At 46.6% G+C, this 115,343-nt stretch carries 90 protein-coding genes, 3 tRNA genes and 1 pseudogene (2 of these 94 cut by a window edge); 63 read left to right on the top strand and 31 right to left on the bottom strand.

Annotation, left to right across the window (positions count from 1 at the left end; genetic code table 11):
* The 4 genes in view from M2134_RS07040 to mutL are tightly spaced (at most 27 nt apart) and all read left to right on the top strand, a layout consistent with a single transcriptional unit that may run on beyond the window.
* Nucleotides 1-1,047, top strand: partial view of a peptidylprolyl isomerase gene (locus M2134_RS07040; protein ID WP_280750576.1) — the 3' portion only. It extends 327 nt beyond the left edge of the window; 1,047 of the gene's 1,374 nt are visible here — the last part of the coding sequence; its start codon lies beyond the left edge, outside the window; the stop codon is at nt 1,045-1,047.
* Nucleotides 1,044-2,651, top strand: coding sequence for an OstA-like protein (locus tag M2134_RS07035; protein WP_348525033.1), 1,608 nt, complete (start codon nt 1,044-1,046; stop codon nt 2,649-2,651). The genes M2134_RS07040 and M2134_RS07035 overlap by 4 nt, the downstream gene beginning before the upstream one ends.
* Nucleotides 2,652-2,678: 27 nt before the next feature.
* Nucleotides 2,679-2,984, top strand: a complete 306-nt coding sequence (locus tag M2134_RS07030; RefSeq protein ID WP_280750574.1) for a hypothetical protein — start codon at nt 2,679-2,681, stop codon at nt 2,982-2,984.
* Nucleotides 2,981-4,828, top strand: a complete 1,848-nt coding sequence (gene mutL, locus M2134_RS07025; protein WP_280750573.1) for a DNA mismatch repair endonuclease MutL — start codon at nt 2,981-2,983, stop codon at nt 4,826-4,828. Before M2134_RS07030 ends, mutL begins: the two co-directional genes overlap by 4 nt.
* Nucleotides 4,829-4,849: 21 nt before the next feature.
* Here the strand turns inward: mutL and M2134_RS07020 are convergent, their stop codons facing one another.
* Nucleotides 4,850-7,540: a Plug domain-containing protein gene (locus M2134_RS07020; protein WP_280758144.1), complete on the bottom strand. Its 2,691-nt coding sequence runs from the start codon at nt 7,538-7,540 to the stop codon at nt 4,850-4,852.
* Nucleotides 7,541-8,085: 545 nt separating this feature from the next.
* On the opposite strand from M2134_RS07020, the gene feoB reads away from it, so the two are divergent.
* The 7 genes from feoB (at nt 8,086) to M2134_RS06985 (ending at nt 22,611) form a co-directional block, all read left to right on the top strand.
* A complete protein-coding gene (gene feoB / locus M2134_RS07015) occupies nt 8,086-10,569 on the top strand; it encodes a ferrous iron transport protein B (RefSeq protein ID WP_280758143.1) in 2,484 nt (827 codons plus the stop codon).
* A gap of 13 nt (nt 10,570-10,582) precedes the next feature.
* A complete protein-coding gene (locus tag M2134_RS07010; RefSeq protein WP_280750570.1) occupies nt 10,583-10,741 on the top strand; it encodes a FeoB-associated Cys-rich membrane protein in 159 nt (52 codons plus the stop codon).
* Between the two features lie 283 nt (nt 10,742-11,024).
* Complete coding sequence (locus M2134_RS07005; RefSeq protein WP_280750569.1) at nt 11,025-13,238, top strand: glycoside hydrolase family 97 protein; 2,214 nt, start codon at nt 11,025-11,027, stop codon at nt 13,236-13,238.
* A 224-nt stretch (nt 13,239-13,462) separates the two neighbouring features.
* Complete coding sequence (locus tag M2134_RS07000; protein ID WP_280750568.1) at nt 13,463-15,028, top strand: DUF6377 domain-containing protein; 1,566 nt, start codon at nt 13,463-13,465, stop codon at nt 15,026-15,028.
* 204 nt (nt 15,029-15,232) lie between these two features.
* Nucleotides 15,233-18,214 carry a SusC/RagA family TonB-linked outer membrane protein gene (locus M2134_RS06995; RefSeq protein WP_280750567.1) on the top strand — a complete coding sequence of 994 codons (2,982 nt, stop codon included), beginning with the start codon at nt 15,233-15,235 and terminating at the stop codon, nt 18,212-18,214.
* Nucleotides 18,215-18,227: 13 nt separating this feature from the next.
* The gene (locus M2134_RS06990) at nt 18,228-19,847 is read left to right on the top strand and encodes a RagB/SusD family nutrient uptake outer membrane protein (RefSeq protein WP_280750566.1); all 1,620 of its coding nucleotides are present in this window, start codon (nt 18,228-18,230) and stop codon (nt 19,845-19,847) included.
* A gap of 283 nt (nt 19,848-20,130) precedes the next feature.
* Complete coding sequence (locus M2134_RS06985) at nt 20,131-22,611, top strand: prolyl oligopeptidase family serine peptidase (RefSeq protein ID WP_280750565.1); 2,481 nt, start codon at nt 20,131-20,133, stop codon at nt 22,609-22,611.
* Between the two features lie 29 nt (nt 22,612-22,640).
* Here the strand turns inward: M2134_RS06985 and M2134_RS06980 are convergent, their stop codons facing one another.
* From M2134_RS06980 to M2134_RS06965, 4 genes are all read right to left on the bottom strand, one after another.
* The gene (locus M2134_RS06980; RefSeq protein ID WP_280750564.1) at nt 22,641-23,885 is read right to left on the bottom strand and encodes an ABC transporter permease; all 1,245 of its coding nucleotides are present in this window, start codon (nt 23,883-23,885) and stop codon (nt 22,641-22,643) included.
* Nucleotides 23,886-23,977: 92 nt separating this feature from the next.
* Complete coding sequence (locus tag M2134_RS06975) at nt 23,978-25,171, bottom strand: pyridoxal phosphate-dependent aminotransferase (RefSeq protein WP_280750563.1); 1,194 nt, start codon at nt 25,169-25,171, stop codon at nt 23,978-23,980.
* Between the two features lie 176 nt (nt 25,172-25,347).
* Complete coding sequence (locus tag M2134_RS06970) at nt 25,348-26,244, bottom strand: YitT family protein (protein ID WP_280750562.1); 897 nt, start codon at nt 26,242-26,244, stop codon at nt 25,348-25,350.
* 100 nt (nt 26,245-26,344) lie between these two features.
* Nucleotides 26,345-26,740 carry a hypothetical protein gene (locus tag M2134_RS06965; RefSeq protein ID WP_280750561.1) on the bottom strand — a complete coding sequence of 132 codons (396 nt, stop codon included), beginning with the start codon at nt 26,738-26,740 and terminating at the stop codon, nt 26,345-26,347.
* Nucleotides 26,741-27,062: 322 nt separating this feature from the next.
* On the opposite strand from M2134_RS06965, the gene M2134_RS06960 reads away from it, so the two are divergent.
* From M2134_RS06960 to ccsA, 8 genes are all read left to right on the top strand, one after another.
* Nucleotides 27,063-27,914, top strand: a complete 852-nt coding sequence (locus M2134_RS06960) for a helix-turn-helix domain-containing protein (RefSeq protein ID WP_280750560.1) — start codon at nt 27,063-27,065, stop codon at nt 27,912-27,914.
* A gap of 110 nt (nt 27,915-28,024) precedes the next feature.
* Nucleotides 28,025-29,353, top strand: coding sequence for a TolC family protein (locus M2134_RS06955; RefSeq protein ID WP_280750559.1), 1,329 nt, complete (start codon nt 28,025-28,027; stop codon nt 29,351-29,353).
* Between the two features lie 15 nt (nt 29,354-29,368).
* Nucleotides 29,369-30,451 (top strand): HlyD family secretion protein, encoded by a 1,083-nt coding sequence (locus M2134_RS06950; RefSeq protein WP_280750558.1) that lies wholly within the window; start codon nt 29,369-29,371, stop codon nt 30,449-30,451.
* A 6-nt stretch (nt 30,452-30,457) separates the two neighbouring features.
* On the top strand, nt 30,458-32,095 hold the full coding sequence (locus M2134_RS06945) for an MFS transporter (protein WP_280750557.1): 1,638 nt from the start codon (nt 30,458-30,460) through the stop codon (nt 32,093-32,095).
* Nucleotides 32,096-32,242: 147 nt separating this feature from the next.
* On the top strand, nt 32,243-32,824 hold the full coding sequence (gene nrfH / locus M2134_RS06940; protein WP_280750556.1) for a cytochrome c nitrite reductase small subunit: 582 nt from the start codon (nt 32,243-32,245) through the stop codon (nt 32,822-32,824).
* Nucleotides 32,825-32,835: 11 nt separating this feature from the next.
* Nucleotides 32,836-34,332 (top strand): ammonia-forming cytochrome c nitrite reductase, encoded by a 1,497-nt coding sequence (gene nrfA / locus M2134_RS06935; RefSeq protein ID WP_280750555.1) that lies wholly within the window; start codon nt 32,836-32,838, stop codon nt 34,330-34,332.
* A 28-nt stretch (nt 34,333-34,360) separates the two neighbouring features.
* Nucleotides 34,361-35,626 (top strand): cytochrome c biogenesis protein ResB, encoded by a 1,266-nt coding sequence (locus tag M2134_RS06930; RefSeq protein ID WP_280750554.1) that lies wholly within the window; start codon nt 34,361-34,363, stop codon nt 35,624-35,626.
* Nucleotides 35,613-36,395 carry a cytochrome c biogenesis protein CcsA gene (gene ccsA / locus M2134_RS06925; protein ID WP_280750610.1) on the top strand — a complete coding sequence of 261 codons (783 nt, stop codon included), beginning with the start codon at nt 35,613-35,615 and terminating at the stop codon, nt 36,393-36,395. Before M2134_RS06930 ends, ccsA begins: the two co-directional genes overlap by 14 nt.
* Nucleotides 36,396-36,402: 7 nt before the next feature.
* On the opposite strand, the gene M2134_RS06920 is transcribed toward ccsA, so the two are convergent.
* The gene (locus tag M2134_RS06920) at nt 36,403-37,065 is read right to left on the bottom strand and encodes a Crp/Fnr family transcriptional regulator (RefSeq protein WP_280750553.1); all 663 of its coding nucleotides are present in this window, start codon (nt 37,063-37,065) and stop codon (nt 36,403-36,405) included.
* 113 nt (nt 37,066-37,178) lie between these two features.
* Here M2134_RS06920 and M2134_RS06915 point away from each other — a divergent pair, with 113 nt between their 5' ends.
* The 5 genes from M2134_RS06915 to M2134_RS06895 all read left to right on the top strand — a co-directional run bounded on the left by M2134_RS06915 (nt 37,179) and on the right by M2134_RS06895 (nt 43,613).
* On the top strand, nt 37,179-38,027 hold the full coding sequence (locus M2134_RS06915) for a 4Fe-4S binding protein (RefSeq protein ID WP_280750552.1): 849 nt from the start codon (nt 37,179-37,181) through the stop codon (nt 38,025-38,027).
* Between the two features lie 26 nt (nt 38,028-38,053).
* Entirely contained in the window at nt 38,054-39,685 is a 1,632-nt protein-coding gene (hcp, locus tag M2134_RS06910) for a hydroxylamine reductase (RefSeq protein WP_280750551.1), read from the top strand.
* A gap of 128 nt (nt 39,686-39,813) precedes the next feature.
* Nucleotides 39,814-40,140 (top strand): cupin domain-containing protein, encoded by a 327-nt coding sequence (locus tag M2134_RS06905; RefSeq protein WP_280750550.1) that lies wholly within the window; start codon nt 39,814-39,816, stop codon nt 40,138-40,140.
* A gap of 152 nt (nt 40,141-40,292) precedes the next feature.
* On the top strand, nt 40,293-42,749 hold the full coding sequence (pheT, locus tag M2134_RS06900) for a phenylalanine--tRNA ligase subunit beta (protein WP_280750549.1): 2,457 nt from the start codon (nt 40,293-40,295) through the stop codon (nt 42,747-42,749).
* A gap of 135 nt (nt 42,750-42,884) precedes the next feature.
* Nucleotides 42,885-43,613: a YebC/PmpR family DNA-binding transcriptional regulator gene (locus tag M2134_RS06895; RefSeq protein WP_280750548.1), complete on the top strand. Its 729-nt coding sequence runs from the start codon at nt 42,885-42,887 to the stop codon at nt 43,611-43,613.
* Between the two features lie 104 nt (nt 43,614-43,717).
* Here the strand turns inward: M2134_RS06895 and tsaB are convergent, their stop codons facing one another.
* Nucleotides 43,718-44,425, bottom strand: coding sequence for a tRNA (adenosine(37)-N6)-threonylcarbamoyltransferase complex dimerization subunit type 1 TsaB (tsaB, locus tag M2134_RS06890; protein ID WP_280750609.1), 708 nt, complete (start codon nt 44,423-44,425; stop codon nt 43,718-43,720).
* A gap of 110 nt (nt 44,426-44,535) precedes the next feature.
* Between tsaB and M2134_RS06885 the strand changes: the two genes are divergently transcribed.
* The 3 genes from M2134_RS06885 to nadD all read left to right on the top strand — a co-directional run bounded on the left by M2134_RS06885 (nt 44,536) and on the right by nadD (nt 46,605).
* Nucleotides 44,536-45,408, top strand: a complete 873-nt coding sequence (locus M2134_RS06885; RefSeq protein ID WP_280750547.1) for a YicC/YloC family endoribonuclease — start codon at nt 44,536-44,538, stop codon at nt 45,406-45,408.
* A gap of 73 nt (nt 45,409-45,481) precedes the next feature.
* Complete coding sequence (gene gmk, locus M2134_RS06880; protein WP_280750546.1) at nt 45,482-46,051, top strand: guanylate kinase; 570 nt, start codon at nt 45,482-45,484, stop codon at nt 46,049-46,051.
* Nucleotides 46,048-46,605, top strand: coding sequence for a nicotinate (nicotinamide) nucleotide adenylyltransferase (gene nadD, locus M2134_RS06875; RefSeq protein WP_280750545.1), 558 nt, complete (start codon nt 46,048-46,050; stop codon nt 46,603-46,605). Before gmk ends, nadD begins: the two co-directional genes overlap by 4 nt.
* Nucleotides 46,606-46,615: 10 nt before the next feature.
* Here the strand turns inward: nadD and M2134_RS06870 are convergent, their stop codons facing one another.
* From M2134_RS06870 to M2134_RS06840, 7 genes are all read right to left on the bottom strand, one after another.
* Nucleotides 46,616-48,277: a hypothetical protein gene (locus M2134_RS06870; RefSeq protein WP_280750544.1), complete on the bottom strand. Its 1,662-nt coding sequence runs from the start codon at nt 48,275-48,277 to the stop codon at nt 46,616-46,618.
* A gap of 17 nt (nt 48,278-48,294) precedes the next feature.
* Complete coding sequence (locus M2134_RS06865; protein ID WP_280750543.1) at nt 48,295-49,434, bottom strand: DUF4249 domain-containing protein; 1,140 nt, start codon at nt 49,432-49,434, stop codon at nt 48,295-48,297.
* Nucleotides 49,435-49,448: 14 nt separating this feature from the next.
* Nucleotides 49,449-50,597, bottom strand: a complete 1,149-nt coding sequence (locus tag M2134_RS06860; RefSeq protein ID WP_280750542.1) for a DUF4249 domain-containing protein — start codon at nt 50,595-50,597, stop codon at nt 49,449-49,451.
* Between the two features lie 13 nt (nt 50,598-50,610).
* Nucleotides 50,611-53,355 carry a TonB-dependent receptor gene (locus M2134_RS06855; protein ID WP_280750541.1) on the bottom strand — a complete coding sequence of 915 codons (2,745 nt, stop codon included), beginning with the start codon at nt 53,353-53,355 and terminating at the stop codon, nt 50,611-50,613.
* On the bottom strand, nt 53,355-54,071 hold the full coding sequence (locus tag M2134_RS06850; RefSeq protein ID WP_280750540.1) for a hypothetical protein: 717 nt from the start codon (nt 54,069-54,071) through the stop codon (nt 53,355-53,357). The genes M2134_RS06855 and M2134_RS06850 overlap by 1 nt, the downstream gene beginning before the upstream one ends.
* Before the next feature lie 200 nt (nt 54,072-54,271).
* Complete coding sequence (locus M2134_RS06845) at nt 54,272-55,651, bottom strand: DUF1080 domain-containing protein (protein ID WP_280750539.1); 1,380 nt, start codon at nt 55,649-55,651, stop codon at nt 54,272-54,274.
* A gap of 80 nt (nt 55,652-55,731) precedes the next feature.
* A complete protein-coding gene (locus tag M2134_RS06840; RefSeq protein ID WP_280750538.1) occupies nt 55,732-58,086 on the bottom strand; it encodes an ABC transporter permease in 2,355 nt (784 codons plus the stop codon).
* Nucleotides 58,087-58,560: 474 nt separating this feature from the next.
* On the opposite strand from M2134_RS06840, the gene M2134_RS06835 reads away from it, so the two are divergent.
* From M2134_RS06835 to M2134_RS06750, 18 genes are all read left to right on the top strand, one after another.
* Nucleotides 58,561-59,871, top strand: coding sequence for a DEAD/DEAH box helicase (locus tag M2134_RS06835; RefSeq protein WP_280750537.1), 1,311 nt, complete (start codon nt 58,561-58,563; stop codon nt 59,869-59,871).
* Nucleotides 59,868-61,133: an amidohydrolase gene (locus M2134_RS06830; RefSeq protein ID WP_280750536.1), complete on the top strand. Its 1,266-nt coding sequence runs from the start codon at nt 59,868-59,870 to the stop codon at nt 61,131-61,133. The genes M2134_RS06835 and M2134_RS06830 overlap by 4 nt, the downstream gene beginning before the upstream one ends.
* A 203-nt stretch (nt 61,134-61,336) precedes the next feature.
* Nucleotides 61,337-62,155 (top strand): purine nucleoside phosphorylase I, inosine and guanosine-specific, encoded by an 819-nt coding sequence (locus tag M2134_RS06825; RefSeq protein ID WP_280750535.1) that lies wholly within the window; start codon nt 61,337-61,339, stop codon nt 62,153-62,155.
* 71 nt (nt 62,156-62,226) lie between these two features.
* Nucleotides 62,227-62,299, top strand: a tRNA-Gly gene (locus tag M2134_RS06820).
* Nucleotides 62,300-62,349: 50 nt separating this feature from the next.
* A tRNA-Leu gene (locus tag M2134_RS06815) sits at nt 62,350-62,431 on the top strand.
* 11 nt (nt 62,432-62,442) lie between these two features.
* Nucleotides 62,443-62,526, top strand: a tRNA-Leu gene (locus M2134_RS06810).
* A gap of 164 nt (nt 62,527-62,690) precedes the next feature.
* Nucleotides 62,691-62,930: a 50S ribosomal protein L28 gene (rpmB, locus tag M2134_RS06805; protein ID WP_280750534.1), complete on the top strand. Its 240-nt coding sequence runs from the start codon at nt 62,691-62,693 to the stop codon at nt 62,928-62,930.
* A gap of 18 nt (nt 62,931-62,948) precedes the next feature.
* Nucleotides 62,949-63,137 (top strand): 50S ribosomal protein L33, encoded by a 189-nt coding sequence (rpmG, locus tag M2134_RS06800; protein ID WP_280750533.1) that lies wholly within the window; start codon nt 62,949-62,951, stop codon nt 63,135-63,137.
* 14 nt (nt 63,138-63,151) lie between these two features.
* Nucleotides 63,152-63,304 (top strand): DUF4295 domain-containing protein, encoded by a 153-nt coding sequence (locus M2134_RS06795; RefSeq protein WP_277465946.1) that lies wholly within the window; start codon nt 63,152-63,154, stop codon nt 63,302-63,304.
* Between the two features lie 217 nt (nt 63,305-63,521).
* The gene (gene dnaN / locus M2134_RS06790; protein WP_280750532.1) at nt 63,522-64,646 is read left to right on the top strand and encodes a DNA polymerase III subunit beta; all 1,125 of its coding nucleotides are present in this window, start codon (nt 63,522-63,524) and stop codon (nt 64,644-64,646) included.
* 10 nt (nt 64,647-64,656) lie between these two features.
* Nucleotides 64,657-65,427 (top strand): 3'-5' exonuclease, encoded by a 771-nt coding sequence (locus M2134_RS06785; RefSeq protein ID WP_280750531.1) that lies wholly within the window; start codon nt 64,657-64,659, stop codon nt 65,425-65,427.
* 2 nt (nt 65,428-65,429) lie between these two features.
* Complete coding sequence (locus M2134_RS06780) at nt 65,430-66,581, top strand: iron-containing alcohol dehydrogenase (protein WP_280750530.1); 1,152 nt, start codon at nt 65,430-65,432, stop codon at nt 66,579-66,581.
* Between the two features lie 84 nt (nt 66,582-66,665).
* Entirely contained in the window at nt 66,666-67,877 is a 1,212-nt protein-coding gene (gene coaBC, locus M2134_RS06775; RefSeq protein ID WP_280750529.1) for a bifunctional phosphopantothenoylcysteine decarboxylase/phosphopantothenate--cysteine ligase CoaBC, read from the top strand.
* Nucleotides 67,874-68,770 carry a DUF4835 family protein gene (locus tag M2134_RS06770; RefSeq protein ID WP_280750528.1) on the top strand — a complete coding sequence of 299 codons (897 nt, stop codon included), beginning with the start codon at nt 67,874-67,876 and terminating at the stop codon, nt 68,768-68,770. Before coaBC ends, M2134_RS06770 begins: the two co-directional genes overlap by 4 nt.
* Before the next feature lie 5 nt (nt 68,771-68,775).
* Entirely contained in the window at nt 68,776-70,437 is a 1,662-nt protein-coding gene (gene recN / locus M2134_RS06765) for a DNA repair protein RecN (RefSeq protein WP_280750527.1), read from the top strand.
* Nucleotides 70,438-70,541: 104 nt separating this feature from the next.
* Nucleotides 70,542-71,129: a hypothetical protein gene (locus M2134_RS06760; protein ID WP_280750526.1), complete on the top strand. Its 588-nt coding sequence runs from the start codon at nt 70,542-70,544 to the stop codon at nt 71,127-71,129.
* 80 nt (nt 71,130-71,209) lie between these two features.
* The gene (gene rlmB, locus M2134_RS06755) at nt 71,210-71,947 is read left to right on the top strand and encodes a 23S rRNA (guanosine(2251)-2'-O)-methyltransferase RlmB (protein WP_280750525.1); all 738 of its coding nucleotides are present in this window, start codon (nt 71,210-71,212) and stop codon (nt 71,945-71,947) included.
* Nucleotides 71,948-71,959: 12 nt separating this feature from the next.
* Nucleotides 71,960-72,337 (top strand): RidA family protein, encoded by a 378-nt coding sequence (locus M2134_RS06750; protein WP_280750524.1) that lies wholly within the window; start codon nt 71,960-71,962, stop codon nt 72,335-72,337.
* A gap of 9 nt (nt 72,338-72,346) precedes the next feature.
* Here M2134_RS06750 and M2134_RS06745 read toward each other — a convergent pair whose 3' ends face one another.
* Together M2134_RS06745 and M2134_RS06740 are read right to left on the bottom strand one after the other, a co-directional pair.
* Entirely contained in the window at nt 72,347-74,164 is a 1,818-nt protein-coding gene (locus M2134_RS06745) for a YgiQ family radical SAM protein (protein ID WP_280750523.1), read from the bottom strand.
* A gap of 48 nt (nt 74,165-74,212) precedes the next feature.
* A complete protein-coding gene (locus M2134_RS06740; protein ID WP_280750522.1) occupies nt 74,213-75,091 on the bottom strand; it encodes a neutral zinc metallopeptidase in 879 nt (292 codons plus the stop codon).
* A 65-nt stretch (nt 75,092-75,156) separates the two neighbouring features.
* Between M2134_RS06740 and M2134_RS06735 the strand changes: the two are divergent.
* Nucleotides 75,157-75,504 (top strand): annotated as a pseudogene (locus tag M2134_RS06735) (CatB-related O-acetyltransferase); the annotation flags it as partial.
* Nucleotides 75,505-75,587: 83 nt separating this feature from the next.
* Here M2134_RS06735 and M2134_RS06730 read toward each other — a convergent pair.
* The 11 genes from M2134_RS06730 to M2134_RS06680 all read right to left on the bottom strand — a co-directional run bounded on the left by M2134_RS06730 (nt 75,588) and on the right by M2134_RS06680 (nt 84,314).
* Nucleotides 75,588-76,535: an AraC family transcriptional regulator gene (locus M2134_RS06730; RefSeq protein ID WP_280750521.1), complete on the bottom strand. Its 948-nt coding sequence runs from the start codon at nt 76,533-76,535 to the stop codon at nt 75,588-75,590.
* A 197-nt stretch (nt 76,536-76,732) separates the two neighbouring features.
* On the bottom strand, nt 76,733-77,902 hold the full coding sequence (locus M2134_RS06725; protein WP_280750520.1) for an MFS transporter: 1,170 nt from the start codon (nt 77,900-77,902) through the stop codon (nt 76,733-76,735).
* 78 nt (nt 77,903-77,980) lie between these two features.
* The gene (locus tag M2134_RS06720) at nt 77,981-78,625 is read right to left on the bottom strand and encodes a DUF1349 domain-containing protein (protein WP_280750519.1); all 645 of its coding nucleotides are present in this window, start codon (nt 78,623-78,625) and stop codon (nt 77,981-77,983) included.
* A 160-nt stretch (nt 78,626-78,785) separates the two neighbouring features.
* On the bottom strand, nt 78,786-79,532 hold the full coding sequence (locus tag M2134_RS06715; protein WP_280750518.1) for a DUF1349 domain-containing protein: 747 nt from the start codon (nt 79,530-79,532) through the stop codon (nt 78,786-78,788).
* Nucleotides 79,533-79,663: 131 nt separating this feature from the next.
* Nucleotides 79,664-80,428, bottom strand: coding sequence for a helix-turn-helix transcriptional regulator (locus M2134_RS06710; protein WP_280750517.1), 765 nt, complete (start codon nt 80,426-80,428; stop codon nt 79,664-79,666).
* An 85-nt stretch (nt 80,429-80,513) separates the two neighbouring features.
* Nucleotides 80,514-80,906: a VOC family protein gene (locus M2134_RS06705; protein WP_280750516.1), complete on the bottom strand. Its 393-nt coding sequence runs from the start codon at nt 80,904-80,906 to the stop codon at nt 80,514-80,516.
* On the bottom strand, nt 80,903-81,313 hold the full coding sequence (locus M2134_RS06700; protein WP_280750515.1) for a VOC family protein: 411 nt from the start codon (nt 81,311-81,313) through the stop codon (nt 80,903-80,905). The genes M2134_RS06705 and M2134_RS06700 overlap by 4 nt, the downstream gene beginning before the upstream one ends.
* A 33-nt stretch (nt 81,314-81,346) precedes the next feature.
* On the bottom strand, nt 81,347-81,742 hold the full coding sequence (locus M2134_RS06695) for a VOC family protein (RefSeq protein WP_280750514.1): 396 nt from the start codon (nt 81,740-81,742) through the stop codon (nt 81,347-81,349).
* 69 nt (nt 81,743-81,811) lie between these two features.
* A complete protein-coding gene (locus M2134_RS06690) occupies nt 81,812-82,558 on the bottom strand; it encodes a helix-turn-helix transcriptional regulator (RefSeq protein WP_280750513.1) in 747 nt (248 codons plus the stop codon).
* 16 nt (nt 82,559-82,574) lie between these two features.
* Nucleotides 82,575-83,711 carry a DNA alkylation repair protein gene (locus tag M2134_RS06685; protein WP_280750512.1) on the bottom strand — a complete coding sequence of 379 codons (1,137 nt, stop codon included), beginning with the start codon at nt 83,709-83,711 and terminating at the stop codon, nt 82,575-82,577.
* A gap of 12 nt (nt 83,712-83,723) precedes the next feature.
* Entirely contained in the window at nt 83,724-84,314 is a 591-nt protein-coding gene (locus tag M2134_RS06680) for a type 1 glutamine amidotransferase family protein (RefSeq protein ID WP_280750511.1), read from the bottom strand.
* Between the two features lie 171 nt (nt 84,315-84,485).
* On the opposite strand from M2134_RS06680, the gene M2134_RS06675 reads away from it, so the two are divergent.
* The gene (locus M2134_RS06675; RefSeq protein WP_280750510.1) at nt 84,486-84,737 is read left to right on the top strand and encodes a hypothetical protein; all 252 of its coding nucleotides are present in this window, start codon (nt 84,486-84,488) and stop codon (nt 84,735-84,737) included.
* A gap of 805 nt (nt 84,738-85,542) precedes the next feature.
* Entirely contained in the window at nt 85,543-86,253 is a 711-nt protein-coding gene (locus M2134_RS06670) for a hypothetical protein (protein ID WP_280750509.1), read from the top strand.
* 27 nt (nt 86,254-86,280) lie between these two features.
* Here M2134_RS06670 and M2134_RS06665 read toward each other — a convergent pair whose 3' ends face one another.
* Genes M2134_RS06665 through ribF form a run of 4 tightly spaced genes read right to left on the bottom strand, consistent with a single transcriptional unit; the run spans nt 86,281 to nt 91,417 of the window.
* Nucleotides 86,281-87,903 carry an asparagine synthetase B family protein gene (locus M2134_RS06665; protein ID WP_280750508.1) on the bottom strand — a complete coding sequence of 541 codons (1,623 nt, stop codon included), beginning with the start codon at nt 87,901-87,903 and terminating at the stop codon, nt 86,281-86,283.
* Nucleotides 87,900-89,396 (bottom strand): oligosaccharide flippase family protein, encoded by a 1,497-nt coding sequence (locus M2134_RS06660; protein WP_280750507.1) that lies wholly within the window; start codon nt 89,394-89,396, stop codon nt 87,900-87,902. Before M2134_RS06660 ends, M2134_RS06665 begins: the two co-directional genes overlap by 4 nt.
* Before the next feature lie 9 nt (nt 89,397-89,405).
* The gene (locus tag M2134_RS06655) at nt 89,406-90,461 is read right to left on the bottom strand and encodes a M20 family metallo-hydrolase (RefSeq protein ID WP_280750506.1); all 1,056 of its coding nucleotides are present in this window, start codon (nt 90,459-90,461) and stop codon (nt 89,406-89,408) included.
* A gap of 29 nt (nt 90,462-90,490) precedes the next feature.
* On the bottom strand, nt 90,491-91,417 hold the full coding sequence (ribF, locus tag M2134_RS06650) for a riboflavin biosynthesis protein RibF (protein ID WP_280750505.1): 927 nt from the start codon (nt 91,415-91,417) through the stop codon (nt 90,491-90,493).
* A gap of 251 nt (nt 91,418-91,668) precedes the next feature.
* Here ribF and M2134_RS06645 point away from each other — a divergent pair, with 251 nt between their 5' ends.
* The 15 genes from M2134_RS06645 to M2134_RS06575 form a co-directional block, all read left to right on the top strand.
* Entirely contained in the window at nt 91,669-94,287 is a 2,619-nt protein-coding gene (locus M2134_RS06645) for a helix-turn-helix domain-containing protein (protein ID WP_280750504.1), read from the top strand.
* Nucleotides 94,288-94,500: 213 nt separating this feature from the next.
* On the top strand, nt 94,501-97,488 hold the full coding sequence (locus M2134_RS06640; RefSeq protein WP_280750503.1) for a TonB-dependent receptor: 2,988 nt from the start codon (nt 94,501-94,503) through the stop codon (nt 97,486-97,488).
* Between the two features lie 20 nt (nt 97,489-97,508).
* Nucleotides 97,509-99,152 (top strand): RagB/SusD family nutrient uptake outer membrane protein, encoded by a 1,644-nt coding sequence (locus M2134_RS06635; protein ID WP_280750502.1) that lies wholly within the window; start codon nt 97,509-97,511, stop codon nt 99,150-99,152.
* An 83-nt stretch (nt 99,153-99,235) separates the two neighbouring features.
* Complete coding sequence (locus M2134_RS06630) at nt 99,236-101,620, top strand: glycoside hydrolase family 31 protein (protein ID WP_280750501.1); 2,385 nt, start codon at nt 99,236-99,238, stop codon at nt 101,618-101,620.
* Between the two features lie 26 nt (nt 101,621-101,646).
* Entirely contained in the window at nt 101,647-103,005 is a 1,359-nt protein-coding gene (locus M2134_RS06625) for a glycoside hydrolase family 43 protein (RefSeq protein ID WP_280750608.1), read from the top strand.
* A gap of 325 nt (nt 103,006-103,330) precedes the next feature.
* Nucleotides 103,331-103,693 carry a thioredoxin gene (trxA, locus tag M2134_RS06620; protein WP_280750500.1) on the top strand — a complete coding sequence of 121 codons (363 nt, stop codon included), beginning with the start codon at nt 103,331-103,333 and terminating at the stop codon, nt 103,691-103,693.
* Between the two features lie 11 nt (nt 103,694-103,704).
* Nucleotides 103,705-104,085, top strand: coding sequence for a MarR family transcriptional regulator (locus M2134_RS06615; protein ID WP_280750499.1), 381 nt, complete (start codon nt 103,705-103,707; stop codon nt 104,083-104,085).
* Between the two features lie 10 nt (nt 104,086-104,095).
* A complete protein-coding gene (locus M2134_RS06610) occupies nt 104,096-106,546 on the top strand; it encodes an FAD-dependent oxidoreductase (protein ID WP_280750498.1) in 2,451 nt (816 codons plus the stop codon).
* Nucleotides 106,547-106,790: 244 nt separating this feature from the next.
* The gene (locus M2134_RS06605) at nt 106,791-107,672 is read left to right on the top strand and encodes a YjbH domain-containing protein (protein ID WP_280750607.1); all 882 of its coding nucleotides are present in this window, start codon (nt 106,791-106,793) and stop codon (nt 107,670-107,672) included.
* Nucleotides 107,669-108,394, top strand: a complete 726-nt coding sequence (locus tag M2134_RS06600) for a YjbH domain-containing protein (RefSeq protein ID WP_280750497.1) — start codon at nt 107,669-107,671, stop codon at nt 108,392-108,394. Before M2134_RS06605 ends, M2134_RS06600 begins: the two co-directional genes overlap by 4 nt.
* A 41-nt stretch (nt 108,395-108,435) precedes the next feature.
* Entirely contained in the window at nt 108,436-109,590 is a 1,155-nt protein-coding gene (locus M2134_RS06595) for a carboxypeptidase-like regulatory domain-containing protein (RefSeq protein WP_280750496.1), read from the top strand.
* Between the two features lie 335 nt (nt 109,591-109,925).
* Entirely contained in the window at nt 109,926-112,238 is a 2,313-nt protein-coding gene (locus tag M2134_RS06590) for a DEAD/DEAH box helicase family protein (RefSeq protein WP_280750495.1), read from the top strand.
* A gap of 2 nt (nt 112,239-112,240) precedes the next feature.
* Complete coding sequence (locus tag M2134_RS06585) at nt 112,241-113,758, top strand: class I SAM-dependent DNA methyltransferase (RefSeq protein WP_280750494.1); 1,518 nt, start codon at nt 112,241-112,243, stop codon at nt 113,756-113,758.
* Nucleotides 113,759-113,807: 49 nt separating this feature from the next.
* Nucleotides 113,808-114,893, top strand: coding sequence for a PDDEXK nuclease domain-containing protein (locus M2134_RS06580; RefSeq protein WP_280750493.1), 1,086 nt, complete (start codon nt 113,808-113,810; stop codon nt 114,891-114,893).
* Between the two features lie 2 nt (nt 114,894-114,895).
* Nucleotides 114,896-115,343, top strand: partial view of a restriction endonuclease subunit S gene (locus M2134_RS06575; protein ID WP_280750492.1) — the 5' end (the start) only. The gene runs 1,100 nt beyond the window's last position; only the first 448 of its 1,548 coding nucleotides appear in the window; the start codon lies at nt 114,896-114,898; its stop codon lies off the right edge, out of view.

The raw sequence follows: 115,343 nt of genomic DNA, 5'->3' as shown, positions 1-115,343 counted from the left end.
GTGGAAAAGGTAGAGGAGTATTTTGGCAAGAAGATCTCACAGATCAAAGAAGAGCGGAAAAGTATTATCCGTGAGCAGGAGATCATCAAGCAAGTACGTAGCAAACTGGCGGGTGAGATTAAGCTGACTCCGTCGGAAGTGCGGAAATACTACAACCAATTGTCGCAGGATAGCTTACCGACAATCCCTACAACAGTCGAAGTGCAGATCATTACCCTGGAGCCGAAAATACCATTGGAAGAGATCGATGCCATCAAGGCGCGTTTGCGTGAGTATACCGATGATATCCATTCCGGCAGAAGGCCTTTCTCTACGTTGGCCCGTTTGTATTCCGAAGACCCGGGTTCTTCGATGCAGGGAGGTGAGATGGGCTTCATGAGCAAAACGAGCCTTGTGCCTGAGTTTGCTAATGTGGCGTTCAACCTGACCGATCCGAACCGTGTCTCTCAGATTGTGCAAACGGAATATGGCTATCATATTATTCAGTTGATAGAGAAGCGTGGCGATAGAATCAATGTGCGGCATCTCTTGTTGAGACCGAAAGTGTCTGAAAAGGAATTGAATGAGGCCATGGTCAAAATGGACTCGCTGTATAACGATATAAAGGCAGAGAAATTTACCTTTGAAGAGGCGGCTACCTACCTGTCTTACGACAAAGACTCTAAAAACAATAAGGGGTTGATGGTAAACCAGGATTATGAAAGCGCCCATATGGGAACGCCTCGTTTTGAGATGTTCGAATTGCCGCAGGAGATGGCGCGTGTCGTGAATGAGATGGAGGTGGGAGATATCTCAAAACCCTTTATCATGCGTACGCAGAAAGAGCAGAAAGAGGTGATTGCGATTGTGAAACTAAAAGCGCGAACCCTCCAGCATAAAGCCAATATCTCCGACGACTACCAGGTGTTGAAGTCGATCGTGGAAGAGAGCAAGCGGGAGGAAATGCTTCATAAATGGATTCAAGAGAAACAACGTTCAACATATATCCGGATAAGCGACGGGTGGCAAAATTGCGATTTTCAGTATCCGGGTTGGGTAAGAAAATGAAGAAAAGCAGCATACTCTTTATCCTTGTTCTATCTTGTTTATTCCCTGTTTTCGCTATGGCACAAACAGTGGGATCCGTTGCTTCTGCTCCTGATTCGACCAGTAGCGCTCCGAAAGTCACCTATATACATATCGAACGAGCCGATTCTTTGATTGGTAATCAGCAATACGTGGCCGACGCCAAGATTCTCTATGGAGATGTTGTTTTGCGGCATGACAGTGCTTATATGTATTGCGATAGCGCATACCTCTATCAGGAGAGGAATACCTTCGAAGCCTTCAGCAATGTGCGTATGGAGCAGGGTGATACCCTTTTTATCTATGCCAACTACCTGCTTTATGACGGAAATACGCAGATGGCCTATCTCCGCGAACAGGTGCGCATGGAGAACAATCAGGTGACTCTTTTTACAGACAGTTTGAACTACGACCGTACGGCCGATATCGGTTATTATTTCGATGAAGGGCTGATTATGGATGAAGAAAACGATCTTTCTTCGATCTACGGGCAATATTCGACGGTGACGAAACTGGCGGTCTTCAACGACAGTGTGCGCCTGGAAAATCTCAAGTTTACGCTTTATTCCGATACCTTGCATTATAGTACGGATACGAAAATAGCGACCATCCTCGGACCTTCCGTGATTGTGACGGATAGCGGCACCGTGCATACCTCCCGAGGCTGGTATGATACGGAAAAGCAAACCTCGCTATTGTTGGATCGCTCGGAGGTGACCATGGGCGAAAAGATCCTGATAGGCGACTCTATTCACTACGACCGGGAGACCGGTTTCGGAGAGGTGTTTGGCAATATGATCCTGCGTGACACCGCTCAGCAGATCATTTTAACGGGTCAATATGGCTTTTATAACGAATTGACCGAATATGCTTTTGCTACCGATGAGGCCTGTTTCATTGAATATGGCCAGGGCGACAGCCTCTATCTGCATGCCGACACGCTTAAGATGGTTACGATTGATGATGACTTCCGGGAAATCAATGCCTATTACGGCGTGCGATTCTACCGCTCCGATATGCAGGGAGTATGTGACTCTATGTTGTTCAATACCCGGGATTCGGTGTTGTATATGTTCGACGATCCTATTCTCTGGAACGAACAATACCAGATCTATGGCGACAGCATCCTGGTCTACTTCAATGACAGCACGATCGATTACGCGCATATCAAACAGTTTGCCTTTGCTGCTCAGGAGGTCGATACGACCTATTATAACCAGCTGAAAGGGAATGATATGAAAGCCTTCTTTGAAGGTAAGCAGGTTCGTCTGATTGATGTGGAAGGCAATGCGGAATCGATCTTTTACCCCATCGAAGAGGATGGCGGAGGCATGATCGGACTGAATGAGACAAAAAGTGGCTTCCTCTCTATCTGGATAAAGGATAATCAATTGGAGCAATTGAAAATATGGCCATCTCCCCAGGGCTCTACAACTCCGATCCCAGACTTGAACCCCGATCAGAAGTTTCTGAAAGATTTTCACTGGTTCGATTATATCCGGCCGAAAGATCCGGATGATATCTACCGGGAGGTGAAGAGAGAGGCAGGGACAACCCCGAAAAGAAGTAATAAATTCGTACATTAGCAGTCGGTATTATTAAATAGAAACAGTATGGCATTTTTCTCATTCTATAATGTGCGTAAACCGCGCCAATACAATCATACGCCCATCTATTGGGATCCCCGTAAGGAGGCGTTGGAAGAGCGTATTCAAAAGAATAAACGTGAGTTAGGGATGGAAGAGCCTTTAGAAGAATATAAGCCACGGATAAAAGGCACCTTTGTCGAGGGTACCTCCCACCTCAAGCGCAGCTACAACAGAGGGGAAGATACGCGTGCCCGTAAATACAAGACGTTTAAAGTTCTTTTGTGGCTTGTTGTGTTAGGTGTTATCTTTTGGATTCTTTTCTTTAAATGAGTGATATTATTCATCTTTTACCCGACAGCATAGCCAATCAGATTGCTGCCGGGGAGGTTATTCAGCGTCCGGCTTCCGTTGTGAAAGAATTGGTTGAAAACGCGGTCGATGCCGGTGCTACGCAAATCCGTGTGAACATAAAGGATGCCGGTCGCACCCTTATTCAAGTAATCGACAATGGTAAAGGCATGTCGGAGACCGATGCCCGCATGGCTTTCGAGCGGCATGCCACGTCTAAAATAACCTCTGCCAACGATCTTTTCTCCCTGCGTACGATGGGTTTTCGGGGAGAGGCCTTGGCCTCTATTGCTGCTGTGGCTCATGTGGAGCTGCGTACGCGTCAGCATGATAGCGAGCTGGGTTGTCGTCTTGTGATGAACGGCTCGACGCTTGAGGAGTCTACCTGCGACGCCTGTGCGGAAGGTAGCAGCTTCTCGGTGAAGAATCTCTTCTTCAATGTGCCGGCCCGGCGCAAATTCCTCAAAGGCAACGATACGGAATTTCGTCATATCGTACATGAGTTCGAACGGGTTGCCTTGGTGCATCCCGAAGTGGCTTTTTCGCTCTATCATCAGGATGCGGAGATACTCAACCTGCCGATCTCCGGTATGCGTCAACGAATCATTCATGTTTTCGGGAAAAGCCTGAACGACAAACTGCTTGCCGTCGAGGCACAAAGTTCGTTGGTCTCCATCTCCGGCTTCGTGGGGCGTCCTGATATGGCTCGGAAACGCAGTGCTTTGCAATATTTCTTTGTCAATGGTCGCTATATGCGCCACCCCTATTTCCATAAAGCGGTTATGCAGGCCTACGAGCAGCTGATCCCTTCGGGGGAGATGCCGGCCTATTTCCTCTATTTCACCCTTGATCCGGGAACGATCGATGTGAATATCCATCCGACTAAAACGGAAATCAAATTTGAGAATGAGCAACCTATCTGGCAGATCCTGATGTCGGCGGTTCGGGAGGCATTGGCCAAGTCAAGTGCTATACCAACCATCGATTTCGATCGTACAGATGCCATCGATATCCCTGTCTACACGCCGGATCAATCGGAAGGGCTTCGTGCCCCGACTGTTCAGGTCGATAAGAACTACAATCCTTTTCGTACAACTGGAGGTGGCACCTCCTACAAACGAGCGGAATTCGATTGGTCGGTTCTCTATAAAGAGTTCGAGAGTGAGGCGGCTCCGGAGACTATGACACCGCTCGATTCCGACCTCCCGCAAGTCGAGCAAACGCAGGAGTATATCTCCTCTATCGACCAATTGTTTGAAATCGAAAACAACCCCTCTTATGGCTATAAGAACCGCTATATTGTGACCACCCTCAAGTCCGGATTGGTGATTATCGATCAACATCGGGCGCATATGCGTGTGCTTTACGATCAGTATGTGGCACATATCAGCCAGCAACAGGGTGCCTCCCAGCAGTTGTTGTTCCCGGAGATTGTCGAATTCACGCCGGCGGAGAACGCAATTGTTTCTGCTCTGTTGGATGATCTGCGTTATATCGGTTTCGACTTGAGTAACCTGGGACAGGGAAGCTATGCGATTAACGGATTGCCGCCGGAAGTGAAAAACCAGGATTCGGTCACCCTGTTGAAAGAGATGGTGGCTCGTACGATGGATACCGGCTGTGAGGTGCATGAGGAGATTGTCCATTCACTGGCGCTCTCGCTGGCTCGTTCCACGGCGATACCCGCGGGGAAATCCCTCTCGCAAGAGGAACGCGAACACCTGATCGCCTCCCTCTTCTCGGCTTCCGATCCCTATCTGTCGCCCGATGGCAAAACGATCCTTACCCTTCTGACCGACGACGAACTGGAGAAGAGGTTTCGTTGAACATTGAGGCTTCTTATTTCATCACCTATTCACCTGTATCTTCTCCACGTGGCGGATAGGCGTTCCGTCGTCTGTGATCCCTTCAACAAGGATGGAGTAGGTGGTGGCGGCGTCAGCCGTATAGAAGACAACAGAAGATTCTCCGTTTGCATCGGTGGTAAGATCCGGCTTCCAGTAGATGGTTGTTCGCAGATCCGGCAGGTAACTGCTTCGCTGCTCCGGCGTCTCGTATTTGGGGGCATAAAACTCAACCGGCTTTTGATAGCCCAGCGGATACACGATCTGTTTATTATAATCCACTACCGGGTCATCCGCGAAATCCTCATGGGTTTTCATCAGAATATTGACCACTCCGAATCCTCCGCGTAGCCCGAATATAGCCGCGTCAGCCCCTTTATATACCTCCACCGAAGCCACATCATAGACATTGATCGTCTGCAAAACATCGGGATAATCCATAGGCATATTATCGATCATGATAAGCGCGTACGGATCGGCATTGACTGTTCCCTGTCCTCTGATGACCAATCGTGCAAACCCGTCTTTGTCTGTCACAACCTGAACGCCGGGGACCTCAAAAAAGAAATCGGAGAAATTGGTATAATTCCTGGTTTTCATCTTTTCCATAAAGTCAATGACCGCTGTTCCCATAGAGGCATAAACAGACTTTCGGGGTCCCTCTTTCTTTAATAGGTTGTCTGCCACAACGGTCACCTCTTTCAGATGAATCACCTTCATATTCTCATCATACATCGCACGCTCTTCAGCCTTTTTGAAGGTCTGTTCTGTAGCTGGACGGCGGGGGTCTCTTTTTAGGGGGATCTTTATCCGGTCTGATTCGCTAACAAGCGGAAAGTGTGTCTCGTCCAGATGTAGCTTGACATAATCTTTTCCCTTCTCATTGAGCGATTGGATAAAAAAGCGCGTACTATCCGGATATTCCATGTCGGGAAAAGCAAAAAGTCCGTTTTCATGGCTGTTGACCTGCCCAAAAAAGGTCTCATCATTAGGAGCTGTCATCATAAGGGTTACCTCTGCGTTTCGGATCGGTTTGTCTGAGGATACCCTACTCACCCGTCCGCTTAGTGTGATGCCCGTTTCCGGTAATACCTCCGGGTAGCGATAATCCCCTTGTAATACGTCACTCAGATCATATCTTCGCCATCCCTGTGTCATCATCAATAGGTCTAACGCATAGGTGGCTTTCGGGTCGTTCTCCCGCAAATAATAGGCAGGCGATTCGATATGTCCTTTCAATTCCGAGGAAAGCAATAGGGACGATACGATGGTCTGCATACTGTCGATCATCACATCCGTATCGTCGGTGATCGCCACCGAGAAATCACCTTGTAAAGGCGTTTTGCCGGCCTCTGTCAGCCGCATGGTAAGCGCCACCTTGTCCCGTGTCCGATAGTTGTTCTTATCGGTTTGCCATACGATTTGTGGCTTGTTTTGCAGCGGAGAGAATACCAGCCGTTCGGCAAGGGGGCGCATCTGTTGATCGAACAACACCACTTGCAATATACCCGGCGACAAAGCCTCCCAGGAAAAGCGGAGCTCCTGTTTCTCTTTCTTCCAGGGCTCAAAATAAAGCGGATGGCCATTCTGGTGGATCAATAGATACAGATTCTCCTTGCGAGACAGATCCTTTGCGTGATGCAAACCGATATGCAAACTGCTCTGTAGAGCATTTGCCTGCAATCCGTAAGTGCCCGAAACGGCTTGTGGCAGGTCGAAGCGTTTTTTCACTCCCTGGCTGTTTACGCACTCGGCATAATAGCTCTCCTCCTCCCGGGGGGTGAAGGCAAAGAGCCCCATGCCGGCATGCGATGTCCGCAGTTCGCATACATGGTCTCCCCGCTGGTTGTATACCGTTCCGCTAATCTCTTCCGACATTCCATATGAATCAATTGCTTTGAAAGCGGTTCGTATGGGGCAACCGTTCAATAAATATCCCCCTTCGGGGAAGAAAGCCACATCATAATCGTCCGTTTGGTAAGGAATAGAAATGAAGTGGCGGAAGTTATCGTTTTCCAGATAAATGGTCCGTTGGTCGTTTGCCAAAGGCAAATCGAAGGAGACGCGAGCGATGGTATCCCGATCCATCCGTACGTTGCGCATCTCTCCCCGGTTGTTTCTGATCTGTAAGCGATCGGGTTTGATCTTTTGATGGGTTGTGCCAACGGTATAATAGAGGGTGAGATCCACTTTCTTCCCATCGCCCTGATAATGAAAACTGTAATGCGGGCGAATCTGGGCACCCAATATACTTTTTACCTCAATGGTCTTACGGAAGAAACAATCGTCGCCCCAGTTTTCCATATACCGGGTATAGGCTTTCAGCGTATAATACCCTTCCGCCAGGTTTTCCGAGATAGGCAGGTTGCCATGAAACAACCCCTCCTGCGGACGAACCATGACGCGCCCAACAACCGAATCCAGCGGGTTGATCAATTCCACATACACATAGCGGCTACCCGTTTCCGACGGTTGCCGTAAGCCATCTCTCACATAAGCCTTAAACCAGATATCTTCCCCTTGGAAATAAGCATTTCGGTCGACATGTAGATAGAGCTTTTCCGTCGGGAAAATACCAGCCTGTATTTTCATCTGCTCCATCATCCGTTCCGGAGAAACAACCGTCTGGCTTTGCGCATTCAGCAAACAAATAAAATAAAAACAAAGCAGGAGAAACAAAGGAGTCTTTTTCATATTCGGTACGATTTAAGTGTCAGCACATAGGTGTTTGATACAAAAATAGGAAAATAATCGATATGACAAGATTAGTTGAATTTAATCAGGTGCACTGAAATGAGTTAAATCCCTGCGGGATTTAGATGAAAACCTTCCCCTCTCCTCTGATTTGATCTGCCTCCATCAGAGCAATCCTTTCAATCAAACCAATCACATCTGGAAAATCCCTAAATCTGTGTAATCTCGGTTCAAGACCAATTTGCTTTACGCCTTCGGCTAAGCGATCTTCGATTGACAAATTGTCAAAATCGCGGGACTATTTTTCCAAAAACGTAGGGGTATTTAAAATTAGTCAGGCGAGTAACACTTTTTAACGTATCATATTGTAAGGCAAAATGGCGTTTTTGCTTACACTTTGTATTTTGATGCTTTGGGGCGTATGGTGCGTAAACGTGTAGATAAAAAAGAGATAAAAACCTCTGTTTCTCCGTTTTCTATACCTATATATAGGTATTGGGGGATTTGCGAAGAAGACGTACCTTTGCAAGGACAAACGCAGAGAGATGAGATTATCGGAATTAAATACAGGAGATAAAGGAGTTATAGTGAAAGTGATGGGGCGAGGCGCTTTTCGTAAGCGCATCGTTGAAATGGGCTTTATCCGTGGAAAAGAGGTGGTGGTCGTTCAGAACGCTCCGCTCAAAGACCCTATTCACTACCGGATCATGGGCTACGATGTGTCGCTTAGGCGCAGCGAAGCGGCACTGATCGAAGTGGTCAGCGCTGAAGAGTATGCCTCCACGCTCCTGGAAGCCGAAAACAACGCCTCCTATCCGGGTGCTCCCGTGATGCTTTCCGACGAAGACCTGCAAGCCATCGCTATGCGGGAGCGTAAGATCATCAATGTCGCCCTGGTGGGTAATCCCAATAGCGGGAAAACATCTCTTTTTAATTATGCCTCCGGGCAGCATGAGCATGTGGGTAACTATAGCGGTGTGACGGTCGATGCCAAAGAGGGCACCTATCGGCAAAACGGCTATACCTTCCGCATTGTCGACCTGCCGGGCACCTATTCGCTGTCGACCTATACACCCGAAGAGCTCTATGTGCGCAAGCATTTGCAGGAGGAGCATCCCGACGTGGTGCTCAACATCATCGACAGCTCGAACCTCGAGCGCAACCTCTACCTGACCACCCAGCTGATCGATATGGATATGCGCATGGTGATCGCGCTCAATATGTACGATGAGCTGCAAAACCGAGGCAATAAGCTCGACCACGAAGGGCTTTCGGTTCTCTTGGGAGCGCCTGTTGTGCCGACAATCAGCAAAAACGGTTTCGGTATCAAAGAGTTGTTTGACCGTATCATCAAGGTGTATGAAGAAGAGGATCCGGTGGTTCGTCATATACATATCAACTACGGAGATGTGCTGGAGAAAAGAATCACGCAGGTAAGACGCTCGCTGAAGCATAATAGCCATATCTCGCAGACCTATTCCAAACGCTATCTCGCCATCAAACTATTGGAAGGCGACGAACAGGTTGAATCCTATCTGCAGAGCAATCCGGAGCGGGATCATATCCTGGAGGAGCGCGACAGGTGTGTGGCCGAAATAGAAAATCTCCTGCAGGAGGATTGTGAAACCGCTTTTACCGACGCCCGTTATGGCTTTATCTCCGGCGCCCTGCGCGAGACCTACGAAGAAAACCAGTTGCAGAAAATCAACAAGACGCAGATCATCGACACCTTTGTGACCAACAAGCTGTTGGGCTTCCCGATCTTTTTCCTTTTCATGTGGATCATGTTCGAAGCCACCTTCCGTTTTGGCGCCTATCCGATGGAGTGGATCGAAACGGGGGTTGCCTGGTTTAGCGACACCATACGTCACACTATGGCGGACGGGCCCTTTAAGGATCTATTGGTCGATGGCATCATCGGCGGGGTAGGAGGGGTGATCGTCTTTCTGCCCAATATATTGATACTCTATCTGTTTATCTCCTTTATGGAGGATTCGGGTTATATGGCACGTGCCGCTTTTATCATGGATAAGATCATGCACCGGATGGGGTTGCACGGGAAGTCGTTCATCCCTTTGATCATGGGATTCGGTTGCAATGTGCCGGCCATTATGGCGACGCGTACGATTGAAAGTCGCAACAGTCGTATGATCACCATGCTGGTCAATCCGTTGATGAGTTGCAGTGCCCGCTTGCCGGTCTATGTCTTGTTGGCCGGTGCCTTCTTTCCGAAACATGCCGGTGTGGTGCTTTTCAGTATGTATATTACCGGTATTTTGTTGGCAGTCGGCATGGCACGCTTGTTCAAACGCTTCCTGTTTACGAAGGAGGATGTGCCTTTTGTGATGGAACTACCGCCCTACCGCATGCCGACGCTTCGTTCGATCCTGATCCATATGTGGGAGAAGGCGCGGCAATACCTCCGGAAGATGGGGGGCGTCATTCTCTTTGCTTCTATTATTATCTGGTTCCTGGGGTATTATCCCCGCCATTCGGCCGGCATGGATGTGTACGACCAACAGATCGCTGTGATAGAAAACACCCAGGAAGACTCGGCAGAAAGGGCTGCTACCCTGGCCGAACTGGAGCGTCTTAAAGCAATGGATCACCAGGAACACTCCTATATCGGACGTATCGGCAAAAGTATACAACCGGCGCTGGCACCCTTGGGCTTCGACTGGAAAATGAGTGTGGCCTTGATGACAGGTATGGCGGCCAAGGAGGTGGTGGTGAGCACCCTGAGCGTGCTCTATACCGGTGATGAGGAGGATTCGCAGAAATTAACGACACGTCTGAAGGAGGACCGTGATGCTTCGGGCAAACCGGTATTCACTCCGCTCATAGCGCTTAGCCTGATGCTCTTCGTATTGATCTATTTCCCGTGCGTCGCTACGGTAACAGCCATCAGCAAAGAGTCGGGTTCCTGGAAATGGGGACTGTTTACGGTGGTTTACACCTGTATCCTGGCCTGGATCGTTTCCTTCCTGGTCTACCAGACGGGGGGATGGATTGTGCAATTATTAACCTAAAACCGAAAAGAACATGTGGCAGGAAATAATCGTTTATCTGATCGGTATCCTGGCCGTAGTATATGCCGGCCGGAAAATCTATTGTCTTTTCCGTCGCTCCAAGCAGAAGAATAATCCCTGCGCCGGCTGTTCGGGCTGTGCTTTTGCGGAAGAGGCGCGTAAAAGAAAATAAGATTATTCCATTTCGGATTGGCATAGGAACAGGCGCAATCGGCAGCCTGTTTTTTTTGTGCACTAAGCAATTCTTACTATATTTTTTTCATAAATTCAAACCGGGCAAACAGTGTAAATAACTGATAAGGAAAAAACTACGCAATAATGCTTTCCGGCATTCTACTATATTTTTACTATACACGCCATCAGCTTATTTCTGGGCAGTCTATTTTTGTGAATCCAAGCTTTTCGTTGAAATATACAGGGGATATTGGTAAACATTAAATTAAATACTTTGTAAGATGCGATTAATTAGAAAAATGGCTATACTCAGTTGTATAGTGGCTTCATGTGCCATAGGAAAAGCACAAACCATCCATTCGCCCGGAGGTCAGTTTGAAATGAATTTCTCGTTGAAAGAGGGAGGAATTCCTACCTACACGCTGCTCTATAAGGATCGAGTAGTTATCAAACCCAGTTCGATGGGGCTCGAACTGAAACCTGAAGCTGACAGCCGTGATTTTTGGGATTTCTCTCCCGAGGGAACCGTGGTGGAACAGCGGGATGAAAAAACATCTCTGTACAGTGGTTTTGAAGTGGTAAACTCGGAGATTTCTACATTTGATGAGACCTGGCAGCCGGTATGGGGCGAGAGTAAAGATATTCGTAATCAATACAATGAGCTGGCTGTATTATTGAATCAGCCCTCTACCAATCGACAGATGTTGATACGTTTTCGTCTTTTTGATGATGGGCTGGGGTTTCGCTATGAATTCCCACAGCAGGAAAACCTGGTTTACTTTGTGATCAAAGAGGAACGAACAGAATTTGCCATGACCGGCAATCATACAGCATACTGGCTTCCGGGCGACTACGATACACAGGAATATGATTATACAACCTCCCGGCTGTCGGAGATCCGTGGATTGATGCAGGAAGCTATTACGCCCAATTCTTCTCAAACGCCCTTCTCTCCGACAGGTGTTCAAACTGCTCTGATGATGAAAAGTCAGGAAGGTCTTTATATCAATCTACATGAAGCGGCATTGATCAACTATTCCTGCATGCACCTCGACCTGGACGATAAAAACTTTATTTTTCGATCTCACCTGACACCCGATGCGCAAGGGGATAAAGGACACTTGCAAGCGCCTTGCGTGAGCCCCTGGCGTACGGTTATCGTGAGCGACGACGCACGACAGATCTTGGCTTCAAACATTACTCTGAACCTGAATGAGCCTTGCAAGATAGAAGACACCTCGTGGATTAAACCCGTGAAGTATATTGGGGTATGGTGGGAAATGATTACAGGAAAAAGTAGTTGGGCCTATACCGACGACCTGCCCAGCGTGCAATTGGGAGTCACCGATTATACAAAAGTAAAACCCAATGGCAAACACGGTGCTAATACGGCACATGTAAAAGAATATATTGATTTTGCAGCCGAACATGGTTTCGATGCGGTGCTGGTGGAAGGCTGGAATGTCGGTTGGGAAGACTGGTTTGGCAACTCCAAGGATTATGTGTTCGATTTTGTAACTCCTTATCCTGATTTCAATATGACAGAAATCCGGGACTATGCGAAAAACAAAGGGGTAAAGATGATGATGCATCACGAAACATCGTCTTCTGTGCGTAATTACGAGCGCCATATGGATCAGGCGTATCAGTTTATGGTGGACAACGGATACAACTCCGTGAAGAGTGGCTACGTGGGCGATATGATTCCACGTGGTGAACACCATTATGGACAATGGCTGGTAAATCATTATCAATATGCCTTTGAGAAAGCGGCTGACTATAAGATTATGGTCAATGCCCACGAAGCTGTTCGTCCTACTGGTGTTTGTCGCACCTGGCCTAACCTGATCGGTAACGAATCGGCTCGGGGAACCGAATACCAGGCTTTTGGAGGAAGCAAACCCAACCATGTGACAATACTTCCTTTTACCCGCCTGATTGGTGGACCGATGGACTATACGCCAGGTATCTTTGAAATGGATGTAGAAAAGCTCAATCCCGACAACCAGTCACATGTCAATGCGACGATTGCCAATCAACTGGCTTTGTATGTGACGATGTACAGTCCGCTACAGATGGCAGCCGATCTGATCGAACATTACCGCCAGTTCCCCGACGCTTTTCAGTTTATTAAAGATGTCGCGATAGATTGGGATGAAAGCCGTTATCTCGAAGCAGAACCGGGCGAATATATTACCATTGCCCGCAAAGCGAAAGGAAGCAACAACTGGTTTGTGGGGAATGTGTGCGGAGAAAAAGGTTTTCAATCCAATATCTCTTTTGATTTCCTGGATCCGGGTAAAACATACGTTGCAACAATTTACAGCGATGCCCGGGACGCTCATTACAAAACAAATCCGCAAGCCTATACGATTCGTAAGGTGGTAGTAACCAATAAGTCGAAACTGCGCCAGCAATCGGCGCCCGGCGGTGGATATGCCATTAGTATCGAAGAAGCGGATAAAACAAAAATCAAAGGATTGAAAAAATTATAATTTGTAGCTCATGCCATTAAAAAAGAGAAACAACCCTAAGGTTGTTTCTCTTTTTGTGTGTTAATAGTATGGGTAAAACGATTTGCTTTCGGAATATAATTTTTAACTTTGTCTAAACGCACAAGGATAGAGATTGCCACATGAGAACACGGTGTATACTTTTTTATCTTATTTGTTCTTTCTTTCCGACTTGTCTGTTTGCTCAGAGCTTACGGATTGACTCCATGTTACACATATTGGATCAGGAGGTTGTCGCTCGTTCTGCCTACAGCCTCAAAAAAGAACGCGACTTACAAAGTCTGAAGGAATTGCTTCGTATGGCCACTACCGATGAACAGCGTTACACTATTTATGGCCAATTAGTATCCGGATATATCCCCTTTAATAATGACTCCTCCCTTTATTATGTGACGAAGAAATGGGAACTGGCTCAGTCATTGAATGAAAAGTACTATTTACAAGATGCACAGATGAGCCTGGCTGAGGTCATGAGTATCGCCGGGATGTATAAAGAGGCGTTCGATATAATGACAGAAGTGGATATCGCCGGGATGGAAGAATTGAATCAGTCCTATTACCATGTGTTCCGAAAGCTCTATGGATACATGGCCGATCATGCTGTTACCCCATCTGAAAAAGAGAAATATCAGTCTTTGACGGATTGTTACCGAGATTCCATTCTGATTAATTCTCAACCGGAATCAGATAATCACGTGTTGGTTTTAGCGGATAAACTGACCACACATGGGAAGGGAGAAGAAGCTGTCAGCTTATTATTAGAGCGTATAGACACGATAGAACCTTATAGCCATAATGCGGCTGTATTCAATTTTACTTTAGCCAAGGCTTACGAAACAGTGGGGGATATCGATGCGGCTATCTACTATTATGCTATCTCCGCCTTATCTGATTTGCGTTCTGCCGTGAAAGAATATATTTCATTGCGCCATTTATCCCAACTATTGTTTGAAAAAGGAGATATCACAAGAGCATATGCCTACCTGAAGTGCTCACTTGAAGACGCCATTGAATCGAACGCTCGTATGCGTGCGATGGAGGTGTCACAGATTTTCCCGATTATCGACGAAGCCCATCAGTTGAAGGTTGCCAAACAACAGCAGTTATCACGTCTTTTTCTTGTCTCCGTCAGTATCCTTTCCCTCTTTCTATTGATTGCTCTGTTCCTGATCGCGCGGCAGATGCGTAAGACCAGTCAGGCACGGCAGGCCGTAACAGACGCAAACAACCGATTGATTCTGTTGAACAAAGAACTCAACAACTCCAATCAACAATTGCAAGAACTCAATCATATCCTGTCAGAAACAAATTCTATCAAAGAGGAATATATCGGGCGATATATGGATCTCTGCTCTGCTTATATCGATAAACAGGATGACTATCGTCGTTCGCTGGCCAAAATAGCAGGAACAGGTAAGCTGGAGGAACTCTACAAAAAAATCAAGTCTACCCAATTCCTCGAAGAGGAACTCAAAGAATTCTATACCAACTTCGACGACACATTCCTAAAACTTTTTCCTGCGTTCGTAGAGGATTTCAATATTCTTCTGACGGAAGGTATTCAGCCCAAACCGGGAGAAAAGCTCAATACCGAACTGCGTATCTATGCCCTGATCCGTCTGGGTATTACCGATAGCAATAAGATTGCCCGCTTCCTCCGCTACTCTGTCACCACCATCTATAACTACCGCACCCGCATCCGCAATAAAGCAAAAGGTGAACGCGACGATTTCGAAAATAAAGTGATGGGAATCGGACGGGTTAATTATTGATTAAGCACTACTTTTCTTTACACTACATAAAACGACAATCGCTTTATAATCAGCAGAAAACCTTTAATGTTTCTGTTCAATCCACTATATTTTAGCTATACATGAAAAGGATCCATTCCTTCATGTGATAAATTTGCCTATGCTTTATAAAAAGAACTAAAATAGAGAAGCGTAAACTTATATTAACTTTTTAATTTGATGCAGATGAAAGAAGACCAAAAGCCAAAAGGCTTATCACACCAACTCCTGTTTATTATAATAGGAATGTTCTTATCGCTGGGTGCGTTCGCACAGCATATCACCGTCAACGGACGGGTGATAGATAAGGATGGGGAGCCGATCATCGGTGCCAGTATCCTTCAGGAAAACACAACGATCGGAACAGTAACGAACTACGACGGGGAATACTCCCTGCATGTGCCTGCCAACAGTACAATTATCATCTCTTATGTTGGTTATTCCACACAGACCATCTCTGTTCAGAACCGAACGACGATCAACATTACTTTATTGGAAGATACGCAATTGCTGGACGATGTAATTGTCGTAGGATATGCGACCGGTAGTCAACGCACCATTTCGGGTTCAGTTGCCAAGGTTGGTAAAGAAGATATGAATGTGGGGGTCGTGCTCAATCCGCTCCAGGCAATGAAAGGTAAAGTGGCAGGGGTTAATATTTCCAAAAGCGGGGGAGACCCGGCTGCCGGGAGTACAATCCGCGTACGTGGCACAACATCGCTTTCCGGAGGGAACAATCCACTGGTTATTGTAGATGGCGTATTTGCGGATATGGCCATCCTCAACTCGTTAGCCCCCGGTGATATCGAGAGCTTTACGGTATTGAAAGACGCTTCGGAAACAGCGCAGTATGGCTCAAGGGGTGCCAGTGGGGTCATTGTGGTCAATACAACGAAAGGCAAATCGGGCGTAAAAGACTTCAGCTACGATGGTACTTTTGGCGTAGAGAGCGTTTATAAGAACCTGGAAATGCTAAGTGCGGATCAATACCGTGCGGCAGCGACCGGCATGAATTTCCTCGATAAAGGACATAGTTCCAACTTCCTGGAAGAGATGCAGCGTACCGGATTCACACAGAATCACCGGATCTCTTTTGGCGGCGGAAGCACCGACTATTCCAATTACCGAGTTTCTTTGGGAGTGATTGACCAAGAGGGTATTATCCAGAATAGTGAAATGCGTAACTATACCCTAAAAATGGATGCCAGCCAGATGATGTTCAACAACAAACTCCTGATGGAAGTCGGTATGTTTGGTTCTAAAATAGACAAACGCTATGTGAACGATTATCAGAAAACATTCTATTCGGCAGCGTCTCACAACCCAACATTTGCCACCACGCCGGATAGCGACGGCATATGGCCGGAAGATCTGAATGCCAATGAAATCCACAATCCAATGGGACGTTTGCAGATCAACGACCGTGAATCTTTTGCCAACATCAATGCACATGCGAAGCTGACCTGGAGCATCACCCCCGATCTGAAATTGAGCGGTTTCGGTTCCTACACGTTCAGCGTAAAAGAAAATCAGAAATACATCCCGACCACGATCAAAGCCGGGCAAGGCGACAAAGGGGAAGCGAGTCGTATCGACCATAAAAACTCTGACCTGATGGGTAACCTGATGCTGAATTACAAAAAAACATTTGGTCAACACTATATTGATGCTTTGGGATTAGTTGAAGCACAAAAATATACACGCAGCGGATTCAATGCCACGGCTCGCGGGTTTGATACCGATTTCTTCGGATACAATAACCTGGGTGCGGGAGCAAACGTGAAATATGGCGATGTGGGATCCTATTGGAATGAGTATCAACTACTCTCCTATATGGGACGTTTCAATTATGTCTTTGCCAACAAATATATCGCAACCATCAATTTGCGTGCCGATGGCTCATCCAAACTTGGAGCGAACAATAAATGGGGCTTCTTCCCCTCCGGATCATTGGCGTGGGACATCGCACAGGAGGATTTTCTGAAAAATATATCTCAGGGCAAGATCAGCCAGATGAAACTGCGAGCAGGCTACGGTCTGACCGGTAATCAGGATGCGATCGCTGCCTACAATTCACTCTCGCTGATGGGACCGAGCGGAACAACCACCGTCAACGGCGCCCCGGCAGTGACTTACGGATTCAACCGCAATGCCAACCCGGATTTGCGCTGGGAGGTGAAACGGATGTTTGACGTGGGCTTGGATATGGGATTCTTCGACGATCGGCTGACGGCGACTGTCGACTATTATATGTCGAAAACATCTGATTTGCTTTATAACTATGATGTGCCCGTTCCTCCATTCGTGTATCCTACCTTGTTGGCGAACTTGGGAGAAATGAAAAACAACGGTCTGGAAGTCTCTCTTACGGGTATTCCGTTGCAGACCAACGATATGCAATTAACACTTTCAGCCAATGTCTCTTACCAGAAAAATGAGTTGATTTCATTGAATGGAACCTATATGGATCAGGAACTCTCGGCTAAGCAATATATGAATCTGGCAGGGATGAATGGTGCCGGTTTTATCGGAGGCAACAACCAGATAACGTATCAGATGGTAGGGCAACCCTTAGGTGTATTCTATTTGCCTAAATGCGATGGATTGATCTTCGATGAAGCATCGCAATCGTATAAATACCATATTCTGGATATTGATGGAGAAGAAGGAATCGACCTTTCCGATGGCAAAGACCGCTATATCGCCGGACAAGCCATGCCGAAGTTCTATGTGGCTGGAAATATTAACTTCCGTTACAAAAACTGGGATTTGCAGACACAATTGAACGGAGCGTTTGGTCATAAGATTTACAACGGTACCTCGCTGACCTATATGAATATGGTTCAGTTTCCTACCTATAATGTACTGAAAGAGGCTCCTGAGAAAAACATCAAAGACCAGACCGTAACCGATTATTGGTTGGAAAAAGGAGACTACCTGCATATTGATTACCTGAGTATCGGTTATACGCTGAATACAAAGAATATAGACTGGATGAACTCGCTACGTATCAGCGCTTCGGTTAACAACCTCTATACATTCACCAATTATTCAGGGTTATCTCCAATGATCAATAGCGCGGAAGTGAATGATAACCTGGGAGTGGATGATAAACGCTTCTATCCGCTTTCCAGAACGTTCTCTATCGGTTTGAGTGTTAACTTCTAAATAAATAACAAAGATGAAAAAGAAAACATTATATATAATGATCGCATTGGCAGCATATTGCCTGCAAGGATGTTCTGGTTTTCTGGATGAAAACCCAAAAGATCAGATGTCGGAAGAAGAGGCTTTCAAAAGCCCGGCATTGGTGTATCTCAATACGGTAGCCAGTTTATACACCTATGTGGGTAACTGGGATGGCAACAGCGGATTAGGAGGTGGCGACCGGGGTATCTACGACCTAAACACCTTCTCTTCGGATGAAGCGATCCTACCTACCCGTGGTGGTGACTGGGATGATGGCGGACTCTGGAGAGATCTGTTTACCCACAACTGGGGAACAAATAATGCTCTGTTGCGCGATTCATGGAACTACATCTACAAAGTGATCGGTATTGCCAATCAATCTATCAGCAAATTGGAAGGCTATATAGCCGAAAATCCGGAGGAAGATTATTTCGTAGCGTATCATTCGGAAGCACGCGCTTTTCGTGCGATGTATTATTATTATCTGTTGGATATGTTTGCCCGTGTTCCATTGGTGATTGATCCTGACATACAGATCAGCGATGTGGCACAATCGTCACGCTCAGAGGTGTTCGCTTTTGTTGTGAAAGAACTACAGGAATCGGTTGAAAACTTAAATACAACACATAGTAACCTAGAAGGAGAATACTATGGACGTATGACTCAACCGGTAGCCTATTTCCTCTTAGCTAAATTAGCGCTGAATGCAGAGGTTTACTCCTCGGATAGCTGGTGGGAGAATAATCGTACGGATGGGAAAAACATCACATTCCCTGGAACCAACATGAACGCATGGGATGCAACCGTTTTCTATTGCGATAAGATTGCGGCACTGGGATATGATCTGGAAAATAGTTATTCCAATAACTTTGCCATCAAAAACGAAAACTCCCGCGAGAATATTTATACCATCCCCATGGATCCGACCCTATATAAAAACCGAATCTATTACCTGATCCGTTCACGCCATTACGATCATGCGGGAGCGTATAATCTGGGAGGCTGGAACGGAGCCAGTGCTACGAAGGAGGCCGTCACAGTGTTCGGTTACGGAACAGGTAACCAAGATCCTCGTTTCGACTTCAATTACCACTACGGGAAAGTGTATGGACCCAATGGAGAGCCGATTATCAACTCGGATGCCGGTGTCGATCTGGAATACTTCCCTACACAGGTAAAGTTAAGCTATTCAACAAGTGACACCTACTTGAAAACAGGTGGCGCTCGCATGAAAAAATATGAAATGGATACCAACGCACAACAGGAAGGTGTGCTACAAAACAATGATTATGTGTTGTTCCGTTATGCCGATGTGTTGCTGATGAAAGCAGAGGCAAAAGTAAGAAACGGGGGCAACGGCAGTGATGAACTGAATCGAGTGCGTAATAGAGCCGGAGCACCGGAGCGTGAAGCTACGCTACAAAACATTCTGGATGAACGCCTGTTGGAACTGGCATGGGAAGGATGGCGTCGTCAGGATTTGATTCGCTTTGGATTATTCAATAAAGCGATTAGCGATCGTCCGGCAACAGAGTCCTTTAAAACAGTCTTTGCGATAGACAACTCGATTCTTAACCTGAATGCCAAATTAACTCAGAATCATGGTTATTAACCTATAAAAGGCTTTATGAATTTTAGCTGCGACGGCAGAGAAAAAACAATAGGTCATCCGGTTTTATTCGTGAAGCAAGGAAAGGTGGGGCTGTACATTTTTATATTTGGACAGACCCTCTTTCCTCTTTTATTGCCAATCCATTCAACTCCATGTGGAAAGAATATTTCGGTAAAGACAATGAAAAGCCAAATCGAAAAGGAATTATGAAAAATTTGTCAACCTGTTCTATCCTAAAAAAAACACTACCTTTGCCTTATTACATACTAATAGTATAGACATTATGAAAAAAAACTTAATCGCTTTATGCGCTCTGTTCCTATGCGGCACGCTATGGGCAGCGCCTATTTCTATCCAACAGTTCAACTATGCCGGGCCTTACGAGGTGAAAACGCCTTTCATCGGTGATAGTGCGAATGTACAGAACAAAAAGTATTCTGAGAAAGAGCTGTTGAACAGCCCGCTCTCTTTTTCCCTGTTGCGCACGAACGGCCAAGTGTTGACTGCTGCAGACGAAGGCATCGCCCTGCCGGGCTCGTCTTATGATTACGCGCTCCATCTACTCTCTTTCTACCTGGCGAGCGATCGCTATTGTACGGGATCCCTCGTGATTGATGGGGCCGACGAGGTGGAGATCTATGTCGACAATAAACTGCAAAAGGGGAGTGCCAAAAAGCTCTCCCTCACCTTAGAGCCTCGCACCTATGAGGTAGTGATCAAATACCTGTCGAAAGGAGCTGCCGAAAACAGACTGAAGGTATCTTACGAGACCGAACAGTCGGCCGAGATAACGACCACGACAGCATCCGAACGCACCTACACACTTGGCGATGTGTTCGACGGAAAGCGCATTCAATCGGCTACGCTCTCTCCAAGCGGTAAATATTATTTGGTTAATTATTCCGTTACCTATCCGGGCGGACGGCAAACCAGCTACCGTCAGTTAGTAGAACAGGCTACCGGGCGCATTCTCCTTTCGGCCGATCAGCGCAACCTTCAATGGATGCCGCGGGGTGATCAGCTCTATTTTACCCGCCAGGGCATCGAAGGACGGGAGCTTGTCATCTTTGACCCGATCAATCTGAAAGAGAATATCCTGACTAACAACCTGCCGGAAGGCAGCTTCCGCTTCGCACCGACAGAGGACTTTCTGTTGTTCTCCATCGCTGAAGAGGGACCGGAAGAGCGGAAAGACATTTACGAAGTATTGGTGCCCGACGACCGTCAACCGGGTTGGCGCACGCGTTCTTTTATTCATAAGTATGACCTGGCTACCGGATTGATGCAACGGCTCACCTATGGTTACCTGACTACGAGCATCAACGATATCTCGCCCGACGGCAGGTTCCTGCTTTTCTCTACGCGGGAGCCGTTCCTCACCGAGCGTCCCTTCACCCGTGCCTCGCTCTACCGGATGGATCTTGAGACGTTTGAAACGGATACGATCCTGAAATCGGCGGGGTTTGTCAGTCGTGCGCAATATGCTCCCGATGGAAAACAACTGCTTATCGCTGGTTCGCCGGAGGCATTCAATGGCATTGGCCTCAACGTGGCACCGGGACAGACTGCCAATATGGGTGATGCGCAGTTGTTTCTTTACAACCTGTCGAACGCCGAAATCAAGCCATTGACCAAAGAGTTCGATCCTTCGATCGATCAGGCGGTCTGGAACAGCTTCGACAACCTGGTGTATATCATGGGCAAAGACCGTGACTGGGTGCGTCTGTATACCCTCGATCCTGCCAAAGGAATCTTCCGGACGGTTGCGGCCGAAGAGGATGTGGTTAGTAACTTTTCGCTGGCTAAGACATCTCCGGCGCTGCTCTATTACGGATTGAGTGCTTCCAATTCACAACGTTTGTATGTGCGCGACATGAAGAAAAACAAAACGACATTATTGGAAGATCTCTCCAAGGAGATCCTGAAAGATATTCGTCTGGGAGAAGTTCAGGACTGGAACTTTACGAATGCCCAGGGTGATACGATATACGGACGTTATTACCTGCCACCCAACTTCGACGCGAACAAGAAATATCCGATGATCGTTAATTATTACGGCGGCACTACGCCTACGGCACGCGTGATGGAAAGCCGTTACGCGTCGCATGTATATGCCGGCTTAGGCTTTATCGTTTACATCGTTCAGCCCAGCGGAGCCACCGGGTTCGGTCAGGAATTCTCTGCCCGCCACGTCAATACCTGGGGCATACAAACGGCGGATGATATTATCGAAGGAACGAAGAAATTCTGCGACGATCACTCGTTTGTCAACCGGGAGAAGATCGGTTGTATGGGTGCTTCCTACGGAGGCTTTATGACTATGTTGCTGCAAACGAAAACAGATATATTCGCGGCCGCTATGTCGCATGCAGGTATCAGTGATATCACCAGCTATTGGGGCGAAGGCTACTGGGGTTATTCCTATAGCGCGCAGGCTACGGCCAACCGATATCCCTGGAATGCCCGTGATATTTATGTGGAGCAAAGCCCGCTCTTTCATGCCGATAAGGTGAATACGCCGATCCTCTTCCTGCATGGAGCCAGCGATACCAATGTGCCCGTCGGCGAGAGTATTCAGATGTTTACTGCTTTGAAACTCTTAGGAAAGCCGACCGCTATGGTGTTGGTCGACAAACAAGACCATCAGATCCACGATTACGACAAACGCATCCGTTGGAACAACAGCATCTACGCCTGGTTCTATAAATGGCTAAAAGACCAGCCCGAATGGTGGGATGCGCTCTATCCGCCGAAGAATCTGTAAGATAAAAAAGAGATATAAGCCGGCCGGGATCATTCAAAACGAATGGTCTTGGCCGGTTCGATTTTAGTGATTAGGTAAGAAGGACCTAAGAGCATCAATAGGGTGGCAAGCAGTGTGCCGATATTCAAGAGTAGAAGCGCCCCGAGACTTAGGTCGATAGGCACGGCGTCCAGGTAGTAGGTAGCCGGGTCGAGCGGTATCAAACCGAACTGCGCCTGCAGGAAACAGATCACTAACCCGATCACATTGCCCCAGAGCATGCCTTTGCCAATGATAAAAGCTGAAATATAAAGGAATACCTTGCGGATACTTCGGTTGTCTTGCCCCATCGCTTTTAGGATGCCGATCATATTGGTGCGCTCAAGGATAAGCACCAATAAACCGGAGATCATCGTAAACCCAGAGACCAGAACCATCAGGATAAGAATAACAACCACATTGATATCCAACACCTCCAGCCAACCGAAGATGGCTGGGTTTAACTCTTTGGCCGAACGGGTATAGAACACATTCCCGTCCCGATCCTGCTTCTCCGCCATCTCGAAATAGACATTTTCGGCTATTTCATCGAGGCGTTCGTAGTCGTCGATCTGCAATTCGATACCGCTTACCTGGTCGGAATCCCATCCGTTCAAGCGGCGCACCTGCCGGATATCGACCAAGACAAACAGCTTGTCGTAATCCAGAAAGCCGGTATCATAAATACCTGTAACAGTAAACTGCCGCGCCCGCACATCCTCCTGCACAAAATAGGAATGAAACCTGTCGCCTACCTTCAGACCAACCATATCGGCCAGTGTGCGTGAGATAACGGCATCTGTCGAATTCTTTTCCGGATCCAGCGTGATTACCTCTCCCTCTTGCAGGTTTTCGCGGAAGAAGGTCCAGTCGTAATCCGCATCGATGCCTTTCAATACAATGCCTTGGAAGTCCTCTTCGGTCTTCAGGATACCCGGTTTGGTGGCAAATGTTTCCACATGCCTGATGCCCGGAAGCGAGCGGAGTTGCTCCATCAAGGTGTCATTGACTGCTATCGGAAGATATTCAAAGGAGGCATTGCTATCGAAGTTGGTGATCTGGATATGGGCACCGAAGCCGATCACCTTTTCGCGTATCTGCTTCTTAAAGCCAACAATAATCGCAATCGACAGTATCATCACCGCCAGCCCCAGGGCTATACCCGCCATGGCGACCTTCACCGTTGGCGAAGTCACCTTCTTATCTCCATCCTTATCGAAATGGATCTTGCGTGCGATGAACAACTCTAAATTCATTTTCGAATGAATTTAGAATTATGAATTACAAATTATGAATTATGATTTGACCGCAAAAGGCCTCTCATAATTCATAATTCATAATTCATAATTCATAATTTATTATAGGTTTCCAGTGCCTTCTCTAATACCACAAGCGCTTTGGCCAGTTCCTCTTTGTTCAGGACATAGGCGATGCGCACCTCGTTGCGTCCCAGGTTGGGATTGGTATAGAAGCCCGAAGCCGGAGCCATCATAACGGTCTGCCCTTCGTATTCAAAGTGTTCCAGACACCAGGCACAGAACTTATCGGAATCGTCTACCGGTAACTTCGCCACGGTATAGAAAGCACCCATCGGAATGGGAGAATAACAACCGGGGATGCGGTTCAAGCCGTCGATCAGGAAGTTACGGCGTTCCAGGTATTCATTATACACATCGAGCATATACTCTTCGGGTGTATCGAGCGATGCCTCGGCAATGATCTGACCAATCAATGGCGGACTCAAACGAGCCTGGCACCATTTCATCACATTCTCGCGCACCTGCTTGTTCTTGGTCAGAATAGCCCCGATGCGGATACCACATTCGCTATAACGCTTCGATACGGAATCGACCAATACGACATTGTTTTCTATCCCTTCCAGGTGAAGCGCCGAGATATAAGGCGCGCCGGTATAGCAGAACTCACGGTATACCTCATCGGAGAAGAGAAACAGATCATATTTCTTAACCAGATCGCGTATCTGCTCCATCTCCCGGCGGGTATAGAGGTAACCGGTCGGGTTGTTCGGGTTACAGATCAGGATCGCCTTCGTACGCTCGGTGATCAGTTCTTCAAACTCTTCGATCGGCGGCAGGGCAAAGCCTTTCTCGATGGAGGAGGGGATGGTTTTGATTACCGCGCCGGCTGAGATCGCAAACGCCATGTAGTTCGCATACGCCGGTTCGGGCACAATGATCTCGTCACCCGGATCCAGGCAAGCCATAAAAGAGAAAGAGACCGCTTCCGATCCGCCGGTTGTGATGATGATATCGTCGACATCCACCAGGATGTTAAAGCGCGCGTAATAATCCACCAGCTTCTCGCGAAACGAACGGATCCCTTCGCTGGGAGAATATTCCAATACCTTGCGGTCTACCTGCCGCATCGCCTCCATCGCGACTTCAGGTGTAGGGATATCCGGTTGGCCGATATTCAAATGATACACCTTTGTTCCCCGTGCTTTAGCTTTATTAGCCAGCGGAACAAGCTTACGAATGGGAGAAGCAGGCATGCTGACTCCTCGTTGCGAAATGTTGGGCATAATACTCTATTTATTGAAAGTTGAATTGCAAATCGCTTAGCGAAGCGTAAAACAAAATGGAAAATTGAACGTTTCTCAAAGCATAAACTATTACTTTGTCACAAACAACCTTCCATTTGAATTATTTTGTTGCAAAAGTAGCGCAATTAGCGATATTATGCAAATAAGTCGTTTTTTTATTTACCCGGAGGAGGTGAATCTTTACTGGCGTGCATGGTTGATATAAACGCGTTAGGATCAGCCTCTTTTACCTCTTCCTTCAGGCGGGGCATATCTTTTCGCTCGGCAATCGTAAAAATAATCTCACGCTCTTTGCCTTCATACATACCACGGCCATGCAGGAAGGTGCCCCGCATTTTCATCTTATTGACGATAATATCCTTGATCTCCTCGGTTTTGTTGGAGACGATAAACACCGCCCGGTTGGGATTCTCCACCTGGAACATATCCACTACTTTGCCGTATACAAAGATGGTAAACCAGGAATACAAGGGCACCGTCCAATCCTGAAAGGCCAGAAGCCCCAGCAGGACAATCGCCGAATCCAATAAGATGATCACATTACTCACCTTCATATTGGAGTTCATCGCAATCACCCGCGCCAACACATCGGTTCCCGCGCTGGTACTATGCGCCTTGAAGATACAGGCTACCCCGGCTCCCAGTATGGCACCGCCATAGAATCCGGCGATAAACGGGTCGTTCTCCAACAAAGGCTCTGTCAGAAAATAAGAAAGTCCGTCGGTAAAGAAGGAGATCAATAAGAAGGTGACGGCGGTTTTTGGTCCCGACGACAAGCCCAGTTTCTTTAAGGCAATGATCATCAACGGTACATTAAAGAAGAGCGCCGTTATCCCCATCGGTAATCCGTCGGGCAGGAAAGAGAAGACACCCTTCGTGACATGATGAAGCACAATGGATATACCATAGACACCTCCCGGTACAATCTTATAGGGCGCGATAAACAAGACATAACTCAAGGCTTGCAGAAACGATCCCACGACAATAAATGAGTAGTCTGTCAGATGATTTTTCCATGTGACCGGCGTGGAAAGCTGGATTTTTTGTTTCATGTTTTGACGAAATAAGTATTTGTGTGTTTAAGCCGCAAAGATATATAAAAAAAGAGGTTACCTTTTTCAGATAACCTCTTATTTTCTGTCTCGCCGAGAATTATTTTGAATCGGCATAATAGGTGTCGGATGTTGAAAACCTTTCCGTCATGATATAGCCGGAATTAATTATGTTAAAAACTCTCAGGTATTCTTTCATTTGCTTCTCGTTGAGGACCTTCTCCATCGAAGCAAGCATCTCCTTCACCAGGGCTTTTCTTTTTATGTCTTTCGCCTGTAGGTTTTTCATGCCGGCAATCTCCAGTTGAGCCGCAATAAAAAGGCTATTGATCTCCTCCACCTTCTTCTCCTGTCGGGGAGTTGTCCCAAGCATATCACACAACCAATCGGTATGTATATTGATTGGTTTCCGGCAGATGATTATATCTGCTTTTTGTGCGAAACCCATACTCCCGGTAAACAAAACCACTATCATGGCAATCACCCATCTTTTCATACTATTTCTACTTATTAAAGGATTTATACTATATACAATCTATCCTATACATCGTAATGTACAGACAAAGTGAATAATAGTCTCAGGGCCCGGAGATTTCAATTACTTCTTCTATCTTATTAGACTCCCGCCTCGGTGGAAATGTTGCAGAAAAAGGGAACAATTTGCTGTTTGTGGTTCGCTTTTTTTTATTCTCACCCGCATGAGAAAAAATTCTCATGCGGGTGAGAATTTTTTTTGCGGTTCGGAAAGAAACGTAGAGCTGCTCATTCGGGATGTTTTAACTACCTTTGTATTTTGTATGAATACAGAAAAAAGGAACATGCATAAAACCTCTACCCAAAGCCGGGTATTTACCATCACTGATTTTGTATTGGGTAGTTCGTCGGCAAAAGACGAAACAGGGGAAGGCGAGATCTCTATTTCGGGTGGAATGGCTATGTGTACCTGTACAAGAGGGATATTTTGTTTTAGTATCAACGATAAAATCTACAAGCTTGAGCAGGGTCAGGTCTTCACTTTCCTGCCCAGACAAACGATAAAGGTGATTTCTCGGAGTAATGACTTTTGCGGTCAGACACTGGTGTTCCCGATCGATTTTATGCCCGATTATCTTTCGCCCATCAATTATGAAGTCGTTTTCCGGATGATTGAGAACCCGGTATTATCGGTTTCGCCCGAGACGATGCAAGCGGTTCTTCAGATGCATAGCCTGATTGTAGAGAATTACAACAACAAAGAAAAAGCGTATAAGGAAGACATTGTAAAAGCGATGCTGCTGGCAGTGGTATTGGAGATCGGTTCGGAGTATGCCAAACATCAGCAAACACGTCTGCCGACAGTAAAAACCCGCAAAGAGGAACTGACTGAAACGTTTATCACGCTTCTACTCACACATTACAAAACAGGGCACAATGTGGTTTTCTATGCCGAAAAAATGTCGATAACACCCAAATACCTCTCGGCAGCCGTCAAGGAAGTAATCGGTCTTGGTGCTCTCGATTGTATTAACGCGGTAATAATAGCCAAAGTCAAATCTTGTCTGAGAAACAGCCAGCGTACTGTACTGCAACTATCAGAAGAGTTTAATTTCCCTAACTCCTCCTTCTTCGGACGCTATTTCAAACAGCATACAGGAGAGACTCCTCTTCAATATCGTTATCGTAATCAATAAAGGAATACACAGACACACATTACCATAAAAAGGAAAAATCGGACGTTTCTGTCGCCTGAACGGTCGACCCTACAACTGAAGATATCCGTACCTTTGCCGCTCATATTTTTATGGTAATGATGAGAGTATTCCTATTGTCTTTTTTTAGTCTGCTGGCTACTTATGCACATTCTCAAACCGTTCTGACATTGAAAGAATGTCTGGAAATTGGTATTGAGAACAATCTATCGTTGGAAGGCCGCCGCAAAGTGATACAGAAGAGCAGGTATGGCGTATCCGAAAACCGGGCAAGACTGCTGCCTCAGATAAATGGCTTTGCCAATTACAATAACAACTTCGACCCTCCGGTTTCGGTGACAGATGGCTCATCGTATGGTACGCCCTACAATGTAACCCATACCCTGCAACATAACAGCAACGCGGGATTGCAACTACAACTGCCTCTCTATAACCAGACACTCTACACATCCATTTCGATTGCCAAGACGGTAGAAGAAATTAACCGGCTGTCATACGAGAAAGCCCGTGAAGACCTTATCGTGCAAATCAGCAAGATGTATTATCTGGGACAGGCTACGGTGGAACAGATCGTGTTGATTAAATCCAATATCGTCCGCTTGGAAGAATTGAAGAATATAGCCTTGGCATTCTATGACAACGGAATGGCGATGGAGGTAGATGTCAAGCGCGTCAATATCAACCTGGAGAACCTGCAAGTGCAATACGACAACCTGCAAGCCATTCTGGAACAGCAACTCAATATGTTGAAGTATATTATCGACTATCCGGCGGAAGAACAGATTGCGTTAATACATGTAAATACAGATGATATAACTTCCGTACCACTTACCGGTTTACCGGAAAGTCTGTATGAAATCAGGCTCTTAAGTTCACAAAAACAGTTGGCAGAACAACAGAAAAGTATGATAAACAGCAATTATATCCCTTCGTTAAGCCTGACGGGCAGCTGGATGTATTCTGCCTACACCGATAAGTTCAAGAACTGGTTCCATTCGGGACCATCCAACCATTGGTATCGCTCCTATGGGCTGGGACTCTCTTTGCGTATCCCTGTCTTCGACGGATTGGAAAAGAAACAGAAAACAAGGCAGGCACGGATGGATATTGAGAAGATAAGTCTGGAACAGGAAGATCTGCAGAAGCACCTCAACACCCAATATATGAATGCCCAGAACGATATGATGAACAACCTGCGCAACTTCAAACGGCAAAAGGACAACTACCGGGTCGCCGAAGATGTGTATACCGTCACCATGGAACTCTATCGGGAAGGCATTGCTTCGATGATTGAGGTATTGCAGGATGAGATGCAGATGGTAGAAGCGCAAAACAACTACATCAGCGCCCATTACAACTATCAGGTAGCCAATCTGAGCCTATTGAAACTAACCGGGCAGATAAACAGATTAGTCGAATAAAAGAAAGAAACAGATATGGAAGATACAACGCAAAAGAACACCCATCCGGATAAAGTAAAGAGATTGAAGAAGCTGCGCCGTTGGCAAATCGTAGTCAGCATATTAGGCGTAACGATTATCGTCTGGGGACTGATCCAAGTAGTATGCCTATTCTTCAATTACAAACGTACCGAAACCAGTAACGACGCACAAGTAGAACAGTATATCTCGCCCGTGAACCTGCGGGCTTCGGGTTATATCAAAAAGATATACTTCACGGAACATCAAAAGGTACAAAAAGGAGATACACTGCTCGTATTGGATGATAGCGAATACAAAATCCGTGTGATGGAAGCCGAAGCGGCACTGAAAGATGCCGAAGCCGGTGCTACGGTCGTGGGCGCTACTTTGCAGACTACGCAGAACACCGCCTCGGTCTACGACGCTTCTATCGCCGAGATAGAGATTCGTTTGTCTAAACTCCGGAAAGACCTGCAACGCTATAAGAACCTGGTTGCTCGCAATGCCGCTACTCCTATCCAATTGGAGCAGATAGAGACGGAATATGAAGCAACCCGTAAAAAGCTCGAAGTGGTAAACCGGCAGAAAAAGGCGGCACTCTCAGGAGTAGACGAAGTGGCGTATCGCCGTAAGAACACCGAAGCGGCCATTCAGCGAGCTACAGCAGCCTTGGAGATGGCTAAACTTAACCTTTCCTATACGGTGGTATTGGCTCCGAGCGATGGAAAACTCGGCCGCCGGGCTTTGGAAGAGGGACAGTTCATTACAGCCGGACAGACGATTACCTATATCCTGCCCGACGGACAGAAATGGGTCATTGCCAATTACAAAGAAACACAGATCGAGAACCTTGCTCTCGAACAGGAAGTAGAGATTACCGTTGATGCCATTAGTGATAAAACATTTACCGGCAAAATAACCGCCATATCGGGCGCGACCGGTTCTAAGTTCTCTCTGGTGCCGACCGATAACTCGGCAGGTAACTTCGTGAAAATACAGCAGCGTATCCCCGTGCGCATCGACTTCACCGATCTCTCCGACGAAGATAATGAGAAGTTAGCGGCAGGCATGATGGTGGTAGTAAAAGCAAAACTCTAAGACAAGGTGGCGTCTTATCCGAAGAACTATCCGTTTTATAATTGGGTACCCAAACCCTTGGGTATCCTTATCTTGTTGTTTCTTTTCCTGCCCATCCTTTCTATCGGGGGTGTTTACTCGGTAAACAGCGGCGAGATGATGAGTGGCTTAGGCATTGTGTCGGAACATATACAGTTTGCCAACTTCGTAACCGCTATCGGCATGGCTGCTTTTGCTCCCTTCTTCTACCAGTTGGTACGCATACGCCGACAGAAGATGATGTGCATTTTCGGCTTCTCGCTCATGTATATCTTCAGCTATATATGCGCGAAGACCGATAGCATCTTCCTCCTGGCTCTTTGCTCCCTCTTGATGGGTTTCCTGCGGATGGTATTGATGATGGTAAATCTGTTTACGCTGATTAAATACGCTTTCGGTATGGAGGCTACCCGCAATATCACGCCCGGCATGGAACCGAAAGACGAAGAGGGTTGGGATAATCTCGACAAGGAGAAAAGCGCGAGTCAACCTATTATTTATCTTTTCTTTATGATATTCGGACAGCTTGGCACTTCGCTTACCGCCTGGCTCGCCTATGAATACGAATGGCAGTATGTCTATTATTTTATGATGGGATTGTTGTTATTCTCTATCCTGATTGTATTTATCACCATGCCTTATAGGAAATTCTTGGGGCGTTTCCCGATTAACTTTCGCAAGTTTGGCAATGTAGTAGCCTTCTGCATCACGCTTATCTGCATCACCTACGTGTTGATTTACGGCAAGACGCTCGACTGGTACGACGACCCGACGATCCGCTGGGCTACGGCTATCGGCATTCTATCCGCCGGTGTCTTTCTCTATTTAGACGGACGCAGGCATTTCCCCTATTTCCTCCTGAGTGTTTTCCGCTTGCGAACAATCCGTATCGGCATTATGCTCTACCTGATGCTGATGATTGTTAATTCGAGTGCTATGTTTGTCAATGTGTTTACCAATGTGGGTATGAAAATTGACAACTACCAGAATGCCACCTTAGGCAACTGGAGCATCGCGGGTTATGTGATCGGTGCTATTATTTCCATTATACTTGGCTCAAAGAATGTACACTTTAAATATCGGTTCGCACTCGGCTTCTTCATTATCGGGCTCTCGTCCCTCTTTATGTATTTCGAAGTGCAGAGTGCCGGACTGTATGAGCGCATGAAATATCCGGTCATCATACGCTCCGCCGGTATGATGATTCTCTACGCGCTGACAGCCGTTTATGCCAACCAGCGGATGCCTTTCCGTTATCTTTCGACCTGGATTTGCATTATGCTCACCGTGCGTATGATATTAGGACCGGGTATCGGAACGGCCGTTTATACCAACCTCCTGCAAGAGCGCCAGCAGCACTATGTTACCCGCTACGCGCAAAACGTAGATACCATCAACCCCGACGCTTCCGCTTCTTATAGCCAGACATTGCAGGGAATGCGCTATCAGGGCAAAAGCGTTACGGAAGCCGAACACATGGCGGCACTCTCAACGAAAGGCCGTATTCAGGTGCAAGCTACACTCTCTGCCCTGAAAGAAATGTCGGGTTGGGCAATCTACGCCTGCCTGTTTTGCATGGGGATTGTCTTGTTTATGCCATACCCTAAGCGGAGGTTGGAGGCGTAGAAGGTAGTCTTTTCAAATAAGGGAATAATAAGAAGAATACCATAGTCTGAAAAATAATGAATAAATAATGGCTTATGTAACATTTGTTACGTGTTTTTTTAATTCTTATTCCTATATTTGCCTTATTAAGTTTCTGATTGTGACGCCATGAGAAAACTACTTCATATAATACCCTGGTATTTTGTTGTTCCGCTGTTTGTCGTAGCCGGGATTGTTGCCGGATTGGGGGGCTACACGATCTATATGTCGCGGGTTCACTCTTATCTGTCTGATGAACCGTCGACCTGCGTCAATTGTCATATTATGACTCCTTACTATCAATCATGGATGCACAGCTCTCATCATTTGTGGACAAACTGCAATGATTGCCATGTGCCGCAAGACAATGCTTTCAATAAATATGCCTTCAAGGCAATGGACGGATTGTATCATGCCGCTGTGTTTACGTTGAAAGGCGAGCCACAGGTTATTCGTCCGCGCGACGCGAGCAAGGAGGTGATCATGAACAACTGCATTCGCTGTCATACGCAGTTGAATACGGAGTTTGTGAATACCGGTATGATAAGTTATACACAGGTGAAAGAGGGTGAAGGCAAAGTATGCTGGGACTGCCATCGGGAGGTGCCGCACACCGGGGTAAGCAATCTTTCTTCATCGCCTAACGCGCTTGTTCCGCTGCCGCAATCGCCTGTGCCTGACTGGTTAAAGAATATCATGAATAATAAATAATAAGATCCGATATGTTCAAGAAATTAGCAGAAGCAATCAAGCAAAAGCCTATCATTGGCTGGGGTATCTTCGCAATCGTAATGGTTGGCGTGTTTGTGTTGGGGCTTTTAGCAGTATCCATCACCGAGCGTAGGGCGGAAATCGCCACCTTGTATCATAACAAGAAAGTAGAGATTTCGGGCATAAACCCTCACAGTGAGGACTGGGGATTGAACTATCCCCGCGAATACGACACCTGGAAGAAAACCAAAGAGATGGATTTCAGCAGCAAACACTTAGGCAATACGCCGGAAGATGTACTGGAGAGTCGTCCGGAGATGGTTGTGCTCTGGGCAGGTTATGCTTTCTCACGGGATTATTCCGCTCCGCGCGGACATATGTATACCCTGGAAGATATGACACATACGTTGCGTACCGGAACGCCCGATCACGACCATAAGGATCTGCAACCGGCTACCTGCTGGACCTGTAAGAGTCCGGATGTGCCCCGTATGATGCACGAGGTCGGCATAGAAAATTTCTACAAAGCGAACTGGAGCCAATTCGGCAGTGAGATTGTCAATCCGTTGGGATGTGCCGATTGTCATGATCCGCAGACAATGAACCTGACCATTACCCGTCCGGCACTGATTGAAGCCTTCCAGCGACAGGGGAAAGATATTACGGACGCTACGCCACAGGAGATGCGTATGCTGGTTTGCGCGCAATGTCATGTGGAGTATTATTTCCAAGGGGGGGGCAAATACCTCACCTTTCCATGGGATGGGGGCATGACTGTCGAGGCTATGGAGGAATACTATGATAACGCGGGCTTTACCGATTGGGTGCACGGGCTGAGCAAAACGCCTATGCTCAAGGCGCAACATCCCGACTACGAACTCTTCCTCTTAGGACCTCACGCGCAAAGAGGATTGTCATGCGCTGATTGTCATATGCCGTATATGGCTGAAGGGGGGATCAAATATTCAAACCATCAGGTCGTGAGTCCGCTTAAAAATATCTCTTCTACCTGTCAGACCTGCCACCGGGATAGCGAAGATAATCTACGCAACTATGTGTATCAATACCAGGATAAAGCATTAGAGATCCGCGATCGGGTGGAGACGGAGCTTGCCAAAGTGCATATCATGGCCAAGACGGCTTGGGATAACGGAGCGGATGATGCCAAGATGAAAGAATCGCTGAAGCTGATTCGTCAGGCGCAATGGCGTTGGGATTTTGCCGTCGCCTCACACGGTGCGTCGTTTCACGCGCCTGTTGAGACACAGCGTATCCTTGCCCATAGCCTGGATCGTACCATGCAGGCGCAGTTGGAACTGCAAAAAGTATTGTTCTCTTTAGGCATAACCGATGTGAAGATGCCGGATATCTCCACCAAAGAGAAAGCGCAGGAATACATCGGTTTGGATATGGAAAAGCTACGTGACGATAAAGACAAATGGATACAAACAACATTGCCTGCCTGGCTGGAAAAAGCAAAGGACGAAGGTAAGTTGGCGTTGAACTAATCAGTCAGATACCCATACGCCTAATCGAATGAACAAAGCTACAAACCGCAAGATATGGCAGATGCCTTGGGGATACAAGGAGAGTCTGATCATTACTTGCGGAATTGTTATGGTCGGTTTCCTTTTGCAACTGACGACCGGGAGTTTCAATTTCTATCTGTTGGCGGCACCGGTCAACCTGTGGGTCGGAATCGCTCTCGTTGCCCTCTCCGCAGCTTCGCTATGGATAGGTAAAAGCCGGTTTATGAAGTGGTTTACCGGTGTGCCTTTTGCCGTCAGTCTGATTTCTGCCTTGCTTATTCTCTGTCTTATCATGGGATTGACTCCGCAAGTTGCCACTACCGGTCATCCGACAACTCTTTTCAGTCGATTGGGATTCGACAATATGACCCATTCGTGGGCTTTTGTCTTTATCTACTTCACGATCCTCCTTTCGCTTGGCAGTCTGATCGCCCGGCGACTCTATCGGTTCCGATGGAAGGATTACGGGTTTTATCTGAATCATATCGGTCTTTGGCTGGTCTTGTTTGCTTCGGGTCTGGGATATGCCGATATGGCGAGGTATGTGATGTATGTGCGTGAAGGCGAAGTGGAATGGCGTGTGTACGATGAGCATAATCAGGTGAAAGAACTGCCGATAGGTATCAAGCTCAATGACTTTGATATGGAGGAATACCCTCCCCAACTAACAGTCATCGATCGTCAGAGCGGAGAGCCACAACCGGTTGACAATCCTGATTATTACCAGATAGACCTGAAATCTCCCGCAGGTCGTTTGAACGGATGGGAGATAGAGGTGAAGGAGTATATCCATCAGGCTGTTCGCTCAAGCGACAGCACCTATCGCGAAGTGCCCATGCCCGGCGCGACTCCGGCTGTTAAGATACGTGCTGTAAACCCGTTAGGGGAAGAGCGAAGCGGTTGGGTGTGCGGCGGAAATCAGGCACAGCTCTATATGACACTGGCGCTCGATGAACAACAATGCGTGGTGATGACTCAGCCTGAGCCGAAACGGTTTACCTCCGATATAGAGGCGTATATGCCGGACGGGACAGTCAAAAAAGGGCTGTTGGAAGTGAATCATCCCTTACGTATAGGTAGTTGGATGATCTACCAATCGGGCTATGATGATAAAGCGGGTAGGCTATCCTCTTACAGCGGTATGGAACTGGTCTATGATCCTTGGCTTATGCCTGTTTATATAGGTTTTCTCCTTATTGCCTTAGGTGCGATAGCGATGATTCTGAACGGGAAAGATATAAAACGGAAAGAAGAAAATGATAAACTGGAATAGCTTTATATGGTTTGCCATCCCTTCGGTGGCTCTTTGGTTGGCTTCCGGACTTACGGTCTATCGGTCGCGGAAAAGGTTGGCTGATATACTGATGCTTTCCGGTATCGCCCTGTTCACGGCCTTTATTATCGGTTTTTGGATTTCTATCGAACGCCCGCCGATGCGGACGATGGGGGAGACCCGTCTTTGGTATTCGTTCTTTTTATCTGTCGTGGGATATCTGGCCTACCGTCGATGGAAATATCCCTGGCTATTGTCGTTCTCGGCCTTGGTGGCTTCTGTTTTTGTATTTGTCAATCTGTTCAAACCCGAAATTCATTCCAAAAACCTGATGCCGGCTTTGCAAAGTATTTGGTTTGTGCCTCATGTTACCTCGTATATCCTATCGTATGCCATGCTGGGCGCGGCTACCATCGGTGCTTTTGTGCAGCTTCGGAAAATAGAGCTGACCTCCCAAGCCGACAAGAACATTTTTTCTTTTATAGATAACATCGTTTATATCGGCTTCGGCTTTCTTGTGTTGGGCATGCTGATGGGGGCTGTCTGGGCGAAAGAGGCGTGGGGGCATTACTGGTCGTGGGATCCGAAAGAGATCTGGGCCTTTGTTACCTCTTTGGGGTATCTGGCTTATATTCACATCCGGTTGCATGGAAAGAAACAGGAAAAGACATCACTTTGGCTGCTTCCCATTGCCTTTATCTTATTGATGATAACCTGGATCGGTGTGAACTACCTGCCATCGGCACAGGGTAGTGTTCATGTGTATTGACGATCTTTTACCCCAATAATTCTTTTAGGTCATTGTATCGTAAGATCTTTCCTTTTCCCGCTTCAAACTCAATGATACCATCGCGAGCCATCTCGGAGAGGGCTCTTGAAAGGGATGGACGTTCTACGCCAAAATACTCGGCAAGCGAGGCAATGCTACGTCCCAGTTCAAAATGTCCGTTTTTATCCTGTTGCAGGATGTGATAGGCTATTTTAGCCTTAATACCTTTTTGAGAAAAGATCTTCAGCCTTTCGGATAGGAACTGTACCCGGTTGGCCGTAAAAGCCATAAAGCCTCTGAGGAATCCGGGACATTTGGCCATCTGCTTTTCAATAGACGATTTACTGATCAGTATCACTTCACAATCCTCCATCGCGGTCACCTCTACCGGAAAACGGTTATTGTCCGCGAAGATAAAGGCCGCGGCTAAGGGGTAAGGTGCTGTTATCTCTTCTACGGAAACCGTCAGCCCTGATTGGGAAATGATTTCTGTTTTCACTTTCCCTTTTGTCAACATATACAGGCTGGATATGCGATCGCCTTGTGACGCGACCAATTCGCCCCGCTTATAGCTCTTTACCGTATGGTCGATGGCACAACTTATCTTCTCAATCTCTTCCGGAGATTTGTTCCGACAGATGGTACAGAAAAACAGCAAGTCCTGATTCATAAAGTCTATTTTTTTTACAAAGATAGGCATAATAAATAGGAGGAATGTAACGAATGTTACGATTTCTCTCTCCGCATCCCTGTATGTTTGCAAAAGAATAAGGAGAAAATACAATGAAAAGAACTGTCATAAAAATAGACGAAGAACGGTGTAATGGTTGCGGTATTTGCGTGAGTGGCTGTCATGAAGGAGCCTTGCAACTGATTGATGGAAAGGCACGGATGATTAGCGATCTGTATTGCGACGGTCTGGGGGCTTGCATCGGCGACTGCCCTGTTGGAGCGATAGATTTCGAGGAACGCGAGGCAGAACCCTACGATGAAATAGCCGTGATGGAGAGGCTTGTCCCTAAAGGAGAAAAAACAATCCTGGCTCATCTCTCTCATTTGAAGGCTCATAATGAAACAGCGCTTTTGGCGCAAGGCCTTCGTTACCTGAAAGAACATAACATAGAAATAAATATACATATGGAAAATAATGAACAAAAGGACAGCTGCGGGCAAGCCTTTGCCTCGTGTCCGGGAAGCCGGGAGATGTCGTTTGCCCCGGTAAGGCCGATCATGTCAACCGGTCATGTGCCTTCAGAGTTGAGGCAGTGGCCTGTGCAACTTCATCTATTGAATCCCCAAGCCGGGTATTTCCGGAACGCGGATGTTGTATTGGCTGCCGACTGTACGGCGTATGCCTATGGTGGTTTCCATGATCGTTTCTTGAAAAACCGCGCGTTGGCTATCGCCTGCCCGAAACTTGACACGAACAAGGATGTTTACGTATCGAAGCTTGCCGAAATGATTGATGGAGCGCAGATTAACACCCTGACAGTGGTTATAATGTCGGTTCCCTGCTGTGGAGGATTGTTGCAACTGGCTAAAATGGCTTTGGAACAAGCCTCAAACAAAGTGCCTGTGAAAAAGGTTGTTATAAGTATAGAAGGAGAAATAATAGAAGAAAACTGGATATAAACAATTAAAACCAAAAAATGATGAACATGTTTTGCTATCAATGTCAGGAAACAGCACAGAACAAAGGCTGTACGATGAGAGGTGTATGCGGAAAGACTTCCGATGTGGCTAACCTACAGGATTTATTGATATTCCTCTTGAAAGGTATTTCGCGTTATACGGTAGAAATGCGCAAGAAAGGGATAACGGTCTCGGTGGAAACCAATCACTTTGTGATGGAGTCGCTCTTTATGACGATTACCAATGCCAATTTCGATAAAGAGCGTTTTGTGAAGCGCATCCGCGAAGCGATCGCCCTGCGCGATAGGCTTGCCATAGAGGCGGGAGACACCACGGTTGCTTGCGATTGTATGACCTGGAAAGGAGAGAGCTTGGAAGAGATGGAGGCGAAGGCAGCTACGGTTGGAGTCCTTAAAACGGAAAACGAAGATGTGCGTTCACTCCGGGAATTGCTGACATACGGTGTGAAGGGGATGGCTGCCTACGCGGAACATGCCGTCAATCTGGGCTTTGACGATGAGGCTATTCATATCTTTATGCAAGAAGCCCTGGTGGCTACCACCCAAGAGCTTTCTGCCGAAGAGTTAACTGCCTTGGTTTTGAAATGTGGCGAATATGGTGTGAAGACAATGGCATTGCTCGATAAAGCGAACACCTCTACCTATGGCAATCCGGAAATAACCAAAGTGAATATTGGTGTGCGAAATAATCCCGCCATATTAATCTCCGGCCACGACCTGCGCGATATGCAAGATCTGTTGGAACAGACCGAAGGCACGGGTGTGGATGTGTATACCCACAGCGAGATGCTTCCGGCTCATTACTATCCGGCATTTAAGAAATACAAGCACTTCGCGGGTAACTACGGTAGCGCCTGGTGGCGTCAAAATGAAGATTTTGAGTCGTTCAATGGTGTTATCCTGTTTACGACCAACTGTATTGTGCCCCCTCGTTCTACCTCTACGTATGCCGATCGGGTTTATACCACAGGCGCTTCCGGATTTAACGGCTTCACGCACATCGAAGACCGTAAAGAGGGGCAAGCGAAAGACTTCTCCAAATTGATTGAGCATGCGAAACGCTGCAAGGCTCCTACTGAAATCGAGACAGGGGAAATTATCGGCGGTTTTGCTCACGAGCAGGTATTCGCCTTGGCCGATAAGGTGGTCGATGCTGTTAAATCAGGGGCTATCCGTAAATTCTTTGTGATGGCGGGTTGCGATGGACGCATGAAGAATCGCAGCTATTATACCGAATTTGCCGAGAAGCTTCCGAAAGATACGGTTATTCTTACTGCGGGCTGTGCCAAATATCGTTATAACAAATTGCCGTTGGGCGATATAGGGGGTATCCCACGCGTATTGGATGCCGGACAGTGTAACGATAGCTATTCGCTTGCGCTGATCGCATTGAAGCTGAAAGAGGTATTCGAATTGAATGATGTGAATGAACTGCCCATCGCCTATAATATCGCCTGGTACGAGCAAAAGGCCGTAATTGTCCTATTGGCTCTGCTCTCTTTAGGGGTGAAAAATATTCACTTAGGCCCGACCTTGCCGGCATTCCTTTCGCCGAATGTAGCTAAGGTGTTAATCGATAATTTCGGTATTGGAGGAATCACCACGCCGGATGAGGATATGAAAATGTTTCTGGGATAATTTTATAGACGAAGCGCATGGGCAAAGCTGTCGATGCGCTTCGGCAATTTTGCCCATGCGCTTCAGCAGGCTTGCCGATGCGCTTCGTCTATAAAAAACTCCCTGTACAAATACAAAAAAGTAGGATTATGAATGAATTATTTGAAAAAGGAGCCATTCTGAATATGGCGGAAATGATTGACTACTCCGCGGGTGGAGTTGTCAGCAAACAGGTATTAAAGAACGATGCGGGAAACATCACCCTTTTCTCTTTCGATAAGGGGCAGGGGCTGAGTGAACACACGGCGCCGTTTGATGCCGTAGTAGAAATTCTGGACGGCGAGGCTGAAATTGTGATAGGCGGTAACCCCTTGCTTTTGACAGCCGGTCAAACCGTTATTATGCCCGCCCATATTTCACATGCGCTATTTGCCAAGCAGCCCTTTAAGATGCTACTCACGATGATTAGAGGGTAAAACGTGTAGGTCCTTTTTATACAATTTCGCGGAAGGGGTGAAGAGGTCAGCCTTGGAGTACTTAAATTAGAGGATAGTTGTGGCTGTTTCGGTAATAATTTGTATTTTTGCGCGTCAAAACAAGACACGGTTTTAGAACAAATTATAACGCGATGAATATATCTTATAATTGGCTGAAAGATTATCTGGCCTTCGATTTGTCACCCGAGGAGGTGGCTGACGCGCTTACCTCTATCGGTCTGGAGACCGGTGGTGTGGAAGAAGTACAAACCATCAAAGGCGGTCTGGAGGGTCTCTTTATCGGAGAGGTATTGACCTGCGAGGCGCATCCCAATTCCGATCATTTGAGTGTAACGACCGTATCGGTTGGCGGAGAGGAACCGTTGCAGATCGTTTGTGGTGCCTCCAACGTGGCTGCCGGACAAAAGGTGGTCGTGGCTGTCAACGGCACGAAGCTCTACAAAGAGGAGGAATCCTTCACCATTAAAAGATCGAAGATTCGTGGTATCGAGTCCAACGGGATGATCTGTGCGGAAGATGAAATCGGTATCGGAACCGATCATGCCGGTATTATCGTGCTTCCTGCCGACGCGGTGGTAGGCATGCCTGCGAAAGACTATTATAATGTCCAAAGCGAATATGTGTTAGAGGTTGATATCACTCCCAACCGGGTGGATGCGACTTCTCATTTTGGCGTGGCTCGTGACCTGGCGGCTTACCTGAAACAGAACGGAATGCCTTCGGAACTGAAGAAACCGGCTGTTGATGCCTTCCGGATCGAAGATGCTTCGCCGGCGATCGAGGTGGTGGTAGAGAATACCGAGGCCTGCATCCGTTATTCAGGTGTCAGCATCAAGGGGGTAACCGTGAAGGAGAGCCCTGAGTGGCTGAAGAACCGCCTGACATTGATTGGCTTGCGCCCAATCAATAATGTGGTGGATATTACGAATTTTGTATTGCATGAAATGGGACAACCGCTTCATGCATTCGATTATAATAAGATAAAAGGTGGGAAAGTCATCGTAAAGACTATGCCTGCCGGTACCAAATTTGTGACACTGGATGAGGTGGAACGTACATTGACCGAAAACGATCTGATGATATGCAACGCCGAAGAGGCCATGTGTATCGGGGGAGTCTTCGGAGGACTGGATTCAGGCGTAACGGAAGCAACGACCGATGTATTCCTGGAATCGGCTAACTTCAACCCCTCGTGGGTGCGGAAAACCGCGCGTCGTTTCGGATTGAATACCGACTCCTCGTTCCGTTTCGAAAGAGGACTGGATGCCGGCAATACGATATATGCTTTGCAGAGAGCAGCTCTGTTGATACAAGAGATAGCCGGAGGAGTTATATCCGGCGAACTACAGGATGTCTATCCGGTGCCGGTAGAACCTTATAAGGTCGACCTGGCTTACGCCAAAGTGAACAGCCTGATCGGCAAAGAGATCCCTACCGAAACGGTGAAGAGCATCCTGACGAGCTTAGAGATGAAAATCGTTAGCGAAACACCCGAAGGCGTGTCGATCGAAGTGCCGGTTTACCGGTTCGACGTGCAGCGCGATGTGGATGTGATCGAAGATATTCTGCGTATCTACGGATACAATAATATTGAGTTTGGCGATAATGTGAAGTCGAACTTGAGCTATAAGACACAGACCGACCGCAGCTACGAACTGCAGAACCTGGTGTCCGAACAGCTTGTTGGTGGCGGATTCCATGAGATCATGAACAACTCCTTTACGCCGCGGGCCTATTACGAAGCATTGGAGACCTATCCGGCAGACCGTTGCGTGATGCTGCTCAATCCGTTGAGTACCGACCTAAATGCCATGCGTCAGACATTGCTTTTCGGAGGTATGGATAGCATCGAACGAAATACGAAACGCCGTAATAGCAATATCCGCTTCTTTGAGTTCGGAAACTGTTATGAATTCAACGCGGAAAAGAAAGATCCCGAGAAGGCGCTGGCTGCTTACAAAGAGGACTATCGCCTGGGTATCTGGTTGTATGGCAACCGCACGGAAAACAACTGGGCGCATCCGAATGAGAAGCTGACGGTTTATGAATTGAAGGCGTATGTAGAAAATATACTGAATCGCCTGGGCGTGCAAAAGGTGATCTTTGGTAATCTGACCAATGATATCTATGCGGCCGGGTTAAGTATCACCACCGGCGCAGGCCGTGTATTGGGTTCACTGGGTATTGTTCAGCCCAAACTCTCACAGGCCAGAGACCTCGATGGCGAAGTCTATTTTGCCGAGCTGTTCTGGGATGCCTTGATCAAAGAGACGAAGAAACACAAAGTGTCGTTTGCGGAAATATCGAAATTCCCTGCCGTGAAGAGAGACCTGGCGCTGTTGATCGACAAAAAGGTGTTGTTTGCCGAAATAGAAAAGATCGCCTATGAGAGCGAGCGTAAGCTGTTGAAAGAGGTGACCTTGTTTGACGTCTACGAAGGCAAGAACCTGCCGGCGGGCAAGAAATCGTATGCCGTAAGTTTCTTCCTGCAGGATGTCGACAAAACATTGAACGACAAACAGATTGACGCGATCATGAAGAAGATCCAGACCAATCTGGAACAGAAACTGGGAGCACAACTACGTTAAAAAAAATATGAATTATGAATTATGAATGATGAATTTGAACGAAGTAAAAAAACGCTTAGTGAAGCGTAAAGCAACGGTCAATTGTCATTTATAATTCATAATTCAACATTCATAATTCATAATTAAAAAAAACATATGGGAAGAGCGTTTGAATACCGGAAAGCTAAGAAGTTTAAGCGTTGGGGTAATATGGCCCGCGTATTTACCAAGCTGGGAAAAGAAATTACGATGGCCACCAAAGCCGGCGGTCCGGATCCGGATAGTAATCCGCGCTTGCGCGTGTTGATGCAACAGGCCAAGAAAGAGAATATGCCGAAGGAGAACGTGGAACGCGCGATCAAAAAGGCTACCTCCAAGGACTATACCGACTATAAAGAGATGAACTACGAAGGATACGGTCCTTTTGGTATCGCTATCTTCGTGGAAACGGCAACCGATAACACGACACGTACGGTGGCCAATGTGCGCAGTTACTTCAACAAACATGGAGGTTCACTGGGTACAAGCGGCAGCCTGGAATTTATATTCGACCATAAGGTGATCTTCCACGTGGTGAAGAAAGAGGGTGTTGAATTGGAAGAGCTGGAACTGGAATTGATCGATTTCGGTGTGGAAGAGGTAGAGGAAGACGAAGGCGAAATCATTATCTCCGGTGAATTCTCTCAGAACTCAGCCATTCAGAAATACCTGGAAGATAACGAATTCGAGATCAATAGCGCGGAGTTTGTGCGTATCCCCAACGACTACAAGGAGGTAACCGCCGAACAACGGGAGACATTGGATAAGCTTCTTGAAAAATTAGAAGAAGACGAAGACGTTCAGAACGTATTCCACAATATCAAGGAAGACGATTCGGAAGAGTAAAGAGTTCTTTTTCCTTAAGGTCTTTAAGGTCCTTAAAGACTTTAAAGACTTTAAAGACCTTAAAGACCTTAAAGACCTTAAAGACCTTAAGGACTTATAACCCTTTATTTTTTCAAATCACCTAACACCTTATTACGGGCAATGGTTGCCTGAAACTCTTTCAGATAGAAGGGCTCGAAGTAGGCGACATCCACAAATCGTTTTTCCGCAAAGGCTTTCTCCGCCAGCGGGATCATATGAACAGCCAGGGGATCCATACCATCCAGGAAAATAGCCTTGGATGAGGTAATGATCTCCTGGCATTTTTTTGCGCCATTGCCAAAGAAACACACCTCTGTCTTTTCCAAGTAATCCGCATAGCTTTCGGCGGTGATAATCTCCGCTTTCACTGGTTCGACCGGCGTGAGCTTCGCGTCATAGAGCGCCGAATAGACCTCCATCCGGCGGGCATCGATCATGGCGCAATAGAGAGCGCCGGAGTCTGCCGCATGACTATGGATGGCTGTATAGGCTAAAATATCAAGCGTAGGGATAGCAATCAGCGGAACATCATACCCAAAGCACAACCCTTTAGCTAAAGAAACGCCTATGCGCAAGCCGGTATAGGAGCCCGGGCCGCTGCTGATGGCTACGGCATCCAGCTTTCCGCCCTGCTTTTTTATCTCTTGCAAGGCCTCTTCTACATAAACACCTGCCAAGGCGGCGTGTGAAGGCCCTTCCAGGGAGAACTTCTCGAATAAGACCTGCCCTTCGTGCGAGAGGGCAACAGAACATACTTGGGTGGATGTCTCTATATGTACGATCATAAATATTTCTTTTGGCTGCAAACAATGGGTTAAAACAGACGCAAAAGTACAAAAACAAACGCTTTAGCACGCAACTATCGGTAGAATAACCTATTTTTGCATAAATTTTATGCACCATGATACAATCCATGACCGGGTTCGGAAAGGTTACAGCCGAACTCCCTTCCAAAAAAGTAACTGTAGAGGTAAAAGCGTTAAACAGCAAACAACTCGATCTGTCGACACGTATACCGTCTGTCTATAAAGAAAAGGAGATGGAGATGCGCTCTCTTCTGTTGCAATCGCTGGAAAGAGGAAAGGTTGAATTTAATATTTTCATTGAATATATCGGGAAAGATCTTCCTACACGTATTAATTTCCAAGCGGTAGAGAGCTATTACAATCAGATAAAGGAGATATCGAAAACTTTGGGTATTGCTGAGCCTGCTGACTGGTTTCAGTCGATCTTGCGGTTGCCGGACTCTATTAAGTCCGAGATTACGGAATTGGATGAGGCGGAATGGGCTGTGATCCTGGACACGGTGAAAGCGGCTATCAAGCAGTTGCAGGAGTTTCGTATGCAAGAGGGTGAAATGTTGTTTAATCTGTTTGAAAAGAAGATTGGCAATATCGGCCTATTGGTTTCGGAGGTAGAGAAGTATGAAGGCGAACGCATTGAAAAGATCAAGGCGCGTATCATGGAAAACCTGGAAAAGGTGGTCGAAAAAGATTATGACAAAAACCGCTTTGAACAGGAGATGATCTTCTACATCGAGAAACTGGATATCAACGAAGAAAAGACCCGCCTTCGGAATCATTTAAGCTACTTCCTGAAAACGATCCGCGAGGGTAATGGGCAAGGCAAGAAGCTTGGCTTTATCGCGCAGGAGATAGGACGTGAGATCAATACCTTGGGTTCTAAAAGCAATCATGCGGAGATGCAACAGATCGTGGTGCAGATGAAAGACGAACTGGAACAGATCAAGGAGCAGATATTGAACGTGCTTTAATTGATAATTGATAGTTGATAATTGATGCCCTGCTAAGCAATTTTTAATTTTTAACTCTTCATTCTTCATTCAAATGACTGGCAAGCTAATTATATTTTCAGCCCCATCGGGCTCGGGTAAGTCTACCATCATTAACTACCTGCTTCAACACGAAGAGCTTCGTTTGCGTTTCTCTATCTCAGCCACCAGCCGCGATCCGCGGGGGGAGGAAAAGCATGGGGTAGAGTATTACTTCATGACGCCCGATGCCTTCCGCTTATCGATCGAGAAGGGAGAATTCCTGGAATATGAAGAGGTGTATACGGATAAGTTTTACGGCACCTTGCGCAGCGAGGTGGAACGTATTCTATCGGATGGCGACAATGTGATATTCGATGTAGACGTGGTCGGCGGATGCAATATCAAAAAGCAATACGGCGACGAGGCCTTATCCATCTTTATTCAACCGCCGCATATCGATGAGTTGCGCCGTCGGTTGGAATCAAGAGGCACAGATAGCCCGGAAACAATCGAAAACCGCGTTGCTAAAGCGCAGTTTGAATTAAGCTTCGCGCCCCAGTTCGATGTCGTTGTTGTCAATGACGACTTGAAACAGGCGCAAGAAGAGGCCTACCGCATTATCAAAAACTTTGTAAACGAATGATCCGCACAGGTATCTTTTCCGGTTCTTTCAATCCGATACATATCGGACACCTGGCGCTTGCCAACTGGCTGTGTGAGTTTGAAGAGCTGGAAGAGATATGGTTTCTTATCACCCCACAGAACCCGTTGAAAGAGCGGAGTGAATTGATAGATGATGCTCTTCGCCTGGAGATGGCAAAAGCCGCTACGCGAGACTATCCGGCCTTTTTCGCCAGTGACTTTGAATTCCATCTGCCTCGTCCTACCTATACGATCGACACGCTTCGTTCCTTACGGAGGCAACATCCTGAGCGCTCTTTCCATTTTATCATGGGAGCCGATAACTGGACTAATATCCATCGTTGGAAAGAAAGCGAGGCGTTATTGCGCGATTTCCCTATCTTGGTCTATCCCCGGTTGGGTTATGAGGTGGTTATTCCGGCGCGGTACCCCCATATAAAAAAGGTAGAGGCACCCCTGCTGGAGATATCATCTACCTTTATTCGTCAATCCTTCCAAAAAGGGAAGGACGTACGCTTTTTCCTTCCTGAGGCCGTACGTCCTTATTTCTTATAAATTCTCTCTCTTATTTTACTTCCAGGGTATGTGTCGCGGTGTATACCGTGCCCTCTTTGCTTATTCCCTCTACCGTCACCAGGTATTTGCCCGGCACATCGGAGGTGTAGAAAGGCAATGTGATTTCCTTTTTCGCTTCACTCTGCAAAGCGGGTTCCCACAATAGGGTATGCCGGAAGTCGGGCATGCGTTCGGAAACCTCCTGCTGATCGTACTTGGGAGCATAGAAATAGCGATACGCCTGGCTGCCTTCGTAATCGAAGATGCGGGTCGATTCACCGAAGGTGATACCCGGATAGTTATAATTATAAGACCAAAAAGCGATGATTCCTTCACAGATCTGCCCGCCAAAGAGATAGCGTCCCAGGTAGAGATCGACCTTGCGGATATGCAATGGATTATAGTCGACAAGCAGGTTGTGATCCACTACCGGAATATTATCAAGCAATACCAGTGTCTGCCCTGTCGCAAACCGATCCATTCTCTCTGTCAGGAGGTTGAATGTCTTCGTATCACCCGTTTTACGAATGCGAGCTGCCAGGATGAACTCCACAAAGAGGTCTTCCATAAATTGGAAACGGGTATATTCATCCAGGAGATATTCTTTGTATGGCTTATAATTGAAATAGGGAGGTAGCTTCTCCACCCGGCTCAGCGAATCGGCGGTATAGGCTTCCGTGATCTGTACACCCAGGCTCCGTTCCTCCAGGTAGTCATGCCAGAGACTGTTTATCAACAAAGAGGGATGCTCCTTCTTTTGATGGATGGCAAAAGGCGAAAGCAGGTCAATCTGATATTGCTTAGTAGAGAAGGAAGAGGCTACCGTAGCTACTTCTTTCTTTCCGGTAATCCGATGTGTATGGAATGATACCTTTCCCTTTTCGTCTACCTTGCCACCGTAAACCTGAATATCTTTTCCGGGGAAAGAGAGTAGGGGAGCAAGCAGTTCGCCTGGTACTTGTTCGTTTGTCGCCTGATCTATAACGCGTCCTTCGATGATGGCTCCCTCATATTCCGGCAGGAACTCCTTTTGCAATGTGTTGCGAGGCACATTCCGCAAAGCTATTTTCCAATCAGCCATAGAAGACGAAGAGTCAAATAAAGGATCTATGCCGGCTATCGATACCACCATCGACAGATCCTCGGCCGGTAAGTTGGTGATGGTTAATTCGCCTTTTTCCCGTTTGCCATACGAAATGCGATTGGTGGATAATGATCCGTTAGCGATCAACCGTTTATCTGTTTTTTCTGTTTCACCCTCTTCTTCAACGACCACCGTATTCTCATCTCTCATATACGGATTAATAATCCCTATTGTCTTTTCAAAGAAAACCTCGTTTCCTTCGTTTCGCATATGGCGGGTATAGGCTATTAAGCGGTAATAGCCTGTCGACAGCATGGGCGACAGCTCCATCCATCCGGCACCGGCGCCATCCCGGATATCGAGCTTCACCTGCACTTCCGACAACGAATCGGTTACCAGCTCCACATAACCGATCTTACTGAAGTCCTGTAACCGGCCATCCATATCTGTTGTAAACATTTTCATCCACAACAACTCGCCTGCCATATAAAGCTGTTTGTCGGTCTGCAAATAAACCCGTTCACGCGTTTCCGCGAACAGCGTACTCACCCATAAAACGAAAACCAAAAGGATACTGTATTTCTTCATAACATCTGTTTTTATGCTTAATAATGATTCGTAGGCCAGAAATCAGGCCTGTTTTTTGTGCCACCGGCTTCCGTACAATCGACACAACGCAAGCGGGCATAAGTGAGCTCTACCTCCGGTATATAGACCTTTATGCCAAATCCTTTCGAATAGGCGTCGGCAAAAGAGAAAAACACCTCGTCCGAGGGTACGGAACAATCTAATATAGGGGGTAAAAGAACCTCATGGGCGGGGATATACAAACGTTCTCTCTTCTCTACAGAAGCGGCAAAATAACCGATTGTCGGGCGCTCCGGGTTCGTTATGCAGGCAATATTTCCCTTCATCTCTGTTGGCTGAGGCGCGAAAATACTACCGGTATCGTCGATGTTTTTTTGCAGATTACGGAAATAATCATAGGCTTCCGGTGAAAGAGCATATTGTTTGACCAGGATACTGTACAGGCTAGTGAAGCGATAGCCTCTTCCCTCTATCGTAAGCAATGTCTTGTCTTTGATGAGCGCGTCGGACAAGCGATCGGAGTTGCCCAGGATAAAGGCTTTGGAGTGATCCTTATTCCAGCAATAATATCGGTTGTCCGATGTGTATAAATCCATGTCTTCGATTAATTTTTCCTCTACGGGATCCCATCGGGTTGTCACGATATAATCGACTCGCATCTCCCAGTCTTCTTCATAGGCCCATTGGTAATAATGCTGCTTATTCGCCGGGTCGTGGGTGGTTACGTTGATTTTCACCTCCACATCCTCTGGCGAATAGACATAACTGACACTATCTATATCCGGCGTATATACAGGCGTGACAAAGTCAGACCGGTAAAGCTCCGAGCCGTCCCGGATCTCCAGGGCGTATTGTTCTCCCTCTTCAAAGGTGAAACCGGTATCCAACAGATAGATGCCTTTCTCTTCAGAAGCCGCGAGCGGCATATTCTTCCCTTGGGTGCTTAGGATAGATACATCGGCAGTCACCGGGTGGTAGATATCCTGATCTAACTCGATCGTGCGGCTTAGCTTAATCCGGGTCGGCGCGTATTCCAATAACATCCCTTCTACCACCAGGACACCGGTGGTCGATTCTACATTCTTCGGCTCGTAAGGTTCGATACAGCCTATTAGTAGAATCAATAAAAGAATGCCTGAAAAATTCACGATTTTCATATTAGACGCCTGGTTTAATAATGATTGTTCGGCCAGAAATCAGGTCTGTTTTTTGTGCCGCCCGCTTCTATACAATCGACACAACGCAAACGGGCATATGTTATATCTATCGGTGGCATATAGAGATCCAGTCCATACCCTTTCTTATACGCGTCCTCAAAAGAGACAAAATAGACATCTTCCGGTACCTCGCAATCTAATATGGGTGGCAAATAGACTTCATTCTCCGATATATATAAGCGTTTTCTCGTTTCAACCGAAGCAGCAAAAAAGCCGATTACCGGGGTGTCTGGATTTGTTATACAGGATATATTACCCGCCATTTCTGTCGGCTGAGGGGCAAATATGCTTCCGGTTTCGTCGATGTTTCTTTGCAGGTTACGGTAATAGTTATAGGCATCAAAGGGAATCCCATACTGCTTGACAAGGATACTGTACAGGCTACTAAAGCGATATCCTCTTCCTTTTATCGTATGCAACGTCTTATCCTTTATGACGGCATCGGATAAACGCTCTGAATTACCCAGGATAAATGTCTTGGAGACATCTTTACTCCAGCAATAATACCGGTTGTTCGATGAGCTTAAATCCATGTCGGTGATGAGCTTTTTCTCTATGGGATCCCACCTGGCTGTCGCTCTATATGTGCTTCTTACCTCCCAGTCTTCTTCGAATGACCATCGGTAATAATGTTGCTTATTGGCCGGGTCGTGGGTGGTTACGTTGATTTTCACCTCTACGTCCTCTTTGGAATACTCATAGCTTAAGCTGTCGATCTCCGGCGTATAGACCGGAGTGACAAACGCTGATTGATAATGTTCGGAGCCGATACGAATGTCCAGGGCATATTGTTCTCCCTCTTCAAAGGTGAAATCGGTATCCAACGTATAGGTGCCGGTCACATTAGAGGCAGAGAGTGATATACTCTTTCCTTGGGTGTTCACGATAGCAACATCGGCGGTCACCGGCTGGTAGTTTTTCTGATCTAACGGGATCGTGCGGCTTAGCTTGACCACCGTCGGCGCATCTTCTAACAACATCCCTTCGACCACCAGAAGCCCGGATGTCGGTATGATGTTTTTGGGTTCATAAGGCTCGATACACCCCTCCAGCAGCATCGCCAAGAGAGCGATCGTCAGTATATTTTTGAATAAAAGCTTCATGTCAACTGGTTTGTTAAAATTTTATATTGTAAGAGATATAAGGGATGGGCGAACCGAATATCGCCATTTTATATCCTTTTAGTTTGCCGTTTTCAGCTACATAATAAACCGAATAGGCATTCTTCCGACCGGTGAGGTTGTAGACCCCCAGAGAAATCGTGCTATGAGTCAATAGCGTTAAATGGTGGCTTGGCTCAATATTGATAGCCAGGTCCATGCGGAAGAAGTCGGGTATGCGGTATTGATTTCTGTCTGAATAATAGGCAAACTCTCCTCCCGCGTATTGATACTTAGAGGTAGGCAGCGTAATCGGACGCCCCGTGCTATAATCGCAATTCAACGAAACGCTATAGCGCTGTGTGAATTTGTAATTCCCCGCGAACTTGAACTCATGCGGTTTGTCATAATCCGCCGGATACCAGTCGCCGTTATTGATGGGCTTCTCAACCCGTGAGTCATTCTGTCGCAACAGGGTGCGCGAGAAAGCATAGCTGATCCAGCCATTCAATTTCCCTTGTGTCTTCTTTATCATCAACTCAACGCCGTAGGCCTTCCCCTCTGTACTCATCACGTCTGTTTCAATATGATGGTTCATGATCAGTTGAGCACCGCTACGATAGTCGAGGTAGTCTTTCATAGTTTTATAATATCCTTCGATCGATGTCTCGATCGTATTGTCGGAGAAGTTCTTATAGATACCGGCAGCCACCTGTAATCCTTTTTGCGGACGGATATTCTCATCGCTCAGCTTCCAGGTATCGGTGGGCGACATAATGGTCGTATTCGACAGCTTGTGAATGTATTGCTGCAGGGTATTGGCACCCAGCTTTACGGAGAAGTCCGAACGGAACGCGTACCGCGCCGATAGACGGAACTCAGGCGCGTGGTATGTTTTGAACCCCTTCCAGCCATCCACCGTCTTGGTGTCTACGATAGACGACATATCCGGTAGTTTCGTCGGGTCATAGAGGTTGTATGTCCGTGGTCCCATCGCGTTAAACATCGAATAGCGTACGCCTAAATCGAGTGAGAACTCCGGCGTAATGCTCCATCTGTCGGCCAGGTAGATAGCCGTTTCCAACGCGTGCTCTTCCTGCATCTTGTCTAAAATCACCAACGACTCATCCGCGTTCGGCCCATATTTGCCCGGGTTAAGCACATACAAAATGCCGCTCAGCCCGTAGTCCAACGTATGTTTCTCGGTCAGATAAGAGGTGAAATCCATCTTCAGGAATCCTTGGTTTATACCGAAGTCTAAGCGATAAGCGTTTGTCGGAGTCTCATTCGTCTCCGTCTCGTAGCTGTAGTGGTCATAACCTCCGGTGAGCGTGCTTGTCAATTTATCGTTGTAGATATGTCGCCATTTGGCGGAGAAATTCATATTCCCATACCCATACCGTTCGTCTTCATCGAAGTTGAAACGGTCATGGCTGTAATAACCGCTTAGGTAGAGGTTGTCGTTTTCTGAGAATTTATGATCTATAATCGCGTTCAGGTCATAAAATCCGGCACGTCCATTATTATATCCGCTCTTCTCCGGCAGCTTCTTCAGAATCCAGTCCGAATAGGTGGTTCTACCGCCCAGGATAAACGAGGTCTTCTTACCGATAGGCCCTTCTATGGTCGCCCGGCTGGTCAAGAGTCCCAGGCTTACCTGTCCGGTCAGCTCTTTCTTGTTTCCCTCTCTACCGTTTATCTCCAATACCGAAGAGATACGTCCCCCGTATTTTGCAGGAATAGAGCTCTTATACAGTTCGATCTCCTTCACCAGGTCGGGGTTAAACGCCGAGAAGAAACCGAACAGGTGGGTCGGGTTATAAATCGTTCCGTCGTTAAACAGGATCAGGTTCTGATCCGTTGAGCCTCCGCGCACATTAAAACCGCTGGATGCCTCTCCGACAGCCTTTACGCCCGGAAGCATCATCACCACTTTGATCACATCGACCTCCCCAAAGGCGGTCGGGATGTTTTTGATATCTTTTATCTGGATCCTCTCTACACCCAGCTTCGTGCTTTGAACACGCGCCAGGCGTTCGGAGGTGACAATCACCTCTTTCAGCGAGTAGACCTCTTCTTCCAGTTCAATATCCAGTTTCCCATTATTATAGATAGCCACCTGACGCTGCGTGTCTTTCAGGCCAATACCCCGGATCAATAAGCGATGGTGGCCGGGAGGCAGTTGAAGCGAATAAAAACCAAAGGCGTCGGTCGTAGCGGCAATCAGTGTTTTTTCGGTATAGATCACCGCGCCGATAATAGGTTCTCCCGTTCGGAAATCCGTCATGATACCCGTTAGTTGTATCTTTTCCGGAACATCGGTAGAGCGTTCGTCACCAATCGTATATAGTTTATTCTCGGACGTGGCTTTCTGCTCCAATGGGCTTAACAGGTAGTTGTCCGAAGTCGTACTATACGTTTTGCGTCTGTCGAAATAATCTTCCGACAATTCGGTGATCAGCTCCCTGTCTTTTAATACGAACAGGTATTTATCACCATACGAAGACACCTTGTAGTCGGTCGCTTCAAAGGCTTTCTTCAGAATCTCTTCCGGGGACGACTCCGTCATATCCACCGAGAGCAACAGCGAATCCATCTCCGCCAGGTTGCAATAGATCATATATCCACTTTGTTGTTCTATCGTTTGAAATAACCTTTCCGGTTCTATATTCTTTTCCCGGATACTGATCTTTTGTTGAGCCTCTCCGCTCATCCAGCAAAAAGCGAGTAATGCTATCGCTAATATTCGTGATCTCTTCATTACAAAATAGTTTCATAATAGTTTACAACTTGCACAATCGACTCCTCCCGCTTTTTCTTATTAAACTTCAGTTTATGTTGTTTAATATATGTCTCCAGCTCTTTTTTCTTGTCGGGGAAGAGTTTGAGTAGAGAGCTCTTCTTCGCCACCGGATGGCAAGTGCCCTCTTTACAGACATATATTTTTTCGCTCACCCGGAAGGTGTGTTCAAGCACCCGGTCGGCAATCTTTTCTTCCAGCGAAACAAAATAGCTCTTGATTATCGGGAACAGACCTTCGTGCAACAGGATATGGTAGTCGCCGGAAGGGGCATTTTTCAACAGATCGGTCTGTGATGGGATGATGGTCTGGCCATGCAATACCGCCCGGTTGAATTTCTCCTTTTCCAATACAATATTAAACGGTTTGCCCGGCATCAACACCACCAATTCGTCCCGGTGTATGTTCAAACGCATAGCGACCTGCTTGTATAATATATGATTATACCACAAATCACCCACAATAAATTCGGACGTTTGCCAATAGGGGTGGTTGGTCGGGTTTAGCTGGTACGCGCTTTCTTCTTTCCCGTTATAGGGAATCGCGAAATCGCCCAGGGCTTGTTGATACGTCAGGATTGTCTCCTCCTCGACCGGTCGGGTCGTGGTCGTTTGGGCGTTTACTGAGCCGGCAATAAACAGCGCGATTGCCGAGCATAAAAGAAGTTGTTTCTTCATACATATTGACTTGTTGCAACACATCGTGTGTGTATTACGCAAATTAAAATTAACAAATGTCGTTTTTATAATTTAACTTGATGCGTTTTATATCCTATTTTTTGTTAAAATATTGGCGAATACCCCGGTTATGGCTTTTCTGTGGTTAAGGTTGATTAAATAGGAGAGGGGGGATCTCTCCCCCCTCACCGGACTATCTATTATTTCAGCTCTTTGATTTTAATGCTTCGGAAGGCTACTTCGTCACCATGATCCTGCAATAGGATGTGTCCGGCAGCCGCTTCGCCGAAAGGACCGGCGGTGTTGTAAGCCGGTGCGGCATATTTGCTGCCTTTCACCGCTTCGCGGAAGGCTTCCGAACCGCGTACATATTCCAGGGTCTTGAAGCCGTTCAGCCAATGCTCTACCCGGTTGTCGGGATAGACCTTCAAAGTGGCCAGGTTCCATTGGTTTACACCGTTGAAACGTTTGTTTTCGGCTTTGATCATGTCGTAAAGGCTGGCCAGTGTGCGGCTGCCCGGTGTTGTGGTGTAGGCTTTGGCATCCGGGTGACGGCTATCGTCTAATAATTGGTATTCCAGACCAAATGCCGAACCTTTTTGTTTTTCCGATTCGGTTACGAAATACTTGATACCACTGTTGGCTCCCGGAGTGATTTTGAATTCAATCTGTAATTCAAAGGCGCTGTACTGATCTGTTGTCACAATGTCTCCGCCGTTTGTCGATTCGCCACCGTCAGATTTGTGCACGATCATCTGTCCGTCGGCAATTGTCCAGCCATGTTTCGGGAACTCTTCCTTGTGGGCACCGCGCCAGCCGTTGGATGTTTTTCCATCGAACAATAGCTTCCAACCATCAGCCGTTTCTGCTTCGCAAAGCGAATTGGGGATGCGGTTTACGGCAGGAGCCAGGCTTCCCTGCATTAGGGAATTCTGCAGGTCTTCCGTTTTGATACGGATATTGCGCCATTTAATCTCTTTGCCCTCTTTTTCATCACTGTTACCAATGCTATGCACCTGGAAAGCGATGAAGCCACTCAGGGTTTCTTCGTCGTAGAGGTTGGCGGTATTTACCCCGTTCAGCCAGATACGGATGTTGTTTCCGATGGCTTCAATGCGGTATTGATTCCAGTCATTCTTTTTGTAAGCCGCTCTTCCGGCTGCATTGTCGGTGAGCGTTACCAGCCAACCACGGCGTGCTTCGTCGTAGATACCACCGCTCCAGGCACGATCCGATGGATCCATTTCGCACTGATAACCATGCACACGCCCGTTGTTGTATTCCGGATAGCTTTCGCTGCGGAACTGAACACCGGAGTTAACAGCCGGATCACACCAGGTTTCAAACTCAAGAATAAAATCACCATAGGCGGCTTCCGTTGCCAGGAAGCTGTTGGGTTGTCCTTTGACCGATGTGCCGATGATGCAACCGCCCTCTACGCGATAGGGAGCCTGCCCGTTTAATTGAACAAAACCGGTGAGGTCTTTTTCGTTAAATAACTTTTGCCAGCCATCGTTCGGTTGACAACTGCTACAGAGCAAAAGAAGCGCTGCGGCGAATGTGCTGAATAGTGTCTTCATTTTTATAGATTAATTAATAATATGTGTTCAGTGTGTACGTGCACAAAGGTATATTATTTCTATTAAAATGAAGCGATATCTTACTCAGTTTTTATGCTGTTCACCGGATTATCATTGGCTGCCCGCCAGTTTTGGAAGGTTACGGTGCATATCGTAATGAACACGATAATGAAAAAGGCAACGACATAGACCCACGCGTACATCGGCGTACGATAGGCGAAATTTTCTAACCATCGGTGTACGGTAAACCAGGAGACAGGCGCGGCAATGACAAAACAAAGGCAAAGAAGCAACAGGTAGCTCTTGTTGAACATGATAAGAATCTGCTGTGTGGATGAGCCTAACACCTTGCGTACGCCAATCTCTTTCCGACGATAAACACTGTCGAACACCACCAGTCCGAAAACACCTACCATCGATATAAAGATCGCAATGATGCTAAACAGTGTGATCAACGAGGAGAGCTTTTGCTCTTTTTCATATAATTGATTGAACACTTCGTCGAAGAAACGCACATTGAAAGGATATTCCGCGTCGAACATTTTCACCGAAGCACGTACATGGCTCATGGCGGCTTTCATGTCGGCACCGGCTTTTACCTTTATATAGATGTTGTTTGGTTGGTTTCCCCAATTCTGCGTGCCCCACACATAGAAGGCCATCGGAACCACTTCGGAGCGGAACGAGGCAAATTTGACATCCGGCATGAAGCCGATAACTGTAGCACTGTCGATCATGGAGCCCAGTTCTATATCGTACATCTCTTTTGCTTTCTGGTTGAATACGTAGACGCCATGGCGGGTTTTGGCATCATCTTCCCGGAAGCCACGCCCTTCGGTTACTTCGATCTTCATCACATCCAGGAAAGAGGGATCAACCGGCAGGCATTGGTAATTGATCTGTTCGTCTTTATACCTCCGTCCCCATCCCATATACTGGTCGGAGCTCGACAGGAGCGGTTCGGAAAATGTTAGGTCATCGATGCCCGCGTGCGATTTGATCTGGTCGATAAACGCGCTTTTACTTTTGACCAGTTCGCCCGAGGTGTTGGAGATAATAACCTGCTCTTTGTCATAGCCCAGGGCGGTGTTTTGCATATACCAATTCTGCAGATACATAAAGAAGGAGGCAATAATAAGGGCAAACGAAGCCACAAACTGCACACTGATCAAGGCGTTTTTCAGGGTTCTCCCTTTGGGGGATAGGCCGAAACTTCCCTTCAGTACCAATGCCGGTGGGAAAGAGGTCATATAAATCGCCGGATAGATTCCGGCAATGAGGCCGGTCGCGAGCGCGATCAATAGGGTGCCGCCTACAATCGGAAGATGTTGCCCGATGGATAAAGAGGCTTCCAATAAGCTGGTGATAGAGGTGAACGGAAGGATGGCCAATATGCCTAACGCGATGAGGTAGGCCAACAGGCTGATGCCTACCGCTTCGAAGATAAGAGAAGAGCGTATGGTCGACGTATCACCACCCAATACCTTTTGCGTGTTAATGCTTTTGATGCGCATAGGGGTTAAGGCGGTACTGAAGTTGGTGAAGTTGATCGCCGCGATCACCACAATAATAATAGCGATAGCAAAAAGCACCAACAGGGTTTGCCGACTGGCTTTCGGGGTGGAGTCATACTTCGCGTCGGTCGTGAAATGGACATCCGCGATAGGTGTCATGCGGAAATTGAAACTGTTTTCCTCCCATGTAAAGTCTTTTCCCAGGATAGAAGGATCGGTCACCCGTATGAAGTTTTCCATCAATCCTGCGGCGTTCTCCGGCCGGTCGAGCCGGATATAGACGTTGTAATTCCAGTTGCCATAGTTGTTGATATTCTCATTTTCAGGAATACGTCGGATAATCGTGTTTTGAATGATCGAATTGTCTGGTATATCGCGATAGACACCGCCGACCGTTAACGATCCGTTTCTTCCTTTCAGCGTTTGATTAACCGCCGAACTGTTGCCAAACAGCTTCCGCGCCATACTCATCGGAATCAACACCTTGTTAGGCTCCGCAATCGATTGGCCCTCTCCCTCCAGGATGTCTAATGAAAAGACATCGACAAATTCCGGATAGACCGTAATTCCTTTTTCCTGAAAATGATGCAAGCTTCCCTCTTTTTCGATTGAAAAGAACATATCGCCACCCCAGGGATTCGCCAAGGCACCAGCCAGGATATGTGGTGATGATTTGATAAACAGGTCCGCCAAGGGGCGATTGATTATAGTCTGTGTTTCGCTGCCATGATCGAATTGGGCTTCTACCCGAAAGATACAATCGCCCTGGGGATGGTGCCGGTCGAACCCATTGTCGTAATCAACCTGGATCATAATAACCATAAACGCGACGAAAGCAATCGATAGTCCCAAAATATTCAGGAAGGTGGCCATTTTGAAGCGTTTGATAACGCTTAGAAAGTTGCGTAAGATAGTTTTCATATAGCTGTTTTTTATATTCGTTTTGTTAAAAAAGATACATCCGACCTTCTCAGGCAGGATGTTCCGTTCCTTTTCATTACCAAGGTAATGCATTTATGATGTTTTTATAGATACATCACGCTATTTAAACACACATCTTTATCCTATAGACGGCATACAATCCGAGACGTTGCAGTATCTGTGAATTATATTTCTTAATATGTGTTAATTAGGCTGATTTTTCGAAAACCCTCAACTTACGATTTAAAACTTCCGACCGACTTTTTGCGCAAAAACGCCGGGGTATTTTAAATTAGTCCCGCGAGTAACACTTTTTAACGTATGGATTTGTTACAAAAAAGCCCTTTTTGCTTACAATCCGTATTTTAACACTTTTGAAAAAAGAGGCTTCGGGCATCCTCAAAATAATATCTTCTTTTGGGTCGATGACTATTTAGCGTATATTTGTGCGTAGAATTAATCCATACGCTTTATATGGCAGAAAATGAAATGATTTCACGCGCCCTGACAAATGCCGGTATCGAGTCTTTGAATGAGATGCAACAGGCTGTGTTGGGTGCCGGTACGACCAAAGATATGGTGTTGTTGAGCCCCACCGGATCGGGTAAGACCCTGGCCTTTCTTTTGCCGTTGCTGACGGCGTTGACGCGGGAAGAGAAAGTAATACAGGCTTTGATTGTGGCCCCCTCGCGTGAGTTGGCGCTGCAGATCGAAACGGTATTACGTTCGTTGGGTACGGGCTATAAGGTGAACTGCTGTTATGGTGGACATCCCTTCCGTACGGAGAAGAAAAATCTGGAACATCCGCCGACGGTCTTGATCGCTACACCGGGACGCCTGGTGGATCATATCGAACGGGCCACGGTGAATCTCGATAGGGTGCACACGTTGGTGCTCGATGAATTCGATAAATCGTTGGAATTGGGCTTCCTCTCTGAGATGATAGAGATCCTGGCACATCTCCCGGCTCTGCGGCGGCGGGTATTGACCTCGGCCACCGAGGCGGTGGAGATCCCTGCGTTTACCGGCATAAAATCGCCTGTTCGTCTTTCGTTTCTGAGCGAAAGTCGGGAGACGAAGAATCTGACCCTACGGCAGGTACGCTCTCCGCAGAAAGATAAATTGGAAACCTTATATCGTTTGCTCGGAGAGTTGCAAGGTGAGTCTGCCCTGGTGTTCTGCAATCTGCGGGAGGCGGTCGAGCGGGTGAGTAATTATCTGACAGGCGAGGGAGTGGATAATGTGAGCTTCCATGGCGGCATGGAGCAGCCCGAACGCGAAAGGGCTTTGTCCTATTTTCGTAATGGCAGCGCGGCGGTGTTTGTGTCGACCGACCTGGCGTCGCGCGGCTTGGATATTCCCGATGTGCAACATGTGATTCATTACCATCTGCCTTTGAACGAGGAGGCCTATATCCATCGTAACGGACGCACGGCGCGTATGCATGCCTCGGGCAATGCCTATCTGATCCTGAATCCGGAAGAGACAGCTCCGGAATATATCGACCGTGAACCGGAGGAGTTCTTTCTGCCGGCTGTGGCCAAAAAGCCCGTTCCGTCGCCCTGGGTTACCCTCACGATCAACCGGGGGAAGCGCGATAAACTGAGTAAAAAAGATATTGTCGGCTTTTTGTTTCAGAAAGGAGGGTTAGAGAAAGAGGAACTGGGCGTGGTCGAAGTGAAAGAGAGCTGTTCGTTTGCTGCTGTGAAACGCGAGAAATACCGTTCGCTGTTAAGTCGCATCGAAGGCGAAAAAATTAAAAACGTAAAAGCCCGTTTCTCATGATACTATCCGATATATTAATCAAAAATGTATGGCTGTTCGATAAGGTGACCGATATATATATAAAAGGTAATCTTATTAAGCAGGTGGGCGAGCACCTTGCCGTGGATGCATCGCGGGTGATCGACGGGAGCGGCAAAGCGGTGATACCGGGATTGGTGAATACGCATACGCACGCGGCGATGACATTGTTTCGTGGTTTTGGCGACGATATGAAGCTGATGCCCTGGCTGGAGGAGAAGATCTGGCCCAATGAAGCGAAGATGACCGACGAAGATGTCTACTGGGGAGCTAAACTGGCTTGCCTGGAGATGATTAAGACGGGCACGACCACCTTTTTCGATATGTATCAACGCCTGGAGGCTACGGCACAGGCGGTGGAGGAGATGGGCGTTCGCGGGGTGTTGTCGGGCGTTTGCTTCGATCATTTCAATCCGGAGTTGATGCGCAAAGGCAAGCAGAAATTGCGCGAGCAATATAGTCGCGTCGGTTCGTTTACCGACCGGATCACTTATTCGTTGGGGCCTCATGCTATTTATACCGTGTCGGGCGAGATGCTTCAGTGGGTAAACCGCTTTTCGGTAGAGAATGGCTTGTTGATTCATCTGCATCTGGCTGAAACGGAGGAGGAAGTGGCTAATTCGCTGCGCGATTTCGGGCTGACGCCCGTGCGCTATCTGCATCGGTTAGGTGTGCTTTCGCCGCGTTTGATGATTGCGCATGGGGTGTATGTCGATGAGGAGGAGATTCAGTTATTGGCCGATCATGGCGTGAAGGTGGCGCATAATCCGGCGTCGAATATGAAATTGGGCTCCGGTATCCATTTTCGCTTTAAGGAGATGAAAGAGAAGGGTATTGCGGTCGGGATAGGAACCGATGGCTGTTCCTCGTCGAACAATTTAGATATGATCGAGGCGATGAAGTTGGCCTCGCTTTTGGGGAAAGGCTGGCGTAAGGATCCGGAGGCGTTGACGGCCGAGGAGATGCTGGAAGCAGCCACTGTTGTGGGGGCTTCGATTGCCGGGTTGAATGCCGGTCGGATTGCTGAAGGCTATTTGGCTGATTTATCTCTGATCGACCTGAAGATGCCTGCTTTTGCTCCGAATTTTCATTTTGTGTCTAATCTGGTCTATGCGGCGAACGGTAGTTGTGTGGATACGGTTATTTGCAACGGACGGATTTTGATGGAGAATAAAAAGGTGGCGGGCGAAGAGGCTATTCTGGAGAAAGCTTCGGAAGTGGCCTATCGGTTGATGGAAAGGTGAATGGGGGAGAAGTTAAAGAAGTTAAGAAGTTAGAAGTTAAAGAAGTTATATGAGTCAAAATACAAATAGTGGATCACTACCCCCGTTAGGGGTAAAATGTGAATAGCCCCGTGCGTAAGCGCGGGGTCAATGGATATACAAATCGTTGCGCCACGTAGTGGTGCTATATTAGGATATATACATTAAAAATAAAAAATAAAATCATGATAAAAACAGCACACTACAAAGAAGCCGCCGATTACATCCGCTTGCGGATAAAGGCTCAGCCGGAAACTGCCATTGTTTTAGGAAGTGGCTTGGGCTCGCTGGCGGATCAGATTGCGGATCCGGTGGTTATACCTTATAAAGAGATCCCGCATTTTATGACATCGACCGTATCGGGGCATAAAGGCAATTTTATTTGCGGTAAACTGGGCAGCCGCGATGTGATCGCCATGCAGGGACGCTTTCATTATTATGAGGGTTATACGATGCAGCAGGTGACCTTCCCCATTCGTGTGATGAAACTATTGGGTATTAAAAACCTGTTGGTGTCGAACGCTGCCGGAGGAATTAATACGTCGTTTAAGGTGGGCGATCTGATGATCATACGCGATCATATTAATATGCAACCCAATCCCTTGATCGGTCCCAATAATGAGGACTTCGGGCCTCGCTTCCCGGATATGACGCGTGCGTATGACCGTGAACTGATTCGTTTGATGGAGGAGATCGCCGATGAAGAGGGAGTGGCTTTGAAGAAAGGTGTCTATGTAGGGCTGACCGGCCCTTCGTACGAAACGCCGGCGGAGTATGCTTTTTATGGCAAGGCGGGCGGCGATGCGATCGGGATGAGTACCATTTCGGAGGTGATCGTAGCGCGTCACGCGGATATACGGGTCTTTGGTATGTCGGTTATCACAAATGAAGGATATCATTTTGCCGATGATTTTGTGAACGATGGTGCCGATGTAATCGTGCAGGCCAACCGTGCAGCGACCGTGATGACCCGCTTATTTACAGCGTTGGTGGAAAAAATCTAAAAAAACTGCGAAAAAACTACGAAGAAAGTTTTGTGAAAAAGAAAAATCACTCTATCTTTGCAGCCGTTATTGCGAAAGTAGCTCAGTTGGTAGAGCATAACCTTGCCAAGGTTAGGGTCGCGGGTTCGAATCCCGTCTTTCGCTCTGGCGTACAAGGGAGGTAAGAGGTTCTCCTTTTTTTGTGTATTGGAAATGCCCAGGTGGCGGAATTGGTAGACGCGCTCGTTTCAGGTGCGAGTGTCGCGAGACGTGCAGGTTCGAGTCCTGTTCTGGGCACCCCTTATGACGCGCAGGTGGTGGAATTGGTAGACACGCTACTTTGAGGGGGTAGTGCCGGTTACGGCGTGTGAGTTCAAGTCTCATCCTGCGTACAGCCTCAGATAACTATTTTTTTTCTTCCGCTTCTGTACAAGATGCTATGTTCCGGAGAAGGGAGATTTCTTATATGTATTTTCGGGTGAAAGTTGTATGCTTCAGTAAAAATGTATATCTTTGCGCCCTATTTGATTAGAAAAAGAATAAAATAAATAAAGAGATGTCTAAAGTTTGTCAAATTACCGGAAAAAAAGCAATGGTTGGCAATAACGTTTCTCACTCCAATCATCGGACGAAACGTAAATTCAATGTTAACCTGTTTACAAAAAAGTTCTACTGGGTAGAACAGGATTGTTGGGTTAGCCTCAATATTTCAGCCGCAGGGTTGCGTACGATCAACAAAGTTGGATTGGATGCCGCCATCAAACAAGCCGCTGAAAAAGGTTTTTTAAACGCATAATGTCGGAGGAAATAGAAAATGGCAAAAAAAGCAAAAGGCAATAGAGTACAAGTGATTCTGGAATGTACCGAACACAAAGAAAGCGGTATGCCGGGTACTTCAAGATACATCACAACAAAGAATCGGAAAAACACAACAGCTCGTATGGAGTTGAAGAAATACAATCCGATCTTGAAGAGAATGACATTACACAAAGAAATTAAATAATAGGAGATTAAACAATGGCAAAGAAAGCAGTTGCAACTTTTAAGAAAGGTGACGGCCGTACCTATTCCAAGGTAATCAAAATGGTTAAGTCTCCGAAAACAGGCGCTTATATCTTCCAGGAAGAAATGGTTCCTAACGAAGCTGTAAAAGATTATTACGCGAAATAAGTCGCGGGTAAAAAAGGATATCTGAAAACTTCTTTTCCACGGGATGTGGGGAAGAAGTTTTTTTTGTGTCCTGATCTTTCTGTTTTTATAAGAGGTAGCGGTCGTATGAATAGAATTATTTATTACTTTTGCTCCACTTAGCCGGAAGAGGATTGTGGGTCAACCCGTTGCTCTTTTGATGTTTAATGAATATGTATAACAGAAAAAATATAGAACCATGAGATTTGATGTATCCAGCACAGCGCTATTGTCCCGTTTACAGTCTATTAGTAAGGTGATCGCCTCCAAGAATTCACTTCCGATTCTGGATAGTTTTCTTTTTGATTTGAAAGGTGATATGCTGACAATAACCGCCTCTGATGCGGAAACCCGTATGGTTACTTCGGTGGAAGTGATGAATGTACAGGGCGAAGGCCTGTTTGCCATTACGGCGAAAAACCTGTTGGAGCCATTGAAGGAACTGCCGGAACAACCGCTTACTTTCGATATTAGTGAGGCCAACATGGAGGTATTGATTCATTTTCAGAATGGTAAGTATAGCTTTATCGGTCAGAAAGGGGATACCTATCCGCAGCAAAAACCGTTGAAAGAGAACGCGATCTCGCTGACTATCGACAGCCAGAAGCTGTTGAGCGGTATCAGTCGCTCCCTGTTTGCTACGGCCGACGACGAACTGCGTCCGGTGATGAATGGTGTCTATTTTGATATACATACGGAAGACCTGACGTTTGTGGCTTCCGACGGGCATAAACTGGTGCGCCTGCGTAACCTGGCTATTCAATCGCCGGAGCGGGCATCGTTTATCCTTCCCAAAAAACCGGCCAACCTCCTGAAGGGTGTGCTGGGAAAAGAAAAAGAAGAGGTGAAGATCACCTTCGATGAGAACAATGCCTATATCATCTGCCAGTCGTTTGAGATGGTATGTCGCCTGATCGAAGGACGTTATCCGAACTATAACAGCGTGATTCCTCAGGAGAACCCCTATAAGGTGAATATCGACCGTCTCTCTTTCCTCAACGCCTTGAAGCGTGTATCTGTATTCTCCAATCCGGCAAGTAGTCTGGTGAAACTGCAATTGACAGCCAGTCGGATGATTGTTTCGGCGCAGGATATCGACTATTCTACTTCGGCGGAAGAGACGATTGTTTGTCAGTTTGACGGATCAGACCTGAGCATCGGTTTCAAATCGACCTATCTGATTGAGATTCTTAGTAATATTAACTCGGATGAGGTGGTGCTGGAGCTGGCGGATCCTTCCCGTGCCGGAGTCATCGTGCCATCAGAAAATGAAGAAAACGAAGATCTTCTGATGCTGCTTATGCCGATGATGTTGAATGATTAACAACTGATAAATGCAATTAAACCTTAGAAACCCGTTGGTCTTCTTCGATCTGGAGACCACGGGTATTAATATTGTGAAAGATCGTATTGTCGAGATTTCCTATGTGAAAGTCTTCCCCAACGGCAAAGAGGAGGGTAAGACCTATCGGATAAATCCCGGCATGCCTATCCCGCCGGAGTCAACCGTTTTCCACGGTATCACGGATGAGGATGTAAAAGACTGCCCGACCTTTAAAGAAATTGCTCGGAAACTGGCCTCCGAGATAGAGGGATGCGACCTGGCAGGATTCAACTCCAATCGTTTTGATATTCCTTTGCTGGCGGAAGAGTTTCTGCGGGCGGAGGTGGATATAGACTTCCGCAAGCGCAAGTTTATTGATGTGCAGACGATTTTCCACAAAATGGAACAACGCACCCTGTCGGCGGCCTATAAATTCTATTGCGATAAAGAGTTGGAGAATGCGCATACGGCTGAAGCCGACACGAAGGCAACCTATGAAGTATTGAAAGCTCAGCTCGATCGTTATCCGGAATTGGAGAATGATATGGCTTTTCTGGCAAAATTCTCCAGCCATAACAACAATGTCGACTTCGCAGGACGCGTGGTCTATGATGATAATGGGGTAGAGGTAATCAACTTCGGGAAATACAAAGGACGTCCGGTGGCCGAAGTGCTGGAGACAGACTCAGGCTATTATGGTTGGATCTTGGGAGGCGATTTCCCTTTAGACACCAAAAAAGTATTCACTGAAATAAAACTGCGCGGTTTTAATTCCAAATAACCATGAATAATTTTGATTTTTGTAATCCGGTAAGGGTAGTCTTCGGAAAAGGAGTGATTGCCCGCTTATCGACACTTATTCCTGTGTCCGAACGTGTGTTGTTTTTATATGGTGGCGGAAGCATCCGTAAAAACGGGGTGTACGACCAGGTCGTAAACGCTTTGCAAGGCCACCAAGTAGTTGAGTTTGGCGGTATCGAAGCCAATCCGCATTACGAAACCTGTATGCGGGCCGTAGAGTTGGTACGTAAAGAAAAACTGACCTTTATCCTGGCTGTTGGTGGTGGTTCCGTGGTGGATGCCGCTAAGTTTATAGCCGCATCGACCTGTTTTGATGGCGACCCCTGGACGATTCTCTCTGAAGGGAAATCGATCGAACAACCTTTGCCTATCGGGGCGGTGATTACCCTGGCGGCGACCGGTTCGGAGATGAATGATCGGGCGGTGATCACCCGCGTATCGAGTGGTGAGAAGCTGAATTTTGCCAGCCCGAAAGTCTACCCGCAGTTTGCTGTTTTAGATCCCGAAGTGACCTATTCTTTGCCGCTTCGGCAGGTGGCCAATGGGGTGGTAGATTCGTTTATTCATGTGATAGAGCAATACCTTACCTACCCGGTGAATGCCAAAGTACAGGATGCCTTCTCGGAAGTGTTGATGAAGGTGATCGTGGAAGAGGGGCGAAAAGTATTGAAAGATCCTAATAACTATGATATACGTGCCAATCTGATGTGGGCGGCAACCAACGCGTTGAACGGATGGATCGGGCAGGGTGTGCCGCAGGACTGGTCGTCGCACCGCATTGGTTATGCCATGACAGCACAGTTTGGCCTGGATCATGCCCAAACCCTGGCGGTGATTCTGCCGGGTGTGATGACCTATATGCAGAAAGAAAAAGCGGAGAAGATCATGCGCCTGGGCGAGATCGTCTTTGGCATCACGGAAGGAGACCCCGAGGAACGCGTAGAAAAAACAATCGAAGCCTGCGAATCCTTCTTCCGGGAAATGGGCATTCAAACACGCCTTTCCGATTATGGCATCCGCGAATCCGACCTGGACAACCTGGTCAGCCAGGTAAAACAAATGAACTGGCACTTAGGCGAACACGCCAATATCGACGATAAGGTAGCCCGGGAGATTTTGATGCTGCGGGTGTGAAAACTATAAATCTCCGCTTATCCATTGTCCATTATCCATTATCCATTAGAAATCGTATCTTTGAAGTGTCAAAAAATGAGTGTTATGCTGCAAGGTAAACATATTATATTGGGTGTGACCGGGAGTATCGCGGCCTATAAGGCGGCGACGATTATCCGGGGATTAGTGAAGAAAGGTGCGGAAGTGCAAGTGGTTATTACGCCGGCTGGCAAGGAGTTTATTACGCCTTTGACGCTGTCGACCTTGAGTCGTAATCCGGTGATCAGTGAGTTCTTCTCGAACCGCGACGGCACGTGGAACAGCCATGTGGATCTGGGACTCTGGGCCGATGCGATGCTGATTGCGCCGGCTACAGCCGCTACGATCGGTAAGATGGCAAACGGTATAGCCGATAATATGCTGATCACAACCTATCTCTCCTGTAAAGCGCCTGTCTTTGTTGCTCCGGCGATGGACTTGGATATGTATGCCCATCCCGCTACACAGCAGAATATCGAACGCTTGCGCTCTTTCGGCAACCGGATCATTGAACCGGGCGAAGGTGAATTGGCCAGCCAATTGATCGGTAAGGGGCGGATGGAGGAACCGGAGGTTATTATCGACTACCTGGAAGCCTTTTTTGCCGCTCAGGCAGATCTGTCAAAAAAAAAAGTGCTGATAACAGCCGGTCCGACATATGAAAAGATCGATCCCGTACGTTTTATAGGTAACTACTCTTCCGGCAAGATGGGTTTTGCTCTGGCAGAAGCTTGTGCCTCGCGGGGAGCAGAGGTTATTTTGGTGGCAGGGCCGGTTTCTTTGAAGACTTATCATCCGGGCATTCGGCGAATCGATGTCGAATCGGCTGAGGAGATGTACCGTGAGGCTGTCAACTATTTCCCAGATTCGGATGCTGCTCTTTTGTGTGCTGCTGTGGCCGATTATCGCCCTGAGCAGCGTGAAGAGGAAAAGATAAAGCGGGAGAAGCGCGAAGGCATGGAATTGCGTCTGGTGGCGAATAAAGATATTGCTGCTACGTTAGGCGAAATGAAGCGAGCCGATCAGGTGTTGGCTGGTTTTGCCCTCGAAACAAAAGATGGTATTCCCAATGCACAGGGCAAACTGAAGCGCAAAAACCTTGATTTCATCGTTCTGAATTCGATGGAAGATGCAGGTGCTGGCTTTGGTGTAGATACCAATAAGGTGACGATATTGGATAAAGAGGGAGGCATCACTGAGTATCCTTTGAAGAGCAAACAGGAGGTGGCTCAAGATATTGTCGATCGACTAATAATAGGCTTAAAAGAGAATACATGAATAAGATTATAGGAATTCTTCTGGCGTGCTTTGTCTCCGCAGGGGTGCAGGCGCAGGAATTGAATGCCCGTATCATGATCAACAGCGATAAGATCCAGGGCACCAATAAGCAGGTGTTTACCACGTTGCAGAACGCGCTGACGGAGTTTGTCAATAATAAGAAGTGGACAGACGCGACTTTTACGGTGAACGAGCGGATCGATTGTACGATGACTATCATTGTGAATGAACAGGCCGATAATAGTTTCAAAAGCGAATTGCAGATACAGGCGCGTCGTCCGGCCTATAACTCCAGCTATACGACAACGATTCTGAACATTAGCGACCGTGCTTTCGACTTTGAATACACGGAGTATGAACCCCTGGAATATGCCGAGAATATGCTCTCAAGCAATCTGACTGCTACCATGGTGTTTTATATCTACCTGATTTTAGGGCTTGACTTCGACAGTTTCTCTCCCCAGGGAGGAAGTCCTTTTCTGCAGCAGGCACAACAGGTCGTAAGCCTGGCGCAGGCGCAGATGTCGTGGAGCGGTTGGAAAGCCTTTGAAAGCGACCAGAACAGACACGCGATTATCACCGCCCTGACCGACAATACTTCGGAGGCTTTCCGCGAGATGTGGTACACCTACCATCGCCGGGGGCTCGATGAAATGGCGGCCAATGCCGATCGCGGGCGAGCTAATATCATTGCGGCATTGCCTGCCCTGCAACAGGTAAAAAGCGCCCGGCCTACATCCGTGATCCTACAGATGTTTGTCAATGCGAAATTAGACGAGGTCGTTGCTATCTATTCAAAAGCAACCAGCCAAGAGAAACAAGAGGGCTACAAAATGCTTTCCGAGCTCTTCCCGGCAGATCAAATGCGTTTAGAACCACTTACACAGCCATAAAAGAGATGTTATCATCGTTATATATTCAGAACTACGTATTGATAGAGAAGCTGGATATCCGCTTCCATGAAGGATTATCGGTTATTACGGGGGAGACCGGCGCGGGGAAGTCGATTATGCTCGGCGCTTTGGGATTGGTGTTGGGGCAACGTGCCGATGGGAAAAGCATCCGTCATGGCGCGGATAAGTGCGTGATTGAGGCTCATTTCGATATATCATCCTATCAATTACAGGCGTTTTTTGAAGAGAACGACCTGGAGTATGATCCGGTCACCTCTATTTTTCGTCGTGAATTGTATGCGTCGGGTAAGTCGCGCGCCTTTATAAACGATTCGCCTGTCTCGCTTCCTGTGATGAAAGAGCTGGGATCCCGGTTGATCGATATACACTCGCAGCATCAGAATCTATTGTTGGGAGATAATCGCTTTCAACTGCGCGTGATCGATATGCTGGCGAAAAACAATGATTATCTCGATACCTATAAAAAAGCCTATGCTGCCTATCAGGCGTTGTTGAAAGAGTTGAAGCAACTGAAAGAGACAGCTGAGCAAAATAAAAAAGAGGAAGACTTTCTTCGTTTTCAATGGGAGCAGCTGGCGGAAGCCAACCTGCAGGAAGAGGAACAGGAGGAGTTGGAGCGGGAGCAGGAGATGCTTTCCCATGCTGAAGAGATCAAATCATCCCTTTTCCAAGTCCATGAATTATTAAATGGCGAGGAGCGGGGAGGCGTGATGCTTTTGAAAGAGGCACTTTCGGTTGCGCGTGCCATGATTCCCTATTACGCTCCTGCGGAAGAGATCGTTGAACGGCTGGAAACGGCCTATATCGATTTGAACGATCTGGCATCGGAAGCAGATAAACAAAAGGAGGGTATCGAATTCAATCCTGATCGCCTCGATTGGGTGAACGATCGCCTGAATATGCTTTATTCTCTACAACAGAAACATCGTGTGTCGACTGTTGCTGAATTGCTTGCCTTGAAGAACGATTTTGAAGGACAACTCAAAGAGATCGCCTCGTATGATGAACAGATCGATGCGCTGGAGAAGCAAAAGAAATCTTCCTATAAGCAGCTGTTGAAACAGGCTGAAGCGCTTCATACACGCCGTCTGGCCGCCTCAAAACAGTTTGCCGAAGAATTGACTGCGCAGATTGCCCTTTTGGGTATTCCCCATGCCCGTTTTCAGGTGGGTATAGAGAAAAAAAACGAACCGGGAGCAGACGGCATGGATGATGTCGCCTTCTTTTTCTCCGCGCATCGGGCAGGCGAATTGATGCCGGTGGCACAAACGGCTTCCGGTGGGGAGATTTCCCGCCTGATGCTCTGCATAAAGGCCATGATGGCTGGGTATACGGCGCTGCCGGCTATTATCTTCGATGAGGTGGATACCGGAGTTTCCGGCGATATAGCCGATAAAATGGGGGAAATTATGCTGCAACTGGCTAAGAATATGCAGGTGATTGCCATTACCCATTTGCCGCAGATTGCTTCGAAAGGGCGCACGCATTACCTGGTTTACAAAGAAGATACGGCGGAACAGACCAACACCTACATCAAGCCGTTAACCGACGAAGAGCGTGTCCGCGATATTGCCCGTATGCTGAGTGGGGCAACTTTGACGGAGGCCTCGATGACCAATGCGCGCGAATTATTACAAAATTCCTAAAAGAAGTTATAAAACGCCCTCTCGTTCGTCTTCTATTAAACGGATTGCTCTTCATGCAGTCTTAGAAGTAACAAACAGAGTAGTAACAATTAAAAATTAAAGCCATGAAACGATTAAGTATAATAGCCTTATTGCTGCTTCTATGTAGTTTGCCCGGTTACAGTCAGTTTTGGATTGAGTTTGGATGGCACGACGCGCAATGCCGCCAGTGTGTATCGATGTCACAATCGCTTCGCTTAAATCCCAAGCAGGCTCGCGATTATCAGAAAATAGTTCACAAATACGGCCAGAAAATAGAGAAAGAGGCACGTCGCGATTATAAACATTGGGACAAAGCAGCCCGCAGAATTTATGACCTGCGTATGGATCGCGACCGCAAAATACAACGTATGCTCAATCCGCAACAGTTCAGTATGTACGTACACGCGGTGCAGGCTCGTCCGCAACGCATTCACGATTACAATGGCTGGTATGAAAACCCGCGTTATGCCGGTTATCGTCACTCACCGGATTGGAGAAGACTGGAAAACCAATACTGGAACTACCATTGGAACTTGAAACCGGCACCGCATTACGATAACCGTCCGCCACAGCCTAAAAAAGGACAGGCACCCCATCCGAACAACCGGCGAAACGATCACCGGGATGACCGCCGGGACGATCGTTACAACAACCGTCCGGGACGCCGCTAATAAAAACACTCCATTCTTTCGGTAACGCCCTCAAAAAGTTGTACTTTTGCATGCAAAGAACAATTAAGTAAAGCGATCGCATGAAAGAAAACGACGTGGTTTTTGGCATCCGTGCCGTGATTGAGGCCATACAAGCAGACAAAGAAATCGATAAAATATTGGTAAAAAGGGAACTTCAGGGAGAACTCTCCCGTGAACTGTTCGCCCTTTTGAAAGAAAAAAATATAGCCGTTCAGCGGGTTCCCGTTGAGCGGCTTGATCGTATTACCCGGAAGAATCATCAGGGGGTAATCGCTTTTATCTCGTCAATCACCTATCATCGCCTGGAAGATATCATCCCCTTTGTGTATGAGCAGGGCAAGAACCCTTTCATTGTCCTGTTGGATGGTGTGACCGATGTCCGCAATTTCGGGGCTATTGCCCGCACCTGCGAATGTGCTGGGGTCGATGCGATCGTGATTCCTGCCAAAGGAAGCGTGACAGTCAATGCCGATGCAATGAAAACATCAGCTGGTGCTCTGCATGTACTCCCGGTTTGCAAGGAGAAGAATATCAACCAGTCGATCCGTTTCCTGCAGGAAAGTGGCGTGAAAGTGTTTGCCGCTACCGAGAAGGCTTCCCATGTCTATACCGCAGTTTCTTATGATGGCCCGGTAGCCATCGTGATGGGTGCCGAAGACAAAGGCGTATCGATGGAAAACCTGCGCATATGCGATGAAATGGTGAAAATACCACAATATGGCACCATTGGTTCGCTCAATGTCTCGGTTGCCTCCTCTATTTTGATTTATGAAGTGATTCGTCAACGAAACATATAAAACTTAAACATCATGAAAAAAGTAATTTCAACAAACAACGCACCCGCGGCTATCGGGCCTTATAGCCAGGCTATTCAAACAGGCAATATGTTATTCTCTTCCGGCCAGCTTGGTATGGATCCGGCTACCGGTAATTTTGTAGAAGGCGGCGTGAAAGAGCAGGCTATCCAGGTATTTAAGAATATCCAGGCTATTCTGGATGAGGCGGGTTATACCACTGACGATATTGTGAAAACAACCGTATTCCTGGCGGATATGGCCGATTTTGCGGTGGTAAATGAGGTGTATGCCGCCCAGTTCACGGGCACCTTCCCGGCACGTTCGGCTGTGGCTGTGAAGACGCTGCCGAAGAATGGTTTGGTGGAGATCGAATTTATCGCGGCGAAGTAATTCCTTTGTTTAGCGTTTCCCGAACAGTTTAGTGATCAAATCCTTCCGTCCGATCTTTTGTAATGCCTGCATGATCTGGCGGCGGAATTCCGGCTTATACCAGAAAAAGAACTGCCGTTGGCGTAGTTTCTCTTCTTTGGTATGAGCCGTATATATTTTCTCCAGCGTGTAGGGGTGGTATCCCGTATAATAGATCTCCGTTGCCAAGGTCATGGGAGTGGGGGTGAAGTCCTGCACCTGCTCCAGTTGAAAATGAAGCCCTTTGGTGATGGCGGCCAATTCCGCCATATCGGCCTCGCTGCATCCCGGATGGCTGGAGATGAAGTAGGGGATCAATTGCTGGTTCAGTCCCTGTTCCTGATTAATGCGATCGAATATTTTTTTGAACTGATGGAATTGCGCGAAAGGCGGTTTGCGCATCATCTGCAATACATTGGTTTGTGTATGCTCCGGTGCAACCTTCAAGCGTCCCGAAACATGACGTGCAATCAACTCTTCGGTATAGGCGCGTGCTGACCGGTTCAACTTCTCCTCTGCGTAACGGTGCAACAAAAGATCATAGCGCACGCCGCTTCCGATAAATGATTTTTTTATCTCCGGCAGATTGTCTACCGCTTGGTATATCTCCAACATCGGAGTGTGGTCGGCGTTTAGATTCTTGCAGACTACCGGGAAGATGCAGGAAGGTTTCCGGCACTGTCGGCAGATCTCCTGATTGATGCCTTTCATCCGGTACATATTGGCTGACGGACCGCCCAGATCACTTAAGTAACCCTTGAAATCGGGCATTTTGGTGATCGCTTTCACCTCCTTCAGGATCGACTCCTTGCTGCGCGACGCGATAAACTTCCCCTGATGGGCAGAGATCGTACAGAAGGCACAGCCTCCGAAGCAACCCCGGTGCATATTAACGGAGAATTTGATCATCTCAAACGCCGGAATCTCTTTCCCTTTGTATTTGGGGTGAGGCAGGCGGGTATAGGGCAAGTCGAACGAGGCGTCAATCTCCTTTTCCGTCATAGGCGGGAAGGGCGGATTCACTACCAGGGTTTGTTTGCCTACCTTTTGTAATAGCCGTTTGGCTTCCCACTTATTGGATTCCTCTTCGATATATCGGAAGTTTTTTGCCTGTTTCAGTTTGTCTTTCAGGCATTCTTCGTGCGAAAAAAGTTCGATATCGTCCGGTGAAATGGCTGTTTTATCTGCGAGGTAGACCGTTTGCCGGATGTCTTTGATCGAAGCAAAGGGCTCGCCTTTTTTTAGTTGTGCGACCAGGGCTTTGAGGGGCAGTTCCCCCATGCCGTAGATCAAGAGATCGGCACCGCTTTCTATCAGTATGCCAGGTTTCAGGCGATCCTGCCAGTAGTCATAATGCGTCAGGCGGCGAAGCGAAGCCTCGATGCCTCCCAACACAACGGGAACATCCGGAAACAACTCTTTCAGGATACGGGTGTAGACAATTGAAGGGTAGTCAGGACGCATACCAGCACGACGATCAGGAGTGTAAGCATCGTCACTGCGCAGTCGTTTGTTGGCGGTGTAATGGTTGATCATCGAATCCATAGCTCCGGGCGAAATGCCAAAGAAAAGACGCGGTACACCCAGTTTTTTGAAGTCACGGTGGTCACCCCGCCAGTCGGGTTGCGGCACAATGGCCACCCGCAGTCCTTCCGCTTCCAATATACGCCCGATCACCGCCGCGCCAAACGACGGATGATCCACATAAGCATCGCCCGAGAAAAGGATCACATCGACCCAATCCCAGCCTCTTGCCTCCATCTCTTTCTTCGTGGTCGGAAGCCATGCCTGCGGTGATAAATGATTCATGATGCAAAGGTAGTGCTTTTTTAGGAAAGGGCTGTTTATAATAAGGGGTTAGTAGCCAGCAAATGAATTGCCTTGACTCAGGTCGCCTGTGCGATAGCCTTTGTAAAACCAGTCGTGGCGTTGTTTGGAGGTGCCGTGGGTAAATGAATCGGGCACGCTATGGCCTTGTGCCTGTTCCTGCAATCGGTCATCGCCGATGGCATTCGCTGCATTCAATGCCTCTTCAATATCATCCGCCTCTAAACTGCCAAACATCCGTTCGGTGTGGTGTGCCCAGTAGCCGGCGTAAAAGTCAGCTTGTAATTCTAAGGCAACCGATATCTTATTCGCATTCTTCTGACTCGTGTTAGCCATTTGCTGATGAGCCTGGTCAAGGGTGCCTAATAGTTTTTGCACATGGTGTCCTACTTCATGGGCGATCACATAAGCATAAGCAAAGTCGCCTCCTGCCCGAAGCTGGTTTTCCATTTGCTGGAAGAACGAGAGGTCGATATATACCTTTTCATCGAGTGAACAATAAAAGGGACCGGTTGAACTTTGCGCGCTGCCACATGCAGAGGTGGTATATCCCGTGAAAAGCACAAGAGTTGGTTTGCGGTAGGTACGTCCCATTTGTTTGAAAGCAGCTTCCCATACCTCTTCCGTATCGGCTAATACAACAGACACAAATTCTGCCATCTCATCTTCTTCAGCAGTAGGGGTATAGGTTTGCGAATAGTTCGAGGTATTTGATTGTCCGACTCCACCGATCATTTCCAATACCTGGAGTGGATTACCGCCCATCAACCAAATAACACCCGCCACAACCAATAGCCCGATCCCGCCTTTTAGACTAAATCCTTTGATACTGCCGCTGCTAAATGATTTACCACCCTGCGAACGACGGTCGTCCACATTCTCACTACCTCTTCTACCTTTCCATTTCATATGTTATTCCTTTTGGAAATATAACAGACAAGTGTAGCAGATAGTTCGCCAATTCACTACTATACTTTCCTTTGTTTTATGAGGAGTGGGGATCGGAGAAGGCAAATGTGACGGATGCTTGGGATAATAAAGGCGATATCGTTATTGGTAATGATGTCTGGGTCGGCTATGAGGCGGTGATTATGGCCGGGGTTCATATCGGCGACGGGGCTATTATCGGGACGCGGGCGGTGGTTACGAAAGATGTTCCGCCTTATACCATCGTAGGGGGAGTGCCGGCCAGGGAGATACGGAAGCGCTTTGACGAAGCAACTATCTCCAAGTTACTAAAACTTCAGTGGTGGGATTGGCCGGTAGATAAGATCCAGGAGGTGATACCTTATATTATGGATGGGGACATTGGGGCGTTATAAAGGGAGAAAGGAGAAAGGAACAAGGAGAAAGGAAATTCCTTGTTCCTTTGTTCCTTTCTCCCTTCTCCTTTCTCCTTTCTCCTTCATAAGGGTTTCACCGGGATGCAGATGTCGACGATATGCTTCTGCTCGGGATGCGTTGTGTAGTCGTTGTGATAGAGTTCGTAGGTACAGCCGTCGCCTTGTTGATAGCCGCTTTCTACAAACCAGTTGCACATGGAGTTCCATGCTTTCTCAAAGTCGGCAAAGCCCAGTTCAAAGTGTCCGACAGCATACTTCCCGCCGGGAATGGTGAGTTTGCCGATTTCGCCGTCTACTTTCACATCTTCTTCGATAATGATACAGGCGCTTTGGCGTACTTTCTCCAGTTCGGTTACTGAAGGGTCATCGTGGGTTACGGATGCGGACTTCGATACATTTGGGGTGTACAACCCACGGGGATACGCCCATTTGAATAGCTTTTCGTAGGCCTGCCCGATCTGATTGAACGCTCCGATGTGGCGCACATACACTGCCTTCATTTCAGGCATTTCCTTTACTTCAATGTTTGCTTTCATAAAATAAAATTGATTTGATTCGACGATACAAAGGTCGGCGTTCTCGCCTGTATCGCTTTTCAAATTCTTGCGGAGCATTTGTCCATTCTTGCTAAACAGCTTTCCGTTTTGCGAATAGACGGGTTTATCGGCTTTGCTGAACTGACTGGGCGTCATGCCGAAATGTTTTTTGAAAGTCCGGCTGAATAACGAGACGCTTCCAAAACCACAACCGTAGGCAATTTCAGTGATGGTTTCAGGAACAGCTTCGCGGAGTTTCCAGGCGGCTTTCTCCACCCGCAGGCGTTGGATATAGTCGATGGGCGTTTCACCAATCAGGAAAGAGAAAATCCGGTGAAAATGAAATGGGGAGAAGTTGGCAACGTCGGCGATGCTTTTTAACTCCAACGGCTTGTCGAGGTGTTGGTCGATATAATCCATCACCCGGTTGATACGTGCACGGTATTCTATGCGGCTATTTTCTTGTATATTCATAATCGACAAAGGTAGTCGGAAGGGGGGAGATGGTGTGTTCTATTCTTGCTAAGTTTGTTTAGGAGATAGAAACAAGGAGATAGGATTTTTACTTTTTTAATTGCCTAAAGGCGGGAGATCTATTTACTCTGATATAATGAGGATCTGAAAGTAGTATGTATTGTAGCTCATATAGTCAGTTTTTTGTTTATATCTGCTTATAGTCTAATCTGCTTCGTTTTTAATACTATAGACGAGACAACCGCAACAATTAAAGCAAAAACAGCAATTCCCCCAAATGATATATGTAAACCATATTGTTTTCCTACAAATCCAATTATTACAGGGCCGAGGAGTATACCCGAATATCCGAGAGCATTGATGAAGCTAATAATGTTATGTGTAGCCATCCCTTTAATATGTGCTGTGAAAGAGACGAACTGAGGGACGACATTGGCAGCACCGAAACCGACCATCGCAAAGCCAGCGACAGCAGCAATAGTGCTATCAATTAGTACTACAATCATGAAACCAACAGAAATAAGTAATGCTCCTCCAGCTACAACAACTCTTTGTCCTAAGCGATCGACTATTTTGTCACCGCAGAGTCTCATAATTGTCATTGCTACAGCAAAAGCTGTGTAGAAGAATCCGGCAATAGAGATGTTAATGCCACGCTCTTGACTGACAAATATTGCCGACCAACCCATTACAGCTCCTTCCGCAGCATACATGATAAAGCATAGCAATCCAACCACGACAACCATAGGGGGAATATATAGTTTGCTTTTCCTTGGCTTCTCAATAGGCGTGGCAGGCATAAGACTTTCTTTCGACAATAAATCCCGGCATCCGAACGCCAGCGCAAGCAATGTAAACACCATACAAATGACTACGGCCCATTTAGGTATGAGCCCCAAAGTAAACAGTACGCTCATAGCTCCAGCGCCAATCAGTGTGCCCAACGAGTAGCCGCCATGAAAACCAGACATAAGATGCCGCCCCGTCTTGCGCTCAATGGCAATACCATTCATATTTGCCGCAACATCAATGGTAATAGTACAACTTCCGAAAACCATAAGCATCACGCCTGTCAGCCACATATTTATAAGCAGGCTTATTGTTAACAATGCGAAAGCCATCAGCAACCCCGACACATAAACCACCTTCTTTGCGCCAAAACGATTTACAAGAAAGCCAGAAAGCGGAAGTGCGCAGATAGAGCCAAACCCACTACACAGCATAAGCAATCCAAGAGTACCCTCATCCATTGCAAAAGCACTCTTGACGTATGGAACGAGCGGTGCCCACGCAGCCTCGAGCACTCCTATTACCATAAAGGCAACACGATTAGCGACAAGCAAATGTTTATGTTGGTTATGAAGCATGTTTATCTTAAATTAATTGAAAAAGATATATTGTGACTGGGCATTATGACACAGCCTCACTTTTCTTTGGCTCTCTGTTTACTTGTTTGCGGTCTGTTTGAATCCTGTATCTTCCGCTGGCCATGACTGCCATTTGCATTCGCCGACTTCCATTGCTGAGAATTGTGCGGTGAATGAATGATCAACCGGGCTCGCCGCATATATTCCGAATGAAATTTCTCCATCACCCTTGTCTAAATGGAATGTGCGCATTTGGTGGAAAGTGATGCCATTAGGACTTGTCTCTATATAATAGTCGCTTCCTCGGCGGCTTAGACGATACCACATTTCCTTTATGGAAGAGGGGATGTCGTGTGTAGCCCAATCGGAATATCCATTGTTTGTTACAACACTTCCCAACCTCTGGTATTCTTCATTCTCGTATTCAATTGATGCCTTCATCCAGTTATCACTGTCAAGATAGATTGCGATTCCGCATTGGTCAAACAGCGCAGAACTGTTGAATGATGTCTTTACGGTAAAAGAAAATAACTTGTTAGCGGTTTTCATTTGCAGCACCGGAGCATTATCATTGCTGAATCCATAGTATGTACGCTGCCACAGGTCGGTATGGGGCTCTGAAACGATTGTAATCAAAGAATCCGTGATTGTATGTTGTTTCGGTTCACGAGTCCAAAACAAGTTTTCCGCCACAAATGGCTTTAAGGTTGTGTCTTTTTTCATATTCGAGTCGTTTGTTGTTGTCGTTTGTTGTTGCTGTCCATTCCGGCATGAAAACAGGGTGCATACAAGCAGTGACAACACTATGATAATTTGATTCTTATTCATTTGTTGAGATGTTAAATCTGTTTATAACGCCTGATTATAGTGTAAGGTAAGTGCCCTATTCCTCGTTGAGTTTGCCTATGCGGAAATTGGAGACAGCTTCTTGCTTAAGCGATACTTCCGTGAAATAGCAGGTGTGCTCATTGTCTTTGGGGCTTTGGGAACTCAGGCCAAGCAATAGTTTTTCAGGAAAATCATTCTTATAGAGACGAGCCATGTGCCATATTTTCCCATCTTCTGAAAAATAACTACCCAGAGTGGTGCCATCGGAGGATAATCTCATATAGACATACGGACCGATAATTGCCTGATGATTATTGTCATCGGAAGTGCCTATTGTACGAACTGACACTACACGATAATCACCATATTCATCCTGCTCGAAACATAGTTTTTGACAATGCATGTCGTTCTCATACGCATATAACACACCAGCTGAATATGTTCCGGTTTCGGTGAAGTTAGGCTGTACTTTAGCTGTAAAAGTGAAAGGCTTAGTGTTGTCAACCTCTGTGAAAATGACCGCGGAACTATTGACAACGCTTCCGTCCGGAGAACGGAAATAATCAGTTTGGGGACCGGCTACAAACTTGACGGTGTCGCCAAGAAGTGTAATACTGTTTTCTGTACAGTTTTTAGACTTTGTAAAACGGATTTCTCCTACATTGATGTTACATGGATCGAGTTCAACGGTTTCCGTCGTAACTTTCTTGTCAAAACTGACTGTTTCTTTTCCTGATTCTTTCTGAGTGCATCCACTCACTACGATACTTGTAATGAGTGCGGCAAATACTAATCTTTTCATTGTGATGTTGATCTGTTTTCTATTGATTTACAACTTTCTTATGGATTATTTCCGGTTGCAAAATTAGATAGAATACAAGATGTGAGCAACACTGATTTCTAACCAATTTTCGCATTAAGCGTATATACACATTAAATAAGGCTCATTCTTAATGCAATTTCTACTGCCGCTGCTGTATTGGTAACTTTTAATGCCGTTAGAATATCCTGACGATGGCGATTGACAGTATGAATTGAGATATTTAAGTTATCGGCAATCTGTTTGCTTGGCACCCCTTTGGCCAGTAAGGACAATATTTCAAGTTGTCGGCGGCTAAGAATTTTACGGTCACTCGCTTCGTATAGGTCTCGTCCAACCGTTTCCCCGGTCAATAGATTGACAATGATTCCGTCTTGTCGGTTATGAGAAATGGGGTATGGAATGTAAGTGCATAGGCCGAGTGAGACACTACCGTTGGCACTACAGCTGAAATATCTCGTTGTGTGGAGTATTTTGACTATTTCATTGCCTTCGGGCCGGTAAAAATTGAGGATACATGAAGCCGAAAAATTAGTCTTTTCTTTTATTGAAAGTTCTTTTATAAAATTGAAGAAACGGAGTTCCAGTACATGACGTTCAATAAGCTCATCTTCTTTCGCATGACTGAATACAATGTCCTCAAAGGCTGAATTATAGTCTACCATATATTCCGGGAGATTCATTACAGTTTGCCCGAATTTCCCGGAGTATATATGGCATTCGTTGTTTTGAAAATCAGAAACAACAGCTATCCCTTCTGTCGCAAGAGCATAACCATTCGCACAGGCTCTTGCTTTAGCGAGTAAAAGCTCTCTATTATCCGAGACCTCAAACTGTTGTTCTGTCAAAAGCGATTTTAGTTCATGTTCTTGCTTCATTATGGATTGAATTAGTCTGCTTTATGTACAAAGGACCAATGGGTATGTGTGACTTTCCTGCTATCTTCGTCTTTCTTTTTCATAATCATTCTGCCAACAACTCTATATAATTACCTTCGGGATCTAATACGGCACTTTCATAATAGCCATCGCCGGTAGTACGTGGTTCGCTTGCAATGGTGTAACCATCTCTTCGGAAGTGTTCGGTCAGTTCATTGACAGTTTCTTTGTTTCCAATGGAGAGGGCTATGTGTGCCAATCCTTTAAGCATATAACGTAGTTGGTCGTTCTGGGCGATATCCGGACGGTTCATCAACTCAATGCGTGCTCCTCCTTCGTTAAAGGTCAGGAAGTAAGAGGTGTATTTCTTTACAGGGTTGATGTATTTATCGTTGCAGCTAACGTTGAAGTATTTGAGGTAAAACTCCTTCATGCGTTCGATATCGTCCACCCAAATGGCTATGTGTTCTATTTTCATCTTGTTGTCTCTTCTGCTTTAAGTGGAGTAAACAATTCAATCAGGTTCTCTTCCGGGTCGTAGAGATGCACGACACGCATTCCCCAGCCGGGCATATCCATGGGTTCGTTGATGAATTTAAGTCCTTTGGCCGAAAACGCCTGATAGCTTTCGTCTACATTGTCGACCTCGAAGGAAATCATGGATTTCTCGCGGCAAGCCGTGGGTTGTGCCTTGTCTGCATTACCAATGGCGGGGGCCATATAGTCGGAGGTGAACAGGGCAAGGCCTTCTATGCCGTCGGCTACCTTGAAGCTGGCATAACATTCCTCTACGTCCCAGGCGGCCTCCAAACCGAGCTGTTGGGTGTAGAAATTGAAACACTTGCGATAGTCTTTTACTAATAATCTTACGTTGTTGAATTTCATGTTTGTTATGTTTTAATTTATAATATTCTTTTCTTAATCTACTCTATCTTCTGTTATCGTCAGAATATGTCCGTTGTTATCGAAGATGGCGAATTCGTCTGCCCCGTAGAATGTTTTATGCATCTCTTTGGCAAGGTACGCTGTCCCCTGAAGTTTCTCGTATAATGTTTGCATACCTTTCATCTTCACATAAAAGGTTATTGCACCCAATACCGGACGACCGGCTAACTGCGGATATTCTTCGGTAAGATTGCCCATTTCCTGAAACATAAGCGTTGCTTCACCATTAGCCACCATTGCCCATTGCAAGCCTCCGGTGGGGGCGGGAACACTCATAATCAGATTGAAACCTAATGTCTCGGTATAAAACTGTACTGTTTCGTCGACGCTCTTTACGCCGATATTAGGAGATAGAGTTTGATATTCCATGGCTTTCATCTTTTTTGAGTACAAAAATACAATAGTTGTTTGATGTGTTTCGTGTAAAAATCCGACATTCTACACGGCGTGTTCCGACGGAGAGATACTTCCCAAACGCTGAAACTCTTTATTCATGTGCGAGTGATCGTGATATCCGCAAGCAATGGCTATTTCGTACATGCTTTCATTCGGATGGGTTTCCATATACCTACGGACGGAGCGGAAGCGCATGATATTGCTGAATGCTTTGGGAGATATGCCGATGGTTGCTTTGAATTTACGTTCGAATTGCCGCTCCGACAGACAGACTTCTCCGGCTACCTCCCTGACGGCTAAGTGGCCGTTGTTGCTTTGAATAAGAGAGACAGCATAACTGATTTGTCGGTCGGGCAGGAATAACTTGTGCATACGCGCCAGGAAGTAGGCATTGATATAATTAATGCGTTCCTGCATACACTCCATGTCGGGCAATCGCTCATAGAAACTGTTATCAAACAGCGTTTCGGTGAGAGGTAGTTCTATGTTTTGGTTGGTAATCATGGAGATGGGTATGCGGGTGAATGCAGTGATCCCTGCCGGCGCAAAGCGGATTCCCATCATTTGCACCCGCCCCGGCTGATAGGAGATTTCCAATAAAGAGGTCATGGTACCGACCAGCATGGGCAAGTCGGCTGAGGATTGGTTACTTCCGAAATCGAAGATGATATCCACGCAACCGTCGGGGAGAATACGGTGTGTGAACGTATTGTCAATCAGCCCATCGGTAACCCAATAGGTTTCTATCAAGTGCTGTAGGCGCAGGTCGGGTGGGAATTCTTTGTACATACAGGTTATTTCGGTATCATTCCACCAATTCGAAATCATGTTTCTCAAACTCATTCCCGTTGATGATAATAGCTACCTGATGAAGTCCGGGGTGGAGTTTGCGGGTGGTTACTACCTTGAACGAGTGTTTGCGGGTGATCGCAGTGGTTGAATGGGCGGCGTAGTCTTTCTCACTGATCTTGCAGACTTTCTTCGACAAGGTGCCGTTCGCCTTTTGGTAGTATAAGCTGTATTCGAGTCTTATTTTCGCTTTCTTATTGTTGTTGTTCGATAGGTTGAAACTAAACTCCAACGAGTCGCCGACTTTCACTTGGGGAGTTACGATCCGGAAGTTCTCAATCATTATGTGTTTCGTAGAACCCAGACCGAATAGCTCCATCACTTCGGGATTGCCTTGTTTGAGCAGTGTCCGGCAGCCGTGCTTAATGATCCAATCGACTTCTTCCGATTCTCCTTGCCACCTTTTTACCAGATCAATCACTACTTGGGGATTGTCTTTGGCAATGTCATTCAGGTTGTTGGCAACGCTTAGACGCACAAACCGAGCCGGGTCGTTCTTTAGGTTTTCCAGGATGGGAAGGATGGGAGTAGGATCGGCTTTCAGACTCGGCAGAGCCATAGCCCAGGGCAGGCGTGGGCGGCAACCTTCGGATGCCAACCGGCGGACTCCCCAATGTTCGTGCTTCGACCAGATGAGCATTTGCGCCATCATGGCTTCGGGGTATTTGACAATGAAGGGATGGGTGACAAACTCGCAGCTACTGAACTGGGTGATCCGCTCGATGGCTTTGACGGAGGTCTCGTAATCGTCCAAGCCGTATTGTTCGATATAGCTATCCAAAATTCCTCCATATTCCAAGAGTAAGCCAAACTTTGTATCGTCTATTTGGGAGCAGTGGGGGTAGCGAGGCTCTATATGATCCAGTAGAAGGAGTATTTTATCGACGGACTCTTTGTAATCAGCCGGCAAGAATTGTCTGAGCACTGTCGCCATGTGTGCGGTACGTTGTTTGAGTTCCCGGTCTTCCCAGTCCTTATCCATTACCTGGGAGGTGAATATACGGGTGTCTAAGTCGGGGATGACGAGCTTCAGGTCTTTTGTGAATCGATCTAAGAAGGGCTCGTTGTACATGTTTTTGAAGGGCTCTGCCATACTTGTGATTCCTTAATACTTCCCTGACAGAAAGAGATAGCTCTCTTCGATGGCCTCCGGCGTGTCAGCTTCCAGGGCATACAACACCTCCCGACAGAACTCTATAGGCGCTGTTCCGGGGGCGGTGACGATTTTACCGTCTCTTGCGGCTTTCTCGTTGATATAGTGGGCCTCACCGGTATATGCCTCGCCGGCGAATTGTTTCAGGTAATCCAGCCCGTTGCTCGTATGCTTCACGTTGTTGAGGTGTCCGTGCATGCCCAGGAATACGGAGCCATTGCAGATTCCGGCCACGACTTTATCCTCCTGGATGGCTTGTTCGACAAGTGGAACGATGAGTTTGGCTTCGGGTGAGAACCAACGCATACCGCCGATCAATATCAGTCCCGCATGGTCGGCAGGCATATCATTCAGGTCGTAGTCGGGCAAGAGTTTGAATCCGCCTAAGGAGGTGATCGGGTCTTTTGTGACAGACATCGTCTTCACGGAGAAGTTGATGGGGTTTCCGGGCTTCACGCCTTGATTCAGGCAGGTGGCAATGTAGGTGCTCTCCCAGTCGGCGAACTCGTCTAGGAGGACGAAGAGGATTTCTTTTTTTTGCATGGTGGGTTTGTTAGAATATGATTGTTTGTTTTTACTTCAATAAATAGAGGTGTTTTATAATCACGGCGTAAAGATAGAAAAATTCCTGGATGCTGTTTTTTGTTATTACAGATTGCGGAGTGAATGGGGAATTGTTAAAATACAAAGTGTAAGCAAAAAGGCTATTTTGCTATGCAATATGATACGTTAAAAAGTGTTACTCGCAGGACTAATTTTAAATACTCCTACGTTTTTGGAAAAATACTCCTGCTGAAATATCAAAATGATAGTTTGAGGGTTTGGGGAAAATGGGGCGAATTAACATGTATTAAGGGTTTGCTGCTGGGGTGGGGAATATTTGAAGGAGAAGGGAGAAAGGGGAAAGGGGAAAGGAGAAAGGAGGAGGGAGTGTCTTCAAATTTGGTAAGATGGGGAGGTGGGTAAGTTGCACTGAAATGAGTTAAATCCCGCAGGGATTTCCTATTCGTAACCCTCGGTAAGAGAGCGAAGCGAACGACCGGGGGTATTCCGCTAATAATAACTAACGAACCCGGAATGGGTTCAACCCGCTTCGGGGTTGCTTGTAGAGTAGGTCTTGTCTATCTGCCTACCTACCACGGGTTTGCTTCGCTACACCCGCGGTTACGAACAGGAAATCCCTGCAGGATTTATATGAAAATCTTCCAATTTAGTAAAAAATGAAGATTTCTTAGTGATAAAGTAGTATAAAAATTTCTCCTCCTTTGCTAAGGAGGAGAAATTTTGTCACTACTTTTATACTCTTTATGATTGTAAAACCTTCCCCCTCTCCTCCGATTTGATTCCCAAGGAGCGCTGCCAGCGCGAGATTATGCATAACCGTATGCAAGCATAGCGCAGCTTACGGTATAGCGACTACCTGTCAATCAAGCGCCGCAGGTGCGAGATCTGCCATAATCCCGCCCCATGCGGGGCTTTTTATATAGAGGATTCACTACCGTAAGCTGCGCTACGCTTGCATACGGTTATGCATAATCTCACGCCTGCGGCGTGCTTCCCCGCAATCTTCACATCTTCTCCTTTCTCCTTTCTCCTTTCTCCTTCCCATCTCCTCCTATTTGAAGATCCGCCTGCCTTCAAATTTCCTCCATTTTGACTATCAACAACTATTGTGTGGAAAAGGGGGAAATAGGATAGAACCCTTAAGAATACTTATCATAAAGGTAAATTAATTAAAATATAGCGGCTTACGTCAAAAACTGTTTTATTTTTGCAACAGATATATGTGCAGATGAACAGACGATTACTATTTTTATTACTCCTTGGTTTTCTTACGGTAGGGAACCTGCGGGCGCAATGGACACCGACAGACTCCCTGTGGTTGAAAGATATATTGAGCGGAAGAGATACCTTGCGGTTGAATCCGGAAACCCTGGATGCTATTCAGAAGGGAACATTGATTAACCCCGGAAACAGCCCCGTTACCCCCATGATGGAAGCCGCGCGGGAGTTGCCTTTATTGATTGATTTTGAAGAATATTTCCAGTCGATTGATTCGGCTGTGCCTCGTAAATTCAACTGGACGGATCTACCTCCGGCGCTTTTTATCCGCTTTTATAATCCAGTGATGCCTCCGATTATAGTCTTTCCGGTGGGGGGGACAGCCTTTGAGGGACCTTCGGGTGTTTTTCAGACTGATTTCGTGCATCCGTTGAATATGCTCTTCAGCAAAACATACCGGCAGTTCTACAATAACTCCCTGACGGCGAAGAACCTAAAGTATTACAACGAAAACCCCTCTCCGCAGCAAAAGAAAAAGATGCAAAACTACGCGACCCCCCGGACGGATCGTTTGGTGGTGGCAAGCGATTCGGCGACTTATCACCGCAGAAAGGAGGCATTACCTTTGCCGCTGGTCACGCTGTGGGTAAAGAAAGACTCGGTGCCGGAATTGCTTCCTGACTCTATACTACCAGATTAAGACGCTCCAATAACATTCAAACAGCTTCTAAAATCGAACATTCCGAATAGCATACAAGGTGTTATTGTCGTTGTCCGGAAACCAGTGTAAAGGACGTTTTACATACGGTTTCAGGTAGCGGCGCAGCTTGTTCGGCAGCTTGTCGTAGGGCATTCCCTCCGGAAAGCGGGGCGAACCGGCGGCATAGACCATATAAAGCGCATCGTCCGAACGGGGCGTCTCTTTTCGCGTGCGATAGATTAGTTTGCGCTTCCAGGCATCGGGCAGGGAGGCTATCAGTTTTGATTTTGTGCCCACCGGTCGCATCTCCAGATCGAAGGCGATCGAACGAAGCGGCTCCTCGTACAATCCGTTTTTCTCACAGGCATAGAGGAAACGTCGGTATTTCTTTATCTCGACGGGGATCTGTTGCCAATACACCATCAATTCTTTGTCCCAAAGCGGTGTACGCCAGTCGAACCCAAAATATTCATAGACCCGCACACTGTTCTGTATGAATTTGGCATGACGCTCCTGCCAGTGGAAATACTCAGGGAAGTAGCGTGGTGACTGCTGAAAATGCTTGATCATCGTCGACAACTCCTCCAAGACCACATCGCTTCGCTTCGTTGCCTCCCATTGATTGAAATAGGGGGCGAGGTAGGTGTATATCTGCTGTTTGGAGCGCAATTTCTCTATTCCATCGAAGCAATAGGCTCCGGTCAGAAAGTCAAACGTATGACCGGGTACAAAGATATCGCCCGGTTGCAGGATTTTTTGTTTTTTTAGTTCAGATACAGCCAATAGGTCTTGAATATGCGGGTCGCTCACACCATTGAAGGCGAAGTCGAAGTAACGATCGAAATCGGGGCTTTCGCGCAACGCTTGCCATTTCTCCGGCGTATATTCCACAAAGTGCCAGGCGTAGCCCAACGCCTCAGCAATCTGCTGGCTTAGGCGGGATTGTTTATTGCCGGGATAGCCATAGGAGTAGCAGATCAGGTTCTTGATGCCCAGTTTATGCATTTGGTTGAGCACCATCCGGGAGTCATGCCCACCGCTTAACGGAACGATCCAGTTGCGTACCTCCGGCGCACTTTCCCGCATGCGACGAAACAGGCGGGTGAATAGTGCGTTTTGCTTCTCCACCTCCTCGGTCACGACGAGTTTCTTTTTCGGGTCGAACTCCGAAGCATAGGTGAAATAGCGCTTTTTTTCTGTCTCCTGATCGTTTATTCGAACAATCTCAGCCGCCTGAAGGGCATACACCTCTTTGTAAAGGGTCGAGTCTTCCAGTGTCAGCCCGGCGGTCAGAAATACCTCGGCTTTGCGGATATCGACTTCAGGATTCAGACCGTATTTTTCAAAAGAAGCCAATAGGTTGTCCGTGATATAGATATGCCCCTTCTCTTTTAGATAGAGAAGCGGATAGGAGCGGATATGGTCGGAGATAAGGAATACCGAACTCTTCGACTGAATGACAATGGCATAGTTGCCATTCAACCCGGTGGCCAATTGGCTGAGGGTATGTTCTTTCCGGCGGATACTGGATAAGACAAGTTGATGGAACGCTTCTCCGGTGTAGCTTTTGCCCATCCATTCGGCCCATCCGATGGTTGACACCGCGCCTTGGGTGATCCAGTTTTTTCTGTAAAGGTCTATATGTATCATTCTTTTTGCTTTAATAGTGATCGAATTATAGGTGATAGGATGCTTTTATAATCGAGCCCCAGCCATTTCCCCGTCAGAAGAATTACCGGATAATACAGGCAGAAGGTGATCGCCTGGTTAAGTACTAATGGTAATGTTTCGATATAGGGATACAGGAGTATCCTGATCGGCAGGATAATCAGGAGGGCGTGAACGATTATTTTTAAGAGCGATAAAACTGTTTTTTGGGTGAATACATGCAGGTGAAGCCTGTATCTGATATAGCTATAAAAGGCAACGTATAGCAATATAGAGTTCGCTGCCGATACACAGGCTATGACAACGGGCGACGGAAAGAGAGCGATGGTGACAGCCTCCGTCAACCAGATCGAAATAGCCGATATCAGGTAAAAACCGACATATATCTTCATCTTTTTCAGTGCCAATAGAACCGGTAGGAAGGGATATATATTGACAAAATTGCTTATCAGAGCTATCTGGAAATAGATAGCTGAGCTGTTGTATTCCTTTCCGTAAATGATGATAATGATTTCCGTTGCAAAGAAAAGGCAGTATACCAATAAAGGATATAGGATCAGACTTGTTTTCAGGATCGCCTTTTGCCACGAGCCGATCGCTTCGCCAAACAGTTGTGGCGTATTGGCGCGGGAGAAGAGCGGGATCAATACCGCCATCACCGAGGCGGTTATCATCGGCGCCAGCGGGAACTGCATATACCCATTGGCAAACTCCGCGAAGGTGACCTCGCCAAAGTAGCGGCTTACAAAGAATTGATCGGCCGATCCGGAGAGCATAATGCATAAGTCGGCGCCCATAAGCGGAATGGCATAGGCGGCAATATCCCGGAGGCGAAGCGAGGATGGCTCCGCGCGATAGCCTCTGTAGGGGCGGTAGATAAGAAAAAGAGCAGCCAATAGCATCAGGAAAGAGGAGAGAACCAATCCGTATAATGCCGTTTCGCAGTCGGCTTTGTAGAGAATCACCGGCAGAATGATACTAAGTAATACCACGATACGGGAAAAGACCGTGTACATCGCCAGGTAGTGCGTTTTCTGTTCCCGCAGGTAAACGCTCTCGATCGAGAAGGTCGGCATAAGCAGTAACGGAACAGGCGCGTAGATGCGCAAGGCCTTTTCCAACGCGGGGTTATTGAGTATGTCTGCTACAACCCCGGCGGAGAGATAGATAAAGATAGAGAAGATCAGCCCCAGGAGTACGAATGTCAACTCAAAGCGGTTGACGAGGTGTTTCCCTTCGCTTTTGGTCAATTTGGGAAGAAAATAGGTAAGCGTTTCCGGCAGCCCGACGGTGAAGATCAATACAAAGGCGGAATAGATATACATCACCTGTTTGTAGGTGCCGTAATCCTCTTTCGTTAGGTAGCGCGATAGGATGGCAGCGCTGACAAAAGCCAGCGCGAACGAACTTAGTTTACCCAGACCGATCCAGAAAACCTGTGTCTGGTTGCTTGTATCGTTGATCAATCCTTTCATCTATCGCCATTAAGAAAGGTGTAATCCGTCTAATAGTCGCACGTAGGTATCGATGGCCTCTCGGATTTCTATCTCTTCGATGTATTCATCCGCCGAGTGAGAACGAGCCGAGTTGCCCGGACCGATCTTGACCGAGGGGAACGACATCAACGCCTGATCGCTTAGGGTAGGGGAGCCGAAGGGTGTTTTCCCCATCATCACCGCCCGGGCAACGAAAGGATGATCCGGGGAAATCGAACTGGAATTGAGTCGGAAGCTACGCGCTTTCACTTCGCAATCCACCGCTTTGGCGATCAATTCGAAGAGCTCTTCGTTCGGATAAAACTCGTTGGTGCGGATGTCAACGGTGAATGCACAGCGATCCGGAATGACATTGTGTTGTGTTCCCGCTTGTATCATGGTTACGGTCATCTTTACCGGTCCCAGGAGTTCGCTCTCTTTCGGGAGCTGATAGGTGTTGAACCATTCGATATCTTTCAAGGCTAATGTAATGGCGTTGATGCCTTCGTTGCGCGCGGCATGTCCTGACTTGCCAATGGCGGTGCAGTCCAGTACCATCAATCCTTTTTCGGCAATGGCCGGGTGCATGCCCGTTGGTTCGCCTACAATAGCAAAATCAATACGGGGCAGATCGGACAGTGCCGATTCGATGCCTTGCTTGCCGGACACCTCTTCTTCGCAGGAAGCCAGGAATATCAGGTTGTAGGCTTGCGGTTTACGGCTGATAACGACAAATGTTTCATACAGCGACACGACACTGGCACCGGCATCGTTGCTGCCCAATCCGTAGATCATGCCCTCCTCTTCTGTGGGAAGAAAGGGATCTTTTGTCCATCCGGCCACCGGTTTGACGGTGTCGATATGGGAATTCAACAGAATGGTCGGCTTGGCAAAGTCGAACCCGGGCGCGATCAGCCAGAGGTTATTGCCCTTCCGGTGCACCTGGTGCCCCGCCTTTTGCCAGGTCTCCTGCAGGAAATCGGCTACCGCTCCCTCTTCCCGGCTAAAGGAGGGGATGCGGATCATCTCTTTCAGTATATCTATTGCTTCGTAGTAATGTTCCATCGTATGGTGTTTTTCGTGAAACGCTCCGGTTAACCCCGCATCAGCGCTTTTACCGCCTGACGGTCTTTCTCTAATTGGTCTTTCAGGGCTTCCAGGGAATCAAACCGGATGTCTCCCCGTACATAATGCATAAACGAAACGCCAATCTCGTTATTGTAAATATCTTCGTTGAAGTCGAAAATGTTGACCTCAAGCGTAACGTCCTCTCCATTGTTGAGCGTCGGGCGACGACCGATATACAGCATGCCGGCATATACATGGTCTTGTAAAGTTACACTGACGGCATATACACCGATTGCCGGAATCACTTTGAAGGGTTCATCCACCCGGATATTGGCGGTAGGGAATCCCAGTTTGCGCCCTACCTGATGGCCGCCGACGATATGCCCCTTGATCTGGTAGGGATAGGTAAGCAAGCGGGCTGCCGTTTCTACATGCCCCGAAAGGAGTTGCCGCCGTATCTCTGAAGAGCTGACAGCGGAAGTGCCCGTTTCGAGCTCTTCACCCGGCACGACCTCAATGCCGCATTCCTTCCCGTAAGCGATATATTCCGTCACCCCTTCCGCCCGGTTATGTCCGAAGCGATGGTCGTAGCCGACAAGCAATAGCTTGGTATGCAATTGGTCGGCCAGGATCGTGCGGATAAACTCTTCGGCAGTCAGGCGCGAGAGCTCCGGCGTGAAGTCAAACAGGATGCAATAGTCGATACCTGTTTCTTCCAGGTGTTCTAATTTCTCCGGAAAGGAATTAAGAAGTTTTGGCTGGTAATCAGCCTGGAGCACCTTGCGCGGATGCTGCGGAAAGGTGATGACTGCCGTAGGGAGCCCCCTTTGTGCCGCCATGGTTTGTAAACGTTCGATCAGGAAGCGGTGCCCTCTGTGGACGCCGTCGAAGAAGCCGGCCGTAACAGCCAGTTCGATACCTTGTAATTCTTTTGTGTCTCTAATAACTCTCATCAGGAAACTATCCACTACAATAGGACGCAGGAGCAAAGATAGCTATTTTTACCTACAAACCACCCGGTCATTCCTTATTTGGCGTGAAGGCTCAATAGGTAATGATGTCTTGGCTTTTCATTTGCCTGATTGGTTTGGGAATTAGGAAAAAATGCTTTTCTTTGCATAGGGTAATATGCGCTTCGCATGAATCCAATTAAGTTAAGCTCTACAATCACCTCCGTATTATGAGGAAACCATATTTTAAGAGAATGAATCGAATTCTTGTTATAGTGTGTTTTTTGCTTTCCGGCCTGTTTTGCATGCAAGCAAAGGAGTTTGTATTTACGCCGATTGATGTCTCTCACGGACTGAGCGATAACCAGATTCGTTATATTCTGCAACTACCCGATGGGCGGATGGTTTTTGTAACAAGCGGAAACGTGAATTTATACGACGGAGCCCGCTTTACCTACATTCATCGCACATCCGACCACTTTTACGCATTAGATAAATATGATGGTCATCATCGGATCTATCAGGAGCATGATTCTTTACTCTGGATAAAGAATGGCTATACCTTGGCTTGTATCGATCTGCGAAGGGAAAAATATATAACTGATCTGGAGCGTTATCTTCGGGAACGAGGCATAACGGAGAAGATCGACAACCTGTTTTTGGATAGCTCTCAACGACTTTGGATGTTGTCCTCTCAAGGTTTGCGGCAAGAGGGAGATACGGCCTGTTTCGATCTCTCCGCAGACAGTGGGGAGCTGCAGGATATGGATGCTGTAGACGATCGCCTGTATCTTTTTTACAATACAGGAGAGCTTGTTTGTTACCACCTGGAAACCAAAGAACGATTGTATAGCTGTGCGGCCTATCCCGAAGAGGAACAAATCTCTTTTTCCCGAACTTCCCTTATCGTAAAAGGAGAAGAGGGCTTTTTTCAGTTGCGCAACGGAGGCAACGGGCGGAAAGGCGGTTTTTTCTATTTTGATATAAAAAAGCAGGCATGGCAAAAGCTGTTTGAACGGGATTATACCCTAAACACCCTGATCGTAACGTCGGACGAGGCGTATGTCAGCAGCAGAAGGGGAATCGACCTGTACGACCTGCGATCCGGGCAGCAGGAATTTTTTCCTATATTCCGAACCGTTACCGGCGAGGTGCTTCGTACGGAAATCAGTACCATCTTTTCTGATGAGCAGGGAGGCCTTTGGACGGGAACCTTCAATCGGGGATTGCTCTATTATCATCCTTCAAGGTATAAATTTATTCAGGTGGGGCGAATCGCTTTTACGGATACCTCTTTAGCAGAAGAGATCAGTGTAAGAGCCTTTGCTGAGGATGAAACAGGGACGATTTATTTGAGAAGTCAAGCTAAATACTACCAATATAATCCCGACGAAGAACCGGTACTGACGCCTGTCTCCATAGAAAAACTTCCTGCGCCTGTCAGGACTGACTTGAGCCGACGCATCGAACAACCGGTGTTTCGGGGAAAAAGGTACACCTCTTTGTGTACAGACGCACGCGGGTGGATATGGGGCGGAACGCCTGATGGACTGAAGTTGTTTAAGCCGGAAGAGAGAGATACAGCTTTTTATACGGAAAACGGGCTGTCGAACAACTTTGTGCATGCTATACTGGAAGACCGACATCATCATATATGGGTCACGACCAGTTATGGTATCTCCCGTATCGAGGTCGATTCGGTGAGCCAGAAGATCCATTTTCTTAATTTCAACCCCAATGACGGTACCCTAAAAGAAGAATACACAAATGGTGCTATATGGGAGGCATCTGACGGGACGATCTATTTTGGAGGCATCGAAGGATTTAATGTGTTGAATCCGGACAACCTTGTTATCTCGCATGTGCCTTCCCAACCACTCTTCTCCGGATTGCTTTTGCATGGGGAGATTGTCAGACCCGGGGTTCCCTATGGCGGGCGGGTGATCCTGTCGGAGGCAACGCCTTATACCAAAGCGATTGAGCTCTCTTACAACCAAAACTTCTTGGCTTTTGAATTTGCTGCTCTCAACTACCAGAATCCGGCGCAGACCCATTACCGTTTCCGGTTGGTAGGCATGAACTCCGACTGGCATGAGGCCTCTGTCAGCCGGCAAAACAAGGACTCTGAAATCGATGGTGTCTTGCGTATCCCTTATACCAATCTTTCGCCGGGGAAATACCTTCTGCAGGTGATGTTTTCGGACAATGGCCACCAATGGGATGGAGGCGTAACGGAATTAGCCATTCTGATACATGCGCCTTGGTGGAAAACAACAACGGCCTATATCGTCTATTCTTTGATACTGCTCATTGTTATTTTGTCGATCATTTGGCTCTATATACATACCACACGGAAAAAGATAGAACGCCAACACAAAGAGGAGATTCTTTTACATCGTATCCGAAGCCTTATTGAACAAACGCAGCAATATGAGGCCGGGTTGAAGTCCGGCTTGGCAGAAAATGCCCATGCGCAACCAAACGACGCCGAAGAGAAGGGGAATTCCTCTCCGAATGAAAAACATGACGCGGCTGATGTTGCCTTTTTAACACGTGCCATGGAACAGGTGGAAAAGAACCTGGATGTGGCAGGCTATTCGGTCGAACAACTTAGCAAAGACCTTTGCATGGATCGCACCGGACTCTACCGCAAATTGATCACCCTGCTCGACGAATCGCCCAGTATCTTTATCCGCAACATCCGCCTGCGCCGAGCTGCCCAACTTCTATTGGAAGGGGAGCTCAGTATAACCGAAATCTCAGAGCGGGTGGGCTTCAATAGCCATAGCTATATGAGTAAATGTTTTATGGAAATGTATGGCTGCCGCCCCTCTGAATATGCGGCAAAAACCAAAAATCAACATAAGTTTTAATCGTTTCAACAAGGCTGCTACCCTTCCGGCTTGACATGGTCTATATTTGTAAAGTGTAAAAAAGACATTTGTTCTTTTTTGCCACCTAGTTATTAACCTTAAATATGTCTGAGTATGGAAAACACAAGTTGACTTCTTTTTTTAGTTGGGTAAACTAATACCATGAGTGAAGAGTAAAGCGAAATTATTAATTTGATCTAATACTAATAGCAAATGAAACATTTTTCAAGCAAATTATTATTGTTATTTACATTAGCGTTAACTGTAAATATGGTACAGGCTGATGTATTACAGCAAGGACAGCAAGGGATTACAGTTACCGGGACAGTCTCGGATGAGTATGGGGAGCCTCTTCTGGGGGTAAGTATTGCTGTTAAGAAAACTACTTTAGGGAATATCAGTGATATGGATGGAAAATACTCCATTCAGGTGCCTAACCAGAATGCTGTATTGGTCTTTTCTTATGTAGGTTTCGTTTCACAAGAAATACCTGTTGGAAATCGACGGGAAATTAATGTAACATTAGCCGAAGATGTGATCGGCATGGAAGAGGTCGTAGTAATTGGTTACGGTACGATCAAAACCGCAGACGTTACCAGTTCGGTTGTTTCTGTTAAACCGGATAACTTTACGCAAGGAAGCGTGCGTGACGTCGGTCAATTGATTCAGGGGAAAGTAGCCGGGTTGATCATCAATACCACGAGTGGTGACCCATCCGGTAATTCCTCTATTCGCTTGAGGGGAAATACGACATTGAATGGTACCAGTACCAATCCGTTGATCCTGATCGATGGTGTTCCTGGTGACTTCAACACGGTTTCACCGGAAGATATCGAATCGGTAGACGTATTAAAAGATGGATCGGCCGCAGCTATTTATGGTACACGCGGTACAAATGGTGTGATCATTATAACCACTAAAAGAGCCAGTACCGATGTGCGTAGTCGCGTAGATTATTCAGGATATATCAGTACACAGTCGATCCGGAAAAAGACAGAAGTGCTTGACGCGGACGATTATCACCGATTGATCTCGGAGGGTGTGCTTGGTGCATCGCATGATTACGGCGGCAATACCAATTGGTTTGAAGAAATATCGAGAACACCGCTGATTCATAAGCATGACTTAACCATCAGAGGCGGAAGCCAGCAAACGAATTATTTGGCATCTGTTAATTACAGTAATTCGGAAGGTATTTTTAAGAAATCATATCGTGAAAGATTCAACGTTCGTGGCGATATGAACCACAAAATGTTTGATGGCAAATTGTTGTTAAATCTTGGTATCGTATCGCGTAATGATAACTCCAGCTCTTTCAACAGTGGCATCTATCGCATGGTCAATCAGTATCATCCTACAATCCCTTTGAAAGACGAGGATGGCAACTGGTATGAAGCAGGTATCTTTGAGGTTGAAAACCCTGTCTCCCGTATTATGGAACAGGATAACAACAGCCATTCCCAGCTTACACGTATCAACGGTACGATTACGTTTAAACCTATTGAAGGGTTAAATCTGCAAGCGTTGGTTTCTTATTCTAAATACAACTCGCAAGGCGGATCGTATGAAACCAGTAATCATATCTCTACCGTTCGTAACGGACGAAATGGTGTGGCATACCTTGATGCCAGCCAAAGTGTAGACAGGCTGGTGAACTTAACGGCTGAATACAAAAAAAGCTTCAAAGATCATATCGTTACACTGTTGGTAGGGTATAGCTATGAAGATACCGATTGGAGAAGTCAATCGATGAATAACTCCGATTTTGCGACCGATATATTTGGTCAGTATAATATTGGTTTGGCTGAAGCAGCCAAAAAGGGAACAACATTCTATGGCATGAGCAGTGGCAGAAGCCTGACGAACCTGATTGGTCTTTTCGGACGTGTGAACTACAATTATAAGAATCGCTACCTGTTGATGGCCAGTTTGCGTCGTGAGGGTGCCAGTCAGTTGTATGGCGCACAAGACCCATGGGGAACTTTCCCGGCTATTTCCGTTGGTTGGCGTTTGAAGGAAGAATCATTCCTGAAAGATGTATCGTTTATCAATGACTTGAAACTGCGTGCAGGATATGGTGTAACCGGAACTCAGCCTAACAGCTCGTTCCTGGGTGTGGCAACACTTCGTTATAGCGGAGCTGTATTTACTGATGGACAGTGGATCCAAACACTTGTTCCCGGACGTAATCCGAACCCACACTTAAGATGGGAAGAAAAGCATGAAACCAATATTGGTATCGACTATGCCTTCCTGAGAGGACGTTTGTCGGGTAGCGTTGACTATTATGTTCGGGTGATCGACGGATTGTTGTATGACTATACCGTACCGGTACCTCCCAACTTGGTAAATACGACGCGTGCCAATGTAGGTGAAATGAAAAATGAAGGGGTGGAAATATTAGTAAGAGGTATTCCGGTAAAAACGAAAGATCTTGAATGGAGTTCCGACCTGAATTTCTCTACCAATAAAAATAAGCTGGTTACGCTTTCCAATGACCTGTATGAACCACAAAACTCGTATATCACCGCGGGTGACGCTCAGATTCCTATCTATGGTCCTACCCATCGCTTGGATATCGGTGGCAAAATCGGTAATTTCTGGGGATATAAAGTGATTGATGTGGATAGTAACGGTAAGTGGATTTATGAAAGTCCTGAAACAGGGGAAGCCGTGGCTTATGACGACTTTGCTAAGGTGGACGAAAATAAAATGATTTTAGGAAACGGACTTCCTAAGTTCTATTTGAGCTGGAACAACTCATTGCGTTATAAGAACTTCGACCTTGCCATAACCATGCGTGGTGCTTTCGGATATGAGATCCTGAACTTCGAACGGATGTATTATGAAAATCCGAAAACACATTCACAGTACAACCGCTTGAAAACGGCATACGATCCGATCTTTGGTAAGGCTGTGTTAAATAGTGATCTGGACCTCGAGTACAACTCCTATTACATTGAGAAGGGTGACCACTGGAAAATCGATAACATCACATTGGGGTATACATTCAATACCAAGAAATGGAAATACATCGATCGACTCAGACTCTATGCTTCATCACTGAATACTTTTGTGTTCACCAACTATAAGGGTACCGACCCTGAAGTGAGTGCAAGCGGTCTTGCTCCCGGAAATGACAGCCGGGATAAATATCCGACGGTAAGAACGTTTACGTTTGGTCTTAATGTTAGTTTTTAATTATTTAATACGGAAAGAATATGAAACTATATAAATGTAAAAATTGGCTGACACTCTTGTTGATCGCACTTGTGAGCGGTGGATGTACAGAATTGTACGATACAAGTTATGGTGAAATAATCGCGGAGCAGTTTGAACCGACAGAAAAAGATATTCCTGCTCTTATTGGCTCTGCCTACACGCAATTGCGTGCCTCTATGCTCGATTTTGATGGCGTTTGGCGTTATCAGGAAATTACCGCCGACCAGGTGATTATACCTGCTCGTCCCAATGGCTGGGTAGATGGTGGTTTGTATAGACGTGCTCATGAACATTCTTGGACAGCAAGCGAAGGTTGGACTCGTGGACTCTGGACTCGTATATATCAAGGGATTACAAACTGTAACCGTTTGATCTATCAAATGGAATCCGGTTTCCTGCCTATCAAGGATCAGGAACTCTACAACTCCATGATTGCCGAGTTGAGAGTGACACGTGCCAGCTATTATTATCTGTTATGTGATCTTTTTGGAAACGTTCCTATTTCAACCAAGTTTGATATTCCGGACGGATTCTTACCGGAACAATCAACCAGAAAACAGGTATATGATTTCATTTTGGCAGAAATTACCGAATGTCTTCCTCTATTGTCCAGCAAGCGTGACCAGAGTACTTATGCACGTTTTAACGAATGGGCAGCCCGTACCCTGATGGCGAAAATGTATATCAACGCAGAAGTGTACACAGGCACGGCAGAATGGGAAAAATGTATTCAGCAATGTGACTTGATTATCAACTCGGGAGCTTACAAACTGGAAGCCAATCAGAAAAATGTTTTTGTGGCTGAGAACGAAAATTCGCCTGAGATTATTCTGGGATTGGCTGTAGACCCCAAATACACCACGTCATGGAACGCGTTCGACCACCATATGCAAACATTGCCTGCTGGTCTGCAATATAAATACGATATCACCATGGAACCTTGGGGTGGTATGTGTGCTATTCCGCAGTTTATCGACACATTCGATCCGGACGATAAGCGATACACAGAAAACTTTATTTATGGACCACAGTATGCGAAAAACGGAACGCCTATCCTAATTACAGTGGGTAGTGCGGAGTACAAAGGCAAGCAGATGGACTTTGTCAATGAGGTAAATAGCATTGCCCAGTCGGAACAACACCAGGGCATCCGCTTTATCAAGTATGATATTGCTCCTAATACATCCAACTGTCTGGAAAATGACTTTGTTCTTTTCCGCTATGCCGATGTATTGATGATGAAAGCCGAATGTCTTTTGCGTACAGGCAAAGCCGACGAGGCTGCTGCGATTGTGACTGAAATACGTCAGCGGGCTTTCACCAATGCACCGGAAAAAGCCGTTGTTACGGGTGCGCAACTTATGGAAGGCAGTGTGTACGATTATGGCGTAAGAGACAACCGGGAAACGCCGGCGAATACGTTTGAAGGTGGCGCGGACATACAGTATGGTCGCTTCCTCGACGAATTGGCTTGGGAGTTCAACCAGGAAGGTCGTCGCCGTCAGGATTTGATCCGTTTTGGCGTGTTTACAAAGAAGTCTTGGTTCTCACATGAACCGAATGGTGATTACCGAACCCTTTTCCCGATACCTCAAAGGGAAATGGATGCGAATGGAAATCTGAAACAGAATCCGGGCTACTAATCGAAAGCAAAAGACCCTGGAGAAATTATTGAAACCTTCAGGGTCTTTTCTTCTCATTTTATAATATCAAATTATTTAGATTCATGAAGAAAGTGTTCTATCTTATTCTGTTGTTGGCGTTGTGTCAAGTGGGACAGGTCAATGCGCAAAGTTTTCAAAAAACATCCTCCGGAGTGAAAGCCTCCGTTAATGGTACGGATGTGGAAATCCAGTTTTATAATCCGTCTACTGTCCGGATCGTGAAAGCGCCGACAGGGTGGAATTATGAGAAGGAGAGTCTGTCGGTGATCGAAAAGCCACAGGCCGTGAAGTTGAGTGTTACGCAATCGGGGCAGGTGGTTCGGGTGAAGAGCCAGACTATCAGCGTTGCCTTCAATCTGACATCCGGCGAGATATCGTTTTCGGATGCGAAAGGAAAGGCTTTGTTGAACGAGAAGGGAGCTCCCACGTTCACCAACTTCAACGATGCCGGCGTAAAAACATTCAGTGTGGCTCAAGCCTTTCAGCTTGATACCGATGAAGCTATTTACGGCCTTGGTCAGTTACAAAATGGAAAAATGTCGCAGCGCGGCATCACCAAACGTCTTATACAGGGAAACGTAGAAGATGTGGTGACTTTCTTCCAGTCGGTAAAGGGTTATGGCCTGTTCTGGGATAACTATTCTCCCACTGTTTTTGCCGATAAACCCGAGGGAACCTCTTTCACCTCAGAGGTGGGCGACCTCGTCGACTACTACTTTATGTATGGCGGAAATGCCGATGGCGTTGTGGCTCAGATGCGCGCACTCACCGGTGATGTGCCTATGTTCCCGCTCTGGACCTATGGCTTCTTCCAAAGCAAGGAGCGTTATAAGAGCCAGAACGAAACAGTTGGCGTAGTGCGTAGATACCGCGAACTGGGTGTTCCCCTCGATGGCATCATCCAGGACTGGCAGTATTGGGGAAGCAACTACCTGTGGAACGCGATGGAATTCCTGAATGAAGAGTTCCCGAATCCTAAGAAAATGATGAGCGATATCCACGGCATGAATGCTAAAATGGTTATCTCGATCTGGTCATCGTTCGGACCGCAAACCAAACAGTACCGGGCTATGGCGCCGAAGAATATGCTGTTGGATATGGGCACCTGGCCACAGTCTGGCTTAAGCAGTTGGCCCCCAAACCGCGAATACCCCTCCAGCGTGAAACCTTACGATGCTTACCACCCGGAAGCACGTGATATCTATTGGGATCACCTGAATAAAGGGCTCTTCTCATTGGGTATGGACGGCTGGTGGATGGACTCGACAGAGCCTGACCACCTGGATGCTAAACCTGAAGACATGGATAATCAAACCTATTTGGGTTCATTCCGTAAGGTGCGCAATGCTTATCCGCTTATGGCAGTGGGTGGCGTGTATGATCACCAGCGAGCTACCTCTTCCGATAAGCGTGTGTTTATTCTGACTCGTTCGGCCTTTGCCGGTCAGCAACGTTATGGTGCTAACACCTGGACGGGTGACGTGCAGGCAACCTGGAAGGACTTGGCTCATCAGGTAACGGCCGGATTGAACTTCTCGCTTTGTGGTATTCCTCACTGGAATAGTGATATCGGTGGTTTCTTCCTGGGAAGCTATCCGCGCAAGCTGCAAGACCCGGGTTATCACGAATTGTTCGTTCGCTGGATGCAGTTCGGAACCTTTAATCCGATGATGCGTTCGCACGGCGCCGATGCTCCGCGTGAGATCTGGCAGTTCGGACAAAAAGGCGAGCGGATTTACGATGCGATCGAGAAGTATATCAACCTGCGCTATAGCCTGTTGCCCTATATTTATTCTATGTCATGGGACGTGACGGCTAACCGCTCCAGTATGATGCGCGCGCTTATGATGGATTTCAAAGACGACAAAAAAGCATGGGATATTAACGACCAGTTTATGTTTGGTAAATCCCTGTTGGTTTGTCCGGTGGTGAATCCGATGTATACCCAGGAAACAGGCAGTGGCCGCAATCTGGTTCGGACGACTGACTATTCCAATGCAAAATCAAGAAGCATCTATTTGCCTGAAGGCACACAGTGGTATGACTTCTGGACCAATGAAAAGCTCCAGGGTGGACAAACCATTGAGCGCGAAGCACCGATAGAGATAATCCCCTTGTATGTGAAGGCGGGTACTATTCTCCCCATCGGTCCCCAAGTGCAGTATGCTACTGAAAAGGCATGGGATATGCTGGAATTGAAGGTATATGCCGGAGCAAACGGTAGTTTCGTGCTTTACGAAGATGAATTTGATAACTACAACTACGAACAAGGTGCCTACACCGAGATACCTATTACCTGGGATAATGCTTCACGCAAACTGACCATCGGCGCGCGTAAAGGGGCGTACGAAGGCATGCTGAAAACCAGAATATTTACGGTTACGCTTCAAGACGGAACGAAAAAAGCCGTAAATTACGCAGGTAAAAAAGTAGTAGTAACATTTTAACTGTAAAAGAAATGAGTAAAACCCTAATGAATGGTGCTTTCGCACTGTTGTTCTTTGCCTTGTTCCCGCTTATGCCCCTTCAGGCTCAAAACCGCCCGGTGGTGCAGACCAGCTTCACCGCTGATCCGGCACCCTTGGTACATAACGGAACGGTCTATCTGTTTACCGGTCATGATGAAGACGACGCTCCTCCGGGACAGAGTCGCTTTCTGATGAAGGAATGGCTGCTTTATAGCAGTACCGATATGGTCAATTGGACCGATCATGGCGCGGTGGCTTCCTTGAAGGATTTTGCCTGGTTGGAAAACCATGAAAACGGTGCCTGGGCCTCTCAATGTGTGGAACGGGATGGGAAGTTTTACTTCTATTGTTCGACGCCCGGAGGATCCGGTATGGGTGTGTTGGTGGCCGATTCGCCTTTCGGTCCTTTCAAAGACCCGATCGGGAAGCCTTTGATCAAGAATAGCCATGAAGATATCGACCCTTCGGTGTTTGTCGATGACGACGGGCAGGCGTATATCTATTGGGGGAATCCCAATCTTTGGTATGCCAAACTGAACGATGATATGATCTCCCTTTCCGGCGATATCATCAAAGACCCGTTGGTGCGCAAGGTAAAGGATCAGCCCGATCCATATCATTTCCAGGAAGGTCCTTGGGCCTATAAGCGGGGTGACCATTATTATATGGCTTACGCCAGTACCTGTTGTCCTGAAGGTATGGGATATGCCATGGGGCCGACAGCGGTAGGTCCCTGGGAGTTTAAGGGGTATATCATGCCGCCCGATCGCCGGGCAACAGGCAATCACCCGGGAATCATCGATTACAAAGGGAAGACCTATGTGTTCGGTTTCAATTTCTGGTTGAATTTCCGACAGACAGAAAAGCACCATGAACGGCGTTCGGTTTGCGTGGCGGAGATAACGTTTAATCCGGACGGCACCATACAAGAGCTTCCCTGGTGGGAAGAGGGTACGCCTGTCGATCCGGTAGAAACCTTGGATCCCTATACGCGTACGGAGGCAGAGACCATCGCTTGGAGCGAAGGACTTAAAACAAAGCGAAGTGCGGCTGGTGGAATCTATGTGACCTCTGTGCATATCAACGACTACATCCGAGTGCGGGAAGTTGATTTCAAAAAAGGGGCGAATAGCTTCGAAGTCAGTGCCGCTTCTGTTTCCGGCGGGAAGATTGAAATACGGCTGGGGAATATTGACGGGCAGCTATTGGGCGTTTGCGATATCAACCCTACCGGTGGCGCGGAAACCTGGAAAACCTTTACCACAAAGGTGAAAAAGGTGAAAGGCGTACACGACCTCTATTTTGTCTTCAAAGGCGGCGAAGGCGAATTGTTTAATCTGGATTATTGGCGATTTATTAAATAACTTTTTCCTTTACTCACGATAGGGGGGAGCTCAAAAGGCTCCCCTTTTTTTGTGTGTTTTCAGGCTTTGAAAAAATTCTCACCCGCATGAGAATTTTTTCTCATGCGGGTGAGAATAAAAAAATACCCTGTTCTGCGTGCTTGCCGAAGGCAGAGAAATCGGCCTTTTATGTGAGGGTTTTCCATTACTTCCACTACCTTTTATGGATAAATTAGCAACAATTTCCTTCGGATATTTGTTCCATTGGAAAATAGTTTGTATCTTTGTCCTGTCATAACGAAAGAGACTAGACAAAAAACAGTATAAATCATAAAAAGGAAATACAATGAAAACGATTCATTTGACAAAAACAGATTTTTTGAGTAAGGTGGCTAATTATGAAGCCAATCCAACGGAGTGGAAATATTTAGGTGATAAACCGGCTATCATTGACTTTTATGCCTCTTGGTGTGGTCCCTGTAAGATGATTGCGCCGATTTTAGAAGAGTTGGCCGCTGAATATGGCGATAGTCTTTATATCTATAAGATCGATACAGAGGCGGAACAGGAGTTGGCCGCAGCTTTTGATATTCGCTCCATACCCACGCTTTTGTTTGTGCCCATGGAGGGTGCTCCGCAGATGGCGCAGGGCGCGATGTCTAAATCGATGTTCAAAGAGGCTATCGAGAGTGTTTTGTTGAAAAAATAGCCTATCATCTTATGTCAGAAAAAAATATAGACGCAAGAGAAGAGCCCCTCTGCCGGATACGTGATATTTACCGGGCGATCAGTGATTTCGAGGTGGAGTTTGCCGACCGCTATGGCGTAAAACTCAACGAAGGAATGCTGCTGTGCTCCCTGAAAACCATGGGGCAATGCTCCTCGGGTCGAATAGCCGAGCTATTGGGGCTCAGTCTGTCGAACGCATCGAAGGTCATCCTGTCGGCCGAAAAAAAGGGTTTGGTGGAGCGTATTGTTGGAAAAGAGGATAAGCGGCAAATGCTTTTCCTGCTCACCGAAGAGGGTAAAAAATGTATTGAATCGATCAAGTGTGAATCGAACGCGATGCTCGAATTAATCTCGAAGATAAAAGAAATATAACCGTAAGAAAATGAAATATCTAGTTGTAGGAGGGGTAGCCGGTGGTGCTACCGCAGCAGCGCGTATACGCAGAAACGATGAGTCGGCAGCGATCGTTTTGTTTGAAAAAGGCAAGTATATCTCTTATGCCAATTGTGGATTGCCCTATTATATTGGTGGTACCATACCCGAGCGCGACGCTCTTTTTCTGCAAACGCCCGAGTCGTTCGGCACGCGATTCAATGTTGATGTCCGTGTTGAAAATGAGGTGATCCTGATTGATGCTCCGGCGAAAACGATCACCGTCCGCCGCCAAGACGGAAGCGAATACGTGGAGAATTATGACAAATTGTTGTTGTCGCCCGGAGCCACCCCGGTGCGTCCTCCCTTACCGGGCATCGATAGCGAAGGAATCTTCACCCTGCGCGATGTGGCGGATACCGATCGTATTAAAACGTATATGACAAGCCATGCTATTCGTCGCGCGGTAGTGGTCGGTGCCGGTTTTATCGGCCTGGAGATGGCGGAGAACCTGCATCATGCCGGAGCAGAGGTGTCGATCGTAGAAATGGCTAATCAGGTGATGGCTCCGATTGATTTTTCGATGGCGACACAGGTACACCAGCATCTTCTGCAAAAAGGGGTGCGGCTATATCTGGAACAGAGCGTCGAAAAATTCACGAAGCGGGGGAAGCAGATCGATGTGCATTTCAAAAGCGGTCAGGTGCTGGAAGCCGATATGGTGATTCTTTCGATCGGTGTGCGCCCTGCCATTGCGTTGGCGAAAGCCGCCGGTTTGACGATTGGTGAAGCCGGAGGGATTTGGGTCGATGAGTATCTGCAAACGTCGGTGACTGATATTTATGCCGTGGGCGATGCGATTGAATTTCCCCATCCGTTGACAGGCAAGCCCTGGCTCAATTACCTGGCTAACCCGGCCAATCGCCAGGGACGCATCGTGGCCGACAATATGGTGTTGGGCCATAACACCCCCTATGAAGGATCCATAGGTACTTCGATTGCCAAGGTGTTTGATATGACGGTGGCATCCACGGGGCTTGCAGCCAAACGCCTGAAGCAGTTCGATATGCCTTATCGTAGTTCGTGGACCCATTCCGGATCGCATGCCGGTTATTACCCCGATGCCTTGCCGTTGAGTCTTAAGGTGACGTTCGATCCGCAAACCGGAAAGCTCTACGGTGCGCAGGGCGTGGGCTACGACGGGGTTGATAAGCGTATCGACCAGATAGCGCTGTTGATAAAAAAGGGCGGAACGGTGTATGATTTGATGGAGGTGGAGCATGCCTACGCGCCACCATTCTCGTCGGCCAAAGACCCGATCGCGATCGCGGGTTATGTGGCAGGCAATATCCTCAACGCGACCATGTCGGCGATTACCTGGCGTGAGATGCGTGATGCCGATCCGCAGGCGATAACAATACTCGATGTGCGCACCGCTGATGAATATGCGATGGGCATGATTCCCGGAGCTGTAAATATCCCCCTCGATGAGTTGCGCGAGCGACTGACGGAGCTGCCGACCGATAAAGATATTTATCTCTATTGCGCTGTCGGGCTGCGGGGTTATCTGGCTACCAAGATACTGAGGGCAAACGGATATACGCGGGTGAAAAACCTCTCAGGCGGCTACAAAACCTATTCGGCAGCCGTTGCTCCGGTTGGCGACGCCTCACCCCTGATAATAAGCGATGCCGATGAAACGAATATAGATCAACAAACGGTGAAGAAAGAGATAAAGACGATACAAATAGATGCCTGCGGATTGCAGTGTCCGGGGCCGGTTTTGAAATTAAAGCAATCGATCGATGCCATGCAAATAGGCGACCGGCTCGAAATGACCGCTACCGATGCCGGGTTTGCCCGCGATGCTCAGGCCTGGTGTAACTCGACCGGAAATATCCTGCTGTCGAACCGGGAAACGCGTGGGAAATATACGGTGGTGATAGAAAAGGGAGGGGCGAAAGAGTGCCGGGTCGCTTCTACGTGTGATGCCAAAGATAAAACGCTGATTATGTTCAGTGATGATCTGGATAAAGCCCTGGCAACCTTTGTGCTTGCCAATGGCGCAGCGGCAACGGGTGGCAAGGTAACCCTGTTTTTTACCTTCTGGGGGCTTAATGTGATTAAGAAAGTCAAAAAAGAAAAGGTGAAAAAGGATCTCTTCGGCAAGATGTTTGGCATGATGCTGCCTTCCAGTTCGTTGAAGCTTAAATTGTCGAAGATGAATATGTTGGGCATTGGCAGTCGCATGATGCGTCATATCATGAAACAAAAAGGTATCGATTCGTTGGAGTCGTTGCGCCAACAGGCCATTGATCAGGGCGTTGAAATGATTGCTTGCCAGATGTCGATGGATGTCATGGGCGTGAAAAAGGAAGAACTGATCGACGGTGTCACCATCGGTGGAGTAGCCTCCTATATGGAACGAGCCGACCAAGCGAATGTGAATCTGTTTATTTGATGTATTAAACACAGCTTATTATCATCCTCTTTTTATATAATCGATATTCTTTTTTTTGATTAAATCCCAGTAGCAATTTATCGTTTTTTTATTTTATCTGATAATAATCTTTTTTTTGATTGTGTAGATACTAAATTTTACCTACTTTCGCACCGTTATACGTGTTGATTTGGTTTAATTTGTTCAGCGTCAGAAGAAAAAGTAAAAATTTCCGAGATATAATAGAAGAAGAGTAACTGTGAGAATCAATAAAAGACTTATCTTATTTATAGGGATAGGACTCGCCAGCCTGTTGGGTGCGCGGGGGCAATCTTTGCCATCGACCCGTTTGGATCTGTTTTCCGGTGTAGAGTTGAATTACCGCAACATACATCACAATAATCGGATCTATGACCTATTGATTAATCTGACTCCGGGTATTAAATGGTATTTGAAAGACGACTGGACGGTTGCTCTCCAAGGCTACATACCTATCTATAACCAGTATGGCGATCACTATAAAAGAGTGCGTCTGAATATGGCTGTCCTCTCCAAAGAAATTAGCGGATATAATCAGTATCTGAAGTTTAGCGGAGGACTGTTTAGTAACGAGCGCTATGGGTTGGATGTGAAGTGGATGTTTCCCGTTACCTCTTGGCTTGCATTGGATGCCCAATTGGGGTTAACCGGTTTTTGTTCCATGGCGGTTGGCTGGGAGAGTAGTCAGATGAAACGAGTTACCGGTTGGTTGGGAACAAAGGTTTATCTGGAAAAATACAACACCGAGTTTCGCTTGCGCGGGGGCAGGTATATCTATGAAGATTGGGGCGTGACGGGCGAATGTATGCGTCATTTCAAGCATTGCACGGTGGGGCTCTATGCGCAATACAGCGATAAAGGAAAAGAAAACGGTGGTTTCAAAATCATTATGATGATTCCTCCCTACACACGGAAAACCAAGAAGGTCAATTTCCGTCCGGCCTCTCACTTTCGTTTGACAAACAACTTCCAGGCGGATCCCTACATGATCCGAACCTACAACACCGACCCGGAAGAAAACGAACGGGAAGGCTATTTCAACCGCGAAAAGCTGTCATGGGGAAGCAACCGAATGGAACCGGATTTCAAGGAAGGAGGTATGCCATGAAACGTATGATAGGATGCATACTATTGCTTTTCCTCTGTGGCTTGCAGGGGTTGAAGGCACAACAGTATACCGGTATGACGGGACTGATCCACACACCGTCGGCCGAAATGAATGACGCGGGAACGGCCCGGATAGGTGCTCATTTCTTGCACGAAGCCTTTTCGCCGGCACCGATGGACTATCCCACCGGATCTTATTACTTGAATATCACGCCTTTTTCTTGGATAGAATTGGCCTACACCTGTACCCTTTTGAAAGGGGAGTCGGCGCCGGGCTATGAAGAAAAGATAGGATATACCCACCAGGATCGCTATTTCTCTTTGAAGCTACGTCCGTTGAAAGAGGGAAAATGGTGGCCGGCGATTGCCCTGGGTACGAATGACCCCATCGGTACCTACGGCACGAAAAAGGGAAGCCTCTATTTCTCCAACTTTTATGTGGCAGCCAGCAAGCGGGTGTATTTGGGAAGAAATGAACTGGCGGCTCATGTTGCCTGGCGAACATTCCGACGGGATTATAATGCTAAATGGGAAGGATTCACGGGCGGTCTTACTTTTCGTCCTGCTTTTGCTCCCAACCTGCGTGTTATCGCGGAATATACCGGCCATGAAGTAAACGTGGGCTTCGATTATTTGCTATGGAAACATTTTTTATTGCAAATTTCTTTTCAACAAGGAAAACAATTCTCGGGGGGTATTTGTTATCAATTAAACCTGTTTTAATTAATGCACTATAAATAATAAAAAAGAAAATGAAAAATTTTATGAAAAAGGGAGCTTGGCTCTCCTTATTGGCTGTCGTTGCCTTGTTGGTGACAGCTTGTGGCAAAGATGACCCTGACTATGAAGATGTGACTCCTCCAGAAGTAGAGGTTAAGCACAGCATTAGCGGACGCGTAACAGCTATGAGCGGAGATGGCCTGGTGGCAACGGTAACCATGGGCTCAGAGACAATAACAACAGCCGCAGACGGAACCTTCCTGTTTGAAGATGTAAAGGCAGGTACGCACACGTTGAAAGCGGAGGCTACAGGAAAACAATCCAAAGAGGGTAGTGTGACCATTGCCGGAGGAGAAAAAAGTGATAACCAGGTGTGGAGTGTTACTCTAAGCAATACGGGAACAGCCGTGAAGGTGAACGACGACGGTTCGGCTCAGGGAAATGTTGTTTCCGAAACAACCAAAGGAAACGAAGCCGCTAAGGTTGACGTGGAGATTGAAGCTCCCGCAGGCGCTGTGCCGGCCGGAAAAACAATTATTACCACTCCGCTTTACGCGTTGCAGGATGCGACCAAAGCGACAGAATCTGTCTTGTTGATCGGTACAGACCTTACCTGCTCTGATCCGGCTGTTACTCTGGCAAAGCCTATTCAGATGATCTACGACCTGGAACCGGCCGTAGCTGCCGTAGTTCGGGTACAGAAGCTGGTTGGTGGCCAATGGGTGAATGCTACATTTAGTGTAGACGGAGGAAAAGTAATGGTTACTGTTGATGAGTTTACCTCTTATATCCTGTTTTTCGATGTGAACATAACCTCTTCAACCTCTTCGGAAGCTTTGTCTTTCAATCCGGGCAACTGGGATAATCTGTTTGGTAGCAATGATATGGCCGTTTCAGCCGCCACTTACAGCTTTAAGATCGGGACTGAAATTACCACCGTATCTGCATCAAGCCGTACAGCCGCTTACCTGAAAGAGATTCTGGCACGTCGTGCCGGCGCCGGTTATATGACCGCTTCGGGTACTTATCAGGTGAATGTTACCCTTCCGATAGGAACCGCGTTGACTGTTAGCGGATCTCAGTCTGTACAGACCTTGAAAGCTACAGCCTTGGGAGAAACAGCTACCGGCAAACAATATGGAAATGTAACGGTTAGCGCCAATACATACAACCGCAACCATACCGGAGGAAGCAACTAACACACAAAAGCGTATCCAATACGCCTATCATAGTTTAGAAATCCCCTTATCGATCTTGCTTTTTTACGAAAGAGCGGATAGATAAGGGGATTTTTCGTGACCGGTTATTTATTGACAGATCTTATTTATGCACTAAAATTGCCTGTTTTAGCCAAAATGCAACTGCGTTTTTACTTCCTAATAATTATTATCATCGGAAGTTGCTCCCCTCAGATAAATTCTATAAATTTGCTCTCCGATAAAAATATTTCCCCCTAATGACATAGCCAATGCCCTTAATGTTGATGTAAAAGATTTGATAGTCAGTAGTAACAAATCATAAATAACTTATTGTCATGGAGGTAAACAAGAAAGAACTTAAAGAACAAGAGATACGCACTCTGTTCATTACTCCTGCACTCCAACAAAAAGGGTGGGCAGTAAGCGTTAATATGCGTGAAGAGTATTATTTTACGGATGGTCGGGTTCTTGTTGTCGGTAATCAACACTCAGTCGCAGAGGGTAAAAAAGCTGATTACCTATTGTATCACAAAGGTAAGCCCATCGCTGTGGTTGAAGCAAAAGATAATAAACACGCTGTTGGAAGTGGTATGCAACAAGCGATGGATTATGCTCTAATCCTTGATTTGAAATTCGCATATTCCAGTAATGGTGATGCTTTCTTGGAACATGACTTTATAACAGGTAAAGAAACCGAGATTAAGTTGGAGGACTTCCCGACAGAAGAAGAACTATATAATCGCTATCTTACATCCAAAAACTATACATCGGATGAACTTAGCATCATAGAAACTCCATTCTATTATGATGCCCATAGCCATGAACCAAGATATTACCAACGTATCGCAGTAGACCGCACTGTTGAAGCCATAGCAAAGGGACAACAACGTGTGCTAGTGGTAATGGCTACAGGTACTGGTAAAACTTTTACGGCATTCCAAATTATTCATAGACTCCATAAGAGCGGAGCAAAGAAGAAAATCCTCTATCTTGCAGACCGCAATATCCTCATAGACCAGACAATGGCACAGGATTTTAAGCCATTCAAGAAAGTTATGACTAAGATAACTTCTGTTGGAGAGGGTGAAGAAAAGATTGATTCGTCGTATGAGGTGTATATGGCTCTGTATCACCAGTTAGTTGGAAAAGAGGGCAAGCCCGACCCATTCTTAGAGGTTCAGTCCAATTTCTTCGACCTGATTATTGTTGATGAGTGCCATCGTGGAAGTGCTAAGGATGACTCTGCATGGCGCAAGGTGTTGGAATATTTCAATACGGCTACTCAAATCGGTATGACAGCCACTCCTAAAGCTGATGAGGGGGCGAATAATCTTGATTATTTCGGTGAACCAGTGTACACTTACTCACTTCTTCAAGGCATCAACGACGGTTTTTTGGCTCCCTATAGGGTTACTGCCGACTTTATCAATATTGACCTGCAAGGCTGGACTCCGGAAGAGGGTGAGGTTGATTTGTTAGGCAAGGAAATTGAGCAGAAATTATATCAAAGACAAAATATAGGTCGTGATATCGCCATTAAGTCAAGACGCAAGATTGTAGCAAACAGAATCACCAAAATGTTGTATGATATTGGTCGTATGACAAAGACGATCGTATTCTGTTCTGATATAGATGAAGCAGCTGAAATGCGAACTCTACTCATCAATATGAATAGTGATTTATGCAAGAAATTACCTTACTATGTAACACGTATTGTCGGTGAAGATAAAGAGGGTAAGAAACAATTGGACAACTTTATCAGTGTGGATGAGCCTTATCCGGTGATTGTAACCACCTCCGAACTTCTTTCTACCGGTGTGGACTGTAAGACTTGTGGCTTAATCGTCATAGATAAAGAAATAGGGTCTATGACTGAATTTAAGCAAATTATAGGGCGTGGCACACGTCTTAGAAAAGATAAAGGTAAGTGGCATCTGGAAATTCTTGATTTCCGTAATGCTACGGCAAAATTTAAAGATCCCGCATTCGATGGTGATCCTGAACCTCCTAAAGGAGGTGGTAAAAAAGGCAAACCATACAAATTTATTGATGATAATCCATCATCGTCTGACCCCCATGAAAAATATATTATCAATGGAGAGGATATTCGTATCGCTCACGAGATCGTATCTGTATTGGATGAAGATGGGAAGACAATGAAAACTGAAAGTGTTCAATCGTTCGCAAGAACGCAGTTGTTACGTCATTACCAAAGTCTGGATGTTTTTATACAGACATGGACGGAAGCGGAACGCAAGCAAACTATAATGGATGAATTAAAGGAATATGCAATCCTAATAGACGCCGTTCGCGAATCAAATCCGACATTAAAAGATGCCGACATATTTGATGTGATATGCCATGTTGCATTTGATCAACCTCCATTGACAAGAAAAGAGAGAGCAAACAATGTGAAGAAGCGCAACTACTTTGGGAGGTATGAAGGTAAAGCTCGTGAAGTATTGGAGGCTCTTCTTGAAAAATACGCGGAGAATGGTATTCTCGATTTTGAAAAGGCAAACATTCTAGAGATACCTCCATTCAATAGCATAGGTAAACCAACTAAAATTATAAAACTATTTGGTAGTATTTCCGGTTATGAGCAAGCTATCAGGGAATTAGAACATCAGATATATAAAACGGCATAAAAATGGCAGTAAATAATATTATAAAGCGAATCCAGAATATCATGCGTCAGGATGCTGGTATCAATGGTGACGCACAGAGAATTGAACAAATGACTTGGATGTTCTTCTTGAAAGTTTACGACACTCAGGAAGAAACATGGGAGTACAAAGCATTCAGAGATGGTAAAATATATCAATCTATAATTCCTGAAGATTTGCGTTGGCGTAATTGGGCGATAGACGAAAAAGACGGTGAAGCATTAACAGGTGAGACACTACTCTCTTTCGTCAATGAAAAACTGTTTCCTGCGTTGAAGAATCTTCCCGTAGATGCCAATACACCACGAGCTAAGAGTATTGTTCAGGAAACATTTGCTGATTTGAACCAGTACATGAAGAATGGAACGCTTTTGCGTCAGGTGGTTAATATTGTAAATGAGATTGAATTTGATGATGCTGACGACCGTCATACATTTGGAGATATTTACGAAGGTATTTTAAAAGACCTACAATCGGCAGGGAATGCAGGGGAGTTCTATACGCCGCGTGCTTTGACTGATTTTATCGTAATGATGCTTGATCCGAAATTGGGTGAGACTTTTGGTGACTTCACCAGTGGTACAGGAGGCTTCCTTACTTCTGCTCTTAATTATATGGGAAAGAGTGTGCGTTCAGCCGAAGATGGAGAAAAGCTACAAAACGCTGTGGTTGGTCAGGAATGGAAGCCGTTACCCTATCTTTTGAGCATCACAAACTTACTGCTTCACGATGTTGAAGCTCCCAATATAGCAAATTGTGATTCGCTTGGAACAAATGTAGCAGATTTCAAAGAAACCGATAAGGTTGATGTTATCGGTATGAACCCTCCGTATGGCGGCAGCACGGAAGATAGCGTAAAGAGCAATTTCCCATTGCGCTACCGTTCAAGTGAAACGGCGGATTTGTTTATAGCACTTATCATGTACCGTCTTAAAGCAGGTGGCAGGTGTGGTGTGATTATTCCTGATGGTTTCTTGTTTGGTACGGACGGAGCAAAACTTGCGCTTAAAGAAAATCTTCTGCGCAAGTTCAATTTACATACTGTCATACGTTTACCAGGGTCTATCTTCTCTCCATACACTTCTATTGCAACCAACATTCTTTTCTTTAACAATGAGGAGGCAGAGGGTTGTAAAGAAGGATTCAGGACTAAAGAAACATGGTTCTACCGGCTCGACATGCCGGAAGGATATAAGCACTTCTCAAAAACCAAACCAATGAAGGTTGAGCACACTCAGCCTATTCAGGAATGGTGGAATGATCGAAAAGAAATCATAAGTAACGAAACGGGAGAAAAGAGCCGTGTATTTACTGCTCAACAGCTACTCGACTTGGATTGTAATTTTGACCAATGCAAATTTCCCAAAGAGGAAGAAGAAATATTGCCTCCGGCAGAATTGCTCAAACAATATTTTGAGAAACGTGCTGCACTTGATCATGAAATAGACAAAACACTTTCTGAGATTCAAAAAATTCTTGGTATAGATATAAAAATCGTGTAACAAAAACAAGATTTGGTACGCATGCGTACCAAATGCAAAATATGGAGCAATGGCAAAAAAGAAGGATATGCTTCCAGTGAATATAGATATTTTGTTTAACGATGTAAGAGATATCATCAATCAAGGCATCGGCCAGAGTGTGCATCTTGTTCACTCTATTGCTTGTATGACTTATTGGAAGATAGGACAGCGTATAATAGAAGATGAGCAGCAGGGGGAACGACGCGCTGAATATGGAAAGCAAGTACTTAAAAAGCTGGCAGAACGCCTTACTGATGAGTATGGTGAAAATGATAACTATTCTACCAGAGACCTACGCAATTATCGGCAGTTTTTCCTGACTTTCAATGATTTTCCAAAATGGTACGCACGCGTACCAAATCTTACGTGGACACATTATCGCTCTTTGTTGAGAGTGAATGATGTTGAAGCCCGTATGTGGTACATCAATGAAGCAAACGCTGAAACTTGGACAACTCGTACACTTGACCGCAATATCAATTCGCAATATTATTTCCGGTTATTGCAGTCGTCTGATAAAAAAGAGGTGGTTAAGGAGATGAAAGCGAATACATTCATGTATCAGAAGGACAAATTTGAGTTTATCAAGAATCCAGTCATAGCCGAGTTTTTGGGCTTCGGTAAGAAAAACAACTATATCGAATCTAAATTAGAAACAGCCATTATAAACCATTTGCAGAAATTTATAATGGAATTGGGAAAAGGCTATGCGTTTGTCGCTCGACAACAACTTATTCGCACAGATCTCAATGATTATTACATTGATTTGGTTTTCTACAACTATATTCTGAAATTTTTCTTGTTGGTTGACTTGAAAACGACAGAAATCACGCATCAAGACATAGGTCAGATGGATATGTACATTCGTATGTACGATGAGTTAAAATGTACGGAAGGAGATAACCCAACTATTGGCTTGTTGCTTTGTGCTGAAACTAGCAATGATTTGGCGCAGTATAGCGTTCTTCATGACAACGACCAACTGTTTGCTGCCAAATATCTCACTTATCTGCCTAAGAAAGAAGATTTGTTGGCGGAAATCGAGCGACAAAAAGAGTTCTTTGAACTTCAAGCGGGAAAGCGTGAATCAGACTCCGAATTAAACGAAGACTAACAATGAATGGAAAACAGTTAAAAAACAGCATACTCCAATGGGCGATACAGGGAAAACTTGTACCACAAGACCCTAATGACGAACCGGCATCAGTACTTCTTGAACGAATTAGAGAAGAGAAAGCAAAACTGGTTAAGGAGAAAAAAATCAAAAAAGATAAGAACGAATCAATCATTTACCGTGGTGACGATAATTCCTATTATGAGAAGTTTGTGGCTACAGAAGAGGTAAAATGTATTGACGAGGAGATTCCGTTTGAGATACCTGAGGGGTGGGAATGGTGTAGATTCTCAAGCATATACAAAACACTAACAGACGGTACACATTCAACTCCACATTACACTGAAACTGGCGTGCCTTTTTTGTCTGTTAAAGATATGAGTAACGGAAGTTTAAATTTCAATAATACAAAGTTCATTACAGAATCAGAGCATTTAGAACTATCCAAAA

Origin of the sequence: Parabacteroides sp. PM6-13 (genome assembly GCF_029892605.1) — a bacterium.
Lineage (GTDB): Bacteria > Bacteroidota > Bacteroidia > Bacteroidales > Tannerellaceae > QVMG01.
The sequence above is the reverse complement of the archived record's forward strand: the minus strand, read 5'-3'. Positions and strand labels throughout refer to the sequence as shown.

What these genes read in the sequence shown, in the direction of transcription:
- M2134_RS07035 (WP_348525033.1), top strand. Translation starts at nt 1,044, where the DNA reads ATGAAGAAAAGCAGCATACTCTTTATCCTTGTTCTATCTTGTTTATTC.
- M2134_RS07030 (WP_280750574.1), top strand. Translation starts at nt 2,679, where the DNA reads ATGGCATTTTTCTCATTCTATAATGTGCGTAAACCGCGCCAATACAAT.
- mutL (WP_280750573.1), top strand. Translation starts at nt 2,981, where the DNA reads ATGAGTGATATTATTCATCTTTTACCCGACAGCATAGCCAATCAGATT.
- M2134_RS07020 (WP_280758144.1), bottom strand. Translation starts at nt 7,540, where the DNA reads ATGAAAAAGACTCCTTTGTTTCTCCTGCTTTGTTTTTATTTTATTTGT.
- feoB (WP_280758143.1), top strand. Translation starts at nt 8,086, where the DNA reads ATGAGATTATCGGAATTAAATACAGGAGATAAAGGAGTTATAGTGAAA.
- M2134_RS07010 (WP_280750570.1), top strand. Translation starts at nt 10,583, where the DNA reads ATGTGGCAGGAAATAATCGTTTATCTGATCGGTATCCTGGCCGTAGTA.
- M2134_RS07005 (WP_280750569.1), top strand. Translation starts at nt 11,025, where the DNA reads ATGCGATTAATTAGAAAAATGGCTATACTCAGTTGTATAGTGGCTTCA.
- M2134_RS07000 (WP_280750568.1), top strand. Translation starts at nt 13,463, where the DNA reads ATGTTACACATATTGGATCAGGAGGTTGTCGCTCGTTCTGCCTACAGC.
- M2134_RS06995 (WP_280750567.1), top strand. Translation starts at nt 15,233, where the DNA reads ATGAAAGAAGACCAAAAGCCAAAAGGCTTATCACACCAACTCCTGTTT.
- M2134_RS06990 (WP_280750566.1), top strand. Translation starts at nt 18,228, where the DNA reads ATGAAAAAGAAAACATTATATATAATGATCGCATTGGCAGCATATTGC.
- M2134_RS06985 (WP_280750565.1), top strand. Translation starts at nt 20,131, where the DNA reads ATGAAAAAAAACTTAATCGCTTTATGCGCTCTGTTCCTATGCGGCACG.
- M2134_RS06980 (WP_280750564.1), bottom strand. Translation starts at nt 23,885, where the DNA reads ATGAATTTAGAGTTGTTCATCGCACGCAAGATCCATTTCGATAAGGAT.
- M2134_RS06975 (WP_280750563.1), bottom strand. Translation starts at nt 25,171, where the DNA reads ATGCCCAACATTTCGCAACGAGGAGTCAGCATGCCTGCTTCTCCCATT.
- M2134_RS06970 (WP_280750562.1), bottom strand. Translation starts at nt 26,244, where the DNA reads ATGAAACAAAAAATCCAGCTTTCCACGCCGGTCACATGGAAAAATCAT.
- M2134_RS06965 (WP_280750561.1), bottom strand. Translation starts at nt 26,740, where the DNA reads ATGAAAAGATGGGTGATTGCCATGATAGTGGTTTTGTTTACCGGGAGT.
- M2134_RS06960 (WP_280750560.1), top strand. Translation starts at nt 27,063, where the DNA reads ATGCATAAAACCTCTACCCAAAGCCGGGTATTTACCATCACTGATTTT.
- M2134_RS06955 (WP_280750559.1), top strand. Translation starts at nt 28,025, where the DNA reads ATGGTAATGATGAGAGTATTCCTATTGTCTTTTTTTAGTCTGCTGGCT.
- M2134_RS06950 (WP_280750558.1), top strand. Translation starts at nt 29,369, where the DNA reads ATGGAAGATACAACGCAAAAGAACACCCATCCGGATAAAGTAAAGAGA.
- nrfH (WP_280750556.1), top strand. Translation starts at nt 32,243, where the DNA reads ATGAGAAAACTACTTCATATAATACCCTGGTATTTTGTTGTTCCGCTG.
- nrfA (WP_280750555.1), top strand. Translation starts at nt 32,836, where the DNA reads ATGTTCAAGAAATTAGCAGAAGCAATCAAGCAAAAGCCTATCATTGGC.
- M2134_RS06930 (WP_280750554.1), top strand. Translation starts at nt 34,361, where the DNA reads ATGAACAAAGCTACAAACCGCAAGATATGGCAGATGCCTTGGGGATAC.
- M2134_RS06920 (WP_280750553.1), bottom strand. Translation starts at nt 37,065, where the DNA reads ATGAATCAGGACTTGCTGTTTTTCTGTACCATCTGTCGGAACAAATCT.
- M2134_RS06915 (WP_280750552.1), top strand. Translation starts at nt 37,179, where the DNA reads ATGAAAAGAACTGTCATAAAAATAGACGAAGAACGGTGTAATGGTTGC.
- hcp (WP_280750551.1), top strand. Translation starts at nt 38,054, where the DNA reads ATGTTTTGCTATCAATGTCAGGAAACAGCACAGAACAAAGGCTGTACG.
- M2134_RS06905 (WP_280750550.1), top strand. Translation starts at nt 39,814, where the DNA reads ATGAATGAATTATTTGAAAAAGGAGCCATTCTGAATATGGCGGAAATG.
- pheT (WP_280750549.1), top strand. Translation starts at nt 40,293, where the DNA reads ATGAATATATCTTATAATTGGCTGAAAGATTATCTGGCCTTCGATTTG.
- M2134_RS06895 (WP_280750548.1), top strand. Translation starts at nt 42,885, where the DNA reads ATGGGAAGAGCGTTTGAATACCGGAAAGCTAAGAAGTTTAAGCGTTGG.
- M2134_RS06885 (WP_280750547.1), top strand. Translation starts at nt 44,536, where the DNA reads ATGATACAATCCATGACCGGGTTCGGAAAGGTTACAGCCGAACTCCCT.
- gmk (WP_280750546.1), top strand. Translation starts at nt 45,482, where the DNA reads ATGACTGGCAAGCTAATTATATTTTCAGCCCCATCGGGCTCGGGTAAG.
- nadD (WP_280750545.1), top strand. Translation starts at nt 46,048, where the DNA reads ATGATCCGCACAGGTATCTTTTCCGGTTCTTTCAATCCGATACATATC.
- M2134_RS06870 (WP_280750544.1), bottom strand. Translation starts at nt 48,277, where the DNA reads ATGAAGAAATACAGTATCCTTTTGGTTTTCGTTTTATGGGTGAGTACG.
- M2134_RS06865 (WP_280750543.1), bottom strand. Translation starts at nt 49,434, where the DNA reads ATGAAAATCGTGAATTTTTCAGGCATTCTTTTATTGATTCTACTAATA.
- M2134_RS06860 (WP_280750542.1), bottom strand. Translation starts at nt 50,597, where the DNA reads ATGAAGCTTTTATTCAAAAATATACTGACGATCGCTCTCTTGGCGATG.
- M2134_RS06855 (WP_280750541.1), bottom strand. Translation starts at nt 53,355, where the DNA reads ATGAAGAGATCACGAATATTAGCGATAGCATTACTCGCTTTTTGCTGG.
- M2134_RS06850 (WP_280750540.1), bottom strand. Translation starts at nt 54,071, where the DNA reads ATGAAGAAACAACTTCTTTTATGCTCGGCAATCGCGCTGTTTATTGCC.
- M2134_RS06845 (WP_280750539.1), bottom strand. Translation starts at nt 55,651, where the DNA reads ATGAAGACACTATTCAGCACATTCGCCGCAGCGCTTCTTTTGCTCTGT.
- M2134_RS06840 (WP_280750538.1), bottom strand. Translation starts at nt 58,086, where the DNA reads ATGAAAACTATCTTACGCAACTTTCTAAGCGTTATCAAACGCTTCAAA.
- M2134_RS06835 (WP_280750537.1), top strand. Translation starts at nt 58,561, where the DNA reads ATGGCAGAAAATGAAATGATTTCACGCGCCCTGACAAATGCCGGTATC.
- M2134_RS06830 (WP_280750536.1), top strand. Translation starts at nt 59,868, where the DNA reads ATGATACTATCCGATATATTAATCAAAAATGTATGGCTGTTCGATAAG.
- M2134_RS06825 (WP_280750535.1), top strand. Translation starts at nt 61,337, where the DNA reads ATGATAAAAACAGCACACTACAAAGAAGCCGCCGATTACATCCGCTTG.
- rpmB (WP_280750534.1), top strand. Translation starts at nt 62,691, where the DNA reads ATGTCTAAAGTTTGTCAAATTACCGGAAAAAAAGCAATGGTTGGCAAT.
- rpmG (WP_280750533.1), top strand. Translation starts at nt 62,949, where the DNA reads ATGGCAAAAAAAGCAAAAGGCAATAGAGTACAAGTGATTCTGGAATGT.
- M2134_RS06795 (WP_277465946.1), top strand. Translation starts at nt 63,152, where the DNA reads ATGGCAAAGAAAGCAGTTGCAACTTTTAAGAAAGGTGACGGCCGTACC.
- dnaN (WP_280750532.1), top strand. Translation starts at nt 63,522, where the DNA reads ATGAGATTTGATGTATCCAGCACAGCGCTATTGTCCCGTTTACAGTCT.
- M2134_RS06785 (WP_280750531.1), top strand. Translation starts at nt 64,657, where the DNA reads ATGCAATTAAACCTTAGAAACCCGTTGGTCTTCTTCGATCTGGAGACC.
- M2134_RS06780 (WP_280750530.1), top strand. Translation starts at nt 65,430, where the DNA reads ATGAATAATTTTGATTTTTGTAATCCGGTAAGGGTAGTCTTCGGAAAA.
- coaBC (WP_280750529.1), top strand. Translation starts at nt 66,666, where the DNA reads ATGCTGCAAGGTAAACATATTATATTGGGTGTGACCGGGAGTATCGCG.
- M2134_RS06770 (WP_280750528.1), top strand. Translation starts at nt 67,874, where the DNA reads ATGAATAAGATTATAGGAATTCTTCTGGCGTGCTTTGTCTCCGCAGGG.
- recN (WP_280750527.1), top strand. Translation starts at nt 68,776, where the DNA reads ATGTTATCATCGTTATATATTCAGAACTACGTATTGATAGAGAAGCTG.
- M2134_RS06760 (WP_280750526.1), top strand. Translation starts at nt 70,542, where the DNA reads ATGAAACGATTAAGTATAATAGCCTTATTGCTGCTTCTATGTAGTTTG.
- rlmB (WP_280750525.1), top strand. Translation starts at nt 71,210, where the DNA reads ATGAAAGAAAACGACGTGGTTTTTGGCATCCGTGCCGTGATTGAGGCC.
- M2134_RS06750 (WP_280750524.1), top strand. Translation starts at nt 71,960, where the DNA reads ATGAAAAAAGTAATTTCAACAAACAACGCACCCGCGGCTATCGGGCCT.
- M2134_RS06745 (WP_280750523.1), bottom strand. Translation starts at nt 74,164, where the DNA reads ATGAATCATTTATCACCGCAGGCATGGCTTCCGACCACGAAGAAAGAG.
- M2134_RS06740 (WP_280750522.1), bottom strand. Translation starts at nt 75,091, where the DNA reads ATGAAATGGAAAGGTAGAAGAGGTAGTGAGAATGTGGACGACCGTCGT.
- M2134_RS06730 (WP_280750521.1), bottom strand. Translation starts at nt 76,535, where the DNA reads ATGAATATACAAGAAAATAGCCGCATAGAATACCGTGCACGTATCAAC.
- M2134_RS06725 (WP_280750520.1), bottom strand. Translation starts at nt 77,902, where the DNA reads ATGCTTCATAACCAACATAAACATTTGCTTGTCGCTAATCGTGTTGCC.
- M2134_RS06720 (WP_280750519.1), bottom strand. Translation starts at nt 78,625, where the DNA reads ATGAAAAAAGACACAACCTTAAAGCCATTTGTGGCGGAAAACTTGTTT.
- M2134_RS06715 (WP_280750518.1), bottom strand. Translation starts at nt 79,532, where the DNA reads ATGAAAAGATTAGTATTTGCCGCACTCATTACAAGTATCGTAGTGAGT.
- M2134_RS06710 (WP_280750517.1), bottom strand. Translation starts at nt 80,428, where the DNA reads ATGAAGCAAGAACATGAACTAAAATCGCTTTTGACAGAACAACAGTTT.
- M2134_RS06705 (WP_280750516.1), bottom strand. Translation starts at nt 80,906, where the DNA reads ATGAAAATAGAACACATAGCCATTTGGGTGGACGATATCGAACGCATG.
- M2134_RS06700 (WP_280750515.1), bottom strand. Translation starts at nt 81,313, where the DNA reads ATGAAATTCAACAACGTAAGATTATTAGTAAAAGACTATCGCAAGTGT.
- M2134_RS06695 (WP_280750514.1), bottom strand. Translation starts at nt 81,742, where the DNA reads ATGGAATATCAAACTCTATCTCCTAATATCGGCGTAAAGAGCGTCGAC.
- M2134_RS06690 (WP_280750513.1), bottom strand. Translation starts at nt 82,558, where the DNA reads ATGTACAAAGAATTCCCACCCGACCTGCGCCTACAGCACTTGATAGAA.
- M2134_RS06685 (WP_280750512.1), bottom strand. Translation starts at nt 83,711, where the DNA reads ATGGCAGAGCCCTTCAAAAACATGTACAACGAGCCCTTCTTAGATCGA.
- M2134_RS06680 (WP_280750511.1), bottom strand. Translation starts at nt 84,314, where the DNA reads ATGCAAAAAAAAGAAATCCTCTTCGTCCTCCTAGACGAGTTCGCCGAC.
- M2134_RS06675 (WP_280750510.1), top strand. Translation starts at nt 84,486, where the DNA reads ATGCAATATGATACGTTAAAAAGTGTTACTCGCAGGACTAATTTTAAA.
- M2134_RS06665 (WP_280750508.1), bottom strand. Translation starts at nt 87,903, where the DNA reads ATGATACATATAGACCTTTACAGAAAAAACTGGATCACCCAAGGCGCG.
- M2134_RS06660 (WP_280750507.1), bottom strand. Translation starts at nt 89,396, where the DNA reads ATGAAAGGATTGATCAACGATACAAGCAACCAGACACAGGTTTTCTGG.
- M2134_RS06655 (WP_280750506.1), bottom strand. Translation starts at nt 90,461, where the DNA reads ATGGAACATTACTACGAAGCAATAGATATACTGAAAGAGATGATCCGC.
- ribF (WP_280750505.1), bottom strand. Translation starts at nt 91,417, where the DNA reads ATGAGAGTTATTAGAGACACAAAAGAATTACAAGGTATCGAACTGGCT.
- M2134_RS06645 (WP_280750504.1), top strand. Translation starts at nt 91,669, where the DNA reads ATGAATCGAATTCTTGTTATAGTGTGTTTTTTGCTTTCCGGCCTGTTT.
- M2134_RS06640 (WP_280750503.1), top strand. Translation starts at nt 94,501, where the DNA reads ATGAAACATTTTTCAAGCAAATTATTATTGTTATTTACATTAGCGTTA.
- M2134_RS06635 (WP_280750502.1), top strand. Translation starts at nt 97,509, where the DNA reads ATGAAACTATATAAATGTAAAAATTGGCTGACACTCTTGTTGATCGCA.
- M2134_RS06630 (WP_280750501.1), top strand. Translation starts at nt 99,236, where the DNA reads ATGAAGAAAGTGTTCTATCTTATTCTGTTGTTGGCGTTGTGTCAAGTG.
- M2134_RS06625 (WP_280750608.1), top strand. Translation starts at nt 101,647, where the DNA reads ATGAATGGTGCTTTCGCACTGTTGTTCTTTGCCTTGTTCCCGCTTATG.
- trxA (WP_280750500.1), top strand. Translation starts at nt 103,331, where the DNA reads ATGAAAACGATTCATTTGACAAAAACAGATTTTTTGAGTAAGGTGGCT.
- M2134_RS06615 (WP_280750499.1), top strand. Translation starts at nt 103,705, where the DNA reads ATGTCAGAAAAAAATATAGACGCAAGAGAAGAGCCCCTCTGCCGGATA.
- M2134_RS06610 (WP_280750498.1), top strand. Translation starts at nt 104,096, where the DNA reads ATGAAATATCTAGTTGTAGGAGGGGTAGCCGGTGGTGCTACCGCAGCA.
- M2134_RS06600 (WP_280750497.1), top strand. Translation starts at nt 107,669, where the DNA reads ATGAAACGTATGATAGGATGCATACTATTGCTTTTCCTCTGTGGCTTG.
- M2134_RS06595 (WP_280750496.1), top strand. Translation starts at nt 108,436, where the DNA reads ATGAAAAAGGGAGCTTGGCTCTCCTTATTGGCTGTCGTTGCCTTGTTG.
- M2134_RS06590 (WP_280750495.1), top strand. Translation starts at nt 109,926, where the DNA reads ATGGAGGTAAACAAGAAAGAACTTAAAGAACAAGAGATACGCACTCTG.
- M2134_RS06585 (WP_280750494.1), top strand. Translation starts at nt 112,241, where the DNA reads ATGGCAGTAAATAATATTATAAAGCGAATCCAGAATATCATGCGTCAG.
- M2134_RS06580 (WP_280750493.1), top strand. Translation starts at nt 113,808, where the DNA reads ATGGCAAAAAAGAAGGATATGCTTCCAGTGAATATAGATATTTTGTTT.